This is a genomic window from Serratia sp. SA088 (assembly GCF_049065515.1).
In the GTDB taxonomy this organism is placed as follows: domain Bacteria; phylum Pseudomonadota; class Gammaproteobacteria; order Enterobacterales; family Enterobacteriaceae; genus Serratia; species Serratia nematodiphila.
This window is the reverse complement of record NZ_JBAKGW010000013.1, coordinates 1-90,651: the sequence shown is the minus strand read 5'-3', so window position 1 is coordinate 90,651 and position 90,651 is coordinate 1. Positions and strand designations below refer to the sequence as shown.

Below are 90,651 nucleotides of genomic sequence, written 5' to 3'. Positions count from 1 at the left end.
ACGCCGCCCCCCGGGTGAGAAACGACGATGGCCGGATACTGACGGCCCGCGTCGAAGGCCGGCGGGAAGTAGAGCACTGCGGAAAGATCGATGGTTGGGTTATTGCTATTCGTGAAGCTGATTTTCTGGTTCATCATCCGGTTCCTCATAAAGGGTTATCGGTTTGTTGTTGCGCTTGATGAGATAACTATAGATGCTAGAAATTAAGATTATTAGACCCAAAATAATGATTGGACTTATCACCTAAATGATTAATCAATCTGTCGTTAGAAATGACGACTACCTGGTCATAAGATCTGGTAGAAGCGGTTCCAGAAGCACACTGGAAACATCATCAATATCTTCGAGATGCATAATTTCATGGATCATTTTATCTGAAGCTTCCTGCGTCAACGGAAGTGCGGAGAAAGGCAGGCAGAGCTTAAATTTGGCCTTGAAATCTTCTTCACTAAACGGATTTGCGGGGGTTCCTTTCACATGAGTGCATTCTTTATGCAATTCACGTCCATCGTGTAATTTCACTGAGAGGCGTGCACCCCAATCGGAAATATCAGGGCTCATTTCAGCCGTAATGCGGGTCATCAACTCACGTATCTCTGGCCGGGCGCGATTCTCATCACTGTATGATGCCAAAAACACTTCGTCGTCGTAGGCAGCCAGAGCCACGACGTAAGGCAAACTAAACTGGCAATCTGGCACCGTAATCGGGTTCCATTTCTTTTCCTGTGGTTCACATACAGCCCGCCATCCCGACTGGGAAACCTGAATGTGTATACTGGCAATATCCGCCGCGCTGAAGTGGTATTCCTTAATCAGATCACGGATTGCTTCGATGGCCGAATGTGAGAAATAGCACGCGCTATATCCTTTGGTTGTGATGGTCTCAAGTTCCCACTTAGTGCCGAGTTCACGAAGAATAAAATCGGGATCTGTCTCCCAACGAGCAGTGGCAAAATATCCCTTAGGTCCTAGTAGCACTTCGTTACGCGGCCCCGTAATACCACGCAGGGCTAATTGGCAGCAAGTGATGGCCGACTGGGCTACCAACCCATGATGTACTCGAACCATCAACGTGGCAGGGGAGTAGATACTCATAGTGTTAGGTTGCGTCATAGTGCGTGCAATGCCCTGAGCATTCTCCAACTGCTCCTGCGTCAACCCCATCAACCGGCCGACCGCGGCAACGGCACCAAAGATATAGTGCCCTCCGCATTCATTGTTCTTTACTGCACCGTTGATCACTCTGTAGGCCGTGCCCAAACGCACGAGAACTTCCTGCCCGACAGCCATTGCCGTCAAAAACGCCTTACCCGACACAGGACCACAGAGACCGAGAGCCCCCAGCAGTGTGGGAAGTACATATTCAGTAACGTGGCCAGCAGCTTCGTGCTGGTCGCCGCAATCCGTCGCACGCGTCATAGGGCCTATGGCGAGTGCAGCCTCGTTGGCGGGCACCCTCCCTCCGTAGAAGGGGATGGGTGTCTGAGGATCGCCGCCGCGTTCTTTTACCAACGACACGACAGCAGAAATCCCATCCATAGCCGAGCCGCCAATGGTGACCCCCATGGTATCCAGCAGCGTATGCCTGACGTGAGTCATAGCTTTATCTGGAAAATCATCGTATTGCGTCTGTAACACCATACGGCACAGTGTTGCGATCGGATCCTCACTACCTTGTTGTCGGAATTTAGTCATGACTAATACCTTGATATATTTATATTATTTAACCCATAAACCACTTATAAAACCGCCCCATAGGTAAAATATGTCTCACCTAAGATGACGGGGTGCTCACCTGCTCTGGCGATACACTGCTAAAAAAGAGGGGCGATTCCCCTCAAGTAAGTGGTGCATGATGAAGTCCCTGGTTGAGATTTAGAGACTCAAAATGGCCTGTAGTACGGTCAGAAACGTTCACTCACCATTTCTTCACTCTTTACCCAGAGCTTTTTGGCACTTTCCGGGTCAAGAGCATAAGCCATCACGCCGTAGCGTACGCTGGCACCTTCAGTGATAGGCGCGACGCCACAATCCTCGCAATACTGGCCACCGATATCATTGATATCAGCGACCACAGCAGCCCACACAGAGGTTGCCGCCCCCTGGGGGATCGTCTTGTAAACCAAGTCTGGCGCTCCCGAACGCTTCATATCGTCCAGTAGCGCCTCAAATACCCCCTCTTGCGCATAGCGCCCCAACTCAGTATCGCCGATAGCGCCGGGCATCAGGGCCGTGGCACGCACGCCGCGGTGGCAGTGACGACGATCGAACTCCACGGCGAACAACACATTGGCAGTCTTGGCCCTGCCATATGCAATCCAGGGGTCATAGGGGGTATGTTCAAAGTTCGGATCCTGCAGACATACATTGCCTAACCGATGTCCAGCGGAGGACAGATTGACCAAACGTCCACCATCAGCAATCAAGGACGCTATGCGGTTGACCAGTACGAAGTGGCCAAGATGGTTAGTACCGAATTGGGTCTCGAAACCGTCCTCAGTATGACCAAAAGGCGTCACCATCACGCCGGCATTGGCAATCACCGCATCAAAGTTGCGGCCGTCTGCAAGCAACTGGTCGGCACAAGCGCGTACGCTGGCCAGCGAGGCCAAATCCAGTTCGACCAGCGAGAAATCGCCTCCGCTGACCTGTGCCGCTTCACGTATCGGAGCGGTGACAACCTCAGCCTTAGCCAGGTTCCGCACTGCGCCAACAACCTCGGCGCCATGAGCAACGAGTGCACGAGCAGTCTCCACTCCCAGCCCCGCAGAGGTCCCCGTCACCAAAAAGCGTTTCCCATGCAGGTCAATGCCCGCGAGTACCTCATCAGTTGTGGATTGCGCATTGAATTCTTTTTTCATGTTGATGTGTTCCTGTTATTCATAAAAGCGCCATTGCACCAACCATGCGTGTGTGGTGACGATACGCCCCACGTCGCGGAAGAGATTATTGAGGGTGCAGGCTGAAGCGAAAGGCGAGCCACCGCCGTCCGATGCGGACAAGCGGAAACTCTTGGTACTGAACCTAGGCGCCGATATAGGCGCCATTATCGACGACCAGTACGCGCCCGGTGACCGCTTTGCCCATATCGCTGGCTAGATACAGAATAGCGTTGGCCTGATCTGCTGGCTGAGTGTAGGCCAGCTCCTGGTCCGAGTGTTTGCCCACATACTGCACCATGGTGGAGCCGCCGGCGAGCTTTCCGCTGGCCCAAGCCTGTGCCATCGGAGTGTCGGTGTTACCGGGGGCAACGGCATTGCAACGGATACCGGTCCCGGCAAAGCGCACGGCAATATTGGTGCTCATAGCGTTCACCGCCGCCTTGGTTGAGGTATAGGCGAGGCCGCCGAGGGGAAGCGAACCATTAATCGAAGTAACATTGACGATCACACCTTCATTACGCGACATAAAGTGCCGTACGGCCTCTCGACAAAAGCGAAATACGCCCGCGTAATTAACCTGGACGACGGTGTCAAAGTGCTCATCGGAGCACTCCTCGATGGAAACCATATCGCCGACTCCGGCATTGTTAACCAAAATGTCCACCTGGCCGAACGATTCAATCGCTTTAGCAAATACCTTGCTTGGCGCCTGCGGATCGGCGGAATCGGCAAGAATACCAATGGCCTTGCCGCCAGCAGCCTGAATAAGTTTCACAGCCTCATCCAGCTCTGATTGCCTGCGCGCGGTCAGGATAACGTTAGCCCCTTCCTCCGCGAAGAGTTGCGCTGTTGCCAGACCTATTCCCTGACTGGCGCCGGTGATAATGGCTGTCTTTCCTAAAAGTAGTGACTGCATATTAATTTTCCTTCCGTATATTACTCAATTGAGTGGTGGCTCTAGCCCCTGGTATATCGCCTGCTACGTCTGCTGATGATGCAAAACTTTCCATCGCTGACGGATCGGTCAAAAGAAAGTTATCGGAAGCTAACAGGCATCAGTCGGGCTCCCGATAAGTGAAAGCATTAAACACAAAATCCCCCGACTGCGTCTGCGAGATCCGACCAAAAGAGGGGGAGGGAAAATGTGTGCCGGCGATGAGCGTCTGCGTACCAGACAGCTCGCCGAAGATTTTGTGACGCGTTGCCGTAGATAGGTTCTGGTCATGATCAGACGCGCTAGCCCATTCCGGGTGAGCAATTTGGCAAGGGTGATGCATCATATCGCCTGCGAGGATCAGGAGCCCGGTATCTGTCTCAACCCGCAGGCAAACATGCGCGATTGAGTGCCCTGGCGAGGGAAAGACCGAGAAACCATCGCCCAAATCCTCTTCCATTGCGATACGATTGGCCAGACCCGCATCTAGCACCGGCTGAACGGACTGCCTATGAGCAACGGCATGCGCGACGTCAAGGCCCGCAGCAGATTCATCCGCGGCATTGCTCATCCAGTAAGACAGTTCTTCATCAGCAAAGTGGTATTTCGCTCTCGGGAATGTCGGATACCACTGCCCATCCTTGCGATAAGTATTCCAACCCACATGGTCAAAATGCAGATGAGTGCAGAGCACATCTGTCACTGCCGTTGTCGCGATCCCCGCCGCTGTCAACGCCTCAATAAAATCAATATTCATGTCGGTGAACTCAGGAATACCGGGGATCTCTTTTTCATTGCCAACACAGGTATCCACAACGAACAGCCGTTTTCCCTTCCTGATAATGAAACATTGAGAAACGGCGTTGAGCGAATAGTCATTGTTCCGGTAAGGAGCGCAGAGCCATTCGATACCTTTAACACGTTCGGGCGTTGCATCAGGTAAAAGGTTCGGCATGAAATGGCTGATGTCGAGTTCAACGATCTGTATAACTTCGACATCGCCAAAAAGCGTCTTTTTAATCTTTAGAGCCATTGCAATACACCTGGTCAAGCGTTTGTTGTACAACTATAGGCATTGATCATTAAGATGATTACCCCTAAGTTATGATTGGACCTATCATTTAAATGATTAATCGGACGAGCGAAGAGCAGAAATGAAACGTGATGAGATAGCCGACCTGGTGGCATTCGTGGTGGTTGCTGAAGAGCGCAGTTTCACCCGAGCGGCGGCCCGCCTGGGTATGGCGCAGTCGGCATTAAGTCAGATCGTCCGTCGTATTGAAGAACGGCTAGGATTTCGTCTGCTGACTCGCACCACACGCAGTGTGGTGCCCACCGAGGCAGGGGAGCAGCTCTTGTCGACCCTTGGCCCCATGCTGCATGACTTGGATTCGGTCATGACCTCGCTCGGTGACCTGCGCGATCGCCCTTCCGGAACAATACGTATCACCACGGTGGAGCATGCCGCAAAAACCCTTTTGTTGCCTGCTATGCGCATGCTATTGAAGTCCCACCCCGAAATTAACGTGCAGCTCATCATCGATTACGGTCTGACCGATGTGGTCGCAGAACGTTTCGATGCAGGCGTCCGTCTGGGGGGAGAGATGGATAAAGATATGATTGCCGTGCGTATTGGGCCTGACATTCCGATGGCGATCGTTGGCGCACCCGATTATCTTGCCCGGCGAGGCACCCCAACCTCGGTGGCGCACTTGATCGATCACCAGGCGATTAACCTCTATCTTCCTACATCGGGCACTGCCAACCGCTGGCGGCTCATGCGTGGCGGGCGTGAAGTTCGGGTTCGTATGGAAGGCCAGCTCTTGTTAAACACCATCGACCTGATCCTGGATGCCGCTATCGACGGTCACGGTCTGGCCTACCTACCCTGCGACCAGGTGCAGACGGCCCTTGACGAGAAAAAACTCGTTCGCGTGCTGGACAAGTTCACGCCGGATTTACCGGGATATCACCTCTACTACCCGCATCGCAAGCACTCAGGATCAGCATTCTCCTTGCTCATTGATGTGCTTAAATTCAGCGGTTGACAGGGCTGTCGTTCTGATAACTCGAGGTTCTTATAACTCTGCGTATAGGACAGGTACTGAATTACCTATGCCTATTAATATAGATTTCATGAAACGAGGGCCATTACGCCCTGTCATTTCTCATCCCCTCACACAATAGGTTGCCAAAGCAACTATTGCCATTTAACCTATGGGTACAGTTTGCCGAGGTATCCCATGTCATCGAAAGAAAAGTCCCTCTATGCCCTTACCAACGCCCTACAACCGGTTCGCCGGGTATGGAAACAGGCCGCAACCCTAGCGATCGCCAAATCCGGCATCTCCATGTCACTGGCCACCGTTGTGGTATGGGTACACCGTAATCCGCAGGGCATTTATCAGCGTGATCTGGCGGAAGAGGTCGGCGTCAATCCCGGCGCACTGGTGCGCCTGCTGGATCAGGCGGTAGCGTTAGGCTTCCTTGAACGTCAGGAATCAGCCGGCGATCGCCGGTTTAAAATCCTGCGTATTCTGCCCACCGGCGCCGAACTGGCCAAAAAGATTGAAGCCGCGGCAGACAAATTACGGGTCGAGCTAATGCACGACGTGCCGTTGGAGGATATCGAAACCGCCACGCGCATCTTGCGCCTGTTCGAAGAGCGCGCCGGCCAATACCTGCAACAGGCTGGCAATGAGCCATGAAAATCGGTAAATCGCAGCTGCTTTATGCCGCGAAACTGTTTATTTCCGCCATGCTGGCCTTCGCGCTGGCGGAAAGCATTGGCCTGCAAAACCCCTATTGGGCGATGGTGACCTGCTGCGTGCTGAGTAATCCGGTCAGCGGTGCCGTACGTGCCCGCGCCACCTACCGTTTCTGCGGTACCCTGTTCGCCGGCGTGCTGACGCTGGCTCTTTCGGCCTGGCTCAGCAATACGCCGGTGTTGCTGATTGTTGCTGCCGGGCTGTCATCGTCGCTGATGCTGGGCATTTCTTATCTTGACCGTACGCCGCGAGCCTACTTTTTCCAGTTGGGGGCCATCACCATGATGTTGGTCGCTATCGCCTACATCAATCACCCGGACACAATGTTCACCATGGTCGTTACACGGGTTACAGAGATCTGTCTGGGCATTTTGGCAGTAACACTGGTAGACAGCGTGCTGTTTCCTTCTTCACTGGCGCCGGTACTACACACGCGGCTAAAAGGCTGGCTGTCCGACCTGGCACGTTGGCAAGAAGACAGCCTTGATGGCAAGGACGGTGACGCCCAGGCTGAAGCGGACCGCATCCGTTTGCTGGGCGACATCGCGTCGTTCAACCAGATGATGACCACCCTCAGCTATGACAGTTCGGTAGATAAAATCACCCGTCAGGCAGCGATTTCGATACAGCAACGCGTGCTGCAAATCGTGCCGCTACTCTCGTCCATCGGCAGCAGCATCGCCGCATTGTCAGCCGACCTACGGCCCCGGTTGCAACCGTGGCTGAATGAAGTGCGGCGTCAGGCAGTTGAACCCGTACCGTGCTATGCGCCCTCGGCGGGCTTACTCCCGCCTGAGATAACTCTATCTCCGTGGGAAACGCTGATCGTTGACGAGCTGGCTGAACAAATTGAACAGTGGTTAACGTTGTGGAGCGAGGTACAGCAGCTGAACGCGTTCCTCGAAGGAGAACCGCTGCCTGCGGCGCTGCAGACACAGATGATGCGCAGCCGCGTCTTCTCACCGCCGCCGGATACCGGTATGGCGTTGCGCATGTTCGCCGGGATTTTGACTACTTACGTGCTCCTGTGCGGCCTCTGGTATTTCACCGGCTGGGAACAGGGCGCCAACATGGTGCTGTTAGGTGTGGTTGCCATCGGCTTCTTTGGCGCCGGCGACAACCCTGGCGCAGCTATCGCCACCTTTGGGCGCTTCGCCGTCATCGCGATGGCTCTCGGTGCCCTGCTCAGCTACGTGCTGCTGCCGCTGGCCGGAGATTACGGCAGTTTCCTGATCGTGATGGGACTGTTTTTGCTACCGCTCGGTGTGTGGGCGGCAAGCAACCCGCTGGCAACGCTGGCGATCGCGCTGTCGCTCAGCAACGTCAATTTTCAGGGACACTACGCGCCGAACAACATGGGGTTATATCTGGAAAGTACCACCGGCACGTTGATTGGCGTTTATTTCGCGTTCCTGTGCGCAGCACTGTTCCGGCGCTGGGGCACCGATCAGGTGGTGGCGCGGCTGATGCGGCAGGATGCGCAAGAAATGCTGCGTCTCAATCGCCACGTCACGGAGCGCGACTTACAACGCTATCAGGCGCGCGCGTTGGATCGCATCACCGCGCTGGGCAGCCGCCTGGCCGCCGTTGGGCAAGCCGATCGCAGCCCACAGCTGTTGATGCGCTTAAAAACGGGTATCGATCTGATTCGTCTGCAGCAAGCCGGCGGGCTCACCCCTGGCGCTTCGCCGAACGCCGGTCTGCCGGCGGCGTTCCGCCAACTTTCTCTGCACGCCGAAGCACCATCAGCGCTGCTGGGCCAGATCGACGCCGGTCTGCAACAGGCTTGGCGGCAGAATGATCGGCGGGTGCTGCGGCCGCTCACCCGGCTGCGGCTGTTGCACTTCCCCACGGCTTTGCACTGGAACCCCTGACATGATCGGTGAAATCAACATTGACGGCGTGTTTATCTCGCCTTTGCTGCTGTGCCTGGTGTGCGCGTTCTTCGCGCGCATGGCGCTTTCCTGGACGTTGAACGCGGCGGGCATCTATCGCTGGGTCGCGCAGCGCCCGCTGTTCGACACCGCCCTGTTTCTTATTCTGGCCGGGCTGTTTTTCCACAGCCTGAAATGGCTTACCACTTCCTGAGGACCCCATGTTTCGTGAACGTACCCTTGCTCTGCTGCGTCCCGCGCTGACTCTGATTGCCGTTTTGCTCGCAGCAGGCGTACTGTGGCAGCTTTATCTCTATTACACCTACGCCCCGCAAACCCGCGACGGCAAGATCCGCGCCGACGTGGTGCCGCTGGCCACGGATGTTTCCGGCAAGGTGGACGCCGTGCACATTCACGACAACCAGGTAGTACATAAAGGGCAACTGCTGCTCAGCCTGGACAAAGCTCGGCTACACAATGCTCTGGATCAGGCCGAGGCCGCCGTGGAGCGCGCCAACGTTCAGCTAGCATCATCCCAGCGTGAAAACCGGCGTTACCAAGCGCTGCAGTCGGCGATTTCACAACAGGAACGCGACAACCGCCGCGATGCCCAGTCGCTGGCGAAAGCCAATCTGGATCAGGCCCTGGCGGATCGGGCTTTAGCACGAATCAACCTGCAGCGTGCCGATCTCTATGCGCCGGTGGATGGGGTGATCACCAACTTTTCGCTGCGCCCCGGCGCTTACGCGACCGCCGGTCAGCCGATCATGGCGTTGGTGGACTCCAACAGCTTCTATATCGCCGGATATTTCGAAGAGACCAAGCTGGGCCGCATCCAGAACGGCGATAAAGTGGTGATCCGCATCATGGGGGAGCAGCAGCCGCTGTACGGCCACGTCGACGGGCTTTCCGCCGGCATCAACGACAGTGAACGCACCACCGCCGCTGGCAATCTGCTCGCCAATGTCAATCCGACATTCAGCTGGATCCGCCTGGCGCAACGCATCCCGGTGCGCATTGCGATCGACACCGTCCCTAAGGGGGTCGATTTGATTGCGGGACGTACGGTAACTGTCAGTCTCAAAGATAATGAATAAAGATATTAATACAGAAACAACTTAGAGAAAGGTTCGTACCCAATGTCAATACATCTTGGCTATTAGAATTAACAGAATATTATAATTAGCCAGCCCAATTTATTAGAGGGGTGATGAGTGGCGATTACTGAACTGCAATGACAATAGAATTATCCCATATAGTTTCAAAGGGGAACTCATCAGCCGTCTCAGGATCACATTCCTAAAACTCTAATAAATTAACTCATTAGTCGAGAGTGTTGGTCACAATGCAATTGTGCACCGTAATAAACCATCGTTTGTTTTATATTTCACTTATTTTCTATGAGTGCCATTTAAAAATCGGACCATGGTAATTTGAGAGTTAACCCAGACAACGTGGAGATGCCGTGATGGATACTTGCAATTTTATTAAAGACTTATTGCTATGGATTGATAACAATTTAGAAAATGATTTATCAATTGATGCAATTTCGCATAGGTCAGGGTATTCAAAATGGCATCTTCAGCGTATGTTTCGGGCTGTCACTGGACGCAAAATTGGGACATATGTTCGTGAACGCAGACTAACTCGCGCTGCCTTTTCCATGCGAATGACAAAAATATCAATTGTAGACATTGCAGTTCTGTATAATTTTGAATCACAACAATCCTTTACTCGTGCGTTTAAAAAGCTCTTTGGGAAGGCACCAGGATATTATAGGCGTACAAATGACTGGTCGATGAAAGAATTATGCCCACCATTTAACATTGAACGAAAGGAAATACCGTCCCCCGCTATTATTTACATGCCAGACATGGACCTTTCAGATGTTACACATTCATATTTTTTTCGTCCAGATCATTTTACTGAGGAAAGCATCGGGCATCACGCTGATTATTTATATAACTATTTAAAAAGACACAACATCACAGAAGGAAAACTGTATGGAATGAGAAAATTTCAGCATGAGGCCTTTAACTCGTATTCAATCGCACAGGTTAAGGCAGAACACACTAATAATAAAACAGACTGCGATTATTTTAAATTCAATGGCGGCGCGTTTATTAAATTTAATTTCCACGGAAAGTTAGCTGATTTCCAAAAGTTTGTGGCGTTTATATATAATACTTGCCTACCGCTCTTGGGAGTTGTAAGAAGAGATGATTGTGATATAGAGATTTTCCATATCTCTGGAAGGAATTTAAATTTAAGTGAAGATATTTTCTGTGATTACCTAATCCCTGTTAACGCCCAAAAGACAGCCTTTAAAAACCAATGACTATGGGTATCTACATCACTTGACAGACAAAAAAACCATCTATCATACAGAATGTGACCTCACAGATATAAGTCACATATTGAAACCAGTAAAATGGCCAGCAAGCAATATCATATTTTTATTCCATTTTTTCCAAACAATTAAAACCATCACATTAAGCCATCCTATATCAAGAATAAAAATAATCAGCCACATGAAAGAGTTAAATTCATACGAAACCATAAAACATGCAAGTGACACACACCTCCGCAAACAGCACCCATTTAAAACGGTGTCGATGTCATAAAAATTTCTAAAGCACCTCGTATACATATGGGTTGCGTGCAGCCCAAGATAAATTAAAGTAATTCTATCCCTCTATAATAGGCGCCAGATTTAAGTTTCACTGGAAATATAAAACGAGGTGTCAAATTCTGTCGATTAAATAATGTGAGGCTATCAAAATCACATAAACCAGAACATTGTTTGTCTGGGGACGACTACGTGTTCTGGCATTCGTTGTGTAGGCCTGGGCCGAGGTAGGGGATTCAGGATTTTAATTAAAGTTATGAGGTGTCCTGGTTGCCAAAGTGCGGGGCGGTGTGACGATGAGTGGGTCGCTCGGCCGGGCAGCTTATTGAGCTGCTGAATCCATTGGACGCTCAATCGCCACACCATCTTCTATAGAGGAAGTGACCCGAATACACGCAGCAACACCAAGGCATCCTATCGACCGCTGAACGATCAATATCATAACGACAAGCGCTACCCAAACCGGCTCCGGCCGGTTTTTTGTGCCTGCGGTTCAGGCTGTTCACCCTGTAGGTGAACAGGGATGTACACCTAGAAGATAGCCATACACCCATTAACACATTGAAATAAAATGATAAATTCAAAAGGTGTATAGGGTGAACAGTTTTCCTATAAATCTTTTTTTTCTGAGCAAAATGGCAGATTGGCTCTATCATGTGGCAGAGCCAAAACAGACTCTTTGATGGGATAACCGTTAAGATGGAAACGACCAAGAAAATAATTTTGGAAGGTTTAGGACGGCATGATTTAAGCGAACTACCCGGCCGTCCTTATGATTGTTCCTTCGAATTGTTAGCAGCTAAACCAGCAAGAAAGCGCTTAATCATGGTCGGGTTCAACGGCTCATCAGCAGATGACGGTTTTACAAATGCTCAAGCAGTGATAAACGGTTTTAATTCACCTTGTTTCTCTAATGTTCAGGCTGGTACGGAAGGTGAATGGGGTATCAAACATTTGGCAAACCGCCTGCAATCCGTCCCTGAACAGCTAGGCTTTAGATGGCAAGAGACTGTCTACACCAATGCGCTACTCATGTGTTCTAAGGATGCCCTGTCGCTCAAAAAAAGGGCTCAAGAGAGCGCGATTGGCAGTTTGGATCGACTGATTGAAAAATCGATGGGTTTCTTTGAAAACGTTACCGTCCCCCTATGCAAACCTGAGCTAATTATTGCTTACAGTAACGGAATGAACTCTCACTCAGCAGCTCGCTTGCTTTTAAAAGCATTCGGCGATGGCGATGAGCCCGAGTACATAAGCCGAAACCGCTACTACTCCACATTCGGCTTTACGGCACGGTTTAAGCAATTCGATGTGCCTGTGGTAGGTATCCGCCACATGTCGCGCTTCAAACCTGATGTGCAGCTCATCAAACAAGCATGGGAAAAAATGCGCTAACTACTGATGCCGGATTCTAAAATCGCCCTCTAAATCGGTCTTACTTTTCTGCATTGGTATACGCTTAGGTATACCTTACAAATCTGAACTCGATTATTATCAATAATTACAATAAGTTAATCGAGTTATTCAGACTCCGCCAGCCCAAATACGTCGCCAGTGAACCAGATAGACCCGGCGATAATAGCGAAAAAGCCCACAACTTCGGTTGCGGGCTTTTTTGTTTTTGTCGTATTCCGAAGGCTCGCCCCTTGGCCCGGGCTGTTCCGGGCCAATGCGGGCTAGTGATCCAGATAGAGGTAATGCAGCCAGCTGGTCATGCGCAGCAGCACTTTGCGCATCACGGAGACGTGCTCGAAGTGCCCGGTATAGACCGCCGCCTGGGCGCTCACGCCGTCGGGCAGATGATCCAGATCCGGGTTGGCTGCCAGATCGATCATTACGTACACCCCTTCCCGGCCCGGCGTGGCGCTCAGGCCCTGCAGTGCGCCACTGGCCTGGTAGCTGCCGTCCGGTATCGCCGGTAGCACCCGGCTCACGGTGCCGCCATAAACCTGTCCCGGCAAGCCGTTGAACACCACTTCAGCCTGATCCCCCTGCGCCAAGCGCAGGATGGCGTTCTGGCGGAATACCGCCACCACCTGGCGCTTTTGCTGCGGGATAAAGATCATCACCGGTTTGAACGGCAAGCGAACCGCCGCCGTGCCCGGCCGCGCCAGCACCTGCGTGACATAACCGTCGCTCGGCGCACGCACCACCGTTTGTTCCAGGTTGTAACGCGCTTCAGCTATTTGCGATTTCAGGCTGGCTATCGTGGCGTCTTCGCCGTCATAGCGCCCGGACAACCGAGCCTGTTCCTGTTGGAACTGGGCTTTCGCCGCCTGCAGTGCGGCGGATTGCGCCTGGTACTGTTGCTGCGCATGGCTGACGTCCTGCTCCGAAAACGGATTGACTGGCATGGCCGCCCCTTTCGCGTAGCGCTGGTAATCCTTACGGGCACGCTCGTATTCCGCGTTCGCCCGCTGCACGTTGGCGGCGGACTCGCTAAGCGCCGCCCGGCGCGTTCTGATCTCCGCCTCCGCCCCGGCCAGATCCGCCTCCAGCCTGGTGAGCCGCGCGCGGTAACGGCTGTCGTCGAGACGGAACAGCACCTCGCCCTTGCGCAGCAGCACGTTGGTTTTCTCCGTCACTTCAACGATCATGCCCGAGACCTGCGGCACCATCGGCACCGACACGGCAATTTTCTGCGCCCGATCGCTGTACGGATGGTTGTAGTTCATCGTCAGAATCAACGCACCGACGATAACGATCCCGCCGAGTACGGCGGTCGGCACGGTCCATTTGTTGACCGGAATGCGGAACAGTTTAAATACGCCGTAGCTCAGCGCCACGTAGCTGAGAATAATGAGCAAATCCATAGGCTACGCTCAACTTACCGTGGGGCCGGGAACCGCCGTCGGCTTTTCCTGCAGGCGTTGTAATTCGGTTTCGAGCAGTGCGATGCGCGCCTGCAGATCCGTTGAGGATTCCGTTCTTTCACTCATGCCCCAGCCGCGTTCCGGCCGATAGAGCGTCGCCCAGATCCACAGCAGTGGCCAAATGGCGTGTAGCGTAAACAGGCTGACCCAACCGGCAACGTGAATCGCATCCTGATGCGGGTGCCGGCGCTTTTTCGCCAGCAAATAAGGAATGTCATGAATAATAATGACGCCGTAGAATAATATCAGGAATACCGCAATCAGTACGCCTAAAGCAAAATAGTTAAGAAACATGTAAAGTCCTGGTTGAGAATAATGGAAATAAATAATCTCTATAGCGTGTTATATTGTCTGATGTCGTTGGCGATGGTATCGATGGCGTTCTTCACGTCGGTGACTTTCAGCTGTGCTTTCTCATTATTAAGATTTTCTCCCGAAGCCTTACGTACCACTTTAATCACTGGCTGATTGGTCGCGGCATCGATAAACTCGCCTTCCATATAGACCGCGCTCTCCATAGTACGGTGCCCGGTTACGCTTTGCGTCGCGGCGATCAGCAGCGTGATTGGCAAGACTTCATAGACCTGCAGCCCTTTCTTCTGCGTGTCGATCGCTGTGATGGCGCCGCGGAAAATCAGGGTATGCTCGCGCGGCATGTCCACCAGCGTAAAGTGGGTGCCCATCGCCTGCTTAAACTGCTGGTTGGTGTAATTCAGGATATTGTCGAGCGCGCGTTGACTCACCATTTCGCTCGGTTTCGGCCGCGGGAAATAGATCATCGGTTGATAAACCAAATATTGATAACGGGAAAAATCGACGCTCTGATCTTTCCAATATAAAACGTCTTTGCCGGACGCGGATTGACCTTTATTGATATCGTCATAATTGGTCAGAAAGGTCGAGTATTTTTCTTTTTCGGTCACGGCGGACGAGCACGCGGCCAGTAATAACAGCGCAGGTAAAATAACCGCTCTTGTCACTTTCATTGACGGATTTCTCTTTATTTTTGTGGATAGCAAATAATCAAATCGAATGATACCCACCCACCCGTGATAAGTCATATGACAATGCCGCCAAAGGTGTATATCATTTTTGATATACAAACTCATGCGAGCCGGCCAGTGAAAGAGAAAGACTTCCGCATTGAAGAACTCAGGATTGTCCGCGTCATTGCCGAAACGGCGAGCGTCAGCAAAGCGGCACAGCTGTTGGATATGCCGCAGTCTAACGTGTCGCGCGCCCTCACCGCGCTGGAGCGACGGCTCGGGCTGGAACTGTTCCTGCGCAGCCCGCGTGCGCTGGCGCTGACCGAGTTCGGCGAACAATTCTTGCGCCGCGCCGCACTGCTGCTGGACGAGCATAGCGATCTGCTCGATATGTCCGGCACCTATAAGCGCAGCCTGAGCGGCATGGTCACGCTCGGCGCGCCGATCGGTATCCACGCGTTCCTGGCCAGCTATTTGCTGCCGCCGGTGCTGCATGCCGCACCGGAACTGACGGTCGATCTGGTGACCCGCAATCCCGATGAACGCGAAAAAAAGTATGGTGCGGTGTTCGACAGCGACTGCGATTTGCTGATCAGCTTCTTCCAGCCGCAAAACGAAAGCCTGATCGCCAGGCCCTTTACCCGTTTTCGCGTCGGGCTGTTCGCCGCGCCGGATTACATCGCCCGCTCGCCGCTGAATGAGCTGGATGAACTGTCGCAGCATCGCTGCATTACCTTGCGCATGCTGGGCGGCATTCGCAATACCTGGAGCGGCTACAGTGCGCAGGGGGAGTTGGTGCAGGTCGAGATCAACGGCGCCAGCGTCTGTGATAACATTCTGCCGGCGATCGAGCTGGCCAAACAGGGCCTGGGCATCGTCTACGCCCCATATTATTCCGTCGCCGCCGAGCTCGATGCCGGCACTCTTCTGCCCTGCCTGGCGCGCGAGCGCGGCATCGATATGCAGGCCTACCTGATCTACCGCCGGCGCGGCGTGTTGCCGCACCGCGTGCAGGTGACGATGGACAGCATCATGGAAAGCGTCAAACTGCACGCACACCGGCTGATATAGCCAAAAAAAAACCCCGCCACAGCGGGGTTTAACGCATCACATCAGCGCAAAATACCTCACCGCCCCTCTTTTTCCCCCAGGAAGAAATACCACAGCGGAATGGAAAGCAGCAGGGTGAACACCAGCGTATACAGCAGCACCATCAGGCTCTGCATGATCACCATCTGGGCGCTCCAGGCGCCGATCGGCAGCTGAAACTGCTCGACGGTGCCGCCGAGGATCGCCCGGCCCATCACGCAACCAACCACCACCGCGACCGTCGCCACCGCCGCGCGGAACTTGCGCACCTCGGCGCGGCGGGCGGCCGCTTCTGGCGTTTCATCCCGCAAGCCTTGCCGCTGGCCGCGCCAGCGCCATACGTCCACCAGCAACAACGCCGCGAGGCTCACGCCCATCACCGGCAGACAATAACCCAGCGCCGCTGCCACCAGCAGCGTAACGGCGCGCGCCGGCAGGGAAAGCGCCAGCCAGGCGGCAATCAGCGTATGCACCGGATGCTGCGCCCCCGCCGCCGGGCGGCGGATCCACCACATGCGGTAACCCAGCGCAATCATCAGGCACAGCCCGAGGCCGAACGCCGCCAGCAGCAGCTGATTCGGCAAGCCGAACAGAATGCCCATGTGGGCGTCGATGCCCCAACGGGTCAGCTTGGCGATGAGCGGGAAGGTGTCGAACCGCACCTGGTCGACGACGGCGAAGCTCTGCGGCGCGATGGCGACCGCGTCCACCTGCGTTGGCCAACTGCGATCCACTTCGGTCACCGTCCAGGCTTTGCCCTCGCCTTTCGGCTGGCGCAGCTCTATCTTGGCGGCATCGATCCCGGCGGCGCGCGCGGCATGCAGCGCCCGATCCCAATCACCGTTCAGCGCATTGGCCTGTGCGGCAGGGTTCATCTTCATGCCAGGCATCATCCCGCGGTGCTCGGCGTGCGGATCGGCCGGCGTCTGCGGCGCATCGGCCTGCAGGCTGGCGTTGACCTGCGGCGTTAGCCAGCCCAGGTTGGCCCGCAGCGCGTCGATGTTGCCGCCGGCCCACTGCGACCAGGTCAGCCCGGTGGCCGAGAAGAACAGCAGCCCGGCCAGCAGCGCTACGCCCAGCGTGATATGCCACTGCCGATTGGCGGCGAAACGCCCTTTTGCCCTTTTCAGCTTGCGCTTCGGCCGCGTCGCCAGCCACAGCGCCACGCCGCCCAGCGCGGCCACCCACAGCCAGGAAGCCGCCAGCTCGCTGTAGTTGCGGCCCAGATCGCCAAGCAGCAGGCTGCTGTGCAGCTTGTCCAGCCAGGTGCGCAGCGGCAGTACGCCGGAGGTGCCGTACACCGTCATGTCGCCCTTGATCGCCAACGTGTAAGGATCGACAAACAGCGCGCGCGACTCGGAAGCGCCCAGATCGGCACTCACGAACTGCACGCGAGTGGTGTCCGTTGCGCTGGGCGCCGGGCGCACGGCGTAAATGCGCGCCTCGGCACCCGCCTCACGGCGGGCAGCCGCGATCTGATCAGCCAGCGATCTCGCCTGCCCGTGCGGTTCGGTGAAAAGCGCATCGCGATACTGCGCCTCTTCAAGCTGCGGGGTCAGCACATACAGCGTGCCGGTCAGTGCGGCGACAAAAATAAAAGGGGCAACCAGCAGGCCGATATAGAAATGCAGCCGTCTGATCAGGTTCAGCATCGCGCCACGCGGCGATGCGGCAGGTGGAGTTTTGGTTATTGAAGACATGGCCTTTCTCGTTTTTCAAACTGTGCGCGCAGGCAAACCGTCCGCAGCGATACGAACGGCGTTACCCATGATCAAGCATTAGGGAAAAACGGCTGGCCGGGCGGCCCGCGCGGGCTCGGCCGCAGAGTAAGGCGCCGAAGGGGCGGGGGGACGATGCGCGGCGCGCAAGGCAGGCGCGCGATGCGCGTCATCAGCCACAGCAGCGGGACGAATGCCCACAGCAGCAGCGGCACGTGGATCAGCAGCTCGCAATAGCCGCAGAAGATCATCTCTGCCGGATCCATGCCATGGTGGCCGGCATGTTCGGCGGCGGGCATCACCATTCCGTGCATCTCATGCTGCATGGTAGCTGCCGGCTGCGCCATGCCGCTCATCATCTGATGGTGCATCAGCGATTTCGACACCACCGGCGCAACAAACAGCAACAGCACCGCCATAATGGCGATGCAGGCGGCAAAGCGTTGCTGTAGCTGGCGTGGCACTCTCATCGCAGCGGTGAATTAACCCGGTCGGTTGCGAACAAGCGGCCAGTGTAACCTCAATGAACGGTGAGGTGAATGAAAAGCGAAACGTGTGGGATCAGGGAGATCTCCCGCTAACGATTTGATATCCGCTATAGGCTCTCGACACGACGAGGGATTGCCGGCCGACGCTTCTTTCTTGCTGCCCTCCCAATCATGCCCTGGGTGTTTATATTGAGCCTCTTTTTATTAACTGTTTTATAGTGCATATAGAATGAAAACAAACTCAGCAACAACAGCAATAACGCCAAAAACAATAAAATCATCAATGCACCTTGTATTCAAAAATCCATTTACAGCTCATTGCCACGCAAAATCAGCCAGTTATAGAGTTCAATTTTTCGGTTAAAACCGAATTTTTTCATCACGGCCCCACGGTGGGAACTGACGGTTTTAATGCTGATATTCAGCCGCATTGAAATTTCTGCCGGCGTGAGACCTTCGGCCAACAGACGCATGATTTGTTGCTGACGGTGGGTCAAATCATCTTCAGGCGAGTTAACCCGGCGCTGATAACCAAAATTCTCTCGCTCACGCCATAAGGTATCCAGGTAGAAACGCAGCTGCTGTAAACTTTCTTTTTTTAACAATGCCTGCTGGAGGCGTGCCAGTCGCCATGTCGCAAGGCTGTTTTTCCCCCCACCCAGTGAAAAAAGAATGGTATTTTTGGTCGATGACCGTAAAGCCTTACCAATAAAGTAGGCCATGTAGTTACTCGACTCATAAAATATAACATCAGCGATCTCTAGCCTGTCCTTATTGACAAAAATCACGTTATTATTTTTTTCATCAAAGTATTCCTTTAAGAAAAACATCAATCCCTGGATGAAAAAACAGTCCCCATCCAACAAACCGATATAGATCTGCGACCTCATATATACCACCTTACATCCAGCTTCAGAATAATTCATCCTCAATTCACATGAACATCACTCGCCTTTCCCAGGTATTCGGGCAGATGGGGGCGCGTTATTCCTGACGGAATAAACATCTTATATTAAAGAACGATACCCGATGAAATAACAACCAATTAAACGAACTCAAAGTATCTCCAGAGTTAATACTGCCGAAGCACTATAGTTACCACCGGGTATGTCACCATTCTTTTGAAGCTCGGAAGAAATCGTAACGTTCTTACCATCACTCCCGACATCATTTATCGTCACCCCTGAACCTGCAGGGGAGTTGTTTATTTTTAATTTTGAATATAGGTTTTTGGCACTACTCAAAACCAAGCGCCCTGATGCATCCAACCCGGAAACGGCTAATTTCATGCTATTCTTCCGGGTGCAGGAGACGCTGAAGTTGCTCTCTTTATAATTGCCATCAACATTCTCCTGACTTAACGCGGGATGCTGTATAATAATGTTTTGATTATTTATCTGACAACTAACAGGTTCAATCGGCGGCTCTACTGAGCCGCTGCTCCCCCCTCCCTGAGCACTAGAACAGGTGCCCCCAAAAGATGCAAAATAGGGTGTCAAACCGGTAACACCATCACTATAATTTCCCCAGGTTCGTATCCAGACACATACTGGCTCACCGCCTGATAACCAATAGTCTCTTGATTCACATGCTGTCATTAGCTTACTGTCGATCTGCGATGCCATAAAATCAAGCGTAGTTCCCTTATTAACATCCACAGTAGCCGAGCAATAGGTTGACTGATAGCCGCTTACTTCTATCATCCAATAAGCTGTGCACGTAGTAAGCCCTGCTCCTTCAGATGGATAGCACTTAAAATTTTTCTGCGCAGAATACTTATCTTTAACAGTCCCTGTCGGTGATATAGATAACACAGATGCCCCATTTGCTTTTTTCACCCACTTCTCATTTAAAGTTACCGCACCAGAAGCATAGAAAGCCGTAAGAGAAAAGATGAAGACCATGCATCTTATCATTATTATCACCCTCAGTTATAATCCACTCATAACACCAGAAAGTTCACTAAACTAAATAATAAACACATCCAAACTCATAGCCGCTTATTTAAGCCCCTACTCATATTCCAGCCTAAACGTCGCCACCGCACCAAACGCCCCGCGCCCAATCGTTTTTCTCTCGATCGCCTGCGGTTCGCCGCGCACATAGGCCTGCAACGCGACGCTATTGCCGCCGGCCCGCAAACTGTATTTATCGCTGGTTTTATTCATCGGCAGCGCTTTCCCTTCCGGCGTCTCCAGCCCGATAGCAATCCCCTTCGCCTGGCTGTCGGCGTTAATCGCCAGCAGGCCGGGCAGCGCCAGACTTTCCGTTCCCAGCAACGTTATCGCCACCGTTTTCCCCAGGCTGACATCGCATTCCGTCAGGTGAATTTCAAACGTCTGCCCCAGCGTGCGGGTATTGAGGTACAGGTATTTGTCGATGATGGTGCCGAAATCCAGTGCGATTTCCTCATCGCCCGGCGCGATCACGCACGGCTCCGCCACCAGCGCGCCATGCAGGCGCAGGTTATTCGCCGCCGCCAAGGCCGCGCCAGCGTTCAACACTAAAACCGTGGCCAGCAAGTATGTGCCAATAATCTTTTTCATCGCTAACCCTTCCTACTGATAATCGGCCTGCAACGTCGCCCAGGCCTCGAATGCCCCCTCGCTCAGCGTGACTCCTTGTTTTTGTACCGGCACCGCCTCCAGCTGCGGTGGGTTATCCAAGGTGATGTTCAACGTGCTGCCCGGCGTGAAAGGCTCATCGTCCCGGTATATGCGGATGCCCAAATCGCTTTTGTTGGTCGCCAACGCCTGTTTATCGAAGCCGCTGACGCCGCCCTTCAGACTTAGGGTTAGCGCCCAATTGCCGTTGGTCGCTCTGTCGCAGGCAATTTGGTAGTTCAGCACCTGGCGGTAGTTAACCCCGTCCACCTTGTTAATGCCGACGCGCTGACCGAAGTCCACATCAACCTGGTTGCCGTCATTAATGCGGCACGGCGGCGGCGTAAGCAGTGTGCCGCGGAAAGTCATATTCTCCGCCGCTAGCGCGGTATTCAGCGGCCCTATAAGGCCGCCTGTCAACAACAGGGCTCGCATCGTTTTATTCATTTTCCGTTCCCTTACTGGTAAGCCACCTTCAGCGTGGCGCCCGCGGTAAACTCACCGCCGCTGAGCGTAGTACCGCTCTGTTTAATCGGCACCGCCCATAGTTCCGGTGCATTCGGGTAGGTGAAATTCAGCCAGCTATTGAGCGCCAGCTTACTGCTGCCTTGCTGTAATTGGATGCCCAGCGCTGTTTTATTGGTTTTCAATGCCGTCGAGTCAAAGGCCGCACCGGTGCCCTGCACCTGTAACTTCATGGCATTTTTACTTTGGCCGCTGCAGGACAGGGTGTAACCCACCGCCGTCCGATAATTTTTGCCGTCTACCCGAGTGGTCATGACTTCGCCAAAATTCACCTCGATCGGCCGGTCGCCGTTAATCACGCAGGGCGGCGGCGCCACCACCGTAACTCTTACGGTCACCGTGGTCGCCGCCTCTAGCATCAGCGGCACGGTAATCAACAATGCGCTCAGGCAGCCGATTCGCTGTCGGTTCCTTACTCTCGTTATCGTTTCATCCATGTTCAGCTCCGCCTCAGTCATAGCTCAGATAAAAGTCCATCACCGCCTGGTAGCTGCCCGCCAGCAAACCGGCCGCCGTGCGTTCCGGCGTGATGGTGTAGCTCAGGCTGTTCCGCCCCGGCGTTAACAGCAGCGGCGCACCTCTTTCGCCCAGCCGCACATCGCGCCCGTGGGCATCCTTTAGCCGCAGCCCCAGGCCGGATACGCCGCGCGCCTGCACCAGCTGCGGGTTATTCGCATCACGCGGCGCCCGGAAGCTCACCGTCACCGCCGGCTGGCCATTGGCCCAGACCAACCCGCCGGTGCGCAGGTCACGGCTGCCCGCCGGGCTGCGCAGGCAGTCCGCCAGCCGCAGCTCAAACTGCACCGGCGTGCCGCGATCGCCTGTCTGCTTCAATCGCCCGGTGCCGACTTCACCCAACGCGATGTCCTGGCGCACGCTGTCCATCTCCAGCCGACAGGCGCTCTCGGTCAGTGCGCCCTGCACATACAGCACGCCGTTGGCACCCTCTACCTGCCAGTTGTCCGCCGCCTGCGCCGGTGGCAACAGCCACAGCAGCGCGGTCAGGCTCAATGGCGCCATCAAGGCCAACGCCGCCAGCACGGCGTAATATCGCAGCTCGCTTATCCAGTAAGCGCGTTCCGCCATCAGCTCCTTTGCCATTTATCCTCCTGTCTACTTTTATCTGGATGCAGCGGTTAATCGCCTTTCTTCTCCGGCACCACCTTGCAGATATTGCCGCTGCAGCTGAAGCTCAGCTGCGGGCGACCGCCGTAGTCGTTGACGTAGGTCAGCACCGGGCTGTTGCCCACCACCGCCGCGCTCGCCGTCAGCTGCAGGCTGCCCTTCGGCGGCACCATCATCGGTTCGAACGCTTTCACCGGCGCGCTCTTGCTGCTGCCCGCATCCACCAGGGTGACGTAGTACGGCGTCGGGTTGTTCACCACGTATTTGTCGCCCTGGCGAGTCAGCGTCAGCTGTTCCTGCGGCGGCGGCGCATTGGTGTCGATACCCAGCCCCGCCGGGCGGTAGAACAGCTTGATGCGCGTCTGCAGCGCGATCTGCAGGGTATTCGGTTTGCTGCTTTTCGGCGGGATCTCGCGCAGGTTGAAGTAGTAGACCGTTTCGCGATCCTGCGGCAGCTGTTTGGCCGCCGGCAGCGCCTGGATCTTCACCTGGCTGGGCTTACCCGGCTCGATGCGCTGCACCGGCGGCAGCACGGTCAACGGGCTCTGGATCTTGTTACCCTGCTCGTCTTCAATCCAGCCCTGCGCCAGATACGGCAACTGCTTGTTCTGGTTGCTGACGCTCAGGCTCACCGAGTTCAGCGAACCGTCAAACACCACGCGGGTGCGATCCAGGGCAATTGCCGCCTGGGCAGGCAGCGACGCAGATACGATCAGCACGGCCCCCACTGCCGCCACAATGTGTTTTTCGGCAAACGCCGCAAATAAACGTTTCGTATTTTTCATAACAACCTCAACTCAATAAATATAAAAACTCATCCAATCAATAAAAGTTCATTTAGATAACATTAAAAATAATCACCGCACTGCCGGTAAAGTCACCCGAGGTTTCTTTTTTCAGTTCCGACTCATCGAGAGAGGCAAACAGTTCGACGCTGCCCTTATAACCGACCTTGACGGTCACATCCCGTTTATTGCCGGCGCCCGGTGCATCAACGGACAGTTTCACTTTGAGCTGCTGTTTATTTTGCGGATTGCTCAATACGATGGTATCGCCGCCGCTGCGATTGGCATCGGTAAATATTAAGCGCGCCGTCGCCTGCCCAGCATAATTGCCATCGCAGATCAACGAGGCGGTGATGCTTGCTGTTTTGGACTCCTGATTGACTACGCCAAAATCAATCTCACCGTTACTTAAACCATCGACCCGGCAAAATACGTTAACGGGGGGAAGGGGGTCCAATGGTAAATTGCCATCGTCGGTAGAAGCCAATATATGGTCAAATCCATTATTCAAGCTTAACCATAAACGAGGTTTACAGGAACCATACTCAGCATTAACAACCCCACTGAGATTTGGCAACCGTTTCTTAACCATGGCATTAAACTCATCGAACGGAATTTCGCGATTTGCCCTTGAAATCTCGACCCCTTTATAATACCCCATTGGAAATGGATTTATAATGCAACGCTTGCCATCGCTATTTGTATAAATAGAGATTCGACATGGCCAGGTATCTGAGCAGTATACTCCGTACTCCGATATGTTATTCGCACCATTACCAATAGATTCTGCTTTCGTTACCTCCACCTTTAAGAAACTATAATTCACTGCAGGCTTGCCATTAAGCCAATACCAATCTGAATAGCTGGCTTCAACAATAGCTGCAGAGCAGGCATGGCTGATAAAAAATAACAAAGCGAAAATAACAGGCCGCAATTTCTTATTCCCCATTTGTTTTTTTTTCATCGCAGCCCCGTTTTATCACAGGGCAGCAACAAGGTATTCATCAACATCTCCGCCGGCAGTGGGCTCGGCATGCGCACTTCACACTGCGCCTCCCCGTTCCAGCGCACCGTCATCGCCTCGCCCGGCTGGATGCCGCTGAGATAGACGCTGCCGCCGTCGTTGACAATGCCGGTCTCCTGTTTACGCCCGTTCAACACCGTGGCGCCGAACGGCGGTTCGCTGCCGTCCGCCAGCTTGATCACCGCCATCGCCTTGGCACCCGCTATCACGTCAAACTGCCGGTAGCCGATGGCCCCCTCGGTCAGCGTCGCCTGCACCACCGATGTGGTCGCCTCGGCGTTGTCGCCCAGCTGGTTCAGATCGATGCTCGCCTTGTTGCGGTAGTAGCTGCTTACGTCGCCGATCACCGCCTTGCCCCAGGCGTTGGTGCGGCTGGTGCGCCCATAGCCGCGCACCGGCACTCCCGCCACCCCCTGGGTGTCGATCAACATCCGCGTGCCGCCCGCCATGCCGCTGCGGTGCAGCGCACCGCCCTCCGCCGTCAGCGTCATCCCGCCCTGGGCGCTGAACCCCACCGCGCTGTAACGCCCTTCCTGGTAGCTGGCGTTGGCGCTCAGCCGCGCGATGTCCCCTTCGCGGTTGTAATAGCCGCTGGCGTTGGCGCCGCTGCGCGACGTGCCGGCGCTCAGCTGGTAGTTGCTGCGCTCGTCAAGCCGGTCGTAGTAACTCACCCGGTTCGTGGTATCGTTGCGGTTCACCGTGGTGTTGTAGCTCAGCGTCGAGCGCTCACCCCACGGCATCGACAGCGACAAGTAGGCCCCGTCGTCCTTCATTCCGTTGTACTGGTTGCGGTAGGCCGACAGCGACAGGCTCAGATTGCGGAACCGGCCGATATCGAAATAGCGCGACAGCGTCAGGTTGTAGCGATCGTTGGCCGGCCTGTCCCAGTAGGTCTCATGGCTGTAGTTGAGGTAGCTGCTCAGCCCCCAGTCGCGGAAGTGCTTGTTGAAGGTGATGGTGTACATCTCCTTGCCGCTGCCGTTGCGGTTGCCGTAATAGCGCGCGTCCAGGTACTCACTCATGCTCATGAAATCCTGCTCCGAGAAGCGGTAGCCGGCGAAGGTCACCTGGCTGTCGTACTCATCAAAGCTCTTCGAATAGCTAAGCCGGTACGAGCCGCCGCTCAGCGCGCCGTCTTCCTGCGGCAACCGCGCCCGCGACTGGGTAGCGTCGAACGACAATGCGCCCAGCGCCATCAGGTCGCGGCCCAGCCCCAGCGACAGCGCGTTATAGTCGCCGCCGAACAGGCCGCCGCCGTACAGCGACCAGCCGTTGCTCACCCCCCAGGAGAACTCACCGGTACCGAACAGCGGCCCGCGCGCGTGGTGCTCCCAGTCCGACGGCTTGCCCGCCGCCAGCTTGAAGCGCACCGAACCCGGCCGCGTCAGGTACGGGATGCTGGCGGTGTTCATCACGAACTCCTGCACCGTGCCGTCCTGCTCCTCCACCCGCACGTTCAGCTCGCCGCTCACCGCGTCGTTGATGTCCTGAATGCGAAACGGCCCGGCCGCCACCGTGGTTTCGTAAATCACCCGCCCCTGCTGGCTGATGATGATTTTGGCGTTGGTCTTCGCCACGCCCACCACCTCCGGCGCATAGCCGCGCAGGTTGGGCGGCAGCATGTTGTCGTCCGACACCAGGCTGGCGCCGGCAAAGCGGAAGCTGTCGAACATGCCGGAGTCCAGGTAGCCCTCGCCCAGCGTCAGCTTCGAACGCAGCGCCGGCAGCGCGCGGTAGGCGTAGTAGCGGCTCCAGTCCAGCCGCGTGTCGGTCGGCTGCCCACTGCCGGTCTGGTGGCTGAGGCTGCCCTGCCAGTCGGCCCGCAGGCGCCAGGCGCCAAGGTTTGCGCCGGCGGTGCCGTTGCCGCTCAGGTTGTAACTGCGGGTACCGCTGCGCTGCTGGTGCTGGCTCTGGGCGTTGAGGTTATAGTCGAACAGCAGACCAGGAATGCCCTCGTCCCAGCGCGACGGCGGGTCCCAGTTCTCGGCGGTGTACTCGAGAAACGCCTGCGGGATGTTCAGGTACAGCGACGAGGTAGCCAGGTCGCCGCGCATCTCCATGCCCGCCACGCTGCTCTCGTCCAGGCACTCGCCCTGGTGCCACCAGCGCAAATCCTTCATTGTGCTCTCCTTAAGCCCCAGTTGCGCCACCAGCGCCTGGCTGATGCAGGCGCGGCTGCCGTTCGGGTCGTCCTGCGGCGGGTAGAACGGGATTTGCTGCTCCGGCAAATCGTTCTTGTTGATGTGCACCACCATGCCGTAGGTACCCGGCATGATGTAACCGCCACGTGAAAACTGGCTCAGATCGATGTTCTTGCGGTCATGCACGTCCAGCACGTCGGTGTTGAACTGGATCTCGTCGGCGGCATACACCTGTGCCGGGAGGGCGCCGAGCGCCAGGGCAATGCATAATCCCAGCGCATTGATACGCACCATTTTTCCTGCTGGTGATTTCCTCATGTCCCCGTTCCCTTATAATTATTTCTTGTCCCTGCGCTCTTGCAATTAGTCCCCATCGCCGGCCTCAGAAATAATCCAGTTTGAAACGGACGGCCGTGAAATAATCGCCGGCCTTCGGCGCATGATTATTGGCGACTAATTTCAGGGCGTAATTCAGCCGCATATCGCCGGGAATAATGTCACCGCGCGGCAGAGGGTGGCCCGGCGTGGCGATATTGCCGGCGGCATCGGTGATTTGCAGCGCAATGCCCGACGCCTCGCCGCGCACGCCAAATAACCCCTCCTCGGCATCGCCGTCAAAGGTCACCTGAAACTGTTTCCAGTCTGGCAATTTATTATTGGCGCGTTCCAGCGTGCAATTAACCAGCTCGATGGCGAAAGTTTTTATTTGGCTTTGCCCGTCGCGAATAATATCCGCTATCGGCACGATATCCATATCCACGGTCTGATAGCGGCTCTCGACGGCAATGGCGCAGGCGGTGTCGATAATAGCGCCTTGCATATTTACCCTGCCCCAGCCTTGAATAGCGCTGCCTGCCTGTGCGAAAGCAGTGAAGATAAATAGGCAAGCCGCCAGCGGAAATAGCCTGATTTTAATCCACATAACGTTATTTCCTGATAAAGCGTTTCTGAAAAATGCATGCGGGAACCCCGCATGCATTAGCATGCTTAATTCACTTCAATATTGAAGAAATTAACGTGGCTTAGTTATACGCCAGGGTAAAGTCGGCCACTGACTGGAACTCACCTTCAGTCAGTACTGCACCAGAAGCCACATCACCCTGCAGGTAGGCCGCAAAATTCAGGGAGTTAGAGCCATTTTGCAGCTCCTGCGCCTTGGTTGCCTTGCCCAGTTTGATCACCTGGCCGGAGCCGTCGGTAATGGCTACGCTGGCACCCTGCGCGGTACCGGTAATACCCAGCAGGCCGTTATTGGCTTTGGATTCCATGCCGGTAAAGGTCAGTGTAACCTTGTTTTTCAGAGGGTTACCAGTGACTGCATCATTTTCAAAGGTGCAATTTTCCAGATCGATAGCGAAGTTGCGCGGCGTAGATTTACCGCCGTTCAGCAGCGCCACTTTGGAGATCTGGCCCAGCTCAACGGTCTGATCGATAGCTTCCGGGGAAATAGAGCATGGCGCATCAATAATAGAACCGGTGAAAGTCACTTTACCGTGCCCCTGGTCAGCCGCAAACGCAGTAGAAGACAGACCAAAGGCAAGCGCTGCCGCCATCATGATGTTGTTCAGTTTCATAGTTCTTACATTCCTTAGTAAGTAGAAAGAGTTAAATAAGACTCACTTTATCTGCAGAAGATAATGCTTCCCGGCTTACTGCCATTTCCGTATCAGCACAGGAACCCTTCTGTTTCTGGCCTTCAAACCAGTGAGGACAATCTACTACCACAACCCAATTCTTGAAATATAAAACTGCAAATTAAACAAAATTAAGAATATATATAAAATAAATTACTTAAAAATAGATTTTAACTCCAATTTAAGTCACAAATTAACCACCCTGTAAATAAAAAACCCGACAGATTCATATTTAATTAACCAATTACCCATGCAATATAAGAAAATTCTAATTTCAATAGCCATGAGACAGTTGAAAAAAAACGCCAGCAGCCACAGTATTAAGCACGGACAGATTATTTACAGGGAACAACATGAAATACATTATAAATAACGCCATCATTTATGATGCGCATAAAGGGACATTATCACTCAACAAGAACAACGATGATAAAGACGTGGTTTTATTAAAACCTTCACAGCGACTGTTGTCGTTGTTTATTGAGTGCAATAATGAAATTGTAGAGAGGGAGCGTTTGCTGGATGAGGTATGGAATAATCATGGCCTGACGGCATCGAACAATAACCTGAGCAATTATATTTCAGGGTTGCGCAAGACGCTGGCTCAGTTAGGCCAGGATGACATTCTGGTTACTTACCCACGGCAAGGGTTCAAGTTCGTCGCCGAGTCGATAACCCTTTTAGGGGAGGAAAAGGATGAAAATAATGGCGAAACGCCGAAAGCGCATCCGTTAACGGAAAAGAACACCCGACGTATAAAACCGCTCATTCTGCTTCTCCTGCCTTTGGCCGCCGGCCTTGTCGCCATCGGCGTCGCGTTGCATTATTACACTGCCAATAATGATCTGAGCTTTATTGGTAAATATCGCAGCTGCAACGTGTTCGCCATCGACAGTGCGCAGGATATTTCTTCGGCCAGGCGGCTGCTGAGCGAGTTTGATTATGATTGCAACAGCAGCGCCAGCGTATATTTATACAATCAGGTTGCCGATGACGACAGCACAGCGGCCGTGATGACCTACTGCCCCAGACAGGGCCTGTCTGCGTGCAAAACGGTAAAGCTGCAACAGTAGGCATAGACTCTTCTGGCATCAAAATAGAGCCTTGTTAGGGCATCAACGCTTGTTGCAAATAAAATTGGGAGAACGATTGTCGGCAAAGATGTACTGCTGATCATTGATCTTCTCGACCGTAAACAAGATGTCCTTCCCCACCACCGGGAACAGCTTGTCGACTTCTTTATTATTGTGGCTATCGTCATTAGAGCGTCGAACGATGTTTGTCGGGCGCAGCAAGAAGCGCCCTTCATTCGCGGTATAAGTCATGCTAATGGTGCGCGCTATGGTAAAACGCTCATTATTATAGGCCACGCTGCCGTTGATAATAAATGCGCTCTCTCTTGCATTTATATTGACAATACTGACAAACAACACTCTGGATAACGAATGTTTTTCATCATGATAATCGGTGCGGATCACCGCATTGCATTCCGGCATAATCGGAGCAAAAAACTGCAGACAGATACCGAAAAATATAAATCCCCCACCAATAATTATCAGTGATGCAAGCACCCCTTTTATTGTTTTTTTATTTTTTGAAAACATAGACATTCTCACAGGCCGCGTTAATGTTTTTTTCATTTTCTGGGCAATAGGCGAAAAAGGTCGCCATCGAGTGCAAGGCGCTAAGAACCAACGCACCGCCGTTATAATAATAAACCGTTGCTGGTTTATTGCAGTCAAAGCCGCCTTCCGCGATGGTGTTCCTTACATCCTGCACCGAAATATTCGTGCGCACCAGCTTGTGGTGACTGTTAATTATTTCGATTTCACAATTCTCAATACGCTGAGCGGCTATAAACTTCGCCGTCGGAATATAAACCTGGCGCATCCCCACAGCCAACATCACCAGGCCGCCGATAAAAACAGCCATTGCCACGCAGAGCCATAAATACTCCATCCGCCGGGAATTCTCTTTCCCAATAAGTATTTTACTCAATTCAGGCTTTTCTTGGTTTCCTGTCTCATCCGTGCGGGCAACCCCCGCCTGAAGCAAAACCCCCTGCTTTGGCAAGGTGATCAACACTTCACCTTCTCCCAGTTCGGTAAACGCCTTGCGCAACTGAGAAAGCGCATTATTCAGATTATTGCCCGACTCTATTTGGCCATAGCTGCCCCAAACCTGGCTCAGCAAAAATTCACGGCTTAATACTTTGTTATCGTTCCGTACAAACAATAACAACAATCTATTAACCGTCGCCGTTAACGAGACTTTAGATTGTTCATCATCAATAACGCAGAGCTCAGAGATATCATCCCGGTAAATAATTCTGTTGTTTATCACATAAGCCATAGCGCACCTCTTATTGAACGCTAAAATGATATCACAACGCAATTTTTATAGGAATATTCTTAATAAAAATAATTAACCTTTTAATACATGAGGTTATATTTGAAGGTTATAAAAATCATATTATTTTCTCTGTCAGAGAATCTCCTTGGGTTATTCGTTATCACAATCCTCAACCTTCAGCGATGAAACCCTGTTTTTACCTTTTCTTTCCACCGTAACCTCAACATGTTGGCCCGGCGGCGTCTCTGCAAAGATATTCAAAGCTTCCTGGGCATTATCAATCACTTTCCCTGCAACTTTATTAATGATATCGCCTTCCTGTAAGCCGGCGTCGCTCGCAGCCCCCGAGTGTTTTACACCTGTCACCAGCACATTATATCGCCCCCCCAGTTTTCCATGGATAGCGGAGACATTAGCGGCTTCCACGCCGATGCAGCCGCGAATGACTCGCCCATCCGCCACGATTTTTTTCATTACCTTATTCACCAGGCGCACCGGCAAAGCAAAACTGATGCCTTTTACGCTATTCAGATCCTGATCTACCGAGAAAACCGACGTATTCATGCCGATCATTTCTCCAGATGCATTAACCAGTGGCCCGCCGGAGTTACCTTTATTGATCGGCGCATCGGTTTGAATAAACGTCTGTCTGCCAATGACGCCGAAGCCGCTGCGGCCAATAGCGCTAACGATACCGTGTGAAACGGAGCCAACCAGATTGTAAGGATTACCGATGGCCAAAACAAAATCACCGACTTTGATTTTCTTTTCTTCATCGATACGAATGGGCGTGGTCGCCGCAGGATCCAGTTTCATCACGGCTAAATCGGTCAGTTTGTCGTAGCCCACGACGATCGCTTCTCTTACCGTCGCGTCGCTGAGCAACGCCACCATGTTCTTGACGCCATTGACCACATGATAATTCGTCACCACATGCCCACGATTGTCCATAATAACGCCGGTGCCCAACGGGCAACCATAAACAACATCATTACAATCTTTAGAATATATATATACAACGGATGGGAGCGCGCGTTCTATCGCCATACTCAGTGACAATTCATTCACATTTTGCCGGTTCTGGTTAGCGAATTGCTTAAAATAGAGGGTGCTGACGACTGCGCCAATAAACACGCCAATTAACATATGAATAACCTTTTTATTCATCGCACCCTCAAAATGGCAAATGGTTTTTATAAGAACATTCTTCATACCGAAGGTTAAATACACTGACAAGCGAAAATTGACGCAGTCAACGGCCCCTGGCTCAAATCTCTGCTCCCCCTGGTTTGAACACCTTTCCTCCTTCCCTGCGAACCTTTCAAACTCCCCGAAAAAAAAACAACATACTGATTTAATTAAATTTTAAACCCATCACACGCATTATTTTGTTCCGTTCCTGCATAAAAAAACGGCATTGTATGATCGCCCTCACAAACATGATAACATTATATTGTTATAACAAATGGCGACAACAACCAAAAGGAACCTCTGGATGAACTACCCTCTTGTTGGCAGCGCCATTGTTGAGCACAGCGGCGGTTTAAATAACTTACGCCATGTCACTAACTGCATGACACGGGTTCGCATGACCCTGGTCGATCCTGCAAAAGTGAATATTCAGGCGCTTAAAGGCATCGAAGGCGTGCTGGGCGTGGTGGAAGACGATACTTTGCAAGTGATTGTCGGCCCGGGCAAGTCGTCTAAAGTGGCGACGGTAATCAATGAACTGTTGGCCTCGGGCCGGCAAACGGCGCCACTGAGCGACGTAGAACAAAAAGCGGCGCTGGCACGCGAGAAATCCCGCAAACCCACGCGCACCAAAGCCGTGTTGAAGCACATCGCCAACATTTTCGTTCCCATCCTGCCGCCGCTGATCGCCGCCGGGATTTTGATGGGGCTGAACAACGTCTTGGTCAACTCCGCCGCCTCCTATGCGCTGACGCACGCCATTGCGGCCAGCGGCGAGCTTTCTCCGGCCCAGATAGTGTTGGATCAGCGCCATCTGCTGGGCCTGAGCCAATTCCTTGATATCGTTTCCAAAGCGCTGTTCAACTTCCTGGCCATCTATACCGGCGTCACCACGGCGAAAGAGTTCAACGGCAACGCCATCATGGGCGGCCTGCTGGGCGCCATCACCATCGCGCCCCAACTGCCGCTTTTGGGGTTAATCCCCGGCCAGGGCGGGTTGATCGGCGTTATTTTCTGCGTCTGGCTAATGTGCGTGCTGGAAAAACAGGTACGTCGCATCGTGCCCGACATTCTGGACGTGGTCTTGACACCGACGATCGTGCTGACGGTGATGGCCGGCGCCTTGCTGTTCGCCATCATGCCCGTCGCCGGCCTATTGTCCAACGGCATCCTGCACAGTTTGAACGGCCTGCTGGCCACGGGTGGCCTGGCCGCCGGCTTCGTGCTGGCCTCGCTGTTCCCATTCCTGATTTCGCTCGGTCTGCACCATGGCCTGTTCCCGATCCATCTGGAGATGATCAATGCGACCGGACATGCCCCGCTGTTCGCCATCCAGATCATGTCCAATGCAGGCATGGTCGGCGCCGCCACGGCGGTGCTGCTGCTGACCCGCGATCCGGTGATGAAAAAGATCGCCAAAGGCGCCATTCCCACCTCGATCCTCGCCGTAGGGGAACCCACCATCTTCGGTGTGAATATTCCGGCGGGATTCGCCTTTATCACCGGCTCTATCGGCGCCGGCTTCGGCGGCATGATGGTCGTGTTGCTCGGCGTCTCCACCAATGGCGTCGGCGCCGCAGGTTTGTCGGCCCTGCCGCTGATCGCCGACGGCAAATATCTGCAGTATATCTTCGCCTGGCTCACCGGCTGCCTGGCGGCCTTTGTGCTGACTTACATCACGGGCAAGCTGCGCAAATACGATCGGGAAAGCGTCTGACGGGACGACAAACAGTTAAGGGAGCAAAAATGAAAGCCATCATGTTGATGTTCGATTCACTGAACAAACATTTGCTGTCCGCCTATGGCAGCGACCGGGCCATCACGCCCAACTTCCAGCGGCTGAAAGAAAGAACGGTGCGTTTCGACAATTTCTACGTCGGCAGCATGCCCTGCATGCCGGCCAGGCGCGAGATCCATACCGGCCGCTATAATTTCCTGCACCGGTCCTGGTCGCCGCTGGAGCCCTTTGACGACTCCATGCCGGAAATTCTGAAAAAGCACGGTATCCACACCCATCTGGTTACCGATCACAAGCATTACTGGCGCGACGGCGGCGCCACCTACCACTCCCGTTACAACACCTATGAGTTCGTGCGCGGGCAAGAGGGCGACTCCTGGAAGGGCGTGGTCGACAAGCCGATTTATCATTATGAATCCGGCGAGCCGGAAGAGATCAAACAGCGCCGCATCGCCAGCCGCACGCAGCATCAAATTAACGTGCAGTTTATGAAGGACGAGCAGGATCATCCGCTGGCCAGAACCATCCAGAAAGGCCTGGCGTTCATCGACGAGAACCACGCGGCCGATAACTGGTTCCTGCAACTGGAGTGCTTCGATCCCCACGAGCCGTTTTTCGTGCCGGAAAAATACCTACGGATGTACGGCATTGACGACGCCAGCGTTTTTGACGGCTGGCCGCCCTATTACTTCGTCACCGAAAGCGAAGAACGCAAGGACGCCATTCAGAAATACTACCTGGCCTTGCTGACCATGGTGGACGACTATGTCGGCAAGGTCCTGGACTACATGGACAAATACGATTTATGGCGGGATACCCTGCTGATCGTCAACACCGACCATGGTTTCCTGCTGGGGGAGCATGAGTGGTGGGGCAAAAACATCATGCCGCTGTATAATGAAGTGGCGAATATTCCCTTCTTCATCTGGCATCCCGAGCACCCTTATCGCGGCGAATCGCGGCAGGCGCTGGCGCAAACCATCGACATTCCTGCCACGCTGCTGGATTTCTTCAAGCTGGACAAACCGGCGGATATGCAGGGCGCCTCTCTGGTGCCGGCGATTTGCGACGATACGCCGATACGCGACTATGCGCTGTTCGGCTACCACGGCTGCCATATCAATATTACCGACGGCCGCTATGTCTATATGCGTTCACCGCAGGTACACGGCGCCGAGAACCTGTTCGAATACACCCTGATGCCCACCAGCATCAACCGCCGGCTGTCCCCTGAAGAACTCCGGCACATGACGCTGCATCCGGGATTCCGTTTCACCAAGGGCTGCCAGGTGTTGCGCATCCCCGCCTCTTCGGTGATGACCCGGGGTGCCGATCGCTTCGGGCACCGGCTGTATGACCTGGCGGAAAATCCGAAGCAGGATCGTCAGTGCCGGGACGCCGCCGTCGCCGAACGCCTGCTGTCCGCCATCCGTTGCATACTGGAACAAAGCGACGCACCGCAGGAACTCTGGCCTCGCTATCAATTGTCGGCGCCCGCCTCTCCGCTGCTGGGCGCCGATCCGGACTGGGTGCCGGCCTTCAAAGATTATGCGCCGCAACTGCGCTACGGTATGTTGGCCCTGACGCAACATCAGGAAGGCACTCATCAAACGGCAATAATTGATAAACTGAATGCTTCCGCCAAATCCTCATGGACCACCGCCGATCTGTGGGCCTTCGTGCAGCAAGAAGTCCCACCTGAACAGCACGCCAGCGTGTTTTATAAACTGGCGCTGGAAATGCGGCTTGATTGAGAGGTCGCCCCGCCCTTTCGGCGGGGCGACTGCAGAACAGAAGGAAAATTAACGATGGGACAAGAACTGGACTACTCTCGCGGCGCCAAGCCGCTGTATGCCCAGCTGTATGACATCCTGCTGGAGAAGCTGAAAAACGGCGAATATCGGAAGAACGACGTACTGCCGACAGAAGCCGAGTTTGAAGAAATGTTCGGCGTCAGTCGCATCACCGCGCGGCGGGCGCTGGCCGAACTGGTTGCCAAAGGGTTGGTCAAACGTCAGGCCGGCATCGGCACCATGGTCATCAGCACGTCGGAAAAGCAGAGCGTCAAGACCCGAATCAGCTTGATCGACGGCCAGCAAACGGAGGCGATAGCACGCAACAATCTGTCCCTGGCCCCTGTGCAACCGCCGGAGCCTATCGCGCAGTTGTTCGACGCCGACAACGCGCTACTGCTGACGCGCACCATTTACCGCCAAAACGAGGAACCGGCGCAGGTCAACTATATCTATCTGACCCCGCGTTTAAACACGCTGACGTTGTCGGATCTGGAAAAAGGGTTGTACTGCGCATTGGAACAGCACAACGAAAACATCGATGCCTTCGAGGACATCATCACGGCCGAACTTCCGACGCCGGAAGACTGCGCAATCCTCGGCGTTTCCCCCTCGGTGCCGCTGCTGGTCAAAACCCGCAAGGGATACAACGAACGAGGTCAATTGGTGGAATACACCATCGCCAAGCATATCGCGCGTTACTATCAATACATCGTCGAGAACAGCAAATGAGCTGGTGGACGCAGGGAAAATCACCGGATTACCGGTTTACATTAGCCAATGAACGCACCTTTCTGGCCTGGATCCGCACCGCGTTGACCTTTATGGCCGCCGCTGTCGGCCTGGATCAGTTGACGGACTCAACATCGCTGAAGGTGTTGATCATCGTGCTGGCGCTTACGGCGGCGGCGCTGGCCTGCTACGCCTACCATCGCTGGGCGGGCAACGAGAAAGCGATGCGGCATGAACAAGCCTTAGGCTATCCACGCCTGCTGATTTGGCTCAGCACGGGTCTGGCGGCAGGGATATTGCTGACGCTGGCCACATTGGTTCGGCCATGAACGCCGCTTGTCCGCAGCGCGATCCTGGCCTGCAGCCGGAAAGAACGGCGCTGGCGTGGCAGAGAACCGCATTCTCTCTATTGCTGCTGGCGCTTATCACCGCGCGTACCGGCCTTTACCGCGAAGAGTATGTGCTCGCCGCACTGGGCTGCACTTCTTTTTTCGTGGCGATGCTGTTGGTATTTGGCTCTTTTGTTCGGCAAAAATCGCTGATGGGCGCGATGGCGCTCCCGCTTGTCTGGTCGGCGTGGTTTAAAAGATTGCTCAGCCTCGCCCTCTTGTTCAATGCGCTGGGTCTCGCGCTGCACAGTGCGCTCATGCTGTTATCGGAAGGAAGTATTCAATGACGGCTACCCACGGTTGTCTTGTGATGGCGAAGCCCACCGGATCGGTTTGCAACATCGACTGCACCTACTGTTTTTATCTTGAAAAAGAGGCGCTTTATCCCGAACGCCAGCAGAACTGGCGCATGTCAGATGAAACGCTGGCGCTGTATATTCAACAGCATATCCAAGCTCAGGATGGCGAGCAGGTGATGTTCTCCTGGCAGGGCGGCGAGCCCACCATGATGGGGCTGCCTTTTTTCCGTCGCATCGTCGAACTGTGCCAAAAATATGCCGGCGGCAAGCGCATTCAACACGCGCTGCAAACCAATGGGCTATTGCTGAACGATGAGTGGGCGCGCTTTTTCGCCGAACACCGCTTCCTGATTGGCATTTCGATCGACGGCCCGCAAGCGCTGCACGATCGTTACCGTACCTCGCGCTCGGGCAAAGGCACCCACGCCCAGGTACTGGCCGCCCTCACTCTGCTGCAAGAACACGGCGTCGAATTCAACACGCTTACCGTCGTCGGTAAGCATAACGTCGGCCAGGCGCGCGAGGTTTACGAATTTCTTTTGGCCGCAGGCTCTCGCCATATTCAATTCATTCCATTGGTTGAACGCCTGAGTACGGCGGAGAGCGCCGCGCTGAAGCTGGTCATGCCGGGCGAAAGCGCCGCCACGCTGGCGCCCTGGACTGTGCCAGCCTGGCAATACGGCGAGTTTCTCAATCAGATTTTCGATATCTGGGTGCGGCGGGATGTCGGGCGCGTCTCTGTACAGATGTTTGACGTGGCGCTATCCGCCTGGTGCGAACAGCCGCCGGTGCTGTGCGTATTCGCCGAAACCTGTGGGCACGCCTTCGCTCTGGAAGCCAACGGCGATCTGTATAACTGCGATCACTTCGTCTATCCGGAGCATCGGCTGGGGAATATTCATCAGCAAGATATCCGCACCTTGAATAACAGCGAGCAGGCGCATGTGTTCGGCCGCGCGAAAAAGACGTCGCTAACGCCGGATTGCCGCCAATGCGAATTCAGGTTCGTCTGCCACGGCGGATGCCCCAAACACCGCTTCGCCGTGTCGCCGTCCGGCCATCCGGGGCATAACTATCTCTGCCCGGGGTACAAGCATTTCTTCCGGCATATCTCTCGCGAAATGAACGTGATGAAGGACTTGCTCGCCAACGGCTACCCGGAACAGGCCATCATGTACGCGTTGGCTCAGGAACAGCGGGCCGGCGCCGGCAGCGCCAAACCCAATGCTCCCTGCCCATGCGGCAGCGGTAAAAAGCATAAGAAGTGCTGCGGTGCGAAAAAATAAGCCCAAAAGCCCGGTAAACGTCACCGGGCTCCTTAACTTGCGTCACGCTACTTCACCGCCAGCGTGACCGCGTCCTGCTTGAAGCCGTAGCGGCTCAGCGGCGTGATCATCACCGACGTCGGTCGCCCTTCCACCGCCAGCGTCTGCGTCTCGCCCGCCATCAGGTAGTAGTTCTCCAGCGTCACCACCTTGCCCGACGGCTGCAGCGTCAGCTGCGGCGCCAGCCGCACCACGTGCAACCCGCCGTTGGTGAGCGTCAGCCGACCGGCCCCCGCGCTCAACCGCAGGTCGTCCCACGGCGTCTTGCTCACCGCCACCGATTTCGGCTGCAATATCAGCCCGATGCTCTGACGCACCGGCATCCGCGCGCTGTTGTCCACCGCCTGCCCTATCCCCTCGAACGACGCCTTCAGCATCACCTCGTGCGGCAGCGCCGTACCCGGCTTCAGCACGAAGTTCACCTGCTGGCTCTGCCCCGCCTCGATGCGCGCTATCGGCGGCGACAGCAGCACCGCCTTGCTGAACCCTTTGCCATCCAAATCCTCCACCTTCGTCGCCAGCAATATCGGCTCCGACGAGCTGTTCCTGATGCTGAAGCTCACCCGCCCCGGGTTCTCCTCCAGCACGATACCCATGCTCTCCAGCTGAAACGACGCCCCGGCGGAATGCGCCAGCCCCAGCGTCAGCCACAGCCCGCCCAGCAGCTGCGCCAGTCTCCGTTTTATCGTCATGATTGCTCCTCTCTTCTCATCCATTATCGGACGAGCCGCCCGCCGCACGGCAGACGCCATCGCCCTCTTCGTACAACACCGACGGGTCGAACGCCGCCGGCACCGCGTAACTCACCACGCATTCGTTCATGTTCAGACGCCGCACCCGCAGCGCCTTGCCGATATCGTCATTCACCAGCATCAGGTTGCCCTCGCCTATCAGCGTACCCAGCAGCTGCCCCCGCTCGTCGTGCACCGACGCCCCAGTCGGCAGCAGCGCGCCGCTCTCATCCCGCAGGGTCAGCAGCAGCTGGCGCACTTCGGTCACCCGAAAACGCCGCTCCGCCACCGTGCCGCGCGCCAGCTCGAACGCCGCTTCGGTGCTGTCCAGCCGCAGGTTCAGCGGCAGCGACAGCGTATCGACCTGCGCGCGCAACGGCATATAAGGCATCAGCATCGGCAGCAGCGCGTCGCCGGCAAAATCCGTCATGCCGCTGCCGCCGCCCGACACCCTGACCCCCGACTGTCCCGCCACCCTCATCACCGCGAAGGTGTCGCCAATGCGCTGCGGTGACGTCACCCAGGTGCCGTTGGCCACCCCCAGCCCGCCAGACGATGCAAGCGACAGCGAGGAACTGCCCTGCCCGCTGTGCGAGACCCCCAGCGACAGCCGGGTATACGCCGTCTCGCCGCTCAGGTTGCCGGCGCCCTGGTACTCGCCGTCCGCGTCCCGCGTCACGTCCAGATAGCCGTTCAGCCGCTCGCTCACCGGCCCCTGCCAGCTGCCGCCCAGCGTCAGCTGATTGTTGCGCCGCGACTGCAGCCGGCTGCTGACGCTGCCCGCCCCCCAGGGCAGGCTCAGCCCGGCGTAGACCGCCGCACGGTCGTAAGCGGAAGACTGCAGGTTGACGCTCAGCGTCGCCCTTCCCAGGCTGACGCCGTACGCCAGCGCATGGGTCCAGCTGCGCCGGCTGTCGCGGTAATAGCGTTCGTGCGACAGCGAGTAGGTCAGCGCCCCGGCGCTCAGGGTGCGCCAGGAGAGCGCCGCGCCGCCGTTGTAGCGCTGCCGGGCCGCCCCTTCCGCCTCTGCGGGCGGGTTCAGCCCTTCGTCCGCGTCCCGAAAGCCTTCGGTGCGGTACTGCGACGACAGCGACAGCGCCAGATGGGGCCCCAGCGCCACCTGCCCCTGAGCCTCCAGCTGCACGCCGGGCTGCCGGCCACGGGTGAAGGTCGCGCCGCCCGACAGCCAGTTGCCGGCGTCGTCACTCACACTGCCCTGCCAGCCCAGCCGCTGGTAGGTGCGCGCCAGCAGCCCGCCCGCCGTTATCTGCCCCCGGCCGAGACGAAATGCCTGCTCACCCAGCAGCAGCGCCGGCGGCGAGGCGCCCTCTCGCCCGGCGCCGTACGGGCGGTAGCGCCCCGCCGCCAGCCGATAGCCGCCCGCCCGGCCCGCCGGGTCGCCGGCGTCGGGGGTGACCGTAAAGCGTTGCCGCCGCCCGTCGGTTTCCGTCAACGTGACCTCGGCCTCCACCCCGGCCATCACCGGCCCCAGCTCGCTCAGCGAAAACGGCCCGGCCGGCAGCAGGGTGCGGTACATCACCTGCCCGCGCTGTTTGACCTCCAGCGTCGCCGGGCTCGCCACGCTGCCCTGCAGCGGCACCGTCAGCGCCGCATCAGGCGCGCCGGCCGCCAGGGAAAGCAGCTGCCCGCCGCTGAGCGGCACGTTGCCGCTCAGCGCGCCGCCGGCGCTGAACTCACCGAGCTGAACCACCGCCCCCCAGGCGGGAAAGTCTTTGCTCGCCGAGGTCTCGTACACCTCGAGCCGGCTGCCACTCTCGTCGTTGCTGTAGCTTGAGCGATTGCGCAGCACCCAGTTGCGCAGGTTGACGCCCGGCTCCAGCATCGCCTGCAGCGTCTGCTGATTGCCGTAGCGCCCCTGACGCCGGTTGGCGTACAGGTCGTAGTTCAGCAGCACCGCATGGCCGCCCGACTGCTCGCTGCGCAGTTTGTCCGCATCGAACGCCGCCTCCGGCAGGGTGATTTCCACCCGAAAGGCGCCGGGAAACACCTGCACCACCGCCTGCGGCCAGTGCGAATCGAAACGTTCGCAGACCCCCGGCGGCGGCGTGACCCGCAAACGCAGCGTCTGCGCCAGCCGTTCATCCAGACACAGCGCCCCCTGCGAATCGAAACGCACCTCTTCCTGGTAACGCTGCGCCGCATTGACCTCCAGCGTCACCCGGTGCACGCCCGGCAAAAACCGGGCGGTATTGAAAAATTCGGCGATATCCGCGTTGTACCCCAGCTGCGCCAGGGTTTTGACATCAAATCCGGCGGCAGCGGTTTTCGTCATCGGCCAGACCAACAAAAACAGCAATGCCGATGCCCTTTGCCTGATAGACACGTCATCTTCTCTGGGTTAATGCCGGGAGCGACAGATTCAGAAAAAGGGGGAGAGTCCTCCCCCTTGCGTTACCCATCAGACATTACAGTCCGAACGCGAAATCCAGCGTGGTGGAGCCGTCCAGATTGGTGCCTTCGCCGATACCGCCGTGCATATCGCCGCTTTTGGCCAGGAAGGCCTCCACACTCAGTATTGCGGTGAAGGTCTTGCCGATGGCCAGCGTATTGGCGTTTGAGGCCCAGCCCACGCGCTTGCCGTGTTCGAGTTGTACGCTACCCATTGGGGAGGTGATCGTGCTGTCCTGAGTCACGAACAGTCGACCGAGTTTGCCATCAATCTGCGGGTGATAGGCTGTTACCGCATAGAACCCCAACTTGCCGGTATTATTGATGTTACCAAGACCGAAGGTTTTTCCCGCCTCGCTGGCGGTGCCCAGACGGTTGTCGATAACGTTGAAGGTCATCGGCGTTTCGGCATCGCATTTCACCTTCATGGTGCCGTTACCATTTACCCCCAGGCTGACCGCTTTGTCCCTGCTGATTTTCGTATGGTTGATGCTGCCGTAATCAAACACCCCGTCGTTAGGGAGTGACACCTCACAGGTCGGCGCCACCAGCTCACCCACCACTTTGATTTCCGCGCTCGGGCCGGCGGCCAGACTGCCCCCGGCGACAAGCAGCGTGGACGCTACCATCACGCGCAATGCAATTTTATTCATTTAGTCGACATCCTTATATCGCTTCAATCCAAAGAACTTTTTCGGGCACTCAAATGCCGTACGCGAAACTCAGGGTGGAGGATCCATCCAGTTTGACGTTGTCGGTAATTGGGCCGTTCATGTCTTTGGCCGAGGCCAAATAAGGTTCAACCTCCAGCGTGGCGGTAAACAGCTTGCCGCTGCTTTGTACGTTGCCCGACTTTGCCCAGCCGGTGACGTTGTTTTTATCGATATAGGCGGAACTGACGGTGGCGAACGCCGTGGTGCCTTTCTTCACGCTGAACAGCGCCGAAGGTATGGCATTAACTCCAGCGCCAAGAATGTTGATCTTATAATAACCGAGCTTGCCGGTACTATTGACGTTCCCCAGGCCAAAGTGAGCGCTGCCGGTTGCACTGGCGGTCCCCTCACGGTTGTCGACCACGGTGAAGTTCAGGAAGGTTTCGGCTTCGCAGTTAACGAGCAGTTGCTTTTGCGACTTGGCTAACGCCGTGGCCGCCGTTGAGTTGATTAGCCCATTGGACAATTTACCCAAATCGAAAACACCGTCATTGGTGATGGACACCTCACAGGATGGCACCGCCATTTGCCCTTTCACTTTCAATTCCGGCGACATAGAGGCCGCAGAGACCTGATTCGCCATCATCAGGATTGCGGCGATACTTGCAGAGATTACTGTTTTTTTCATCATGAATATCCATACTCATAGTTAATATTATCCCGTTCAAAACAGATGACAGGATGTTAAGCGGAGATAAACCCCGTTTTGCCACTCAAATTCACTGTCGTTACCCTTGCTGGCGTAAAAACAATGCATGAATTGACGCTGCGCACTTATTGCTTGTTATTCAGAGCCCAAAAACGAAATTCAACGTGACAGAGCCGTCCAGCCCCACTTTATCGACGGCGAGAATATTGGCGTCCAGAACCGGCGTCACTGAAATATCCATGGTGTAGGTCTGGCCGGCGGCGCGCGTCGCATCCGCCAGCAACCAATCGGTACGCTCACCGGAAATCAGCGCGGCTTCTGTGTTCGGCGGCACTGACGCATTGCGTGAACGCAACGTAGCCGGGAAGCCGTTTACGGCAGAGTGAGACAGCCCCAACAGAAAATAGCCAACGGGTTGCCCATCCGGCGCATTGCCCAGCCCGAAACGGCGCAGATCCGGCTCATTGCGGCTGGCCGCGCGGTTATCCGTCGGAATGATGGCCAGATAGGTATCGCCTTCACAGCGTACCTGCCAGGTTTGTTTCAAGGTCGGTAATCTCTGCGCCTCACCCCTAGCGCCTCCCCGCACGGCGCCATAATCATAAACGCCGTCATTACCGGCGATAACGGTGCATCCTGAATGTTTTATTTTCCCGGATACTTTCAACTCAGCCGAAGGCGCAGCGATAAGTTGACCGGAAAAAAGAACCCATAAAGCGATCAGGCTTGTTTGCAACAGTCTCTTTTTCATCCCAGCGTGGTTTCCATTCCCATTAATCCGCACGCTTGCAATTATGCAAGCCATCGATGAGATAAATAGTTCTCACTTCCCCTGACGCAGAAGCGATAAACGTTCTCTCATTAGATAACCATCAAGTTTTATTTCTCAGCACGGCTTCGCCTGCATCAATGCCAGCGACGATGCAGGAAATGCCAATTTAGCGTCCCGGAACAACAATTGAAATATAAAGCTAAATACGGAGGAAAATTCAGAGCATATAGCAGAATAAGTAGAAAAAAATAGGCTAAGACGACTAAAAAACAATAAAATCATACCAACAGACAGACAAACGCCCCATGATAATTACATTTAATTAACCGCCACAGCCACACATTAAAAATATACACAGCACATTAAAACCGAAAAACAGCCCGAATGATAACTCACATAAATAATTAATATAGAACCAACAAAAAATGAATGATGATATGCCGTCACTCCCCCCCCTCAGATGTAACGACAAAGGCTCTCGTTTCTCTCTGCGCCGTTTTCTCATTGCGGGAATGAGCTGAAAATATTCGGCACGGCAGATGAAACACAACCGCAATCCCATCAGGATAACCATCGGACCGAATTGGCAAACAACGAGCGGTTTACAGCGCCCGCGAATAGACCCGCGAGGCTTCTCCCCAAGGGTGATAGCCGAGCCCGTTATAAACGAAGCCATTACGCTCGTAGTACCCCTCCAGATCGGTGCACAGGTGCAGCTGCGAGAAGCCCAACCGGCGGGTTTCCGCCGCCACATGCTCAATCAGTTTGGCGCCGTAGCCCCGGCCGCGCTGCGTTTCCTCTACGTAGAGCGCACACAGCCAGGGATACAGCTCGCCACGGCTGATAAAGTCGTTGGTGATGAGCCCCGCACAGCCGAGGATCTGGTCATTTTCCATCAGCAGGTACCACTGCGGCAGCGGGTTGGCGGCGCCGAGGCTGCGGTTGATGGCGTCTTCATACATCATCAGCGTCTCTGCCGTGGCCCAGTGCCGCTGAAAATACGCAATGGCGCGCGGCGCCAGCTCGGGCGCTTGCCGCACCGAAATCATGTCCATCGTCATTCCCGTTATCCATGTTGTCAGCGTAGAATTATGCAGCAATATGCAGGGTATGGCAGCGGCATTCCGCCGCCGTCATTCACTAAGGAGTCATCATGACGCAAAACATCTATGACAATCAGGCTTTCTTCGACGGCTATGCGCAGCTCAGCCGCTCGCAGCACGGCCTGGACGGCGCGCCGGAATGGGCCGCCATCCGCCGCATCCTGCCGGATTTGCAGGGCAAAAGCGTGGTCGATCTCGGCTGCGGCTACGGCTGGTTTTGCCGCAGCGCGCGCGAACAGGGCGCCGCCGACGTGCTGGGATTGGACGTCTCGGAAAAGATGCTGGCCAAGGCGCGGGAGATGACCGCCGACGCGGGCATCGAGTACCGTCGGCAGGATTTGGCGCAGCTGCAGCTGCCGCCGGAAAGTTACGATCTGGTCTACAGCTCGCTGACGCTGCACTACCTCGAGGATCTGGCCGCCCTGTTCGCCACGGTGTATGCCGCGCTGAAACCCGGCGGGCAGTTCATCTTCACCGCCGAGCACCCGATCTACACCGCCCCTGCGCAGCAGGGCTGGCTGACCGACGGCAACGGGCAGAAATCCTGGCCGGTCAACGGCTACCAGCGGGAAGGCCAGCGCGTCTCCAACTGGCTGGCGGAAGGCGTCATCAAGCAGCACCGCACGCTCGGCAGCTATATCAACCCGCTGGCGCAGCAAGGATTTATCATCCAGCATTTGAACGAATGGGGCCCCAGCGCACAGCAAATCGCCGCTACCCCGGCGCTGGACGAAGAGCAGGAACGCCCGATGATCTTTATTCTCGCCGCCGGCAAACCCGCCTGATTCTGATCTGATTCACCCGCAGTAAACCGTTCACACCACCACAGTTGGGGAGGCCGCCTCCCCCCAACGGCTATTGCGCCGGCAGCGCCGCCCCGTGCGCCGCGAAGTGCGTCAGCGCCTCGCCCTCCATGCGATAGCGCACCCACTCGCCCTGCGGCTGCGCGCCGATGCTGAGGTAAAAATCGATGGCCGGCTGGTTCCAGTCCAGCACGCTCCACTCCAGGCGGCCGCACTGCCGCTCGCACGCCAACTGAGCGATGTGCCGCAGCAACTTTTTACCGGCGCCCGCGCCGCGATGCTTCGGCGCCACGTACAGGTCTTCCAGATAGATGCCGTTTTTACCCAGCCAGGTTGAGTAACTCATAAAGAACACCGCATAACCCGCCGGCTCGCCGTTCACAGTACAAATCAGCGCTTCGGAACAGGCGCCAGGCCCAAACAGGCTGCGTTCGATATCTTCCACGCTGGCCAGCACCTGCTCGCGCGCCTTTTCGTACACCGCCAGCTCGATAATCATATCCAGAATCAGTTTGGCGTCGCTTTTTTGCGCCGGGTAAATCTCGATGGTCATGGCAAATCCTGAGTGTGTTGATGACTGTGCTTGCCAGCATATCGCGCCTCAAATACTGTATGAACTGCATTTTCATCAACAGGTAATGAATATCATGCATCTGGATTTGAAGCGCCTCGATCTCAACCTGCTGCTGGTGTTCGAAGCGATCTATCGCCTGCGATCGGTGACGCGCGCCGCGGCGGAGCTGGCCCTCAGCGCGTCGGCGCTGAGCCACGCGCTGATCCGGCTGCGTAAGGCGCTGGCGGACGAGCTGTTCTACCGGGTCGGCAACGACATGCACCCGACGGTGTATGCCGACAGCCTGGCCCCGACCGTCAGCGAAAGTCTGGCGCTGCTGGCCAAAGGGCTGCATCCGCGCCCGCGCTTCGTTCCCGCCGAAAGCCGGGAGAGCTTCACCTTCGCCATTACCGATTACACCGCCTTCGCGGTGTTTCCCGCGCTGATGGCGCAGATGCAGCGCCTGGCGCCGGGGCTGTCGTTCCAGCTGCGCTATTCCGAGCGCAAGGTGGCATTGAACGATCTGTTGGCGGGGCGCATCGACTTCGCGCTGGGCTTTACCGAAACCGACGGCGAAAGCTACCCGGAGATCGACGAGGTGAGCTGGCTGGAGGATGAGTATGTGGCGATTTGTTCACCCGCCTTCAGCGTAAAATACGGCGAACTGACGCTGGAAAACTATCTGCGGGCGCGCCATCTGGTGGTGACGCCGTGGAACGAACAGCGCGGCGTCATTGACTACCAGCTCGATAAGCTGGGGCTGCAGCGCGATATCGCCATCCGCACGCCTTCGCTGCTGGGAGCGCCGTTCATCGTCGCCGACAGCGAACTGGTGATGAGCATGCCGCGCTACGCCGCGCAAAAATTGCGGCAGGCGGCGGCGCTGGATATCCACCCCCTGCCGTTTCCGGTGCCGCCGTATCAGATTAAAATCTACCTGCACCGCAAGAACGGCCGGCCGGAGGCCTGCCGCTGGTTGCGGCAACAGCTGCAGGCGCTGGCGGCGTTATAACGCGGGTTCGCCGATCGGCAGATACCCCTGCCACAGCGGCCGGGCCGGTTTGCCGTGCGGGTTGGCCCGCAGATGAACGTGATAACCCTGCAGCGCCTGCAGCAGCAGGCAGTCGTCCACCTCGGCCAGGTCATCCTTGTGCTGCTGCGCGCTATCGGTCAGCAGCACTCGTTTGGCTTTGTCTTTCGCCTCGCCGGCAGAGCGCGCCACAAACAGGCCGAACTGGTGCAGTTCCGCCAGCTCATCGCTGCGGTAACCGCCCACGTTAACGAAAAACAGCTTCTCTTCACCGGCGAACGGCGCAGGCTCCAGGCTCACGTCGTAACCGTCCGCCCAGTCGATGCGCGCATAGCCGTCGACATGCACCTTGCGCTTATCGCCGAACCACTTTTCGCGCAGCAGCGGATACGCCTCATCCGGCCGATCCGCCGCCGCGAACTGCACGTCGTGCAACTCAATATTGGCGCCCGGCGCCGTACCGCCCACATAAAACATCAATAATCCCGGCATGTTAGCCTGCTCTCCCTGGTGATAATCGTTGTATAATTTAATGCATAACGAAACATCTGCCAACGGTAGCGCCATTCTGTGTTATCAATAGGTGAGGTTTAATCTGTTGTAGAGGAACGCATGGCATTCAATATCGGTGATTTTGTACAACGCACCACCGGCGGCCCAAAGATGACCGTGGTGGCGATCGACGGCGAAACCCTGGTTTGCAGCTGGAATGAACTGGGTAAAGAGCAGCGCACGGAGGTGCAGGCCAGCGAGGTGGCGCTGTACCATGAAGACGGCGATTTCGGCGTCTGCTGAACGCTCGGGGCGCGCGCCGCGCCCCGTTATCGCCTCAGGCGCGAATGTCCTGATAGGCTGGCGTGGTATCAAACTCATGCTTGGCGAACGGGCACAGCGGAATGATTTTACGCTGCTCAGCGCGCATTTTCTCCACCACCAGCGCCACCAGCTTTTTGCCGACGCCCTGCCCCTTCAATGACTCATCCACCCAGGTGTGATCGATAATGGTCAGCTTGTCGCCGCTCGGCACGAAAGAGATCTCGGCGATCAGCTTGCCTTGCTCATCATTGATATAAAAACGCTTGTCGTCTGCCAAGATTTTATGATCCATATGATTTCTCCCTATATTTAAGTGCGCCGCTGGGGCAGCTGTCGATAACGCGTTTCACCTCGGCCGGCTCGGCATTGTCCGGCATAATCCACGGGCGGCGATTCAGGGTAAAAATAGCCGCGTTGCCATGCACGCAGTTGGCGGAATGGCGGCAAACTGCACTGTTAAAATAAACGTCAATCTTATCACCGGAATAACGGCGGTAACCGGCGGCGGTCAATTCCTCATCCATCATGGCCTCACATTGCCTGTTTTATTGTTTTTGCTCCAGAGTCAAGTATAGGCAATACCGCCGGCTTCACCACGCGTCTCGCCCATCGAAAAAAGTGGCGCAACCGCCCGTCGCCGCTAGAAAAAAACGTAAATTGTTCTAATCTTTATACAGTAAGACAACATAATTCCGACAGTGGCTAAGGAGTTCGAAATGGGTGATAGCTCAAAAGACGGCGTAATTCTGCTGTCCCGCATATTGCTGATGATTCTGTTTATCATTTTCGGTTGGATGAAACTGGTCAACTTCGGTGCGACCGTCACGGCGATGGAAGGTTACGGCACGCCGATGCCTTATTTGGCGGCGATCGTTGCCGTGGTGGTGGAGTTTATTTTCGGCATCGCGCTTATTCTCGGCCTGTTTACTCGCCCTATCGCGGTCATTTTCGCCCTCTATGTTTTGGGCACTGCGTTTATCGGCCATCCATTCTGGAAAATGACCGGTATGGAAATGATGGGCAACGAAATCAACTTCTTTAAAAACATCAGCATCATTGGTGGTTTGCTGTTGCTGGCGGTGACCGGCGCCGGCCGTTATTCGCTGGACTATAAAATATTTAATAAATAATTCATCGATGGCCGGCGATATTCGCCGGCCATTTTATTTCGGCAATCCTTTCAACGGCTGCGCTTGGCGTGGCGCTCAAAGTTTTCCGCCCTGGCCTGCGCCGATTTACGCAGCGTGACGTAGCAGGCGCCCTCGCCGCCGTCGCGCGGTAAGGCGCGGCAAAACGCCTGCACCTGTTCAAACTGCGCCAGCCATTTGGCGACGTAACTGCGCACGATATTCGGATGGCTGTCGTTCTGCCGCCCACGGCCATGCACGATCAGCAGCGAACGCAGGTTTTGCGCCTCCGCCTGCACGATGAAGCGAAACAGCGCCTGCCGGCTGGCTTCAACCGGCTGACGCAGCAGGTTCAGCGACGCCTGCGGCGGGTAACGCCCGTTGCGCAGCTTGTCCAGCACGCCCTGCTGAATGCCTTCCCCTTTGAACTCCAGCGGCTGTTCGCAGGGGATCACCTCGAGAAAATCGGTGCTGAGGAAGTTTTCCTGCCGCAGCCGCTGTGCTTCGCGCCGCGCGCTTTTGTCCACCGTCTCCTGCGGCCGGAGGTGCAACGTCTGCCGCCCGTTCGCCAGCGGCACCACGTCCGCCATCGCCTGTTCAAAAAAGTCTTTTTCCTGCTCGCTCATGTTCCACCTCTCTTGAACGGCAGCCTTTACGGCCGGGAATGGGGTCGATTGTAAGACGCCTTGCCACGGTTGCAAGCCGGGAATTGTCAGCGGCATGTGTCTCATTTGTCGTCAACGGGTGAGCTTGCGAACAGTTTTCGCTATACTGCTAAGCCATCATTGAGTGCCGCAAAGGATCGAGCCCATGACAATGCGCGAGCTGGAAATCCAGTTTCAAAATGCGATGAATGAGTTGCAGAGCAGCTTCGAACGGCAACACCGCGAATGGCAGCAGAGCTACCAGGCGCTGCAGCAACTGCTGGAAGAAGCCAAACAGCGCGAAGCCGCGCTGCGGGCGCAGAATGAACAACTGGCGCGCAAACTGAGCACCGCCAGTTCGGTGCCGGAACAACATGCGCTGGTGAAGCAGATCAAAATGCTTGGCGCCCATCTCGACGCGTTGGCCAAAGACGCGGCCACCTTTAACCACCATCTGCGCCAGCAGAGCGCGGTCGGTAATTTCAGCGGCGAACAGCATTGATAGCGGGCGCTGTCGCACAGCGCCTCTCCCTCTTCTGGCGTATTGAGAGTGTAATAAAGCCTAAATGACCTGGATCATCCTCGCCGCCCTGATCGTCGTATTTATTATCGGTTACCGCATTCTGACGTCCGACACCCGCAAAGCCATCGATTCGCTGGCCCATCTGCTGAGGGTCAAACCGATGCTGATCGAATCGATGATCCAGGAAATGGGCGGCCGCCAAAGCCAGACCTTTATCCGCATGCTGAACAACGGCTACACCGAAGAGATGCACCAGGCCGCTTACCTGCTGTTCATCTATCTGACGTTCATCAAACAGGCGGACGACGAACAGATTGCCCTGTGGCGCGACGTGCTGCTGCGCGCCGGGCTATCGCCGGAGCTGCACGCCGAGCACACCGAAGCGGCGCTGTTTTACTTCGCCGAGCTGGATATCGATGCGTTTGAACTGGCGCAGTTCCGCCGCGCCTACAATGAGCGTTTCAACCGCGAAGCGTTGGCCCACGGCTGATCGCGTCCCCCAAGGCGGGGGACCGATTACAGGAACATGCTGAAGAGGTAGCGCGACAGCGCTTCGCGCGAGCTGAAGCCGTGTGCGATGCCGTAACGCAGGTTCGGGGCGTCGCCGCTTAAATCCAGGGGAAACTCCAGATACTGCTCGCTGGTGCGCACCGGGGAGGTTGGCGTGGCGAAATGCACGCTTCTCTCTTTCAACGCCGGGTGGATCACCAACGCGGTTCTGCCCATCCGCGCTTCGCGATTCACATACACGTAGTGTGCACCCTTGCGGTAGCCATAGGCCTGATCGGTGACATAATCACGCTCAAAGCCGGTATTCTCCAACACTTTAGCCACTTCATCCGGCCGTAAATACATCGATTCCTCCTCTCATTCTGGACCGCTGAGCGACCTTACCGTAATCATTCACCGAAACAATGATTTTCTGGGGAGGAATCCGGGTTTCGGACTATTCCTGAATCAGCGCCGGCTGCGCTGCAGCAGGCGCAGAGTGAGCAACACCCCGAGCGCCACCAGCAGCGCCGCCGCCAGATAGATCGACGGCACGCCCGCTTGCCCAATCAGCAGCCCGGCCAGCGGGCCGGTGATGCCCAGCGCCAGGTCGAGGAACGCCGAATAGGTGCCGAGCGCCGTGCCCTGATTCTGCGGCGGCACCTGTTTCACTGCCTCGACGCCCAGCGCCGGGAACACCAGCGAGAAACCGGCGCCGGCCAGCAACGCGCCGGTTTGCACCATCCAGGGCTCACCGGCCTGCCAGATCAACAGCAGCCCGACGATCTCGACCAGAAACGACACCAGCGTCACCTTCAGACCGCCGTGGCGGTTGATGACGTTGCTGAAGATCAGGCGGATGCCGACGAAGGCGCAGCTGAACAGCGTCAGCGAAAACGCCGCGCCGCTCCAGCCCTTGTCGGCGTAGTAAAGGGTGATGAACGTGGCGATGACGCCGAAGCCGACGGTGCCCATCGCCAGCCCGAGACCATAGGCCCAGATGCGGCCGAACACCGCGCTAAAGGCGATGCGTTGCCCGGCGGTGATCGAGACGTCCGGCTTGCCGCTCGCCAACAGCAGCGCCACCGCGACCGCCAGCACGATCAGCGCCGCCACTCCGGCCAAGCCCCACTGCTGATTCAGGTACACGCCGAGCGGCGCGCCGGCCGCCATCGCCCCGTAGGTGGCGACGCCGTTCCAGGAAATCACCCGTGCGGTGTGCATCGCCCCGACCCGGCCGATGCCCCACAGCGTGGAACCGGTGCTGGCGAAGCTTTCGCCGACGCCGAGAAACACCCGCCCCACGCACAGCAGCAGCAGGCTGAGCCATGGCCAGCCGTCAACGCCGAACGCCAGCGCGTAAAACAGGCCGCTGGCGCCGCAGCAGGCCAGGCCGAACAGCACCACCTTCTTCGGCCCCAGCTGATCGGCGTAACGCCCGGCGTGCGGGCGGCTGAACAGCGTGGCGAAGTACTGCGCGCTGATGATAAGGCCCGCCAGCACCGAGTTGTAGCCCAGGTGGTCATGCACAAACCCCGGCAACACCGCCAGCGGCAGGCCGATGGTCAGGTAGCAGACGAAGGTGAACATCACCACGGACAGAATGCGTCGGTTCAGCTGGAAGTTATTTTCTGCGGTCATCGAAGGTGGCTCGCATCGGACGGGGTAGACGAAGCCCTCCAGCATACCCCGATGAGATTTGATGATAAATGAGAGAGTGATAACGAATTATTATTTCGCTAACGGTTTGCCGCCACCCGCACGCGCAGAAAATCGATAAACGCCCGCACCTTCTCCGGCACATGACGGGTATTCGGGTAGAGCGCATAGATGCTCTGCTCGGGGAAACGGTGATCCGGCAGCAACCGCTGCAGCCTGCCGGCGTCGATCTCGGGCTGCGCCAGCCACGCCGGCAGCAGCGCCACCCCGGCGCCATGCAGGGCGAACGCCAGCAATGCGGCGGCGCTGTCGCCGGTGAGCGTCGCAGCGTCCGCCACCTTGAACAGCACCGCTTCGCGCTGCGGCGTGACCACCTGCCAGCTGAGCGGCGAACTGAGCCGGCTGTGGGCGATCCACTGCGCCTGCGCCAGATCCGTCAGCGAATGAATCGGCCGGTCGGCCAGATAATCCGGCGCCGCCACCGGAAAAATGGCGAAGCTGTCGATCAAGGCCGCGCGGTGGCTGGAATCCGCCAGCTGGCCCAGACGGATCGCCACGTCGAAGCGCTCCGAGATCAGATCGGCATGATAAGAAGAAGACACATGCTGGATGCGCAGGCGCGGATGCTGGCGCGAAAACGCCGCCAGCGCCGGCGCCACCACCTGCGCGCCGTACTCCGGCGTGCTGGTGATGCGCAGCACGCCGCTCAGCCCGTGATGATCGCGGCGCACGTCGTCGAGCACGTTCTCCGCCTCCTGCAACAACTGCAGGCTGCGCTGGTAGAAGCGTTCGCCGGCATCGGTCAGCGATAATCGGCGGGTGCTGCGCGCCAGCAGTGAAACCCCCAGTTCGTTCTCCAGCTGCTTGACGTTAAAGCTCACCACCGCCTTGGTTTGCCCCAGCGCCACCGCCGCTGCGGTAAAGCTGCCCGCCTCCACCACCGCCGCGAAGATCGCCAGGCGCTGCAAATTCAGCATTTCGCCGCCCTTATTGTCAAAATAATTTTGACAGTGTAATCGCCCGCCGCCGATTTATCCGCACTTTTCCCCCCGCTACACTGCTCGCCTTCAACCGGAGGCACCATGTCTTATCGCAGCAAAGTGGCAATCGTCTATCTGCTCGGCTTTTTCGTCGATTTGATCAATATGTTTATCGCCAACGTCGCCTACCCCGCCATCGGCCAGGCGATGCGGGCGTCGGTCAGCCAACTGGCGTGGGTCAGCAACGGCTATATTCTCGGCCTGACGCTGGTGATCCCGCTCAGCGCCTGGCTGGCGCAGCGCATCGGCGGGCGGCGGGTGTTTCTGCTCTCGCTGGCGCTGTTCATGCTGGCCACCCTCGGCGCGGGCAACGCCGAGAGCATCGGGGCGCTGATCGGCTGGCGCACCCTGCAGGGCATGGGCGGCGGCTTGCTGATCCCCATCGGCCAGACGCTGACCTATCAGCTGTATCGCAGCCATGAACGCGCCGGGCTGTCTGCGGCCATCATGTTAGTCGGGCTGCTGGCGCCGGCGCTGTCACCGGCGCTGGGCGGCTGGCTCGTCGATCGGTTGGACTGGCGCTGGGTGTTTTTCGCCAACCTGCCGCTGGCGGCTCTGGCCCTGGCGCTGGCGGCGCTGTGGCTGCGCGCGGAAGCGCCGACGGCGGCGCGTAAACCGCTCGACGCCACGGGGCTGCTGAGCGGCTGCGCGGCGCTGACGCTGCTGCTGCTCGGCCTGACCCGGCTGAGCGAGGCCGGCCATCAGGCTTCCGGCGCGGCGCTGCTGGCCGCCGGCCTGCTGGTGCTGGCCTATTATTTGCGCCATAGCCTGCGCACCCCGCAGCCGCTGCTGAACCTGCGGCTGGTCGGCGATCCGCTGCTGCGCAACGCCATGACGGTTTATTTGTGCATTCCCGGCCTGTTCATCGGCGTCAGCCTGGTGGCAATGCTGTATCTGCAAAACCAGCTGGGGATGCCCGCCGCACAGGTTGGCGGCCTGATGCTGCCCTGGGCGCTGGCATCATTCCTGGCCATCACGCTGACCGGCAAAACCTTTAACCGCCTCGGCCCGCGGCCGCTGCTGATCGCCGGCTGCCTGCTGCAAGGTGCCGGCATGCTGACGCTGGCGCAGATCGATCAGGCCGGGCAGCACGCGCTGCAGATCGCCGCCTTCGCCCTGATGGGGTTCGGCGGCAGCCTGTGCAGCAGCACCGCGCAGAGCAGCGCGTTCCTGCAGATCCCCGACGCTCAGCTGGCGGACGCCAGCGCGCTGTGGAACATCAACCGCCAACTCAGTTTTTGCCTCGGCGTGGCGCTGCTCAGCCTGCTGCTGAATCTGCTGCTGGCCGTGTTGCCGCCCGCGGCGGCTTACCGCACCTGCTTCATTCTGGCGGGCGCCAGCGTACTTATCCCGCTGCTGCTGTGCCTGCGCCTCGCCAACCGCGCCATCGTGCGCCAACTCAACGCTCAACAGGATGCTTTATGAACCCGTATTTTACCGAAGTGATCGACGCCCACATCGCCATTGAACGCTGGCTGGGCAAAGGGGCCGGAGAAGAGCAGGCGCTGCTGGCGCGCTTTACGCCGGATTTCAGCATGATCGCGCTGAACGGCGCCCCGCTGGATTTCACCGCGCTGTGCGCTTTTTTCCGCGCGCATCGCGCCGCCAAACCGGGACTGGAAATCGAGATAGAAGAGATGAAGCTGGTGGCCGAATGGCCGACGGGCGCGGTAGTCAGCTACCGGGAAAAACAGAGTCTGCCGGGACAAAGCGCTACGCTGCGCTACTCCACGGTGGTGTTTGAACGCCAGCGCAACGCGCTCGGCTGGCGGCATTTGCATGAAACCGCCGCGGCGCAATGATCACAAAAAGCTGCCGGCCAAAAACAGTTCCCAACCGACGATCACCCCGCACAGGGTTACCGCGCTGAAAATGACCTCAAACAGATAGCGCTGGATCATCGTTCGTCGCCTCAAAAGAAGACACCCGGAAGAACCGGGTGTCTGGAGTACGGACTGGAGCGTGCGGAACCTTTCGGTTCCGCAAACATCACTTAATTACGCTTTTTTACCGGCTTTTTTGTGGTGTTTTTTAGCGGCCTGGGCTTTCTGAGCTGGCGCTTTTTTGTGGTGCTTTTTAGCGGCCTGAGCTTTCTGGGCTGGCGCTTTTTTGTGGTGCTTGGCTTTCTTGTGGTGCGTTGCTTTAGCTGGCGCTTTTTCAGCAGCAGCCGCTGGCGCAGCGGTAGTGGTGGTGGTGGTCGCAGTTGGCGCGGTGGTGGTAGCCGGAGCAGTAGCTGCAGTATCAGCAGCGAAAGCAACAGAAGACAGACCCATAGTGGCAGCAACGATCAGCGCTAATACTTTTTTCATCTTTAAATCCTCAGAGTGTTGTTTCGGTAAGCCCCGGTGGAGCCGTTGAAACAGATACTAGTGGAATCAAACCGCCGCTTCCGTGAGTGATTGGTTTCGCCGAGTAACCAAATGTACAAAGCCCAGGCGCCGGCAAACACCTGCGTGACGGCGGTTTTTTTCCGTGATCGGCCACGCAAATCTCGGCATGGTCTACACTTGAAAGACATGTGTCGAAATGGAGAGCTGAATGTTTAAGAAAGCGGAAAGAACAGAACGCGATATCGATCAGGACGTCACTCTGTTGGCAGATACGCTGGATGAAGTGTTGCGCGAGTCCGGTGACAAGACCAAAGAGGAACTGAAAGAGCTGCACAGCAAGGCGAAAGGCGTGCTGCGCGACGCCCGGGCGCGGTTCAATGGCTCCACCAGTCTGACACAGCATGCGCGCGACGCGGTCGATCAAGCCGACAGCTATGTGCGTGACAAACCTTGGCAGGGCGTAGGGATCGGTGCCGCCGTCGGCATCGTGCTCGGCGTGCTGCTGGCCCGGCGTTAACACCCCTGCAGTCATAAAGATAAAACAGATGTGCGTCTGGCCCGCGGAAATCGCGGGCCGTTTAATTTGCGTGTTTAAACAGCTGCGCCAACCCCTGCACCGCCCGCTCCGTCTCCTCTCGCCGGCTGAAATTGGCGAATCCCAACAGTAACCCTTGCCCCGCCGGATGATCGATTTGCCAATCCGACAACGCCTGCGCCGCCAGCCCCTGCCGCCACGCTTGCGCCGCCAACGGCGCATCCGCCAGCCCGTGATGCAGCCGAGCCAACAGCTGAATGCCGCCCTGCTGCGGCACCACCGTCAGCCAGGCCCCCAGCTGCCGTTCCAGCGCCTGCGTCAACCACTCGCGCCGCTGGCGGTACAGCGGCCGCATGCGTTTCAGGTGGCGGTAGAAATGCCCTTGCCGGATAAAATCCGCCACGCTTGCCTGCAGCAACGGTGGGCAGCCGCAGCCGCGCAGCCGGCTGCTGCGCGCGAATGCCGCCGTCAGACCGGCGGGCACCACCAAATAAGCCATGCGCAGCGCCGGGAACAGCGTTTTGCTGAAAGTGCCGGCGTACAGCACCCGCCCCTGAACGTCGAGGCTTTTCAGCGGCGGCAGCGGCCGCCCGTGATAGCGAAACTCGCTGTCGTAGTCATCCTCGAGGATCCAGGCCCCGCGCTGCTGCGCCCAGTCGAGCAGCGCCATCCGCCGCGCCAGGCTGAGCGAGACGCCGAGCGGGCTCTGATGAGTCGGCGTGACCACCGCCAGCCGCGCCTCGGGCTCAGTCAGGATCCCGGCGGCCACGTCCATGCCCTGTTCATCCACCGGCACGGCGACCGGCCTCACGCCGGCGGCCCGCAGCAGCGGGCGCGTAACCGGATAACCGGGATCTTCAATCCATACCGCGTCACCGGCGTGCAACAACGTCTCCACCACCCAGTCCAACAGCGCCGGGTAGCCGGCGCAGAGGAAAATCTGCTCCGGCTGGCAGCTGATGCCGCGCGACAAATGCAGATAATGGGCGATCGCCTCACGCAGTTCAGGCAGGCCGCCGGCCGGCGGCAGCGCCAGGGAAGCCACCGTAGAACCGCGCAGCTGGCGGGCGACAATGCGCTGCCACAGCGCACGTGGAAACGCATCCAGCGCCGGCACGCCCAGTTGGAAAGGCTGCAGCATGCCCTGCGGCTGCAGCGGATCGGGCGCCACCGCCGGCAGCGGCGGTGCAGCGGACGCCGCCCCCTGCATGGGCGGCAACTGCGACGAGACATAGGTGCCCGCCTGCCCCCGGCTCCGCAAAAAACCTTCGGCGATCAGCTGCGCGTAGGCGCTTTCCACCGTGGCGCGCGCCACGCCAAGATCGCTCGCCAACCCACGCACCGAAGGCAGCCGGCTGCCCGCCGCCAGGTTGCCCTGGGCGATGGCGTCTTTGATTCGCAGATAAATCTGCCGGTACAGCGGTTCGGCGAGCCCGCTGTCCAGCCGCAATGAAGTCAGGAACGGTGGCATCATGGCCCGGTTAAATAATCATTTTATGGCTCTATAGCATAGACCATAAGGCCGCTAAAGTAGCGGCATGATTTCGTTACTATCGATTGAGGTTGACCATGATTAAGCAACGTTTGAACTATGCCGAGCTGGCGCCCGCCCCGTACAAAAATATGGTGAGCGCGCTGATGGCGCTGGAGAAAGGCGCTCTGGACAAAGCGACCATCGAGTTGATGTTTATGCGCGTTTCGCAGATCAACGGCTGCGCCTACTGCCTGGACATGCACGGCAAAGCGCTGCGCGAAAGCGGCTTCGGCCACGCCAAACTCGATACGCTGGCGGGCTGGCGCGTCAGCCATGAGTTCAGCGAGCGCGAACGCGCCGCGCTGGAATGGGCCGAGTCGGTGACGCTGATCGCCGCCACCGGCGCGCCGGACAGCGCTTTTGAGGCGCTGAAAGCGCACTTCAGCGATACCGAGATCGCCGATCTGACCTTCGCCATCAGCATCATGAACGCCTTCAACCGGCTGGCCGTCAGCATGCGCCAATAATGCGTTCGCCTCCCCCTCTTCTCTGAGAGGGGGGAATTTCCCATCCGCAAAAAAATTTTCCCCTCGTCTTCCCAGCTCCGACGCGGTCTGCGCACCCAACCCCACAAAACACCATATATAGCGTGGTTGATAAAACAAATATCAACATATAGTATTTTATAGGTCAACCGCAGGGAATGTCGTTCGGTTGATAACGCCGTCAGAAACGCCAGGAACGATGCTCCGTTATCTGACTTGTCCGCCTTTCCTTCAGCCTAAAGGTAAATGCGAATCATGAGCATTATTATTTACAGTAAGCCGGACTGTGTCCAGTGCAACGCCACCTATCGCGCATTTGATAAGCAGGGGATTGATTATCAGGTGATCGATCTCACCCAGGATCAGCAGGCGCTGAACCACGTTAAATCATTAGGTTATCAGCAGGTTCCGGTGATTATCGCCGGTGACGATCACTGGTCCGGTTTCCGGCCGGACAAAATCGGCGCGCTGGCGCTCACCTGCTGAGGCTCGACGATGAATCCGCTGGTCTATTTCTCCAGCAGTTCGGAGAACACCCACCGATTCGTTGAGAAACTGGGCCTGCCGGCGATCCGCATTCCGATCGCCGGCGCCCGCAGCAAGTTGCTGATGGAACAGCCCTATATCTTGATCGTGCCCAGCTATGGCGGCGGCAGCGCCATCGGCGCGGTGCCGATCCAGGTGATCCGCTTTCTCAACGTTCCGCAAAACCGTTCATACCTGCGCGGCGTCATCGCCGCCGGGAACACCAACTTCGGCGCAGCGTACGGCATCGCCGGCGACATCATCGCCAAAAAATGCCAGGTGCCTTTCTTGTACCGCTTCGAGCTGCTCGGCACTACGCAAGACGTTGAAAACGTTAGACAGGGAGTAACCGCATTTTGGCAACGACAGAACTGACCAGGCCCGAGACGGGCGCGCTGGATTACCATTCGCTCAACGCGATGCTCAATCTTTACGATGCGGAAGGCCGGATCCAGTTCGACAAGGATCGGCTGGCGGCGCGGCACTACTTCCTGCAGCACGTCAACCAAAACACCGTGTTCTTCCATAACCTGGAGGAAAAGCTGCGCTATCTGGTGGAAGAAGGTTACTACGAGCCGCAGGTGCTGGCGCAGTACGAGTTCCCGTTTATCAAGCAGCTGTTCCAGCAGGCCTACGCCAAAAAATTCCGCTTCGAGACCTTCCTCGGCGCCTTCAAGTACTACACCAGCTATACGCTCAAAACCTTCGACGGCAAGCGCTATCTGGAACGCTACGAAGATCGGGTGTGCATGGTGGCGATGACGCTGGCGGCGGGCGATACCGCCCTGGCGCAGGATCTGGTGGAGGAGATGATTTCGGGCCGCTTCCAGCCGGCCACGCCGACCTTCCTCAACTGCGGCAAACGCCAGCGCGGCGAACTGGTCTCCTGCTTCCTGCTGCGCATCGAAGACAATATGGAATCGATCGGCCGGGCGGTGAACTCCGCGCTGCAGCTGTCGAAACGCGGCGGCGGCGTGGCCTTCCTGCTGAGTAATATTCGCGAAGTGGGCGCGCCGATCAAGCGCATCGAGAACCAGTCTTCCGGCGTCATTCCGATCATGAAAATGCTCGAAGATGCCTTCTCCTACGCCAACCAGCTCGGCGCACGCCAGGGAGCCGGCGCGGTGTATCTCAACGCCCATCACCCGGATATCCTGCGTTTTCTCGACACCAAGCGGGAAAACGCCGACGAGAAGATCCGCATCAAAACGCTGTCGCTGGGGGTGGTGATCCCGGATATCACCTTTGAGTTGGCGAAGAACAACGAGGAGATGTACCTGTTCTCGCCCTACGACGTCGAACGGGTGTATGGCGTGCCGTTTTCGGAGATTGCCGTCAGCGAGAAGTACCGCGAGATGGTGGACGACAAGCGCATCCGCAAGTCGCGCATCAACGCGCGCGAATTCTTCCAGGTGCTGGCGGAGATCCAGTTCGAATCCGGCTACCCGTATGTCATGTTCGAGGACACGGTCAACCGGGAGAACCCGATCGCCGGTCGCATCAACATGAGCAACCTGTGTTCGGAGATCCTGCAGGTCAACCGCGCCAGTACGTATCATGAAGATCTGAGCTACGATCGCATCGGCAAGGACATCTCCTGCAACCTCGGCTCGCTGAACATCGCCAAAACCATGGACGCGCCGGACTTCGGCAAAGCGATCGAGACCGCGATCCGTGCGCTGACCGCGGTGGCCGACATGAGCGACATCCGCTCGGTGCCGTCGATCGCCGAAGGCAACCGCAGCGCCCGCGCCATCGGTCTCGGTCAGATGAACCTGCACGGTTACCTGGCGCGCGAGCGTATCTTCTACGGCTCGGAAGAAGGCATCGACTTCACCAATCTCTATTTCTATACCGTGGCCTATCACGCCATCCGCGCCTCTAACCGGCTGGCGATCGAGCGCGGCGGCGCCTTTGACGGCTTTGAGCACTCTCGCTATGCCAGCGGCGAGTACTTTGACAAATACACCGAGCGCGACTGGCTGCCGCAGACCGAGCGGGTGCGCGAACTGTTCGCCGCCGCCGGTATCGCCATTCCGGGGCGCGACGAGTGGCGCGCGCTGCGCCAGTCGGTGATGATGCACGGGCTGTACAACCAGAACCTGCAGGCGGTGCCGCCGACCGGCTCCATCTCGTACATCAACAACGCCACCTCCAGCATTCATCCGATCGTTTCGCGCATCGAGATCCGCAAGGAAGGCAAGATCGGCCGCGTTTACTACCCGGCGCCTTACATGACCAACGACAACCTGGCGTATTACCAGGATGCCTACGAGATTGGCCCGGAGAAAATCATCGATACCTATGCCGCCGCCACGCAACACGTCGATCAGGGGCTGTCGCTGACGTTGTTCTTCCGCGATACCGCCACTACCCGCGACATCAACCGCGCGCAGATCTACGCCTGGCGCAAAGGCATCAAGACCATTTACTACATCCGCCTGCGCCAGATGGCGCTGGAAGGCACCGAGGTGCAGGGCTGCGTGTCCTGCTCGCTGTGAGGCAACTTATGACGACCGTAACATCGGCGCCGCTGGTGCGCGCCATCAACTGGAACATCATCGAAGACGACAAGGATCTGGAGGTGTGGAACCGCCTGACCTCCAACTTCTGGCTGCCGGAGAAGGTGCCGCTGTCCAACGATATCCCCTCCTGGGCCACGCTGACGCCGAAGGAGCAGCAGCTGACCATTCGGGTGTTCACCGGGCTGACGCTGCTGGACACCATCCAGAACACCGTCGGCGCGCCGGCCCTGATCGCCGATGCGCTGACGCCGCACGAAGAGGCGGTGTACTCCAACATCAGTTTTATGGAGGCGGTGCACGCCCGCTCTTACAGCTCAATCTTCTCCACCCTGTGCCAAACGCCGGACGTGGATGACGCCTATCGCTGGAGCGAGGAAAACCGCGCGCTGCAGAAGAAAGCCGGCATCATTCTGGCGCACTACCGCAGCGACGATCCGCTGCTGAAAAAAGTCGCCAGCGTCTTCCTCGAGTCGTTCCTGTTCTATTCGGGCTTTTACCTGCCGATGTACTGGTCCAGCCGCGCCAAGCTGACCAACACCGCCGATCTGATCCGCCTGATCATTCGCGACGAAGCGGTGCACGGCTACTATATCGGCTATAAGTTCCAGAAAGGGCTGGAGAAGGTGGACGCCGCGCGGCGCCAGCAGGTGAAAAACTTCGCCTTCGATCTGCTGCAGGATCTGTACGACAACGAGGTGCGTTACACCGAGGAGCTGTACGACGGCGTCGGCTGGACGGAAGACGTGAAGACCTTCCTGCACTACAACGCCAACAAGGCGCTGATGAACCTCGGGTATGAAGCGCTGTTCCCACCGGCGATGGCGGAGGTCAACCCGGCGATCCTGTCGGCGCTGTCGCCGAACGCCGACGAAAACCACGACTTCTTCTCCGGCTCAGGGTCGTCCTACGTCATCGGCAAGGCGGTCAACACCGAGGATGAGGACTGGGATTTCTGAGGACATGACAACGATACCGGTCTTTCAGGCCGGTATCGTGCATTCAATACCCTTGTTCTTTCTGACTGCGGATCGCCAGAACAAATGCCGTATCGATATCAGGGATATATTTGTAGAGCGCCAAATAACCGCGAGCTTGCTGCCCAATAATCAATTCGCGCAGCCCTGCGCCAAGGGACCGTCCGATCAATGGATTATGTTCCAATACCGCAACCGCCTGGATGATTTCCTGAATGCGCCGCCCTGAATCCGCGGCAGCATACTGAGCCAAATGAGCGAGAATACGTTCGATATCATCCCTGACCTCTGGCGCCAACTCGACATTTGCCATCAGCGCCCCAGTTTTTTAACGGCAGGTTTAACCGCAGCGGTGTTACCCGCAGCGTAATTTTCCAAATAACCGCGCATCTCTTTCCAAGAAACCGTCTCTCCCGTCGCAATTATCTTGGCATAGCGTTTTTCCGCTTCATTCTCAAAGTCGCGGCGCAACTCTTCTTGCTGCGTTTTCTCCGTTATTGCCTGCAAAATAAAGCTGTGAGACGTCACGCCAGTCTGCTCGGCGACGGCGGCCACGCGGGCTTTAAGCTCATCTGGAATACGGATGGTCGTCGTAGACATAAGCGCTCCCAACGTCGGTCTGTTACATGTAGCTCAATTGTGCTACACGAAGTCTGACAGCGCAATAACACTGAGGATTATTTCACCCATTGACGCAACTCTAGCCGCCGCCAAATAGCGCGTTTCTCCGCGTCGCTGGCGGTCGGCCAGGCGGCGATCTCCGCCCGCGTGCGCCGGCATCCGCGGCACTGCTGGGTTTCGTCGTCGATCCGGCACAGGCTGACGCAGGGCGATCTGACGCCAGGATAGGATTGCTGAGTGTGGCCCGTCATACGTTGCCCTTGATGTGATATGTTCCGCCACAGGATACCCGATTCGGCGGCGGCGCGTCGCCAATCAGATGATGCCGCCGTTGGCGCGCAGGGTTTGGCCATTGATCCAGCCGCCGTCGGCCCCGGCGAGAAAAGCCACCGCCGCGGCGATATCGTCCGGCGTGCCCAGGCGTTCCAACGGCGCCATCTTCGCCAGCCGCTCGATAAGCTCCGGGGTTTTGCCGTCGAGGAACAAGCCGGTGGCGGTCGGCCCCGGCGCGACGGCGTTCACCGTGATATTGCGGCCGCGCAGCTCTTTCGCCAGCACGCTGGTCAGCGCTTCGATCGCCGCCTTACTGGCGGCATACATGCCGTAACCCGGCTGCAGCAACCCCACCACGCTGGAGGAGAAGTTGATGATGCGGCCGTTGTCGCGCAGGCGCTTCGCCGCCTCGCGCATCGCATTGAAGCTGCCTTTCAGGTTGATGTCGAGCAGGCGATCCGCGTCTTCATCCTTCATGTCCGCTATCGGCGCCAGCGCGATCACCCCGGCGTTATTGACCAGCACGTCGACGCCGCCAAACGCCTGTTCTGCGCTGTCGAACAGCCGGGCGACCGCAGACGCATCGCTGACGTCGGCCTTGACGCTCAAGGCGCGGCCGCCGCGCTGTTCTATCTTGCGCACCAGCTCATCGGCCGGTGCCGGATTGCCTGAATAGTTGATGATGACGGTAAAGCCATCGGCGGCCAGACGCTCGGCGATGGCCGCGCCGATGCCGCGGGATGCGCCGGTGACGATGGCGACGGAGTGAGTTTTCTGGTTCATCGGGAGCTCCTTAAAGAAAACGACAGGCATGACGTTAATCATGCACTGTTTATCACGGCGAATCAGCCCCGATTCTCTGGCATCATAATCCCAAATTTTCGAACAATGTCCCCAAGGCGCTTACGATGGCCGCCCAACGGGCGGCCATCTCCGTTACAGCGCGCCGTAATTCAGCGGCACCCAGGTGTAACCGTCGCCCTGGCGGTTCAAATACCCCAACCCCGGGAACGACAGGTGTGCGCCCCCCACCAGCTCGCTCTGCCGCGCGCTGTCGCCAAATATCCGCAGCCGCTGAGCGACCGCCGCCTTGGCGTCATTATCAAAGCTGATAGCCACCTTCGGATGCGGCATCTGCACCGCCGCCACGTGGATCAGATCCCCCAGCAGCAACAGCTTCTGGCCCTGGCTGGTCACCTGATACACGCTATGCCCCGGCGTATGGCCGTGGGCAGCAAAGGCGGCAATGCCCGGGGAAAGCTCACCGTCGCCGCTGAACGGCTTAAAGTGGCCGGCCGCCTGATACGGCTTGATCGCCGCCTGGGCCCGTTCGAAGTTGCTTTTACTCTCTGCTTTGGCCTGTTTCAGTTGGTCCGCGCTCAGCCAGAAGTCCGCGTCCTGGCTGGCGGCGCGCACCACCGCATTGGGGAATGCCGCCTTGCCGTCGTGCGTCAGGCCGCCGAGGTGATCCGGGTGCATGTGGGTCAGGTAGATTTCATCCACCTGCTCCGGCTGGTAGCCCGCCGCGCGCAGGTTATCCACCAGCTTGCCCAGGCCGTCGCCCAGCAGTTGGCCGGCGCCGCTGTCGATCATCACCAGCTTGTCGCCGGTGTTGATCAGATAGGCATTGACCGAGGTGACCACCGGCAGGCTTTGATGCTGCTCGGCTACCCCGGCGGCGATCTGCTGCGGCGTGCTGTTCAGCAACAGCTTGTCCGCCGGCAGGCGAATGATGCCATCGGACAACGCGGTCACTTCAAAACTGCCCAGCATGATGCGGTAGAATCCCGGCGTCGGGGTTTTGGCCTGCGGCGCGGCGGCGCCGGCCTGTAATGACATAACGGCCAGCGCCGCGCCCAGCAAACAACGTTTCCAGAACATGATGACTCCTTGCGAGAATTGAACAGCGCTAAGTATTGACGCAAAAAGCCCGATGCGCCTGTTTAATAAATGCCTTTGATAAATATATAAATAATATATTTATTGTGAATAATTTTGTTTGCCGCCCCACACAACCCCAATCAATATTTTCTCGTTCGCCACTTGGTTATTTTCCTTACTCCCTAAACCACGAGTAAGGAAATAACATGAGCTATCAATTCGAAAACCTGGTCTTTGAAGGCGGCGGCGTAAAAGGCATCGCCTATGGCGGCGCGCTGGAACTGCTGGAAGCCAAAGGCATCATGCCGCAGATCAAGCAAACCTCCGGCGCCTCGGCGGGCGCCATCGCCGCACTGCTGGTCGGCCTGGGCTGCAGCTCGGCGGACGTCACCAAAATTCTGTCGGCGATGGATTTTAAAAAATTCCTCGATTATAACGGCGGCTTTTTCGGCACGATCCAGGACGCCTATCGCCTGTTCAATCAATACGGCATCGCGCCCGGCGATTATTTCTATCAATGGTCGCGCGATATTATCAAGCAATATACCGGCAACCCGGATATTACCTTCGAGCAGTTCGAAGCGATGAAAGCGGCGAAAGGGTTCAAGTCGATTTACTTTATCGGCGCCAACCTCAACAGCGGTCAGCGCGAGGTCTATTCTCACCGCACCACGCCGCGCATGAAAGTGGCGGACGGCCTGCGCATTTCGATGTCGTTCCCGTTCGCCTTCGTAGCGAAGAACAATACCCTGGGCGACCTGTGCATCGACGGTGGCATGATCGACAACTACCCGGTGCGGCTGTTCGACTATGACTTCTCCGCCACGCCGCCTTACATCGACAACGCTAGCCAGCGCATCAACACCCGCACGCTGGGCATTCGCCTGGACTCCGCCAGTGAAATCGCTCAGGCCGCCGGTCAGGCCGGCCCGCGCACGCCGGTCAACAACCTGTTTGATTTCACCCTGGCGGTGGCCAACGTGATGCTGGACATCCAAACCAAGGTGCATCTGGACAGCGATGACTGGAAGCGCACCGTGTATGTCGACACGCTCGACGTCGGCACGCTGGAGTTCGGCATCAGCGAGGAGAAAAAACGCGCGCTGATCGAATCCGGCCGTCGCGGCGTAGAGCGCTACTTCGCCTGGTATGACGCCGCCATGAAACAGGCGGCGTAACCGGCGTTTTCCCGCCTGCGCGGCCGGCCGGCGCGCGGGCAAAAAAAATCCCCGCGGGGGCGGGGAAAGGCAAAGTAACGCTAAGGATTTATAGGAGTTATACGAAGAACTTAGCCAACACCAGCAGCGACAGCGAGACGTTGATAGCGCCGCCGATACGGGTTGCGATCTGGGCGAACGGCATCAGCGACATGCGGTTGCCGGCGGTGAGGATCGCGACGTCGCCGGTGCCGCCCTGCCCGCTCTGGCAACAGGAGACGATCGCCACGTCGATAGGGTGCATGCCAATTTTCTTGCCAACGAAGAAACCGGTCGCCACCAGCGCGCTGACGGTCGTGACGATCACGATCAGATTCTGGACGGTAAACGCGTCCACCAACTCCTGCCACGGCGTGATGGCCACCCCGACCGCGAACAGGATCGGATAAGTCACGGCGGTGCGGAAGAATTTGTACACCACCTGCGAACCTTCCTGAATGCGCGGCGACACCCCATGCGCCAGCTTCACCGCTACGGCGGCGAACAGCATGCCCACCGGTGCCGGCAGGCCGATCAGGCGGTGCAGCAGCATGCCCACCATATACAGCAGAATGGCCAGCAACGCGCCGCAGGCGATGGTGCTGACGTCCACCTTGCCACTGATTTTTTCCACCGCGTTCATGTTGCTGTCGCCCTGCTTACTCGGCATCAGGCTGCCTTCGCCGGTCAGGTGCGGATAACGCTTGCCCAGTTGGTTGAGCAGGCCGGCGATGACGATGGCGGTCAGGCTGCCGAGCATCACGATCGGCAGAATGCGCCCCAGCGCCACGCCCTGCTCCATGTGCAGGATCGCCGCGTAGCCCATCGACAGCGGGATCGCCCCTTCACCTACGCCGCCGGCCATGATCGGCAAGATCAGGAAGAAGAAGATCTGGAACGGCTCCAGGCCCAGCGCCATGCCGACGCCCATCCCCACCAGCATGCCGACGATCTCGCCGCACAGCATCGGAATGAAGATGCGCAGGAAACCCTGGATCAGCACCTGGCGGTTCATGCTCATGATGCTGCCGACGATGATGCAGCAGATGTAGAGGTAAAGAATGTTGGTCGATTTGTAGAACTTGGTGGTCGATTCCACCACCACGTCCGGCAACAGGCCATAGTGCACCAGCGCGGAAGGAATAAAGGTGGCGCAGATCGCCGCCGCGCCCATTTTGCCGATCAACGGCAGGCGTTTGCCGAATTCGCCGCAGGCGAAACCGAAGAACGCCAGGGTGGCCACCATCACCACGATATCGCTCGGCAATTTGCCTTCCAGGCAGTCGAGCAGAATCAATACGCCGGCCAGAATAAAGAACGGTAACGGAATAATCCCTACTTTATAATTGTCCAGTATCCGCCACCATTTCTCACGCAGAGGAATATCGGCGGTCTTGTCTTTGGCTACGAGGTAAGAATCATCTGTTGTGCTCATAATCTGGCCTCTTATTAGTTTGTTCAGCCATCATAGAGAAGCGCACAGATTATCTGCTGTGATTATGTTCAAAGTTAAAAAGGGTTTTTAATGGTGGTTATGGTTTCTATGGGGTTAATTAAGATTATGTAAAAATCGACGTGGTTTTAATGGTGTTAATACCGTTTTTATTTTAAAGCTTATCAATTTTATCGCAGGCGAACAATTCTCGTCCGGTTCACTCTAATCCCGTGTGAGGGATCACAAGTTGATCGGGCGCAATATTACAGACCCCGCTTCTCGTGATAGGGTAAGGCTTCAGGATCTCTTTACGGTGAAGCTCCGCCATGCGCCTCAAACTCTCATTTCAAATCAAGCTGTTTCTGTGCCTGGTGGCCTTCTCCTGCCTGCTGCTGACCTGTATCGGCGCCTACACCTATTACCAGTTGGATGCGCAGCTGCACCGCGATCTCGGCGCCCGCGCCCAGGTGCAGGCGCGGGAAATCGCCCTCATTCCTTCGCTGGTGGACGCAGTGGAAAAACACGACGCCGCCAGAATTGCCGCGCTGATGAAAAAAATCCGCGCCAGCAGTGACGCCAGTTATATCGTCATCGGCGATAATCACGCCCGCCATCTTTATCATTCCGAATACGAAGGCCGCCTGGGTACGCCGATGATCGGCGGCGATAATAAAGAGGTGCTGGAAGGGAAAAGCATTATTTCCATTCGCAAGGGCGGCATTGGCGTTTCATTGCGCAGCAAGGCGCCGATCCTGGATGAAAATAATCACGTGATCGGCATCGTTTCCGTCGGCTATTTGAAATCGCACATAGATAATTTAAATGCCAGGACGTTGACGCAAATTATCGGCTCCATCGTCCTGCTGCTGATCGCCCTGTTCGTCTTTTCCTGGCTGCTGTCGAAAAACCTCAAGCGCCAGATGTTCTGGCTGGAGCCGAAAGAGATCGCGCTGCTGGTGCGCCAGCAAAAAGCGCTGCTGGAAGCCATTTATGAGGGCGTGATCGCCATCGATCCACAGCTGCGGATCATCACCATCAACCATGCGGCGCGCGAGCTATTGGATCTGCACCAGCCCGCCGCCAGTTTGCTGGGCCGGCCGATCGGCGACGTGATCCAGGCGCAGCCGGACTTCTTCGCCGCCGCGCAACTGGGCCAGGATACGCACGACGAGGTGTGCCGCTTCAACCACGTTCGGGTGATCGCCAGCCGGGTGCGCATCATGCAGGAGCAGGAGCTGCAAGGCTGGGTGATCAGCTTCCGCGACAAAAACGACATCAATACCCTGAGCAGCCAGCTCAGCCAGGTGAAACGCTATGCCGACAACCTGCGCATCATGCGCCACGAGCAGCTGAACTGGACCGCCACGTTGGCCGGTCTGTTGCATATGCAGCGCTACGACGAGGCCATCCGCTATGTGGAAGCCCAATCCGAGGGCGCGCAGGAGATCCTCGATTTCATCTCGCAGCGCTTCAGTTCGGCGGCGCTGTGCGGCCTGCTGCTGGGCAAATATTCCAGCGCCAGAGAAAAAGGCATCGAGCTGCGCTTCGATCCGGCCTGCCAACTGCGGCAAATCCCGGCGGCGCTGAATGAGACCGAACTGATGTCGATCGTCGGCAACCTGCTGGATAATGCGGTGGAAGCGACGCTGCACTGCCCGACTCCGCACGACGCGATCGAACTCTATATCAGCGATGGCAGCGACGAGCTGGTGATCGAGGTGGCGGATCGCGGCACCGGCATCGCCGAGGAGATTCGTGATACGCTGTTTGAACAGGGCGTCACCACCAAAGCGGATAAAAGCGACCACGGCATTGGCCTGCATCTGGTCGCCAGCCATGTGGCGCAGGCGCACGGCAGCATAGAAGTGTCGGACAACGAGCCGCACGGCGCGATATTCTCTATATTTATCCCTAAATAAAACCCATAACCCGATTTTTTGAGCACCCGATTATGTCACACCTAGCACTGGACGTTCTGATCGTGGAAGACGAGCCGCAACTGGCGACGCTGCACGCGGAGTTCATCGAGAAAAATTTCAACCTGCGGGTGGTGGCTTACGCCGCCACGCTGGCCGAAGCGCGGGCCAAAGCCAACGAGCATCAGCCTCGGCTAATCCTGCTGGATAATTTCCTGCCGGACGGCCAGGGCATCGAGCTGATGGAAGAACCGGCGGTGAAGAATCCCGCCTGTTCGGTGATCTTCATCACCGCCGCCAGCGACATGCATACCTGCAGCCAGGCGATCCGCAACGGCGCCTTCGATTACATCATCAAACCGGTGTCCTACAAGCGGCTGCGCAATTCGCTCGAACGCTTCATGCAGTTCGTGCAGACCCAGCGCACCTTCAAGATCATCGATCAGGACAACGTCGATGCGCTGTATAACCTGCAGTCGAAACAGTTCTCCAGCGAGCCGAGCGCCAAAGGCATCGAAACCAACACGCTGGAGCTGGTGCAGGCGCTGTTTATCGCCCAGCCGGCGGTGGCGCATGCGGTGGAAGACGTGGTTGAGCAAGTCGGCATCAGCAAGACCACCGCCCGCCGGTATCTGGAATATTGCGTCGCCACCCAGTTCGTGCGGGTGGAGATGCTGTACGGCAATATAGGCCATCCGCGGCGGCTGTATCGCAAGGCCTGAGGCTGCCATCTGGCTGTCATACTCAGGCGATAACATGACGCTCGACGATATCCCCCTCGATATCGGCACCTGTCGTTAAAACTGATGAAATACTGATGACTTTTGCCCGGCCTCTGGTCGGGTTTTTTATTATCCGAACGGCAGGCGCGGCGCCAAAATATCTCTCTGCGCCACACCGTATTATTTTCCAAAAAACCAAACCATTATGCCGAATAATGGCCGTCAATTTTGAGTCACGGGCCAAATTACCATAACTAATTAAAACCTTGATGTAAACCACTAATATTCCATTTAAATGACATTGAGGGTTGTCTCAGATATTCACTGTGTTAGGGTAAAAAGCTCTTTTATTTTGCTAAGGACAGCCCATAACGCGTTAATTAAACCAGAGGAAACAGCAAATTGCATGGCAATTAAACTCGAAGTAAAGAACCTGTATAAGATATTTGGCGAACACCCGGAACGCGCATTCAAACTGCTGGATAAAGGTCTGACAAAAGATCGGCTGTTTGAAAAAACCGGCTTATCGCTCGGCGTAAAAGACGCCACTCTGGCCATTGAAGAAGGCGAGATATTTGTCATCATGGGGCTCTCCGGTTCCGGCAAGTCCACCCTGGTACGCCTTCTCAATCGTCTGATAGAACCCACTCGCGGTCAGGTGCTGATCGACGGTGAGGACATCGCCAAAATATCTGACACCGCACTGCGCACCGTGCGGCGAAATAAGATCAGCATGGTATTCCAGTCATTCGCGCTAATGCCGCACATGAATGTTCTGAATAACACCGCTTTCGGTATGGAATTAGCCGGCATACCGCTGCAGGAGCGCCAGGAAAAAGCGCTGGATGCCCTGCGTCAGGTCGGGCTGGAGAATTATGCGCTGTCTTATCCGGATGAATTATCCGGCGGTATGCGCCAGCGCGTGGGATTAGCCCGCGCCCTGGCCAATAACCCGGATATATTATTGATGGACGAAGCCTTCTCGGCGCTCGATCCGTTAATTCGTACCGAAATGCAGGATGAGCTGGTGAAATTACAGGCTCAGCATCAGCGCACCATCGTGTTTATTTCCCACGATCTGGACGAAGCGATGCGCATTGGCGATCGCATCGCCATCATGCAGGGCGGTGAGGTGATCCAGGTCGGCACGCCGGACGAGATCCTGAACAACCCGGCCAACGACTATGTGCGCACCTTCTTCCGCGGCGTGGACATCAGTCATGTATTCAGCGCCAAGGATATCGCCCAACGGCGCCCGGTGACGCTGATCCGCAAAACCCCCGGTTTTGGCCCCCGCTCGGCGCTGCAGCTGCTGCGCGATGAGGACCGTGATTATGGTTATGTTGTTGAACGCGGGAAGAAATTTATCGGCGTGGTGTCGATAGAGTCGTTGAAAAAAGCGCTGTCCGCCAATCAAACGCTGGACGATGCCCTGCTCGAGGCCCCCGCCGCCGTGCCGGCCGACACGCCGCTCAGCGATCTGATTTCCCTGGTCGCCCAGGCGCCGTGCGCGGTGCCGGTGGTGGGCGAAGAACATAACTATCTCGGCATCATCTCCAAGGCCATGCTGCTGCAGGCGTTGGACAAGGAGGGCTCAACCAATGAGTGATACCACGCAAACCCAAGATCCCTGGGCTACCGCACCGGCCGATACCGGAGCCGCACCTGCCAGCGATGCCGCCGCCAACGCCGGTGACGCCTGGTCCAGCGCGCCGCCGCCGGCCGCACATGACGCCGCCGGGCAAAGCGCCGATTGGCTCAGCGGCGCCCCGGCGCAGCCGGAGCACTTCAGCCTGCTCGATCCGTTCCACAAAGCCTGGGTGCCGTTCGATACCTGGGTCACGCAAGGCATCGACTGGCTGGTGCTGCACTTCCGCCCGCTGTTCCAGGGCATCCGCGTGCCGGTGGACATGATCCTGAGCGGCTTCCAACAACTGCTGCTGGGCATGCCGGCGCCGATCGCTATTCTGGTGTTCTCGCTGCTCGCCTGGCAGGTCTCGGGCCTCGGCATGGGCGCCGCGACGCTGCTCTCCCTGATCGCCATCGGTGCCATCGGCGCCTGGTCGCAGGCGATGGTCACGCTGGCGCTGGTGCTGACCGCGCTGTTCTTCTGCATCCTTATCGGCCTGCCGCTCGGCATCTGGCTGGCGCGCAGCAAGCATGCCGCCAAGGTGATTAGGCCGCTGCTCGACGCCATGCAAACCACTCCGGCCTTCGTCTATCTGGTGCCGATCGTCATGCTGTTCGGCATCGGCAACGTGCCGGGCGTGGTGGTAACCATCATCTTCGCGCTGCCGCCGATCGTGCGTCTGACCATTCTCGGCATCAAGCAGGTGCCGGAGGATCTGATCGAGGCCGCCGAATCCTTTGGCGCCAGCCCGCGCCAGCTGCTGTTCAAGGTGCAGCTGCCGCTGGCGATGCCGACCATCATGGCCGGCGTTAACCAGACGCTGATGTTGGCGCTGTCGATGGTGGTCATCGCCTCGATGATCGCCGTCGGCGGCCTGGGACAGATGGTGCTGCGCGGCATCGGTCGGCTGGACATGGGCCTGGCCGCCGTCGGCGGGGTCGGCATCGTGATCCTGGCGATCATTCTCGATCGCCTCACCCAATCGCTAGGGCGCGATCGCCGCAGTAAAGGCATCGGTCGCTGGTATCGCCGCGGCCCCATCGGGTTACTGACTCGCCCGTTCATCAAGCAAGCCTGACGCTTTTCCCGCCGGCGGCTGCGGCCCCGGCGGGCTATGACACCACCACATCGAAAGAGGGGAAACACTATGCGCACCACGGGCATCTGGGCTCTCGCCCTGACGACGCTGATTGGCTCACAGAGCGTGAGCGCGGCAGATTTACCCGGCAAGGGGATCGCGGTACAGCCGGTGCAAAGCACCATTTCCGAAGAGACTTTCCAGACGCTGCTGGTCAGCAAGGCGCTGGAAAAATTGGGTTACGACGTGAAAGAACCGCGTGAAGTGGATTACAACGTCGCCTACACTTCGATCGCCTCCGGTGACGCGACCTTTATCGCGGTCAACTGGGATCCGCTGCACGCCGATCAGTACAAGGCCGCCGGCGGCGACGCCAAGTTCTACCGCGAAGGCGTCTACGTCAACGGCGCCGCGCAGGGCTACCTGATCGACAAGAAAACCGCCGAGCAATACCACATCACCAACGTCGAGCAGCTCAAGGATCCCAAGATCGCCAAGCTGTTCGACACCAACGGCGACGGCAAGGCCGATCTGACCGGCTGCACCCCGGGCTGGGGCTGCGAAGCGGTGATCAACCACCACATCAAGGCCTATGGCCTGAGCAACACCGTCGAGCACAATCAGGGCAACTACGCGGCGATGATCGCCGACACCATCACCCGCTACAAAGAGGGCAAACCGGTGCTGTATTACACCTGGACGCCGTACTGGGTCAGCGATGTGATGGTGCCGGGCCGCGACGTGGTCTGGCTGCAGGTGCCGTTTTCCTCCCTGCCGGGCGAGCAGAAAAACGTCGACACCAAACTGCCTAACGGCGCCAACTACGGCTTCCCGGTCAACACCATGCGCATCGCCGCCAACAAGCAGTGGGCCGCAGCCAATCCGGCGGCCGCCAAGCTGTTCGCCATCATGAAGCTGCCGATCGCCGACATCAACGCGCAAAACCTGCGCATGCATGAAGGCCAGGCTTCGGAAGCCGATATCCAGAACCACGTTAACGGCTGGATCAAGGCGCATCAGGCCACCTTCGACGGCTGGGTGAAAACCGCCGCCGCAGCGGCGAAGCCGTAACCGTTCAGGGGCGCCGCCTTTGCCGCGCCCCTACCCCGCCATATCGATGCCGCTGAACTGTAAAAAACGTGCGGCGGCGTTCGACAAGGGCTGCGGCCAAATGCAATACACCTGGCGCCGCGGCCCGTCTTCAATCGGAATCGACACCAACGCGCTTAAGCGTTGCGCGGTCGAGACAGGTACGATACCCGCCGCCAACCCGCGCCGCACCAGATTCTCCAGCCATTCGATATGATCGATCTCAAAACTGACGTGCCGGCGGATGCCCGCCGCCAGGAAGGCGCGATCGGTTTGGCGCCGCGCGCCGGTGCCGCTGTAGAAATCTACCAGCGGCACTTCCGCCAGCGCTTGCAGGTTGACCCGCTCGCGGTTGGCCAGCGGGTGCTGCGGCGCCACCAACGCCACCAGCGGCTCATCGGTCAACTGCCGGTGCGACATCGGCAGTAAATCGACATCGCCGGGCCAGATGCCGACAAACGCCATATCGCACTTCTGCTGACGCACGTCCTCCAACAGGGCTTCGCTCATGCCAACGTAAAGGCGGATGTTCACCGCCGGATAGTGGCGATGATACTTGTCGAGCTTTTCGGTCAGATCAATCGCGTTTATGGTTGAAATCGTGCCGATGGTCAGGGTGCCGGACACCGCATCGCCGGCGGCGGTCACCTCTTCCACCAGCGCCTGCTGCGCCGCCAACAGCCGCTGCGCCGACGGAATGAAAGCCTGGCCGGCGGGGGTCAACCGCACCCGGCGCGAGGTGCGTTCAAACAGCGTACAGCCCAGCTCTTCTTCCAGTTTGGCGATCTGGTGGCTGAGCGCCGACTGCACCGTATGGCAGCGCTGCGCCGCCCGAGTGAAACTCTGTTCTTCCGCCACCGCCAGCGCATAGCGGATCTGTTTCAGGTTCATGGCATCTATCTTGAAATGAGATAAATCAAATGAAAATTATACATTGGTTTCCGCAGACGCGTTGCCGGATACTGCGCGCTATCTTCTTCCCGTGATGAAAAAATCATGACCCCAAAAAACGCCCATCCGGGCCTCAGCCCGGCGCTGACCGTGCTGATCGCCATCGCCACCGGCCTGGCGGTCGCCAGCAACTATTACGCGCAACCGCTGCTGGAAACCATAGCCACCAGTTTCAACCTGTCGGTCAACCAGGCCGGCTTTATCGTCACCGCCGCGCAGCTCGGTTACGCCACCGGCCTGCTGCTGCTGGTGCCGCTCGGCGATATGTTCGAGCGCCGCGGGCTGATCGTTTTCATGACGCTGCTGGCCGCCGGGGGCATGCTGATCACCGCCACCTCCGCTACGCTACCGATGATGATCCTCGGCACCGCGCTCACCGGGCTGTTCTCGGTAGTGGCGCAGATCCTGGTGCCGCTGGCCGCCACGCTGGCCCACCCGGAAAAGCGCGGCAAGACCGTCGGCATCATCATGAGCGGCCTGCTGCTCGGCATCCTGCTGGCACGCACCGTCGCGGGCGCACTGGCGTCGTTCGGCGGCTGGCGCACCATCTACTGGGCCGCCAGCGTGCTGATGATCCTGATGGCGCTGATCCTGTGGCGCGCGCTGCCGCGCTATAAGCAACACTCCGGGCTGAACTACCCGCAGCTGCTGGCCTCGATCTTCAGCCTGTTCTGCCGCACGCCGCTGCTGCGCACCCGCGCCATCCTCGGCGCCCTGTCGTTCGCCAACTTCAGCGTGCTCTGGACCTCAATGGCCTTTCTGCTCGCCGCGCCGCCGTTCAACTATTCCGAGGGGGTGATTGGGCTGTTCGGCCTGGTGGGCGCCGCCGGCGCGCTGGCCGCTTCGCGCGCCGGGCATCTGGCGGACAAAGGCAAGGCCGGGCTGACCACCACCGTCGGCCTGGTGTTGCTGCTGCTGTCCTGGATCCCTATCGCGTTCGCCAAACAATCGCTGTGGGCGCTGATCGCCGGCATCCTGATCCTCGATCTGGCGGTGCAGGCGGTACACGTCACCAACCAGAGCGTGATGTACCGCATCATGCCGGACGCGCGCAACCGCCTGACCGCCGGCTACATGACCAGCTACTTTATCGGCGGCGCGCTCGGTTCGCTGCTCTCCGCCTCGGCCTATCAACATGCCGGTTGGTACGGCGTGGCCGCCGCCGGCGGGGTGTTATGCCTGCTCAACCTGCTGACCTGGTGGCTCGGCAAGCACCACGATCCGCAGGGGCCGGCGGCAATCTGATTATCGTGCAAATAGTCACTAAAGAAATTTATTAGCGGTGCAGGGTATAAACATTACTTACTCTCTGGTAATGTTCTGGGCATAAACTATTGAAGTCCTATCTACCCTGCGATCCACAACCATGCAAAGCCAAGCTGCAGACAGCCTCAATCCGCCCGCCGTCAGCGCCACCTTCGCCAACGGCGTCGTCGACAGTTTGCCGATCGTCATCGGGTATGTCCCGGTGGCGTTCGCCTTCGGCCTCAGCGCCGTCAAACTGGGTTTTTCCCCGCTGGAAAGCATTTTCTTCTCCTGCATCATCTACGCCGGCGCCAGCCAGTTCGTGATCACCGCCCTGCTGAGCGCCGGGATGTCGCTGTGGGTCTCCGCATTGACGGTGATGGCGATGGACGTGCGCCACCTGCTGTACGGCCCGGCGCTGCGTCACCGCATCGTCTCGCGCATGTCGCCCGGCAAAACGGCGATATGGGCCTTTGGCCTGACCGATGAGGTCTTCGCCGCCGCCACCGCTAGGCTGATGCGCAATAACCGCAGCTGGAGCGAAAACTGGATGCTGGGCATCGCGCTCTGTTCCTGGCTCTCCTGGGTGGCCGGCACCGCGCTCGGCGCGCTGTTCGGCAACGGCCCGCTGGAGCAGTTCCCGGTGATCGAGGCCTCACTGGCCTTCATGCTGCCGGCGCTGTTTCTCAGTTTCCTGCTGGCCGCCTTCCGCCGCCCGCAGAGCCTGACTATCGCCGCCGCGCTGGCCGGCGCGCTGCTCGGCGTGGTGCTGTTCTCCATTCCGGTCGCCATTTTGGCCGGCATCGGCGCCGGCTGCATTGCCGCCCTGTTCCAGCCAGCCCCTGCGGAGGCCAGCCATGAACATTGATGTGCTGGTGATCGGCCTGGTGGTGGGCTGCGCCAATTACCTGTTCCGTTATCTGCCGCTGCGGCTGGCGCCGGCGCGCGCCCAGCCCGGCCTCAAACGCGGTAAAGCCGCCCTGTTGCTCGACAGCATCGGCATCGCCTCGATCTGCGCCCTGTTGGTGGTCTCCAGCACGCCGGTGGTGATGCGCGAACCGGACAAGCTGCTGCCGACGTTGGTGGGGTTCGCCGCGCTGGCACTGTGCTTCTACCGCAGCAAAAGCATCATTCTGTCGACGCTGCTCGGCGCAACGGCCTTTGGCGTCACATTAAAACTGTTAATGATTTTCGGTGCAGGCTGACGCCGCTCCCGATCGTTTGGCTTCACACTGGCGTTTTCAGGCGCCACATCTTTACAAACACTGACAAATGACACGAATTGCTAAATTATCCGCACGGCTGAACATTTACATTATTTGTCACCGTCGTTACTATCTCGAACGAAATTAATGAGGCCCTAAATTATGGAAAGCTCGTTTGCCCCCATAGAACAAATGCTGAATTTCCGCGCCACGCGGCAGAAAGATTTCCCTTATCAGGAAATCCTGCTGACCCGCCTGTGCATGCACATGCAAGGCAAGCTGCTGGAAAACCGCAATAAGATGCTGAAAGCGCAGGGGATTAACGAAACACTGTTTATGGCGCTGATTACCCTGGATGCGCAGGAAAGCCACAGCATCCAACCTTCTGAGCTAAGCTCTGCCCTGGGCTCCTCGCGCACCAATGCAACCCGCATCGCCGACGAGCTGGAGAAGCGCGGCTGGATCGAACGCCGGGAAAGCGACAACGATCGCCGCTGCCTGCATCTGCATCTGACGCCGCAGGGGGAAGAATTTCTCAGTCAACTGCTGCCGCCGCAGCACCAATGTCTGCATTTCCTGTGGTCCACGCTGACCGACGATGAGCAAAAACAGCTGGAACAGCTGACGCGCAAATTGCTGGCACGTCTGGATCAAATGGAAATCACAGAACAGTTACCCTAATTCACAATTTCTGTTCAGGTACCTACTTATGCGATCCCCATTTCACTGGAGATTCACCCCGCTGTTCGCCGTGTTGCTGCTGGCCGGGTGTGCTTCTACCGATAATATTGCCCCGCAATCCACGCTGATGGATCCGCAGAGCCTGCAGTTGGCTCAGCCGAAAGTCAGTTCGCTGGCCGTCAGCCCGCAGTGGTGGCGCGCCCTCAAGGATCCGCAGCTGGACGCCTTGATGACGCAGACGCTGCAAAGTTCGCCGACCCTGCGTCAGGCCGCCGCCCGCGTGCGCGAAGCGCAGAGCGTGGTAGGCGAAGCCAGCGCCGCCAACGGGCCGAACCTGGATCTGAACGCCAGCACCCAGCGTCAGCGCGTGCCGCAGAACGTCAATATGGGGCTGGGGTATCCGCATAAGCCGATCTATTCAAGCTCCAACTCGCTGGGGTTGAACCTGGCGTACGAGTTCGACTGGTGGGGCAAATACCGCAACCAGGTGAACGCCGCCAAGGCGCAAGTGAACGCAGCGCGCGCCGAGCAGGAACAGGCGGCGCTGACGCTGACCAGCTCGGTGGCGTCCGCCTACTACCAGCTGCAGAGCAATCTCGCGCTCGAGAAGCTGCTGCAGCAGGAAGTGAACAACAACGAGCGCCTGACCGCGCTGCGCCAACAGCGCTATCAGGCCGGCCTGACCGGCGTCGATGTGCCGCAACAAACCCAGGCGCAGTCCGACGTCGCCAAGCAGCAAATTCTGCAGCTGCAGTCGCAAATCGAACAGCTCAGACACCAGCTCGCCGCGCTGGCGGGCCAGGGCCCGAACGCCATGCAGCACCTGCGTCAGGTGCCTTTGCCCGCAGACAACCTGATGGCGCCGCAGGGCGAGCTGACGGCGGATCTGCTGGGCAAACGCCCGGACATCGCCGCGCAACGCCAGCTGGTGGAGTCTTACAGCCAGCGCGTCAGCGCCGCGCGTAAAGAGTTTTACCCCAGCCTGACCATTTCAGCCTTCGCCGGCCTGATGACCACCAATACCAGTGGCACCAGCCCGAATCTGTTTGAAGCGGCCAGCCAGGCCTGGAACGTGATGCCGGCGATCTCGCTGCCGATCTTCCACGCCGGGGCGCTGCGCAGCAAGCTGGGCGAGGAATCCGCGCTGTATGACGAAGCGGTGGAATCCTACAACCAAACCATCCTGAATGCGGTACAGGAAACCGCCGACGCCATCACCATCCAGCAGAGTTCTGCGCAGCAGCAACTGCAGGCGGCGTCCGCGGCCCAGTCGATGCAACAGGTGTATCAGGTCGCCAACGCCCGTTACCAGGCAGGGATTATCGGGCGCGACGATCTGTTGACCAGCCAGACGCAGCTATTGCAGCAGCAACAGGCGGAGTTGAATGCCAGCAGCAATTTACTGCAGGCGAAGATAGGACTGATCCGCGCGTTGGGCGGTGGCTATCAGGCCCCGGCCGCAGCGGATTCGAAAGCATAATAATATAAGGCTTGGAGAACACCATGAGCGCAAGCGCGGAAACCCAAAACCCGCAGCAGCCGAGCGGCAAAAAGAAGCAGCGCAAATTTTGGCTGCTGTTGCTGACGGTTATTTTCATTGTTATAGGGGTGGCTTATTTAGTGTATTGGTTCCTGGTGCTGCGTCATCACCAGGAAACCGACGACGCCTACGTCTCCGGCAACCAGGTGCAGATCATGGCCCAGGTGTCCGGCAGCGTGAACAGCGTCAACTTCGACAACACCGACTACGTCAAGCAGGGCGACGTGCTGCTGACGCTCGATCCGACCGATGCCGAGCAGGCGTTTGAACGCGCCAAAACCGGCCTGGCCAACAGCGTGCGTCAGACCCACCAGCTGATCATCAACAGCAAGCAGTATCAGGCCAACATCGCCCTGCGCAAGACCGATCTGAGCAAGGCCGAGAACGATCTGAAACGCCGCGTGGTGCTGGGCAGCGTTGACGCCATCGGCCGCGAAGAGCTGCAACACGCTCGCGATGCGGTCGACAGCGCCAAAGCCGCGCTGGAAGTGGCGGTGCAGCAATACAACGCCAACCAGGCGATGGTGCTGAACACCCCGCTGGAACAGCAGCCGGCGATCCAGCAAGCCGCCGCGCAGATGCGCGACGCCTGGCTGGCGCTGCAGCGTACCAAGGTGATCAGCCCGATTACCGGCTATGTCTCGCGCCGCAGCGTGCAGGTCGGCGCGCAGATCGCCGCCGGTTCGCCGCTGATGGCGGTAGTGCCGGCCGATCACATCTGGGTTGACGCCAACTTCAAGGAAACGCAGATCGCCAATATGCGCATCGGCCAGCCGGCGACGGTGGTCAGCGACGTCTACGGCGACGACGTGGTGTATCAGGGCAAAGTGGCCGGTATCGACATGGGCACCGGCAGCGCCTTCTCGCTGCTGCCGGCGCAAAACGCCACCGGCAACTGGATCAAGGTGGTGCAACGCCTGCCGGTGCGTATTGAGCTCGACGCCAAGCAGGTGGCCGATCATCCGCTGCGCATCGGTCTTTCGACGCTGGTGACCGTCGACACCGCCAATCTGGACGGCCGCGTGCTGGCCGACGTGGTGCGCGACAAACCGCTGTATCAGAGCGACGCGCTGGCGTTGAATCTGGCGCCGGTTAACCAGCTGATCGCCGACGTGATCCATGCGAACGCCGGCTAAGCGCGCGGGAGGCCATCTTGCCACAGAAACCGCTTGAAGGTGCCCAGCTTGCCTGGATGACGGTCGCGCTCGCCATGGCGACCTTCATGCAGGTGCTGGACTCCACCATCGCCAACGTGGCGATCCCCACCATTTCCGGTAACCTCGGGTCTTCCAACTCGCAGGGCACCTGGGTGATCACCTCGTTCGGCGTGGCGAACGCCATCTCGATTCCGATCACCGGCTGGCTGGCGAAGCGTTTCGGCGAAGTGCGGCTGTTCCTTTGGTCCACCGCGCTGTTCGCCATCGCCTCCTGGCTGTGCGGCATCTCCAACAGCCTTGGCATGCTGATCTTCTTCCGCGTGATCCAGGGCGTGGTGGCCGGGCCGCTGATCCCGCTGTCGCAGAGTTTGTTGTTGAACAACTACCCGCCCGCCAAGCGAGCGATGGCCCTGGCGCTTTGGTCGATGACCGTTATCGTCGCGCCAATCTTCGGGCCGATCCTCGGCGGCTACATCAGCGACAACTACCATTGGGGCTGGATCTTCTTCATCAACATCCCGATCGGCGTCTTCGTGATCGTGGCGGCGATGGCGACGTTGAAGGGGCGGGAAACCAAAACCGAGATCAAACCGATCGACACCGTCGGCCTGGTATTGCTGATCGTCGGCATCGGTTCTCTGCAGATCATGCTCGATCAGGGCAAAGAGCTGGACTGGTTCAACTCGACCGAGATCATCACGCTCACCGTGGTGGCGGTGGTGGCGCTGCTGTTCCTGGTGGTGTGGGAGCTGACGGACGACCATCCGGTGGTGGATCTGTCGCTGTTCAAGTCGCGCAACTTCACCATCGGCTGCCTGTGCATCAGTCTGGCGTACATGCTGTACTTCGGCGCCATCGTGCTGTTGCCGCAGCTGTTGCAAGAGGTGTACGGCTATACCGCCACCTGGGCGGGGCTGGCGTCGGCGCCGGTCGGGCTGATCCCAGTGTTGCTGTCGCCGATCATCGGCAAGTTCGGCAACCGGCTCGACATGCGCCGGCTGGTGACCTTCAGCTTCATCATGTATGCCGTGTGCTTCTACTGGCGCGCCTATACGTTTGAACCGGGCATGGACTTCGGCGCATCCGCCTGGCCGCAGTTCGTTCAGGGCTTCGCCATCGCCTGCTTCTTCATGCCGTTGACCACCATCACGCTGTCCGGCCTGCCGCCGGAACGCATGGCGGCGGCATCGAGCCTGTCGAACTTCACGCGAACGCTGGCGGGTTCGATCGGTACCTCGATCACCACCACCCTGTGGACGCAGCGCGAATCGCAGCACCATTCGCAACTGACGGAGTTCGTCAACCCGTACAACCCGCAGTCGCAGGAGATGTACCGGCAACTGGAGCAGCTCGGCATGAGCAAGCAGCAGGCGTCGGCGTATATCGCCAACGAGATCACCGCGCAGGGCCTGATCATCTCCGCCAACGAGATCTTCTGGCTGTCGGCCGGGGTGTTCCTGGTGTTGCTGGTGCTGGTGTGGGTGGCGAAACCGCCATTCAGCTCCGGCGGCGGCGGGGGCGGCGGCGCTCACTAAGCTTCAATAAACGAAACGGGCGCCCTGGGGCGCCCGTTTTTTTATCCGACGTAGAAAATTACGCCTGATTCTGACGCCACCAGTCCGCCAGCAGAATGCCGGTCGCCACGGAAACGTTCAGGCTTTCCACCTTGCCGGTGCCGCCGATCGAGACGTTCATATCGCCCTGCTGCCAGGCGCTGTCGCTCAGACCGTCGCGTTCCTGCCCCAGCACCAGCACCATCTTGGCCGGCAGCTTGGCCTGCGCCAGCGCGGTGCCTTTGTGGCTGGAGGTGGTGACGATGGTGTAACCCGCCTTGCGGAAAGTATCCAGCACCGACAGGAAATCATCGGCGTTGATCGCCTTGATGTGCTCCGCGCCGCCTTCTGCGGTGCGCACCGCCGCGCCGGATTCCAGCAGCGCCGGATCCTGCAGCAGCACGCCGTTGACGCCGAAGTGAGCGCAAGAACGGACGATGGCGCCCAGGTTATGCGGGTTGCCCACTTCTTCCAGCGCCAGCACGCAGTCGGTCGCCGGTGCGGTTTTCAGGTAGGTCTGCGCATCCAGGCCTTGACGCTTTTTGATCAGGAAGCAGACGCCGCCGTGGTGCTCGGTGCCGGAAGCCTTGGCCAGTTCTTCTTCATCCACCACGTGGTAAGCTTTGCGGTTAGCCGCCATCCAGCGCAGCGCTTCGCGGAAGCGCGGGGTGACCGACTGCACGAACCAGGCGCGCACGATCGCTTCCGGACGGCTGGCGAACAGCGCCTGACAGGCGTTTTCACCGTAAACGCGGGTTTCTTCCGCGCGCTGGCGGCGCAGCTGCTCAGGATCGATAAAGCTTTTGCCGCTGATGCCGCCATGATCGAACGCCGGCTCTTCATTCGGCGCGCGCGAGACGGTTCTCCACGGCGACTCATTGCCACCGCGATCTTCAGAGCGCGCCGGACGGCGAGGACGATCGCTTTCACTGCGGCGGGAGTCGGCGCCGCGGCGATCGTTGCCGCCGCGCGCCTTGTCTTGACCGGTGCGGCCCGATCGCGCACCGTCAGCCGGACGGCCTTTGCCGGCCGGACGTTTATTCTTGTTACGGTCGTCGCCGTTGTCGTCGTCACTGCGGACGTACATCACTTTGACTTTACCGTTCTTGCCACTAAATGAATCGTTCATTGTCTTCTCCACCAACGCGCAGGGCGCGAAGATTACCTGATGTTGGTGCACGAAGCCACCAACTTGCGCTAAAAGCTCCCAACTATCACATCCATTGAACAAACCTCATTGTTCACGCGCCGGGTTTTGCCGATAATTGTCAGCATTAAAGAAACATCTCCGCAACCGCGTTGCGGGGACCATGCTTTCTCTGTACCCGAGGTCAACATGAATACAGTTTGTGCAGCTTGCAATGCCACCAACCGCGTGCCGGAAGAACGTCTGGCGGACAATGCGAAATGCGGCCGCTGCGGCCATGAGCTCTTCGACGGTGAAGTGATCAACGCCACCGCCGCCACGCTGGACCAGTTGCTGCAGGACGATCTGCCGGTCGTGGTCGATTTCTGGGCGCCGTGGTGCGGCCCGTGCCGCAGCTTTGCGCCGATCTTTGAAGACGTGGCCGAAGAGCGCGCCGGCAAAGTGCGCTTCGTGAAAGTGAACACCGAAGCCGAGCCGGAGCTGAGCGCCCGTTTCCGCATCCGCAGCATCCCGACCATCATGGTGTTCCGTCAGGGCAAGATGGTCGACATGCTCAACGGCGCGATGCCGAAAGCGCCGTTTGACAACTGGCTCAACGAGTTAGTGTGATTCGGCAAGTATAGGCCGTATCCCGCCATTGCGCGCGAACGCGCCCCGATCGAGCCCGCCCCTCCCGGCGGGCTTTTTTCTGCGTTACAATAGCGGTTTTTCCCCAGGATCGTTATGACCGACAACGCCGTACTTCGCCTGCGCCAATTCCGTTTAGACCGCGCCACCCGCCCTTTTTTGGCGCGCGGTTGCCGGGTGGCGCGTTGTCAGGGTTGCCTGCTGCCGCATAAAAACTGCCTGTGCGACACCATTCGCCCACAGCAGGCCTGCAGCCGTTTCTGCCTGATCATGTTCGGCGCCGAGCCGCTCAAGCCCAGCAACACCGGCCGCCTGATCGCCGATATCCTGCCGGACACCCAGGCGTTCCTCTGGTCGCGCACCGAGGTCGATCCCGCCCTGCTGGCGGCCATCAACGATCCGACACGGCAGCCTTATGTGGTGTTCCCCGCGTCCTACGCCGACGCCGAACGGCCGGTGTTCAGCGCGCTGCCCGTCGGCGGCAAACCGCCGCTGTTCATCATGCTGGACGGTACCTGGGCGGAGGCGCGCAAAATGTTCCGTAAAAGCCCGTATCTCAATCAATTCCCGGTGTTTTCCCTCAACGTCGACGCTGCATCGGACTACCAGTTGCGCGAAGCCAGCCGCGCCGAGCAACACTGCACGGCGGAAGTGGCCGCCGCCCTGCTGCAACAGGCGGGCGATCTGCCGGCCGCCGAAGGGTTGAATCAGCATTTTCGCTATTTCCGTCAACAGTATCTGGCGGGAAAACCGACCCGGCCGGAGGCACCGGTCACAGCAATGCAGCCATAAAGCGCCTAAAATCAGGCGTAACGTTGCCAAAAGGAGCCGTGCATGAGCCAGCGAGGGTTAGAAGCGCTACTACGTCCCAAATCGATCGCCGTGCTGGGCGCTTCGCAGCAGCCGGGCCGCGCCGGCAACCTGATGATGAGCAACCTGCTGGCCGGCGGTTTCGGCGGCCCCATCCTGCCAGTTACGCCGCGCTACAAGGCGGTATGCGGCGTCATGGCCTATCCCGACGTCGCCAGCCTGCCGCTGACGCCGGATCTGGCGATCATCTGCACCCACGCCAAGCGTAATCTGGCGCTGCTCGACGCGCTGGGGCAGCGCGGCTGTAAAACCGCCATCGTGCTCTCTTCGCCACCGGAACAGTTCGCTGAGCTGAAAGCCTGCGCGCAGCGCTACGCCATGCGGCTGCTGGGCCCCAACAGCCTGGGATTACTGGCGCCGTGGCAGGGCATCAACGCCAGCTTCTCGCCGGTGCCGATCCAAAAAGGGAAGCTGGCGTTTATCTCGCAGTCCGCCGCCGTCGCCAACACCATTCTCGACTGGGCGCAGCAGCGCGAAGTCGGCTTCTCTTACTTCATCGCGCTGGGCGACAGCCTGGATATCGACGTCGACGACCTGCTCGACTTTTTGGCGCGCGACAGCAAGACCAGCGCCATCCTGCTGTATCTGGAAAACATCAGCGACGCACGGCGCTTTCTCTCTGCCTCGCGCAGCGCCTCACGCAATAAGCCCATTCTGGTGATCAAAAGCGGCCGCAGCCAACAGGCGCAATTACTGCTCAACAGCCAGCAAGGGCTGGACGCCGCTTACGACGCCGCCATCCAGCGCGCCGGCCTGCTGCGCGTGCAGGATACCCATGAGCTGTTCTCAGCGGTGGAAACCCTCAGCCATATGCATCCGCTGCGCGGCGAACGGCTGATGATCGTCAGCAACGGGGCGGCGCCGGCGGCAATGGCGCTGGACGAGCTGCTCGGGCGCAACGGCAAGCTGGCGACGCTGAGCGAGGAGAGCCTGGCGAAGCTGAGCGATGCGCTGCCGGATTTCATTCGCGCCGGCAACCCGCTCGATCTGCGCGACGACGCCACGCCGCAGCGCTACCTGGCGGCTCTTGAAGCGCTGCTCGACAGCCACGACTATGACGCGCTGCTGCTGATCCATGCGCCGAGCGCGGCGGCGCCGGGCACCGCCACGGCGCAGCGGCTGATCGACGCGCTGCACCGCCATGCGCGCGGCAAACGCATCACCTTGCTGACCAACTGGTGCGGCGAATACTCTTCTCAAGAGGCGCGCCGGCTGTTTACCGAGGCCGCCATTCCCACCTACCGCACGCCGGAAGGCGCTGTGACCGCTTTTATGCATATGGTGGAATACCGCCGCAACCAAAAGCAGCTGAAAGAGACGCCGGCGCTGCCGGTCGGCCTGACCGCCAATACCGCCGACGCTCACCGCCTGATCCATCAGGCGCTGGCCGAAGGCGCCACCCAGTTGGATACCCACGAGGTGCAATCCATTCTGCAGGCTTATGACCTGAGCACCCTGCCGACCTGGATCGCCGAAGACAGCGCCGAAGCGGTACATATCGCCGAGCAGATCGGCTACCCGGTGGCGCTGAAGCTGCGCTCGCCGGATATCCCGCACAAGTCGGAAGTTCAGGGCGTCATGCTCTACCTGCGCACCGCGACCGAAGTGCAGCGCGCGGCGGAGGCGATCCTCGACCGCGTGAAGCGCACCTACCCTCAGGCGCGCATCCACGGCTTACTGGTGCAGAGCATGGCCAACCGCGCCGGCGCCCAGGAGCTGCGCATCGCGGTAGAGCAGGATGCGATTTTCGGCCCGCTGATCATGCTGGGTGAGGGCGGTGTGGAATGGCGCCAGGAAAATCAGGTGGCGGTCGCGCTACCGCCGCTGAATATGGCGCTGGCGCGTTATCTGGTGCTGCAGGCGGTGAAAGGTGGCAAGATCCGCGGCCGCAGCGCGCTGCGGCCTTTAGATATCCCTGGACTAAGCCGTTTGCTGGTGCAGGTCTCCAACCTGATCCTCGACTGCCCGGAGATCGCCCGGCTGGATATCCATCCGGTGCTGGCCTCCGGCAGCGAATTCACCTTGCTGGACGTGTCGATGCAGCTCGCGCCGTTCAGCGGCGATCCGCAGGCGCGGCTGGCGATCCGCCCTTATCCGCATGAGCTGGAAGAGACCATCGCGTTGAAAGACGGCAGCCAGTGCCTGTTCCGCCCGATCCTGCCGGAAGACGAACCGGCGCTGAAGCATTTCATCGACCGGGTGACCAAGGAAGATCTCTATTATCGCTACTTCAGCGAAATCAATGAGTTTACCCATGACGATTTGGCCAACATGACGCAGATCGACTACGATCGAGAAATGGCCTTTGTGGCGGTGCGCTCAGACGAGATCATCGGCGTGACCCGCGCGCTGTCCGATCCGGACAACACCGACGCCGAATTCGCCGTGCTGGTCCGTTCCGACCTGAAAGGCCTGGGCCTGGGGCGTCAGTTGCTGGAGAAAATGATCGCCTATGCGCGCGCGCATGGCCTGACCCGTCTGAGCGGCATCACCATGCCGAATAACCGCGGCATGATCGCGCTGGCTCAGCGGCTGGGCTTTGGCATCGAGGTGCAGCTTGAGGACGGCATCGTCAATCTGACGCTGCCGCTGCGGGCCGCCGACGCGCAGTGACCTGCGTCGCAATGCGCTACGAATCCACCACTTAACGCCAAAACATACGCACAATCGGGGCAACTAATGGTATTATCGCCCGATTATTCGGTTTATTGTTTTTATGCCTGTGGCGTTCTGGCCATCAATCATGAGAGAAGAAACGCACTGTGATGTTGTCAAAATTTAAACGTAGCAAACATCAACAACACCTTGCACAACTGCCCAAACTCCCCCAGACGGTTGCTGATGTTCGTACGTTGTACGCGCCGTCCGATTTTCGCACCACGCTGCTGGACGCCATCGCCAACGCCACCCAACGCATCTATCTGGTGGCCCTGTATCTGGAGCATGACGACGCCGGGCGCGAGATCCTCAATGCGTTGTATCAAGCCAAACAGCGGCGGCCCGAGCTGGAAATCTGCGTACTGGTCGACTGGCACCGCGCACAGCGTGGACGCATCGGCGCCGCCGCCGCCAATACCAACGCCGACTGGTACTGCGCCATGGCCAGCCAACATCCGGAACAGTCGGTGCCGATCTACGGCGTGCCGGTCAATACCCGCGAAGCGCTGGGCGTACTGCACCTGAAAGGCTTTGTGGTCGACGATACCGCGATCTACAGCGGTGCCAGCATCAACGACGTTTATCTGCATCAGCATGAGAAATATCGTTACGATCGCTATCAGCTGATCACCAACGGCGTGCTGGCCGATACTTTGATCGATTACATCAAGCAGCATCTGCTCACCGCCGGCGCCGTACAGCGCCTCGATCGCAGCGATCGGCCAAAAAGCCCGGAGATCAAAAACGAGACCCGCCTGTTCCGTTTCGCCCTGCGCCGCGCCGGTTACCACTTCCGCGGCAAGGCCGGCAACGATGAGCTGGCGGTGACGCCGCTGGTTGGGCTTGGCAAGCAAAGCGTGCTGAATAAAACCATTCATCACCTGATGTCGTGCGCCGACCAGAAACTGACGCTCTGTACCCCCTACTTCAACCTGCCGGCGCTGCTGGTGCGCAACATCATTTATCTGCTGCGCCAGGGTAAACAGGTGGAGATCATCGTCGGCGATAAGACCGCCAACGACTTCTATATTCCGGAAGATCAGCCGTTCAAAATCATCGGCGCACTGCCCTACCTGTACGAGATCAACCTGCGCCGCTTCCTGAGCCGCTTGCAGCGTTACGTCGATACCGGCCAGCTGATCGTGCGGCTGTGGAAGGATGGCGATAACAGCTATCACCTGAAAGGCATGTGGGTGGACGAAGAGTGGCAGCTGATTACCGGCAATAACCTCAACCCGCGCGCCTGGCGGCTGGATCTGGAAAACGCCATTTTGATCCACGATCCCAAGCAAGAGATGCGCGAGCAACGGCAGAAAGAGCTGGAATGCATCCGTACTCATACCACTGTAGTCGCCCATTATCAGGAACTGCAAAGCATTCAGCAGTATCCGATCAAGGTGCGTAAGCTGATTCGGCGTCTGCGCCGTATTCGCATCGATCGGCTGATTAGCCGCATCCTGTAAGCGGTATTCTGACCCCGGCCAAGGCCGGGGTTTTTATTACAGCTGTATCTCCTTGCCTTTGCGATGCAACCGAAGCGAAACCAGCAACGCCAGCAGGCACATGCCGGAAACGTACCAGAAGAAGGCATTCTCCACGCCGAATGATTTAAGCGACAACGCGACATATTCTGCCGAACCGCCGAACAGGGCGTTCGCCACCGCATAAGACAAGCCTACCCCTAACGCGCGTACCTCCGGCGGGAACATCTCGGCTTTAAGCAGCCCGCTGATCGCGGTGTAAAAGCTGACAACGAACAACGCCAACACGATCAGACCGAACGCCATAAAGGGGTTGGTCACTTCTTTCAAGGCAAACAGGATCGGCACCGTCAACACCGTGGCGAAGGCTGAGAAGATCAGCATCGAGCTGCGACGGCCGATTTTGTCCGAAAACGCGCCGACTGCAGGCTGCAGCAGCATAAAGACGAATAGCGCAACGGTCATGATGGCGCTGGCCAGCTTGGCGTCCATACCGGCGGTGTTCACCAGGTATTTCTGCATGTAGGTGGTGAAGGTGTAAAAGGTCAGTGAACCGGCGGCGGTAAAGCCCAGCACCATCAGGAACGCCTTGCGATTTTTCCACAACCCCGTCAGCGAACCGGCATCTTTGTGGTTACGCGTCTTCGCATCGGAGGTTTCATTCAGCGAGCGGCGCAGGTACAGCGCCACCACCGCCAACACGGCCCCCAGGGCAAACGGAATACGCCATCCCCAGGCCTTCAGCTCTTCAGCGGGCAATATCTGCTGCAGGATCACCAAGACCAGCAGCGCCAGCAGTTGCCCGCCGATCAGCGTCACGTACTGAAACGAGGCGTAAAAGCCTCGTCGGCCCTTGATCGCCACCTCGCTCATATAGGTGGCGCTGGTGCCATACTCGCCGCCCACCGACAATCCCTGGAACAATCGAGCGATCAGCAGCAGCGCCGGGGCCCAGCTGCCGATCGATTCATACGTCGGCAGGCAGGCGATCACCAGCGATCCGGCGCACATCATGCAGACTGAAAGCAGCATGGAGTTTTTTCTGCCATGCTTGTCGGCAATATAGCCGAACAGCCAGCCGCCGATCGGCCGCATAAAGAAGCCGGCGGCGAATACCCCGGCGGTTTGCAACAGCTGCGTGGTGCTGTTGCCCGCCGGAAAGAACGAGGCGGCAAAGTAAATGGAACAGAAGGAATAAACGTAAAAATCAAACCACTCCACCAGATTGCCTGATGAAGCTCCGACGATAGCGAAAATGCGTTTCTTGTTATCCAGCGCCCCCTGTTCGACGCCGTGCTCATCCCCAAGAGCCGAGGTTGTTTCTGTCATGATATTTTCTCCGAGCCATAGCAATGATGAAATTCGGCTTCCTGCCGCCCTGGTTGTTACTTTATTGTTACTTATAAGTTAACAGCCAAACTTAATAGCGGACGAAGAATATCTGACATTCAGAGAAACAATGCGTTGGTTTTGTGATGAATATTAAACAGTACGATGAAAGCTGAAGCGGGTTACAACGGGGATTTTCCATTTTTCCCATAGCAAAAAGCCCTGGACGTCAGTTCAGGGCTTTCGGCTTTGTTTGATGCCTGGCAGTTTATGGCGGGCGTCCTGCCCGCCCCCCTTCGGGCCGTTGCTTCGCAACGTTCAAATCCGCTCCCGGCGGATTTGTCCTACACCATTCGTCTCAGGATGCCCATGCTCGGGCAGAACGCCAGATAACAGACAAAACAAAAAGCCCCATGCTTTCGCATGAGGCTTGTTGTTTTATTTGATGCCTGGCAGTGTCCTACTCTCGCATGGGGAGACCCCACACTACCATCGGCGCT

Annotated in this window: 95 protein-coding genes and 1 pseudogene; 46 read left to right on the top strand and 50 right to left on the bottom strand. The window is 57.8% G+C overall.

From position 1 onward, the window contains the following. The 5 genes and pseudogenes from ACOWVD_RS23965 to ACOWVD_RS23945 all read right to left on the bottom strand — a co-directional run. Window positions 1-137: pseudogene (locus tag ACOWVD_RS23965) on the bottom strand (hypothetical protein); the annotation flags it as partial. A gap of 142 nt (window positions 138-279) precedes the next feature. Continuing rightward, entirely contained in the window at window positions 280-1,695 is a 1,416-nt protein-coding gene (locus tag ACOWVD_RS23960) for an MmgE/PrpD family protein (protein WP_110147309.1), read from the bottom strand. A gap of 209 nt (window positions 1,696-1,904) precedes the next feature. Then, on the bottom strand, window positions 1,905-2,861 hold the full coding sequence (locus ACOWVD_RS23955) for an SDR family NAD(P)-dependent oxidoreductase (protein ID WP_110147310.1): 957 nt from the start codon (window positions 2,859-2,861) through the stop codon (window positions 1,905-1,907). A 163-nt stretch (window positions 2,862-3,024) separates the two neighbouring features. Next, the gene (locus ACOWVD_RS23950; RefSeq protein WP_110147311.1) at window positions 3,025-3,798 is read right to left on the bottom strand and encodes an SDR family NAD(P)-dependent oxidoreductase; all 774 of its coding nucleotides are present in this window, start codon (window positions 3,796-3,798) and stop codon (window positions 3,025-3,027) included. A gap of 139 nt (window positions 3,799-3,937) precedes the next feature. Continuing rightward, on the bottom strand, window positions 3,938-4,849 hold the full coding sequence (locus ACOWVD_RS23945) for an MBL fold metallo-hydrolase (protein ID WP_110147312.1): 912 nt from the start codon (window positions 4,847-4,849) through the stop codon (window positions 3,938-3,940). A 121-nt stretch (window positions 4,850-4,970) separates the two neighbouring features. Between ACOWVD_RS23945 and ACOWVD_RS23940 the strand changes: the two genes are divergently transcribed. The 7 genes from ACOWVD_RS23940 to ACOWVD_RS23910 all read left to right on the top strand — a co-directional run bounded on the left by ACOWVD_RS23940 (window position 4,971) and on the right by ACOWVD_RS23910 (window position 12,482). Further along, window positions 4,971-5,864 (top strand): LysR family transcriptional regulator, encoded by an 894-nt coding sequence (locus tag ACOWVD_RS23940; protein ID WP_110147313.1) that lies wholly within the window; start codon window positions 4,971-4,973, stop codon window positions 5,862-5,864. 195 nt (window positions 5,865-6,059) lie between these two features. Next, window positions 6,060-6,524: a MarR family winged helix-turn-helix transcriptional regulator gene (locus tag ACOWVD_RS23935; RefSeq protein ID WP_110147314.1), complete on the top strand. Its 465-nt coding sequence runs from the start codon at window positions 6,060-6,062 to the stop codon at window positions 6,522-6,524. Then, window positions 6,521-8,458 (top strand): FUSC family protein, encoded by a 1,938-nt coding sequence (locus tag ACOWVD_RS23930; protein WP_110147315.1) that lies wholly within the window; start codon window positions 6,521-6,523, stop codon window positions 8,456-8,458. The genes ACOWVD_RS23935 and ACOWVD_RS23930 overlap by 4 nt, the downstream gene beginning before the upstream one ends. 1 nt (window position 8,459) lies before the next feature. After that, window positions 8,460-8,672: a DUF1656 domain-containing protein gene (locus tag ACOWVD_RS23925; RefSeq protein WP_421105803.1), complete on the top strand. Its 213-nt coding sequence runs from the start codon at window positions 8,460-8,462 to the stop codon at window positions 8,670-8,672. A gap of 7 nt (window positions 8,673-8,679) precedes the next feature. Further along, window positions 8,680-9,555, top strand: coding sequence for an HlyD family secretion protein (locus ACOWVD_RS23920; protein ID WP_110147317.1), 876 nt, complete (start codon window positions 8,680-8,682; stop codon window positions 9,553-9,555). Between the two features lie 371 nt (window positions 9,556-9,926). Continuing rightward, window positions 9,927-10,796 (top strand): helix-turn-helix domain-containing protein, encoded by an 870-nt coding sequence (locus ACOWVD_RS23915; RefSeq protein WP_240023609.1) that lies wholly within the window; start codon window positions 9,927-9,929, stop codon window positions 10,794-10,796. A 990-nt stretch (window positions 10,797-11,786) separates the two neighbouring features. Then, window positions 11,787-12,482 carry a hypothetical protein gene (locus ACOWVD_RS23910; protein WP_233504962.1) on the top strand — a complete coding sequence of 232 codons (696 nt, stop codon included), beginning with the start codon at window positions 11,787-11,789 and terminating at the stop codon, window positions 12,480-12,482. Window positions 12,483-12,763: 281 nt separating this feature from the next. On the opposite strand, the gene ACOWVD_RS23905 is transcribed toward ACOWVD_RS23910, so the two are convergent. Genes ACOWVD_RS23905 through ACOWVD_RS23895 form a run of 3 tightly spaced genes read right to left on the bottom strand, consistent with a single transcriptional unit; the run spans window position 12,764 to window position 14,946 of the window. Then, the gene (locus ACOWVD_RS23905) at window positions 12,764-13,900 is read right to left on the bottom strand and encodes an HlyD family secretion protein (RefSeq protein WP_060457251.1); all 1,137 of its coding nucleotides are present in this window, start codon (window positions 13,898-13,900) and stop codon (window positions 12,764-12,766) included. Window positions 13,901-13,909: 9 nt separating this feature from the next. After that, on the bottom strand, window positions 13,910-14,254 hold the full coding sequence (locus tag ACOWVD_RS23900) for a DUF3302 domain-containing protein (protein ID WP_015378821.1): 345 nt from the start codon (window positions 14,252-14,254) through the stop codon (window positions 13,910-13,912). A gap of 38 nt (window positions 14,255-14,292) precedes the next feature. Next, on the bottom strand, window positions 14,293-14,946 hold the full coding sequence (locus ACOWVD_RS23895) for a DUF3313 domain-containing protein (protein ID WP_015378822.1): 654 nt from the start codon (window positions 14,944-14,946) through the stop codon (window positions 14,293-14,295). A 135-nt stretch (window positions 14,947-15,081) separates the two neighbouring features. On the opposite strand from ACOWVD_RS23895, the gene ACOWVD_RS23890 reads away from it, so the two are divergent. After that, window positions 15,082-16,017: a LysR family transcriptional regulator gene (locus ACOWVD_RS23890; protein ID WP_015378823.1), complete on the top strand. Its 936-nt coding sequence runs from the start codon at window positions 15,082-15,084 to the stop codon at window positions 16,015-16,017. Window positions 16,018-16,073: 56 nt separating this feature from the next. Here the strand turns inward: ACOWVD_RS23890 and ACOWVD_RS23885 are convergent, their stop codons facing one another. From ACOWVD_RS23885 to ACOWVD_RS23825, 13 genes are all read right to left on the bottom strand, one after another. Continuing rightward, on the bottom strand, window positions 16,074-17,735 hold the full coding sequence (locus tag ACOWVD_RS23885; protein ID WP_322192622.1) for a DUF2534 family protein: 1,662 nt from the start codon (window positions 17,733-17,735) through the stop codon (window positions 16,074-16,076). 71 nt (window positions 17,736-17,806) lie between these two features. After that, a complete protein-coding gene (locus tag ACOWVD_RS23880; RefSeq protein WP_230858004.1) occupies window positions 17,807-18,223 on the bottom strand; it encodes a DUF2946 domain-containing protein in 417 nt (138 codons plus the stop codon). A 326-nt stretch (window positions 18,224-18,549) separates the two neighbouring features. Continuing rightward, entirely contained in the window at window positions 18,550-19,131 is a 582-nt protein-coding gene (locus ACOWVD_RS23875; RefSeq protein ID WP_306377627.1) for a LuxR family transcriptional regulator, read from the bottom strand. A gap of 165 nt (window positions 19,132-19,296) precedes the next feature. Further along, the gene (locus tag ACOWVD_RS23870; RefSeq protein ID WP_350983554.1) at window positions 19,297-20,145 is read right to left on the bottom strand and encodes a hypothetical protein; all 849 of its coding nucleotides are present in this window, start codon (window positions 20,143-20,145) and stop codon (window positions 19,297-19,299) included. Between the two features lie 108 nt (window positions 20,146-20,253). Next, window positions 20,254-20,787, bottom strand: a complete 534-nt coding sequence (locus ACOWVD_RS23865) for a fimbrial protein (RefSeq protein WP_015378828.1) — start codon at window positions 20,785-20,787, stop codon at window positions 20,254-20,256. Window positions 20,788-20,799: 12 nt separating this feature from the next. Next, entirely contained in the window at window positions 20,800-21,291 is a 492-nt protein-coding gene (locus tag ACOWVD_RS23860; protein WP_421105802.1) for a fimbrial protein, read from the bottom strand. Between the two features lie 11 nt (window positions 21,292-21,302). Next, window positions 21,303-21,806, bottom strand: a complete 504-nt coding sequence (locus tag ACOWVD_RS23855; RefSeq protein ID WP_049242350.1) for a fimbrial protein — start codon at window positions 21,804-21,806, stop codon at window positions 21,303-21,305. Window positions 21,807-21,819: 13 nt separating this feature from the next. Continuing rightward, window positions 21,820-22,470: a fimbrial protein gene (locus tag ACOWVD_RS23850; protein WP_197799223.1), complete on the bottom strand. Its 651-nt coding sequence runs from the start codon at window positions 22,468-22,470 to the stop codon at window positions 21,820-21,822. Between the two features lie 35 nt (window positions 22,471-22,505). Continuing rightward, a complete protein-coding gene (locus ACOWVD_RS23845) occupies window positions 22,506-23,279 on the bottom strand; it encodes a fimbria/pilus periplasmic chaperone (protein ID WP_053091220.1) in 774 nt (257 codons plus the stop codon). 52 nt (window positions 23,280-23,331) lie between these two features. Next, on the bottom strand, window positions 23,332-24,243 hold the full coding sequence (locus ACOWVD_RS23840; RefSeq protein ID WP_152903434.1) for a hypothetical protein: 912 nt from the start codon (window positions 24,241-24,243) through the stop codon (window positions 23,332-23,334). Next, the gene (locus ACOWVD_RS23835) at window positions 24,240-26,762 is read right to left on the bottom strand and encodes an outer membrane usher protein (RefSeq protein WP_421105801.1); all 2,523 of its coding nucleotides are present in this window, start codon (window positions 26,760-26,762) and stop codon (window positions 24,240-24,242) included. Before ACOWVD_RS23835 ends, ACOWVD_RS23840 begins: the two co-directional genes overlap by 4 nt. Window positions 26,763-26,826: 64 nt before the next feature. Further along, window positions 26,827-27,366 carry a fimbrial protein gene (locus tag ACOWVD_RS23830; protein WP_015378836.1) on the bottom strand — a complete coding sequence of 180 codons (540 nt, stop codon included), beginning with the start codon at window positions 27,364-27,366 and terminating at the stop codon, window positions 26,827-26,829. 100 nt (window positions 27,367-27,466) lie between these two features. Further along, window positions 27,467-28,018 (bottom strand): fimbrial protein, encoded by a 552-nt coding sequence (locus ACOWVD_RS23825; RefSeq protein WP_015378837.1) that lies wholly within the window; start codon window positions 28,016-28,018, stop codon window positions 27,467-27,469. Window positions 28,019-28,431: 413 nt separating this feature from the next. Between ACOWVD_RS23825 and ACOWVD_RS23820 the strand changes: the two genes are divergently transcribed. Next, window positions 28,432-29,151, top strand: coding sequence for a winged helix-turn-helix domain-containing protein (locus ACOWVD_RS23820; RefSeq protein WP_049242263.1), 720 nt, complete (start codon window positions 28,432-28,434; stop codon window positions 29,149-29,151). Window positions 29,152-29,193: 42 nt separating this feature from the next. Here ACOWVD_RS23820 and ACOWVD_RS23815 read toward each other — a convergent pair whose 3' ends face one another. From ACOWVD_RS23815 to ACOWVD_RS23805, 3 genes are all read right to left on the bottom strand, one after another. Further along, on the bottom strand, window positions 29,194-29,682 hold the full coding sequence (locus ACOWVD_RS23815; RefSeq protein WP_332070152.1) for a hypothetical protein: 489 nt from the start codon (window positions 29,680-29,682) through the stop codon (window positions 29,194-29,196). Then, window positions 29,666-30,430 carry a winged helix-turn-helix domain-containing protein gene (locus tag ACOWVD_RS23810; RefSeq protein WP_421105800.1) on the bottom strand — a complete coding sequence of 255 codons (765 nt, stop codon included), beginning with the start codon at window positions 30,428-30,430 and terminating at the stop codon, window positions 29,666-29,668. Before ACOWVD_RS23810 ends, ACOWVD_RS23815 begins: the two co-directional genes overlap by 17 nt. Window positions 30,431-30,580: 150 nt before the next feature. After that, window positions 30,581-31,597: a S1C family serine protease gene (locus ACOWVD_RS23805; protein WP_015378841.1), complete on the bottom strand. Its 1,017-nt coding sequence runs from the start codon at window positions 31,595-31,597 to the stop codon at window positions 30,581-30,583. A 328-nt stretch (window positions 31,598-31,925) separates the two neighbouring features. On the opposite strand from ACOWVD_RS23805, the gene ACOWVD_RS23800 reads away from it, so the two are divergent. The 6 genes from ACOWVD_RS23800 to ACOWVD_RS23775 are packed head-to-tail and all read left to right on the top strand — an operon-like array spanning window position 31,926 to window position 37,858. Next, window positions 31,926-33,338 (top strand): PTS transporter subunit EIIC, encoded by a 1,413-nt coding sequence (locus ACOWVD_RS23800; RefSeq protein WP_197843075.1) that lies wholly within the window; start codon window positions 31,926-31,928, stop codon window positions 33,336-33,338. A gap of 29 nt (window positions 33,339-33,367) precedes the next feature. Further along, on the top strand, window positions 33,368-35,113 hold the full coding sequence (locus ACOWVD_RS23795; protein ID WP_421105799.1) for a sulfatase: 1,746 nt from the start codon (window positions 33,368-33,370) through the stop codon (window positions 35,111-35,113). A gap of 54 nt (window positions 35,114-35,167) precedes the next feature. Then, complete coding sequence (locus ACOWVD_RS23790) at window positions 35,168-35,884, top strand: GntR family transcriptional regulator (protein ID WP_342135019.1); 717 nt, start codon at window positions 35,168-35,170, stop codon at window positions 35,882-35,884. Continuing rightward, window positions 35,881-36,213: a YidH family protein gene (locus ACOWVD_RS23785; RefSeq protein WP_015378845.1), complete on the top strand. Its 333-nt coding sequence runs from the start codon at window positions 35,881-35,883 to the stop codon at window positions 36,211-36,213. Before ACOWVD_RS23790 ends, ACOWVD_RS23785 begins: the two co-directional genes overlap by 4 nt. Then, complete coding sequence (locus ACOWVD_RS23780; RefSeq protein WP_306377640.1) at window positions 36,210-36,560, top strand: DUF202 domain-containing protein; 351 nt, start codon at window positions 36,210-36,212, stop codon at window positions 36,558-36,560. The genes ACOWVD_RS23785 and ACOWVD_RS23780 overlap by 4 nt, the downstream gene beginning before the upstream one ends. Continuing rightward, window positions 36,557-37,858 (top strand): anaerobic sulfatase maturase, encoded by a 1,302-nt coding sequence (locus tag ACOWVD_RS23775; protein ID WP_306377641.1) that lies wholly within the window; start codon window positions 36,557-36,559, stop codon window positions 37,856-37,858. The genes ACOWVD_RS23780 and ACOWVD_RS23775 overlap by 4 nt, the downstream gene beginning before the upstream one ends. A 47-nt stretch (window positions 37,859-37,905) precedes the next feature. Here the strand turns inward: ACOWVD_RS23775 and ACOWVD_RS23770 are convergent, their stop codons facing one another. The 6 genes from ACOWVD_RS23770 to ACOWVD_RS23745 all read right to left on the bottom strand — a co-directional run bounded on the left by ACOWVD_RS23770 (window position 37,906) and on the right by ACOWVD_RS23745 (window position 44,226). Continuing rightward, a complete protein-coding gene (locus ACOWVD_RS23770) occupies window positions 37,906-38,589 on the bottom strand; it encodes a fimbria/pilus chaperone family protein (RefSeq protein WP_197800438.1) in 684 nt (227 codons plus the stop codon). Between the two features lie 16 nt (window positions 38,590-38,605). After that, window positions 38,606-40,921: a fimbria/pilus outer membrane usher protein gene (locus ACOWVD_RS23765; RefSeq protein ID WP_421105798.1), complete on the bottom strand. Its 2,316-nt coding sequence runs from the start codon at window positions 40,919-40,921 to the stop codon at window positions 38,606-38,608. A 133-nt stretch (window positions 40,922-41,054) separates the two neighbouring features. Further along, on the bottom strand, window positions 41,055-41,690 hold the full coding sequence (locus ACOWVD_RS23760) for a DUF1120 domain-containing protein (protein WP_197799355.1): 636 nt from the start codon (window positions 41,688-41,690) through the stop codon (window positions 41,055-41,057). A 49-nt stretch (window positions 41,691-41,739) separates the two neighbouring features. Then, on the bottom strand, window positions 41,740-42,381 hold the full coding sequence (locus ACOWVD_RS23755; protein ID WP_049242284.1) for a DUF1120 domain-containing protein: 642 nt from the start codon (window positions 42,379-42,381) through the stop codon (window positions 41,740-41,742). A gap of 157 nt (window positions 42,382-42,538) precedes the next feature. Beyond that, window positions 42,539-43,150 (bottom strand): DUF1120 domain-containing protein, encoded by a 612-nt coding sequence (locus ACOWVD_RS23750; RefSeq protein ID WP_015378852.1) that lies wholly within the window; start codon window positions 43,148-43,150, stop codon window positions 42,539-42,541. Window positions 43,151-43,773: 623 nt separating this feature from the next. Further along, window positions 43,774-44,226, bottom strand: a complete 453-nt coding sequence (locus ACOWVD_RS23745; RefSeq protein ID WP_342135032.1) for a GNAT family N-acetyltransferase — start codon at window positions 44,224-44,226, stop codon at window positions 43,774-43,776. A 98-nt stretch (window positions 44,227-44,324) separates the two neighbouring features. Here ACOWVD_RS23745 and ACOWVD_RS23740 point away from each other — a divergent pair, with 98 nt between their 5' ends. Then, window positions 44,325-45,059: a class I SAM-dependent methyltransferase gene (locus tag ACOWVD_RS23740; RefSeq protein ID WP_342135023.1), complete on the top strand. Its 735-nt coding sequence runs from the start codon at window positions 44,325-44,327 to the stop codon at window positions 45,057-45,059. Between the two features lie 70 nt (window positions 45,060-45,129). On the opposite strand, the gene ACOWVD_RS23735 is transcribed toward ACOWVD_RS23740, so the two are convergent. Next, complete coding sequence (locus ACOWVD_RS23735) at window positions 45,130-45,630, bottom strand: GNAT family N-acetyltransferase (protein ID WP_025303970.1); 501 nt, start codon at window positions 45,628-45,630, stop codon at window positions 45,130-45,132. Window positions 45,631-45,715: 85 nt separating this feature from the next. Between ACOWVD_RS23735 and ACOWVD_RS23730 the strand changes: the two genes are divergently transcribed. Continuing rightward, window positions 45,716-46,642, top strand: a complete 927-nt coding sequence (locus ACOWVD_RS23730) for a LysR substrate-binding domain-containing protein (RefSeq protein WP_033632290.1) — start codon at window positions 45,716-45,718, stop codon at window positions 46,640-46,642. Here ACOWVD_RS23730 and ACOWVD_RS23725 read toward each other — a convergent pair. Then, complete coding sequence (locus ACOWVD_RS23725; protein ID WP_049242290.1) at window positions 46,637-47,152, bottom strand: DUF1543 domain-containing protein; 516 nt, start codon at window positions 47,150-47,152, stop codon at window positions 46,637-46,639. The two genes, ACOWVD_RS23730 and ACOWVD_RS23725, sit on opposite strands and share 6 nt — an antisense overlap. Window positions 47,153-47,272: 120 nt before the next feature. On the opposite strand from ACOWVD_RS23725, the gene ACOWVD_RS23720 reads away from it, so the two are divergent. Beyond that, complete coding sequence (locus tag ACOWVD_RS23720; protein ID WP_015378856.1) at window positions 47,273-47,455, top strand: YodC family protein; 183 nt, start codon at window positions 47,273-47,275, stop codon at window positions 47,453-47,455. Between the two features lie 34 nt (window positions 47,456-47,489). On the opposite strand, the gene ACOWVD_RS23715 is transcribed toward ACOWVD_RS23720, so the two are convergent. Beyond that, window positions 47,490-47,768: a GNAT family N-acetyltransferase gene (locus ACOWVD_RS23715; RefSeq protein ID WP_004928983.1), complete on the bottom strand. Its 279-nt coding sequence runs from the start codon at window positions 47,766-47,768 to the stop codon at window positions 47,490-47,492. After that, entirely contained in the window at window positions 47,758-48,000 is a 243-nt protein-coding gene (locus ACOWVD_RS23710; protein ID WP_004928981.1) for a (4Fe-4S)-binding protein, read from the bottom strand. The genes ACOWVD_RS23715 and ACOWVD_RS23710 overlap by 11 nt, the downstream gene beginning before the upstream one ends. A gap of 192 nt (window positions 48,001-48,192) precedes the next feature. On the opposite strand from ACOWVD_RS23710, the gene ACOWVD_RS23705 reads away from it, so the two are divergent. Further along, window positions 48,193-48,606 carry a DoxX family protein gene (locus tag ACOWVD_RS23705; RefSeq protein WP_004928980.1) on the top strand — a complete coding sequence of 138 codons (414 nt, stop codon included), beginning with the start codon at window positions 48,193-48,195 and terminating at the stop codon, window positions 48,604-48,606. Window positions 48,607-48,656: 50 nt separating this feature from the next. Here the strand turns inward: ACOWVD_RS23705 and smrA are convergent, their stop codons facing one another. After that, a complete protein-coding gene (gene smrA / locus ACOWVD_RS23700) occupies window positions 48,657-49,229 on the bottom strand; it encodes a DNA endonuclease SmrA (RefSeq protein WP_015378857.1) in 573 nt (190 codons plus the stop codon). Window positions 49,230-49,413: 184 nt separating this feature from the next. Here smrA and ACOWVD_RS23695 point away from each other — a divergent pair, with 184 nt between their 5' ends. After that, complete coding sequence (locus tag ACOWVD_RS23695) at window positions 49,414-49,749, top strand: MbeD/MobD family mobilization/exclusion protein (RefSeq protein WP_004928976.1); 336 nt, start codon at window positions 49,414-49,416, stop codon at window positions 49,747-49,749. A 64-nt stretch (window positions 49,750-49,813) separates the two neighbouring features. Then, window positions 49,814-50,260, top strand: a complete 447-nt coding sequence (locus ACOWVD_RS23690) for a DUF1198 family protein (protein WP_025303978.1) — start codon at window positions 49,814-49,816, stop codon at window positions 50,258-50,260. 26 nt (window positions 50,261-50,286) lie between these two features. Here the strand turns inward: ACOWVD_RS23690 and ACOWVD_RS23685 are convergent, their stop codons facing one another. The 3 genes from ACOWVD_RS23685 to ACOWVD_RS23675 all read right to left on the bottom strand — a co-directional run bounded on the left by ACOWVD_RS23685 (window position 50,287) and on the right by ACOWVD_RS23675 (window position 52,895). Then, window positions 50,287-50,625, bottom strand: a complete 339-nt coding sequence (locus ACOWVD_RS23685) for a DUF2002 family protein (protein ID WP_038872785.1) — start codon at window positions 50,623-50,625, stop codon at window positions 50,287-50,289. Window positions 50,626-50,727: 102 nt separating this feature from the next. Further along, complete coding sequence (locus tag ACOWVD_RS23680) at window positions 50,728-51,900, bottom strand: MFS transporter (protein WP_049242291.1); 1,173 nt, start codon at window positions 51,898-51,900, stop codon at window positions 50,728-50,730. Window positions 51,901-51,998: 98 nt separating this feature from the next. Beyond that, complete coding sequence (locus ACOWVD_RS23675; protein ID WP_049242294.1) at window positions 51,999-52,895, bottom strand: LysR family transcriptional regulator; 897 nt, start codon at window positions 52,893-52,895, stop codon at window positions 51,999-52,001. A gap of 105 nt (window positions 52,896-53,000) precedes the next feature. On the opposite strand from ACOWVD_RS23675, the gene ACOWVD_RS23670 reads away from it, so the two are divergent. Both ACOWVD_RS23670 and ACOWVD_RS23665 read left to right on the top strand, forming a co-directional pair. After that, a complete protein-coding gene (locus tag ACOWVD_RS23670) occupies window positions 53,001-54,383 on the top strand; it encodes an MFS transporter (protein WP_049242296.1) in 1,383 nt (460 codons plus the stop codon). Next, window positions 54,380-54,760 carry a DUF4440 domain-containing protein gene (locus ACOWVD_RS23665; RefSeq protein ID WP_171404257.1) on the top strand — a complete coding sequence of 127 codons (381 nt, stop codon included), beginning with the start codon at window positions 54,380-54,382 and terminating at the stop codon, window positions 54,758-54,760. Before ACOWVD_RS23670 ends, ACOWVD_RS23665 begins: the two co-directional genes overlap by 4 nt. Before the next feature lie 195 nt (window positions 54,761-54,955). Here ACOWVD_RS23665 and asr read toward each other — a convergent pair whose 3' ends face one another. Then, window positions 54,956-55,267, bottom strand: a complete 312-nt coding sequence (gene asr / locus ACOWVD_RS23660) for an acid resistance repetitive basic protein Asr (RefSeq protein WP_421105797.1) — start codon at window positions 55,265-55,267, stop codon at window positions 54,956-54,958. Between the two features lie 229 nt (window positions 55,268-55,496). Between asr and ACOWVD_RS23655 the strand changes: the two genes are divergently transcribed. Continuing rightward, on the top strand, window positions 55,497-55,805 hold the full coding sequence (locus ACOWVD_RS23655) for a DUF883 family protein (RefSeq protein ID WP_004928950.1): 309 nt from the start codon (window positions 55,497-55,499) through the stop codon (window positions 55,803-55,805). A gap of 61 nt (window positions 55,806-55,866) precedes the next feature. On the opposite strand, the gene ACOWVD_RS23650 is transcribed toward ACOWVD_RS23655, so the two are convergent. Next, the gene (locus tag ACOWVD_RS23650) at window positions 55,867-57,297 is read right to left on the bottom strand and encodes a PLP-dependent aminotransferase family protein (protein ID WP_049242300.1); all 1,431 of its coding nucleotides are present in this window, start codon (window positions 57,295-57,297) and stop codon (window positions 55,867-55,869) included. 95 nt (window positions 57,298-57,392) lie between these two features. Between ACOWVD_RS23650 and ACOWVD_RS23645 the strand changes: the two genes are divergently transcribed. From ACOWVD_RS23645 to nrdF, 5 genes are all read left to right on the top strand, one after another. Next, window positions 57,393-57,824 (top strand): carboxymuconolactone decarboxylase family protein, encoded by a 432-nt coding sequence (locus ACOWVD_RS23645; RefSeq protein ID WP_049242302.1) that lies wholly within the window; start codon window positions 57,393-57,395, stop codon window positions 57,822-57,824. Window positions 57,825-58,097: 273 nt separating this feature from the next. Next, window positions 58,098-58,328 carry a glutaredoxin-like protein NrdH gene (gene nrdH / locus ACOWVD_RS23640; protein WP_004928934.1) on the top strand — a complete coding sequence of 77 codons (231 nt, stop codon included), beginning with the start codon at window positions 58,098-58,100 and terminating at the stop codon, window positions 58,326-58,328. A gap of 9 nt (window positions 58,329-58,337) precedes the next feature. Continuing rightward, window positions 58,338-58,742 carry a class Ib ribonucleoside-diphosphate reductase assembly flavoprotein NrdI gene (nrdI, locus tag ACOWVD_RS23635; protein WP_197799353.1) on the top strand — a complete coding sequence of 135 codons (405 nt, stop codon included), beginning with the start codon at window positions 58,338-58,340 and terminating at the stop codon, window positions 58,740-58,742. After that, on the top strand, window positions 58,724-60,868 hold the full coding sequence (gene nrdE / locus ACOWVD_RS23630) for a class 1b ribonucleoside-diphosphate reductase subunit alpha (RefSeq protein ID WP_015378866.1): 2,145 nt from the start codon (window positions 58,724-58,726) through the stop codon (window positions 60,866-60,868). Before nrdI ends, nrdE begins: the two co-directional genes overlap by 19 nt. A gap of 8 nt (window positions 60,869-60,876) precedes the next feature. After that, window positions 60,877-61,848, top strand: a complete 972-nt coding sequence (gene nrdF, locus ACOWVD_RS23625; RefSeq protein WP_004928917.1) for a class 1b ribonucleoside-diphosphate reductase subunit beta — start codon at window positions 60,877-60,879, stop codon at window positions 61,846-61,848. 43 nt (window positions 61,849-61,891) lie between these two features. On the opposite strand, the gene ACOWVD_RS23620 is transcribed toward nrdF, so the two are convergent. The 5 genes from ACOWVD_RS23620 to ACOWVD_RS23600 form a co-directional block, all read right to left on the bottom strand. Beyond that, window positions 61,892-62,179 carry a type II toxin-antitoxin system RelE/ParE family toxin gene (locus ACOWVD_RS23620; protein WP_033632277.1) on the bottom strand — a complete coding sequence of 96 codons (288 nt, stop codon included), beginning with the start codon at window positions 62,177-62,179 and terminating at the stop codon, window positions 61,892-61,894. Then, window positions 62,179-62,466: a CopG family ribbon-helix-helix protein gene (locus ACOWVD_RS23615; RefSeq protein ID WP_033632276.1), complete on the bottom strand. Its 288-nt coding sequence runs from the start codon at window positions 62,464-62,466 to the stop codon at window positions 62,179-62,181. The genes ACOWVD_RS23620 and ACOWVD_RS23615 overlap by 1 nt, the downstream gene beginning before the upstream one ends. A 77-nt stretch (window positions 62,467-62,543) precedes the next feature. Further along, complete coding sequence (locus tag ACOWVD_RS23610; protein WP_164123766.1) at window positions 62,544-62,738, bottom strand: DUF1289 domain-containing protein; 195 nt, start codon at window positions 62,736-62,738, stop codon at window positions 62,544-62,546. Window positions 62,739-62,802: 64 nt separating this feature from the next. Further along, complete coding sequence (locus tag ACOWVD_RS23605) at window positions 62,803-63,543, bottom strand: SDR family oxidoreductase (RefSeq protein ID WP_421105796.1); 741 nt, start codon at window positions 63,541-63,543, stop codon at window positions 62,803-62,805. A 153-nt stretch (window positions 63,544-63,696) separates the two neighbouring features. After that, a complete protein-coding gene (locus ACOWVD_RS23600) occupies window positions 63,697-64,641 on the bottom strand; it encodes an MBL fold metallo-hydrolase (RefSeq protein ID WP_049242309.1) in 945 nt (314 codons plus the stop codon). Between the two features lie 206 nt (window positions 64,642-64,847). On the opposite strand from ACOWVD_RS23600, the gene ACOWVD_RS23595 reads away from it, so the two are divergent. Further along, on the top strand, window positions 64,848-65,819 hold the full coding sequence (locus ACOWVD_RS23595; protein WP_049242312.1) for a patatin-like phospholipase family protein: 972 nt from the start codon (window positions 64,848-64,850) through the stop codon (window positions 65,817-65,819). A gap of 97 nt (window positions 65,820-65,916) precedes the next feature. On the opposite strand, the gene ACOWVD_RS23590 is transcribed toward ACOWVD_RS23595, so the two are convergent. Further along, window positions 65,917-67,272, bottom strand: coding sequence for a 2-hydroxycarboxylate transporter family protein (locus ACOWVD_RS23590; RefSeq protein ID WP_004928909.1), 1,356 nt, complete (start codon window positions 67,270-67,272; stop codon window positions 65,917-65,919). Between the two features lie 326 nt (window positions 67,273-67,598). On the opposite strand from ACOWVD_RS23590, the gene ACOWVD_RS23585 reads away from it, so the two are divergent. Together ACOWVD_RS23585 and ACOWVD_RS23580 are read left to right on the top strand one after the other, a co-directional pair. Next, entirely contained in the window at window positions 67,599-69,191 is a 1,593-nt protein-coding gene (locus ACOWVD_RS23585) for an ATP-binding protein (protein WP_049242317.1), read from the top strand. A 32-nt stretch (window positions 69,192-69,223) separates the two neighbouring features. Continuing rightward, window positions 69,224-69,910, top strand: a complete 687-nt coding sequence (locus ACOWVD_RS23580; protein WP_004928904.1) for a response regulator — start codon at window positions 69,224-69,226, stop codon at window positions 69,908-69,910. A 22-nt stretch (window positions 69,911-69,932) separates the two neighbouring features. Here ACOWVD_RS23580 and ACOWVD_RS23575 read toward each other — a convergent pair whose 3' ends face one another. Beyond that, window positions 69,933-70,190 (bottom strand): hypothetical protein, encoded by a 258-nt coding sequence (locus tag ACOWVD_RS23575; RefSeq protein ID WP_135638569.1) that lies wholly within the window; start codon window positions 70,188-70,190, stop codon window positions 69,933-69,935. Window positions 70,191-70,316: 126 nt separating this feature from the next. On the opposite strand from ACOWVD_RS23575, the gene proV reads away from it, so the two are divergent. The 3 genes from proV (at window position 70,317) to proX (ending at window position 73,689) form a co-directional block, all read left to right on the top strand. Continuing rightward, window positions 70,317-71,519, top strand: coding sequence for a glycine betaine/L-proline ABC transporter ATP-binding protein ProV (gene proV / locus ACOWVD_RS23570; RefSeq protein WP_004928900.1), 1,203 nt, complete (start codon window positions 70,317-70,319; stop codon window positions 71,517-71,519). Further along, entirely contained in the window at window positions 71,512-72,618 is a 1,107-nt protein-coding gene (proW, locus tag ACOWVD_RS23565) for a glycine betaine/L-proline ABC transporter permease ProW (RefSeq protein WP_004928897.1), read from the top strand. The genes proV and proW overlap by 8 nt, the downstream gene beginning before the upstream one ends. 69 nt (window positions 72,619-72,687) lie before the next feature. After that, window positions 72,688-73,689 (top strand): glycine betaine/L-proline ABC transporter substrate-binding protein ProX, encoded by a 1,002-nt coding sequence (gene proX, locus ACOWVD_RS23560; RefSeq protein WP_004928894.1) that lies wholly within the window; start codon window positions 72,688-72,690, stop codon window positions 73,687-73,689. Between the two features lie 30 nt (window positions 73,690-73,719). On the opposite strand, the gene ACOWVD_RS23555 is transcribed toward proX, so the two are convergent. Then, complete coding sequence (locus ACOWVD_RS23555; protein WP_197799352.1) at window positions 73,720-74,598, bottom strand: LysR substrate-binding domain-containing protein; 879 nt, start codon at window positions 74,596-74,598, stop codon at window positions 73,720-73,722. Window positions 74,599-74,703: 105 nt separating this feature from the next. Between ACOWVD_RS23555 and ACOWVD_RS23550 the strand changes: the two genes are divergently transcribed. The 7 genes from ACOWVD_RS23550 (at window position 74,704) to emrB (ending at window position 82,021) form a co-directional block, all read left to right on the top strand. After that, window positions 74,704-75,903 carry an MFS transporter gene (locus ACOWVD_RS23550; protein ID WP_021504985.1) on the top strand — a complete coding sequence of 400 codons (1,200 nt, stop codon included), beginning with the start codon at window positions 74,704-74,706 and terminating at the stop codon, window positions 75,901-75,903. 121 nt (window positions 75,904-76,024) lie between these two features. Further along, complete coding sequence (locus ACOWVD_RS23545; RefSeq protein WP_004928884.1) at window positions 76,025-76,771, top strand: AzlC family ABC transporter permease; 747 nt, start codon at window positions 76,025-76,027, stop codon at window positions 76,769-76,771. After that, window positions 76,761-77,108, top strand: a complete 348-nt coding sequence (gene ygaH / locus ACOWVD_RS23540) for an L-valine transporter subunit YgaH (protein WP_154871585.1) — start codon at window positions 76,761-76,763, stop codon at window positions 77,106-77,108. The genes ACOWVD_RS23545 and ygaH overlap by 11 nt, the downstream gene beginning before the upstream one ends. A gap of 162 nt (window positions 77,109-77,270) precedes the next feature. Continuing rightward, a complete protein-coding gene (gene mprA, locus ACOWVD_RS23535; protein WP_004928879.1) occupies window positions 77,271-77,789 on the top strand; it encodes a transcriptional repressor MprA in 519 nt (172 codons plus the stop codon). A gap of 28 nt (window positions 77,790-77,817) precedes the next feature. Then, window positions 77,818-79,269: an efflux transporter outer membrane subunit gene (locus tag ACOWVD_RS23530; RefSeq protein ID WP_004928878.1), complete on the top strand. Its 1,452-nt coding sequence runs from the start codon at window positions 77,818-77,820 to the stop codon at window positions 79,267-79,269. A 23-nt stretch (window positions 79,270-79,292) separates the two neighbouring features. After that, on the top strand, window positions 79,293-80,465 hold the full coding sequence (gene emrA, locus ACOWVD_RS23525) for a multidrug efflux MFS transporter periplasmic adaptor subunit EmrA (protein ID WP_015378875.1): 1,173 nt from the start codon (window positions 79,293-79,295) through the stop codon (window positions 80,463-80,465). Between the two features lie 14 nt (window positions 80,466-80,479). Beyond that, window positions 80,480-82,021, top strand: a complete 1,542-nt coding sequence (emrB, locus tag ACOWVD_RS23520; RefSeq protein ID WP_161800767.1) for a multidrug efflux MFS transporter permease subunit EmrB — start codon at window positions 80,480-80,482, stop codon at window positions 82,019-82,021. 58 nt (window positions 82,022-82,079) lie between these two features. Here emrB and ACOWVD_RS23515 read toward each other — a convergent pair whose 3' ends face one another. After that, window positions 82,080-83,168, bottom strand: a complete 1,089-nt coding sequence (locus ACOWVD_RS23515; protein ID WP_004928870.1) for a tRNA/rRNA methyltransferase — start codon at window positions 83,166-83,168, stop codon at window positions 82,080-82,082. A gap of 207 nt (window positions 83,169-83,375) precedes the next feature. Between ACOWVD_RS23515 and trxC the strand changes: the two genes are divergently transcribed. From trxC to pssA, 4 genes are all read left to right on the top strand, one after another. Continuing rightward, complete coding sequence (gene trxC / locus ACOWVD_RS23510; protein ID WP_004928868.1) at window positions 83,376-83,795, top strand: thioredoxin TrxC; 420 nt, start codon at window positions 83,376-83,378, stop codon at window positions 83,793-83,795. Between the two features lie 114 nt (window positions 83,796-83,909). Next, window positions 83,910-84,605, top strand: coding sequence for a tRNA-uridine aminocarboxypropyltransferase (locus ACOWVD_RS23505; RefSeq protein WP_049242324.1), 696 nt, complete (start codon window positions 83,910-83,912; stop codon window positions 84,603-84,605). A gap of 42 nt (window positions 84,606-84,647) precedes the next feature. Beyond that, window positions 84,648-87,296 carry a bifunctional acetate--CoA ligase family protein/GNAT family N-acetyltransferase gene (locus ACOWVD_RS23500; RefSeq protein WP_164095205.1) on the top strand — a complete coding sequence of 883 codons (2,649 nt, stop codon included), beginning with the start codon at window positions 84,648-84,650 and terminating at the stop codon, window positions 87,294-87,296. Between the two features lie 152 nt (window positions 87,297-87,448). Next, window positions 87,449-88,804: a CDP-diacylglycerol--serine O-phosphatidyltransferase gene (gene pssA, locus ACOWVD_RS23495; RefSeq protein ID WP_049242330.1), complete on the top strand. Its 1,356-nt coding sequence runs from the start codon at window positions 87,449-87,451 to the stop codon at window positions 88,802-88,804. Window positions 88,805-88,840: 36 nt separating this feature from the next. Here pssA and ACOWVD_RS23490 read toward each other — a convergent pair whose 3' ends face one another. After that, window positions 88,841-90,151: an MFS family transporter gene (locus tag ACOWVD_RS23490; RefSeq protein ID WP_033632262.1), complete on the bottom strand. Its 1,311-nt coding sequence runs from the start codon at window positions 90,149-90,151 to the stop codon at window positions 88,841-88,843. Window positions 90,152-90,651: the final 500 nt, after the last annotated feature.

What these genes read in the sequence shown, in the direction of transcription:
- ACOWVD_RS23960 (WP_110147309.1), bottom strand. Translation starts at nt 1,695, where the DNA reads ATGACTAAATTCCGACAACAAGGTAGTGAGGATCCGATCGCAACACTG.
- ACOWVD_RS23955 (WP_110147310.1), bottom strand. Translation starts at nt 2,861, where the DNA reads ATGAAAAAAGAATTCAATGCGCAATCCACAACTGATGAGGTACTCGCG.
- ACOWVD_RS23950 (WP_110147311.1), bottom strand. Translation starts at nt 3,798, where the DNA reads ATGCAGTCACTACTTTTAGGAAAGACAGCCATTATCACCGGCGCCAGT.
- ACOWVD_RS23945 (WP_110147312.1), bottom strand. Translation starts at nt 4,849, where the DNA reads ATGGCTCTAAAGATTAAAAAGACGCTTTTTGGCGATGTCGAAGTTATA.
- ACOWVD_RS23940 (WP_110147313.1), top strand. Translation starts at nt 4,971, where the DNA reads ATGAAACGTGATGAGATAGCCGACCTGGTGGCATTCGTGGTGGTTGCT.
- ACOWVD_RS23935 (WP_110147314.1), top strand. Translation starts at nt 6,060, where the DNA reads ATGTCATCGAAAGAAAAGTCCCTCTATGCCCTTACCAACGCCCTACAA.
- ACOWVD_RS23930 (WP_110147315.1), top strand. Translation starts at nt 6,521, where the DNA reads ATGAAAATCGGTAAATCGCAGCTGCTTTATGCCGCGAAACTGTTTATT.
- ACOWVD_RS23925 (WP_421105803.1), top strand. Translation starts at nt 8,460, where the DNA reads ATGATCGGTGAAATCAACATTGACGGCGTGTTTATCTCGCCTTTGCTG.
- ACOWVD_RS23920 (WP_110147317.1), top strand. Translation starts at nt 8,680, where the DNA reads ATGTTTCGTGAACGTACCCTTGCTCTGCTGCGTCCCGCGCTGACTCTG.
- ACOWVD_RS23915 (WP_240023609.1), top strand. Translation starts at nt 9,927, where the DNA reads ATGGATACTTGCAATTTTATTAAAGACTTATTGCTATGGATTGATAAC.
- ACOWVD_RS23910 (WP_233504962.1), top strand. Translation starts at nt 11,787, where the DNA reads ATGGAAACGACCAAGAAAATAATTTTGGAAGGTTTAGGACGGCATGAT.
- ACOWVD_RS23905 (WP_060457251.1), bottom strand. Translation starts at nt 13,900, where the DNA reads ATGGATTTGCTCATTATTCTCAGCTACGTGGCGCTGAGCTACGGCGTA.
- ACOWVD_RS23900 (WP_015378821.1), bottom strand. Translation starts at nt 14,254, where the DNA reads ATGTTTCTTAACTATTTTGCTTTAGGCGTACTGATTGCGGTATTCCTG.
- ACOWVD_RS23895 (WP_015378822.1), bottom strand. Translation starts at nt 14,946, where the DNA reads ATGAAAGTGACAAGAGCGGTTATTTTACCTGCGCTGTTATTACTGGCC.
- ACOWVD_RS23885 (WP_322192622.1), bottom strand. Translation starts at nt 17,735, where the DNA reads ATGTCTTCAATAACCAAAACTCCACCTGCCGCATCGCCGCGTGGCGCG.
- ACOWVD_RS23880 (WP_230858004.1), bottom strand. Translation starts at nt 18,223, where the DNA reads ATGAGAGTGCCACGCCAGCTACAGCAACGCTTTGCCGCCTGCATCGCC.
- ACOWVD_RS23875 (WP_306377627.1), bottom strand. Translation starts at nt 19,131, where the DNA reads ATGAGGTCGCAGATCTATATCGGTTTGTTGGATGGGGACTGTTTTTTC.
- ACOWVD_RS23870 (WP_350983554.1), bottom strand. Translation starts at nt 20,145, where the DNA reads ATGGTCTTCATCTTTTCTCTTACGGCTTTCTATGCTTCTGGTGCGGTA.
- ACOWVD_RS23865 (WP_015378828.1), bottom strand. Translation starts at nt 20,787, where the DNA reads ATGAAAAAGATTATTGGCACATACTTGCTGGCCACGGTTTTAGTGTTG.
- ACOWVD_RS23860 (WP_421105802.1), bottom strand. Translation starts at nt 21,291, where the DNA reads ATGAATAAAACGATGCGAGCCCTGTTGTTGACAGGCGGCCTTATAGGG.
- ACOWVD_RS23855 (WP_049242350.1), bottom strand. Translation starts at nt 21,806, where the DNA reads ATGGATGAAACGATAACGAGAGTAAGGAACCGACAGCGAATCGGCTGC.
- ACOWVD_RS23850 (WP_197799223.1), bottom strand. Translation starts at nt 22,470, where the DNA reads ATGGCAAAGGAGCTGATGGCGGAACGCGCTTACTGGATAAGCGAGCTG.
- ACOWVD_RS23845 (WP_053091220.1), bottom strand. Translation starts at nt 23,279, where the DNA reads ATGAAAAATACGAAACGTTTATTTGCGGCGTTTGCCGAAAAACACATT.
- ACOWVD_RS23840 (WP_152903434.1), bottom strand. Translation starts at nt 24,243, where the DNA reads ATGAAAAAAAAACAAATGGGGAATAAGAAATTGCGGCCTGTTATTTTC.
- ACOWVD_RS23835 (WP_421105801.1), bottom strand. Translation starts at nt 26,762, where the DNA reads ATGAGGAAATCACCAGCAGGAAAAATGGTGCGTATCAATGCGCTGGGA.
- ACOWVD_RS23830 (WP_015378836.1), bottom strand. Translation starts at nt 27,366, where the DNA reads ATGTGGATTAAAATCAGGCTATTTCCGCTGGCGGCTTGCCTATTTATC.
- ACOWVD_RS23825 (WP_015378837.1), bottom strand. Translation starts at nt 28,018, where the DNA reads ATGAAACTGAACAACATCATGATGGCGGCAGCGCTTGCCTTTGGTCTG.
- ACOWVD_RS23820 (WP_049242263.1), top strand. Translation starts at nt 28,432, where the DNA reads ATGAAATACATTATAAATAACGCCATCATTTATGATGCGCATAAAGGG.
- ACOWVD_RS23815 (WP_332070152.1), bottom strand. Translation starts at nt 29,682, where the DNA reads ATGTTTTCAAAAAATAAAAAAACAATAAAAGGGGTGCTTGCATCACTG.
- ACOWVD_RS23810 (WP_421105800.1), bottom strand. Translation starts at nt 30,430, where the DNA reads ATGGCTTATGTGATAAACAACAGAATTATTTACCGGGATGATATCTCT.
- ACOWVD_RS23805 (WP_015378841.1), bottom strand. Translation starts at nt 31,597, where the DNA reads ATGAATAAAAAGGTTATTCATATGTTAATTGGCGTGTTTATTGGCGCA.
- ACOWVD_RS23800 (WP_197843075.1), top strand. Translation starts at nt 31,926, where the DNA reads ATGAACTACCCTCTTGTTGGCAGCGCCATTGTTGAGCACAGCGGCGGT.
- ACOWVD_RS23795 (WP_421105799.1), top strand. Translation starts at nt 33,368, where the DNA reads ATGAAAGCCATCATGTTGATGTTCGATTCACTGAACAAACATTTGCTG.
- ACOWVD_RS23790 (WP_342135019.1), top strand. Translation starts at nt 35,168, where the DNA reads ATGGGACAAGAACTGGACTACTCTCGCGGCGCCAAGCCGCTGTATGCC.
- ACOWVD_RS23785 (WP_015378845.1), top strand. Translation starts at nt 35,881, where the DNA reads ATGAGCTGGTGGACGCAGGGAAAATCACCGGATTACCGGTTTACATTA.
- ACOWVD_RS23780 (WP_306377640.1), top strand. Translation starts at nt 36,210, where the DNA reads ATGAACGCCGCTTGTCCGCAGCGCGATCCTGGCCTGCAGCCGGAAAGA.
- ACOWVD_RS23775 (WP_306377641.1), top strand. Translation starts at nt 36,557, where the DNA reads ATGACGGCTACCCACGGTTGTCTTGTGATGGCGAAGCCCACCGGATCG.
- ACOWVD_RS23770 (WP_197800438.1), bottom strand. Translation starts at nt 38,589, where the DNA reads ATGACGATAAAACGGAGACTGGCGCAGCTGCTGGGCGGGCTGTGGCTG.
- ACOWVD_RS23765 (WP_421105798.1), bottom strand. Translation starts at nt 40,921, where the DNA reads ATGACGAAAACCGCTGCCGCCGGATTTGATGTCAAAACCCTGGCGCAG.
- ACOWVD_RS23760 (WP_197799355.1), bottom strand. Translation starts at nt 41,690, where the DNA reads ATGAATAAAATTGCATTGCGCGTGATGGTAGCGTCCACGCTGCTTGTC.
- ACOWVD_RS23755 (WP_049242284.1), bottom strand. Translation starts at nt 42,381, where the DNA reads ATGATGAAAAAAACAGTAATCTCTGCAAGTATCGCCGCAATCCTGATG.
- ACOWVD_RS23750 (WP_015378852.1), bottom strand. Translation starts at nt 43,150, where the DNA reads ATGAAAAAGAGACTGTTGCAAACAAGCCTGATCGCTTTATGGGTTCTT.
- ACOWVD_RS23745 (WP_342135032.1), bottom strand. Translation starts at nt 44,226, where the DNA reads ATGGACATGATTTCGGTGCGGCAAGCGCCCGAGCTGGCGCCGCGCGCC.
- ACOWVD_RS23740 (WP_342135023.1), top strand. Translation starts at nt 44,325, where the DNA reads ATGACGCAAAACATCTATGACAATCAGGCTTTCTTCGACGGCTATGCG.
- ACOWVD_RS23735 (WP_025303970.1), bottom strand. Translation starts at nt 45,630, where the DNA reads ATGACCATCGAGATTTACCCGGCGCAAAAAAGCGACGCCAAACTGATT.
- ACOWVD_RS23730 (WP_033632290.1), top strand. Translation starts at nt 45,716, where the DNA reads ATGAATATCATGCATCTGGATTTGAAGCGCCTCGATCTCAACCTGCTG.
- ACOWVD_RS23725 (WP_049242290.1), bottom strand. Translation starts at nt 47,152, where the DNA reads ATGCCGGGATTATTGATGTTTTATGTGGGCGGTACGGCGCCGGGCGCC.
- ACOWVD_RS23720 (WP_015378856.1), top strand. Translation starts at nt 47,273, where the DNA reads ATGGCATTCAATATCGGTGATTTTGTACAACGCACCACCGGCGGCCCA.
- ACOWVD_RS23715 (WP_004928983.1), bottom strand. Translation starts at nt 47,768, where the DNA reads ATGGATCATAAAATCTTGGCAGACGACAAGCGTTTTTATATCAATGAT.
- ACOWVD_RS23710 (WP_004928981.1), bottom strand. Translation starts at nt 48,000, where the DNA reads ATGGATGAGGAATTGACCGCCGCCGGTTACCGCCGTTATTCCGGTGAT.
- ACOWVD_RS23705 (WP_004928980.1), top strand. Translation starts at nt 48,193, where the DNA reads ATGGGTGATAGCTCAAAAGACGGCGTAATTCTGCTGTCCCGCATATTG.
- smrA (WP_015378857.1), bottom strand. Translation starts at nt 49,229, where the DNA reads ATGAGCGAGCAGGAAAAAGACTTTTTTGAACAGGCGATGGCGGACGTG.
- ACOWVD_RS23695 (WP_004928976.1), top strand. Translation starts at nt 49,414, where the DNA reads ATGACAATGCGCGAGCTGGAAATCCAGTTTCAAAATGCGATGAATGAG.
- ACOWVD_RS23690 (WP_025303978.1), top strand. Translation starts at nt 49,814, where the DNA reads ATGACCTGGATCATCCTCGCCGCCCTGATCGTCGTATTTATTATCGGT.
- ACOWVD_RS23685 (WP_038872785.1), bottom strand. Translation starts at nt 50,625, where the DNA reads ATGTATTTACGGCCGGATGAAGTGGCTAAAGTGTTGGAGAATACCGGC.
- ACOWVD_RS23680 (WP_049242291.1), bottom strand. Translation starts at nt 51,900, where the DNA reads ATGACCGCAGAAAATAACTTCCAGCTGAACCGACGCATTCTGTCCGTG.
- ACOWVD_RS23675 (WP_049242294.1), bottom strand. Translation starts at nt 52,895, where the DNA reads ATGCTGAATTTGCAGCGCCTGGCGATCTTCGCGGCGGTGGTGGAGGCG.
- ACOWVD_RS23670 (WP_049242296.1), top strand. Translation starts at nt 53,001, where the DNA reads ATGTCTTATCGCAGCAAAGTGGCAATCGTCTATCTGCTCGGCTTTTTC.
- ACOWVD_RS23665 (WP_171404257.1), top strand. Translation starts at nt 54,380, where the DNA reads ATGAACCCGTATTTTACCGAAGTGATCGACGCCCACATCGCCATTGAA.
- asr (WP_421105797.1), bottom strand. Translation starts at nt 55,267, where the DNA reads ATGAAAAAAGTATTAGCGCTGATCGTTGCTGCCACTATGGGTCTGTCT.
- ACOWVD_RS23655 (WP_004928950.1), top strand. Translation starts at nt 55,497, where the DNA reads ATGTTTAAGAAAGCGGAAAGAACAGAACGCGATATCGATCAGGACGTC.
- ACOWVD_RS23650 (WP_049242300.1), bottom strand. Translation starts at nt 57,297, where the DNA reads ATGATGCCACCGTTCCTGACTTCATTGCGGCTGGACAGCGGGCTCGCC.
- ACOWVD_RS23645 (WP_049242302.1), top strand. Translation starts at nt 57,393, where the DNA reads ATGATTAAGCAACGTTTGAACTATGCCGAGCTGGCGCCCGCCCCGTAC.
- nrdH (WP_004928934.1), top strand. Translation starts at nt 58,098, where the DNA reads ATGAGCATTATTATTTACAGTAAGCCGGACTGTGTCCAGTGCAACGCC.
- nrdI (WP_197799353.1), top strand. Translation starts at nt 58,338, where the DNA reads ATGAATCCGCTGGTCTATTTCTCCAGCAGTTCGGAGAACACCCACCGA.
- nrdF (WP_004928917.1), top strand. Translation starts at nt 60,877, where the DNA reads ATGACGACCGTAACATCGGCGCCGCTGGTGCGCGCCATCAACTGGAAC.
- ACOWVD_RS23620 (WP_033632277.1), bottom strand. Translation starts at nt 62,179, where the DNA reads ATGGCAAATGTCGAGTTGGCGCCAGAGGTCAGGGATGATATCGAACGT.
- ACOWVD_RS23615 (WP_033632276.1), bottom strand. Translation starts at nt 62,466, where the DNA reads ATGTCTACGACGACCATCCGTATTCCAGATGAGCTTAAAGCCCGCGTG.
- ACOWVD_RS23610 (WP_164123766.1), bottom strand. Translation starts at nt 62,738, where the DNA reads ATGACGGGCCACACTCAGCAATCCTATCCTGGCGTCAGATCGCCCTGC.
- ACOWVD_RS23605 (WP_421105796.1), bottom strand. Translation starts at nt 63,543, where the DNA reads ATGAACCAGAAAACTCACTCCGTCGCCATCGTCACCGGCGCATCCCGC.
- ACOWVD_RS23600 (WP_049242309.1), bottom strand. Translation starts at nt 64,641, where the DNA reads ATGTTCTGGAAACGTTGTTTGCTGGGCGCGGCGCTGGCCGTTATGTCA.
- ACOWVD_RS23595 (WP_049242312.1), top strand. Translation starts at nt 64,848, where the DNA reads ATGAGCTATCAATTCGAAAACCTGGTCTTTGAAGGCGGCGGCGTAAAA.
- ACOWVD_RS23590 (WP_004928909.1), bottom strand. Translation starts at nt 67,272, where the DNA reads ATGAGCACAACAGATGATTCTTACCTCGTAGCCAAAGACAAGACCGCC.
- ACOWVD_RS23585 (WP_049242317.1), top strand. Translation starts at nt 67,599, where the DNA reads ATGCGCCTCAAACTCTCATTTCAAATCAAGCTGTTTCTGTGCCTGGTG.
- ACOWVD_RS23580 (WP_004928904.1), top strand. Translation starts at nt 69,224, where the DNA reads ATGTCACACCTAGCACTGGACGTTCTGATCGTGGAAGACGAGCCGCAA.
- proV (WP_004928900.1), top strand. Translation starts at nt 70,317, where the DNA reads ATGGCAATTAAACTCGAAGTAAAGAACCTGTATAAGATATTTGGCGAA.
- proW (WP_004928897.1), top strand. Translation starts at nt 71,512, where the DNA reads ATGAGTGATACCACGCAAACCCAAGATCCCTGGGCTACCGCACCGGCC.
- proX (WP_004928894.1), top strand. Translation starts at nt 72,688, where the DNA reads ATGCGCACCACGGGCATCTGGGCTCTCGCCCTGACGACGCTGATTGGC.
- ACOWVD_RS23555 (WP_197799352.1), bottom strand. Translation starts at nt 74,598, where the DNA reads ATGAACCTGAAACAGATCCGCTATGCGCTGGCGGTGGCGGAAGAACAG.
- ACOWVD_RS23550 (WP_021504985.1), top strand. Translation starts at nt 74,704, where the DNA reads ATGACCCCAAAAAACGCCCATCCGGGCCTCAGCCCGGCGCTGACCGTG.
- ACOWVD_RS23545 (WP_004928884.1), top strand. Translation starts at nt 76,025, where the DNA reads ATGCAAAGCCAAGCTGCAGACAGCCTCAATCCGCCCGCCGTCAGCGCC.
- ygaH (WP_154871585.1), top strand. Translation starts at nt 76,761, where the DNA reads ATGAACATTGATGTGCTGGTGATCGGCCTGGTGGTGGGCTGCGCCAAT.
- mprA (WP_004928879.1), top strand. Translation starts at nt 77,271, where the DNA reads ATGGAAAGCTCGTTTGCCCCCATAGAACAAATGCTGAATTTCCGCGCC.
- ACOWVD_RS23530 (WP_004928878.1), top strand. Translation starts at nt 77,818, where the DNA reads ATGCGATCCCCATTTCACTGGAGATTCACCCCGCTGTTCGCCGTGTTG.
- emrA (WP_015378875.1), top strand. Translation starts at nt 79,293, where the DNA reads ATGAGCGCAAGCGCGGAAACCCAAAACCCGCAGCAGCCGAGCGGCAAA.
- ACOWVD_RS23515 (WP_004928870.1), bottom strand. Translation starts at nt 83,168, where the DNA reads ATGAACGATTCATTTAGTGGCAAGAACGGTAAAGTCAAAGTGATGTAC.
- trxC (WP_004928868.1), top strand. Translation starts at nt 83,376, where the DNA reads ATGAATACAGTTTGTGCAGCTTGCAATGCCACCAACCGCGTGCCGGAA.
- ACOWVD_RS23505 (WP_049242324.1), top strand. Translation starts at nt 83,910, where the DNA reads ATGACCGACAACGCCGTACTTCGCCTGCGCCAATTCCGTTTAGACCGC.
- ACOWVD_RS23500 (WP_164095205.1), top strand. Translation starts at nt 84,648, where the DNA reads ATGAGCCAGCGAGGGTTAGAAGCGCTACTACGTCCCAAATCGATCGCC.
- pssA (WP_049242330.1), top strand. Translation starts at nt 87,449, where the DNA reads ATGTTGTCAAAATTTAAACGTAGCAAACATCAACAACACCTTGCACAA.
- ACOWVD_RS23490 (WP_033632262.1), bottom strand. Translation starts at nt 90,151, where the DNA reads ATGACAGAAACAACCTCGGCTCTTGGGGATGAGCACGGCGTCGAACAG.